The organism is Herbaspirillum robiniae, assembly GCF_002213415.1.
Classification (GTDB): domain Bacteria; phylum Pseudomonadota; class Gammaproteobacteria; order Burkholderiales; family Burkholderiaceae_D; genus Herbaspirillum; species Herbaspirillum robiniae.
In genome coordinates this window covers 223,378-338,077 of sequence record NZ_NJGU01000007.1, presented here as the reverse complement: position 1 = coordinate 338,077, position 114,700 = coordinate 223,378, and the positions used below count along the sequence as shown (strand labels likewise).

Below are 114,700 nucleotides of genomic sequence, written 5' to 3'. Positions count from 1 at the left end.
CGGTGACCACGAACTGTGCGAAGTTGGCGCTGGGCAGCTGCTGGTCCAGCGGCAGGTAGAAGCGCGGCGCGCCGGTGCCGACGAAGCTGATCACGTGGTCGATCTGCGGGCGACCCTTCAGCACCGCTTCCATGCGCTGCGCCTCGCGCTGCGTGGCCTCGAAGGAAGCGCGCTCCGGCAGGCGCAGGTCGATCAGCAACTCGGGGCGGTCCGAACTCGGGAAGAACTGCTGCGGCACCAGGCCGAACGCCGCCAGCGAACCGAAGAACAGCAGCGCCGTGGCGATCACCACGCGGCCGCGATAGGCCACGCACCAGGCCACCATCTTGCGCAGGCGGGTGTAGATCCTGGTCTGGTAGATCGGATGGTCGTGGTCTTCCTCGTCATGCCCGGCGTGCGGATTGGCGGCGATCTGCTCGTCGGTGAGCGCGTCGGGCTTCTCCTTCAGCATGTGATAGCCCAGGAGCGGAATCAGCACCACCGCCGCCAGCCACGACAGCAGCAGCGCGATGGCCGAGACCTCGAAGATGGAACGCGTGTATTCGCCGGTGCCGGACTTGGCCAGCGCGATCGGCAGGAAGCCCGACACCGTCACCAGCGTGCCGGTCAGCATCGGGAAGGCGGTGCTGGTGTAGGCGAAGGCGGCCGCGCGGCGGCGGTTCCAGCCCTGCTCCAGCTTCACCGCCATCATCTCGACGGCGATGATGGCGTCGTCCACCAGCAGGCCCAGCGCCAGCACCAGCGTGCCCAGCGAGACCTTGTGCAGGCCGATGTCGAACATGTACATGAACAGGGCGGTAACCGCCAGCACGATGGGGATCGAGATCACCACCACCATGCCGGTGCGGATGCCCAGCGACACCAGGCTCACCACCAGCACGATGGCGACCGCCTCGGCCACGGCTTCGAGGAAGTCGTCCACCGATTTTTCCACCGCGTGCGGCATGCTGGAGACCGGGGTCAGCGCCAGGCCCGCCGGCAGCCGCTTGCGCAACTCCTCGGTGCGCGCGTCGAGCGCCTTGCCCAGGCGGATGACGTCGCCGCCGGGCTGCATGGTCACGCCGATGCCCAGCACCGGCTTGCCGTTGGAGCGCATCTCCTGCTGCTGCGGCTCTTCGTAGCCGCGCTTCACGGCGGCGATATCGCCCAGCCGGAAATTGCGGTTGTTGATGTGGACGATCTTGTTCTCGATCGCGCGCATGTCGGTGAACTGACCGGTGGGGCGCACGTAGACGCGGTCGTTGCCGGTGGTGACCAGGCCGCCCGGCACCACCGCGTTCTGGCCGCCGATGGCGTCGGCCAGTTGCTGCGGGCTGATGCCCAGGCGCGTCATCTGCGCGTTGGAGATGTCGATGTAGATGCGCTCTTCGCGGTCGCCGAAGTAATCGATCTTGCCCACGCCGGGCACGCGCAACAGCTCGCCGCGCAGCTGGTCGGCGTAGTCGCGCAGCTGCGCCGGCGAAAAGCCGTCGCCTTCGAGCGCGTAGATGTTGGTATAGACGTCGCCGAACTCGTCGTTGAAGTAAGGACCATGCACGCCCTGCGGCAGGGTGGCGGCGATGTCGCCGACCTTCTTGCGCACCTGGTACCAGGTCTTGGGCACCTGGGCGGCGGGCGCGGTGTCCTTGATGGTGAAGAACAGCTGCGACTGGCCCGGGCGCGAATAACTGCGCAGGAAGTCGACGTCAGGCGTCTCCTGCAGCTTGCGCGCGATGCGGTCGGTGATCTGCTCCTGCACCTGGCGCGCGGTGGCGCCCGGCCAGTCGGTCTGGATCACCATCACCTTGAAGGTGAACGGCGGGTCTTCGGACTGCGAGAGCCGGTTGTAGGAGCCCATGCCCAGCAGCGTCACCAGCGCCAGGATGAAGGTCACCAGCGCCTGGTGTTGCAGCGTCCAGGAAGAAAGATTGAAACGGCCGGGCGCGCTCATAGTGCGAAGTCCTCGGCGTGCAGCGGGGCGATGGGCTTGACCTTCTCGCCGGCGGTCAGCGTATGCACGCCCTGCACCACCACCTTGTCTTCGGCGGCCACGCCCTGCGTGAGCGTGATGCTGCGCTCGCCGTAACCTGCCACCGTCACCGGACGCAACTCCAGCTTGCCGTCGCGCACGATCCAGACGGCCGGCTTGTCGCCCTGGTGGAACAGCGCGGTGGCCGGCAGCACCATCACCTGCGCCGCGGACGCTTCACGCGCGGGCGCGATGGCGACCTCGCCGATCATGCCCAGGCGCAGCGAGGCGTCGGGCTGCTCCAGCGTGACCTTGACGCGATAGGTGCGGCTCTGCGGATCGGCCGCCGGACTGACTTCACGCACGCGCGCGCTGAAACTCTTGCCCGGCAGGGCGCCCAGCGTGACGGTGGCCGATGCGCCCGGCCTGATGCGCGCGACCTGGCTGTCGGCCACGTCGGTGATCACATCCACCGCGCCCGACCAGGCCAGCGAGAACACCGCCTGCCCGGCCGAGAGCACGTCGCCGGTATTGGCCTGCTCGGCGCTGATGAGGCCATCGTGTTCGGCCAGCAGCGAGGTGTAGCCGCGCTGGTTGCCGGCCACCGCGGCGCGCGCCTGCGCGGCCTTGAACTGGGCTTGCGCGGCGGCGTGGGCGTCCTGGCTCTGTTCCAGCTGCTGGGCGCTGATCAGGTTTTCGCGCGCCTGCTCGGTGTCGCGCCGGAGCTGCTTCTGCGCCGCCTCCAGGTGCTGGCGGGCCGAGTCCAGGTCGGCGCGCGCGCTGGCGGCGTTGTGTTCAGCGTCGGCCGGATCGAGGCGCGCCACCACCTGGCCCTTGCGCACCGTGTCGCCCAGATGCACGCGGCGCTCCACCAGCTGGCCGGCCACCCGGAAGGACATCGCCGTGACGAAGCGCGATTGCACCTCGGCCGGCAACAGCAGGGCCTGCGCACCGTCGCGCTGCTGGGCCTGCAGGACCACCACCTCGCGCGGCGCCTCGGCCACCGGGGCGGGCTTGCTGCAGGCGGCGAGGGTCAGGACCGTGGACAGGGACAACAGGACGGGCAACAGGCGCGGCGCGCCGGAAACAGATACGGATACGCGCGCAGGCAGGCTGCGCAGGCGGGAATGGAGGGCGAGCTTCACAACGTTCCTTTCGTGGAAAGTGGATGTCCGGATCGCTGTGCGCTCCGACTCCCGGGCAACTGCTTCAGATTTTGTCGGATTCTAATACGGAGTTGAATTCAGATGCAACCTTGTATTTGAATTCATGAGTGCTAAAATTCGCCCCATGACACGCCAACGACTCAGCCGCGAGCAAAGCCGGGAGCAGACCAGGGAAAGGCTGCTGGACGCGGCCCATACCGTATTCATGGAAAAGGGATTCCCGCTGGCCAGCGTGGAAGACATCAGCGCCGCCGCCGGCTATTCGCGCGGCGCCTTCTACTCCAACTTCGAGGACAAGACCCAGCTCTTCTTCGAGCTGCTGCGCCGCGAAGGCGAGGAAATCGACCAGGAATTCCACCGCATGCTGAGCGGCCCGGTCGACGATCCCGCCGCCCTGCAGGAAGAAGTCGCGCGGCATTATTCGCAGCTCTACCAGGGCGACAAGTGCAGCCTGCTGTGGATGGAGGCGCGCATCGTCGCCGTGCGCGACGAGAAATTCCGCACCGCGCTCAATGGTTTCCTGGAAGAACGCTACCGCCAGATCGCCGAATTCGTGGAGATGTTTTCCAGGCTGACCGGCACCGCCCCGGCCGCCCCGCCGCGCGAAATCGCCATCGGCCTGATGGCGCTGTGCGAGGGCGTGAGCTTCTCGCACCGCTGCGCGCCGGACATGGTGGACGGCAGGACGGCGGAGTCGGTGCTGTCGTGGTTCCTCAAGGCGTCGATCGCGGTGCCGGCGCCGGACGACGCGCCAGCGGCATCGCCGGCCGCAAAAAAAACGCCGGTTCGCAAACCGGCGGCAAAGAAGACGAAAGCGGCCTGACGCGCCGGGCCCGCCCGCGCCCTTCCCCTGTGGATATCTGGAACAGGCCGCGCCCTAGGCGGCGGCCTCGGCGCGGCATTGCCGGATCACAAAGGCAAACAACTGCGGCTCGGCCAGCGGCCGGCTGTAGAAATAGCCCTGGATCTCGTCGCAGGCCAGACGCTTGAGCCACTCGCGCTGCTCGATGGTTTCCACGCCCTCGGCGATGACCTTGATGCCCAGCGTGTGACCCAGGCCGATCACGGCCTGTACGATGGCGGCGTCCTGCGAATTGGGCTTGAGCTGGCGTACGAAGGACTGGTCGATCTTGAGCTTGTCGATGGGAAAGCGCTTGAGATAGGACAGCGACGAATAACCGGTGCCGAAGTCGTCGATCGACAGTTTCAGTCCCAGCGCGCGCAGCTTGTGCAGCAGCCCGACGGCGGCCTCGGTGTGCTCCATCACGGCGCCCTCGGTGATCTCCAGCTCCAGGCTGGCCGGGTTCACGCCGGTGCGCGCCAGCAATGCCTCTATCGTCGCGTAGAAACCGGGATGGCGGAACTGGCGCGCCGAGATGTTGACCGCCACCACGAAGTCGCGCCCGGTCATCTCGCGCAGCGCGATGATCTGCGCGCAGGCGCGCTCCAGCACCCACTCGCCGATGGCGATGACCAGCCCGGACTCTTCGGCGATGGGAATGAACTCGCCCGGCGACACCAGCTCGCCGCCCCGACGCCAGCGCACCAGCGCCTCGAAACCCACCAGCTCGCCGTCGTCCAGCCGCTGTTGCGGCTGCAGGTGCAGCTCGAGCTCGTCGCGCTCCACCGCATGCACCAGCTGCGCCTCCAGGTCGAGGCGGCGCGCGGCCTCGGCGTTGAGCTCCTCCGAGTAGGCCACCAGCGTGTTGCCGCCCAGCGCGCGCGCCGACTGCAGCGCGGCGTCGGCGTTGCGCAGCAGCACGGCCGGCTCGGTGCCGTGGCGCGGATATTCGGCGGCGCCCAGGCTGAGGTCGGAGAACACCTCATGCGCGCGGCTGCTGAACGGCCGCTGCATGTCCGCCTGCAGGGCCATGAGCGCGCGCGCGAAGCCCGGCGAATGCACGGCGTGGCGATACAGGATCACGAAGTTGGCGCCGTCCAGGCGGAACACCTCGCCCTGGTGCGCGGCGGCCACGGCGCGCAGGCGCCCGGCGATGTCCAGCATCATCTGGTCGGCGAACTCGTGGCCGTAGGCGCCGATGACGCGCTCGAAACGGTCCACGCTGCCCAGCACCAGCGCATGGCCGCGGCCGCGCAGCCGGCGCAGGCGCTGCTCCAGCGAACGGCGGTGGCCCAGCCCGGTCAGCGGATCATGCGCGGCCTGGTGGGCCAGCGCGTCTTCGGAACGAAAGCGCGCCCAGATGTGGTACATCATGAACAGCGCCGTGGTCAGCGCCAGCAGGTTGAACCAGTGCACCAGGCGCGCGATGCGGTTGATGTTGACGTCCACCATGCCGCCCTCGCGCAGCAGCTCGGTGACGCCGTGCATGTCCTTGGCCGTCAACCCCCAATGCACCAGCGGCTCGGCGGCGTCGCGGATGTTTTCCACGGTCTGCTGCATGAAGATGGACAGGCCGATGCCGCAGGCCACCACCACCGTCAGCAGCAGGTAGATCGGCCAGCGCGTGTGGCGCACCAGCATGTGGCGCATGCGCTCGTCCCAGTCCTGCGGCAGGCGCGCCTGCATGCTTTCTTTCCAGCGGCGCTGCGCGCCGTGCTGCATCAGGTTTTCCATTGCGGTTCCCCCCTGGGATTGTCGGTGCGCGTCAGGGCTGCGCCAGCACCTGCTCGATCCGGTTGACCATGTCGTTGCCGTCGAACGGCTTGCCCATGAAGCTGGCGTTGCCGGCGGCCATGGCGCGCGCCTGCAGCGCCGCCGAGGGATAGGCGGTGATCACGATCACGGGCGTGGCCAGGCGCCGGCGCCGGATGAATTCGAGCAGTTCGATGCCGCTCATGCCGGGCATCTGCACGTCGGTGATGATGCAGTCGGCGTCGTCGAAGCCTTGCGCGGCGACGAACGCGTCGGCCGACGCGTAGCTCGCCACCGCCATGCCGATCGAGCGCACCAGCGCCGAGAGGGCGTCCCGCATCGAACCGTCATCATCCACTACCGCGATCTTGCTTGTCTTTGTCACTACATATCCTTGGCTGGCCCGCGGCATGGCGCCGACGGTTGCTTGCAGGTTAGCAACCGGCGGCCGGGCCGAAAATCATACGTTGGTATGAGAGCAAAAGACGATGACGGGGGATGAACGCGGCGGCGCGGGAAAACTTGCGCGCAAGGCACGAAATGCCGTCAGGAGCGCGGCCTGAAGCCGCCCTGCTCCAGCGCCTGCGCCATGCGCACCAGGTCGGCGAAGGACTTGGCCTGCATCTTCTTCATGGCGTTGCCGCGATGGATCTTGACGGTGACCTCGCTGGTGCCCAGCTCGCCGGCGATCTGCTTGTTGAGCAGTCCGCTCACGGCCAGCCACATCACCTCCGATTCGCGCGGGGTCAGCGCCGCGTAGCGCGTGTGCAGGCCGGAGCTGGCCTGGCGCTGCTCGAGCTGGCGCCGGTCCTTGTCGTGGGCGGCGGCCACCGCGTCCAGCAGGTCCTGGTCGCGGAAGGGCTTGGTCAGGAAATCGATGGCGCCGGCCTTCATGGCACGCACGCTCATCGGGATGTCGCCGTGGCCGGTCATCAGGATCACCGGCATGGTCACGCCGGACCTGGCCAGCTCGGCCTGGAAATCCAGCCCGCTGATGCCGTGCAGGCGCACGTCCAGCAACAGGCAGCCGGGCGCGTCCGAAGCCGGGCGTTGCAGGAAGGCGGCGGCGCTGGCGTAGCCGCGCACCTGCAGGCCGACCGAGCGCAGCAGGCTGTCGAGCGCGCCGCGCAGAGAATCGTCGTCGTCGACGATGTAGACGATGGGGGTGGCGTCGGGCCTGGCGGTGGCGGGATTCATGCGGGAAGCTCCACGGCCGATGCCGCGACGGGAATGCGAAAAGCCATCGCCGCGCCTTGCGGCGCGCGGTTCCAGGCGCGGATGGCGCCGCCGTGGGACTCGATGATGGAGCGGCAGATCGGCAAGCCCATGCCCATGCCGTCCTGCTTGGTGGTGAAAAAGGCGTCGAACAGGCGCTTCAGGTCGTCCGGCGCGAAGCCCGGCCCGCTGTCGGCGATCTCGACCACTACCGCCGGCGCGTCGGCGTGCTGGCCGTTCTGGCCGTCCCCGCCGCGGTCGACGAAGGAGCGCACCTCGATGCGGCGCTCGCGCGCGCCGGCGCCGGCCATGGCCTGGGCGGCGTTCATCACCAGGTTGATGATCACCTGCTGCAACTGGATCTTGTCGGCCTTGACCGCGGGCAGGTCCGATTGCAGGTCCAGTTTCAACCCCGCGCCGTGGCGCTGCAATTCACGGCGCAGCAGGTCGCAGCTCTCGGCCACGACCTCGTTGACGTCGAGCGCGATGAAGGCGGGCGCGGACTGGCTGGCCATGCCGCGGATGCGGCGGATCACTTCGCTGGCGCGGCGGGCGTCGCGCTGCATGGCCTGCACCGCCGTGCGCACCTCGCCCAGGTCGGGCTCGGGCCGGTTCATCCAGCGCAGGCAGGCTTCGCCGTGGGTCTCGATGGCGGCCAGCGGCTGGTTGACCTCGTGCGCGATGGACGCGGCCAGCTCGCCCAGCGTGCTGACGCGGCTGGCGTGGGCCAGCTGGCCGCGCGCCTGGTTCAGGGCCTCCTCGCGCTCCAGCAGCGCCAGCGCCGCGGCCTGCCCCTTGAGGGCGAGAAAACCGGTGATGGCGATGGCCGCCAGGCTGACCAGGCAGCGCGCCAGCGCCGCATCGTTCTGCGCGAAGCCGTGCGACATGCCGTAGGCGATCAGCGTAAGCGCGATGCACAGCCCGGTGACGGCGATCACGCCGCGGCGCGGCCATACCGCCACCGACAGCAGCACCACCGCCACGTAGAGCACGGCGATGGCCACATCCAGCGGCGTGAGCGCATCGACGGCGAAGATCGCCGCGGCCAGCCCCAGGGCGACCACGGGCACCAGCGGCGAGCGGGTGGAAATGAACATGCATTCTCCTGTCCGGCGCCACCGTCCCGCGCTGCGGAACCGCGGCTGCGCGCCCCTCGCGCGCCGACCGGATCAATCGTTGTCTATGTCGGGAAAACGCCCGTCTTGAGGCCGTTTCCCTTTTTGCCGAACACGAGTATAAATGTCTGACATTTGTATGGATACGCGTATTACACCAAAGTATAGGTAGGCCCAGGCCGCTCCCGGGGAGCCGGTCCGAAGGCGAACACCACGCATCTCCCATGCTGCAGGAACATCCGTTTTCACCCCGCCGCCGGGAAATTTTCCGGACGGCAAATCCGTTCATACTCTCGTATGATTGGCGCGGCCGCGGCGCCGGTCATACGATGCGTTCATCCAGATTCCGCGCCCACGGGAGGCACAGTGAAGCTCTATGAACAACTCGCCGAGACGATCCGCACGCAGATCGAGGACGGCATCATGCTCGAAGGCGAGAAGATCCCTTCGGTACGCCGCACCAGCCAGCAATACCAGCTCAGCATCTCCACCGTCATCCGCGCCTACCTGTTGCTGGAAAGCCGCGGCCTGATCGAGAGCCGGCCGCAGTCGGGCTACTTCGTGCGCATGCGGCAAGCGCCGGACGGCGCCGGCCTTTCCGCCCTCGCGCCGCAGGGCGCGCCGCATGCCGTGGAGCCGGCGGCCGGCCCCGACATGGCGCCCGCCGCGCTGGTGCTGTCCAACATGCGCTCCATCAATTCGGCCGACCGCATTCCGCTGGGCTCGCCCTATCCCGACCCGTCGCTGTTTCCGTCGGCGCGCATCAGCCAGCTGGCCCACGGCTTCTACAAGCGGCGCGACCGCCAGGAGCTGATGGGCTCGCTGCCGCCGGGCAACGCCGAACTGATCCGCCAGGTGGCGCGCCGCCATCTCGAGACCGGGCTGGCGGTCAACGCCGCCGAGATCGTCATCACCGAAGGCGCCACCGAAGCCATCCACCTTTGCCTGCAGGCCATCTCCCGCCCCGGCGACGGCATCGCGGTGGAAGCGCCGACCTACTACGCGCTGCTGCACGCGATCGAGCGCATCGGCATGCGCGCGGTGCCGGTGGCCACCGATCCGCAGAACGGCATCGACCTGCCGTCGCTGAACGCGGTGATCGAATCCGGCCAGGTGGCCGGCGCCATCGTGATGCCGAACTTCCAGAACCCGATGGGCTTCGAGATGCCCGAAGAACGCAAGCGCGCGCTGGTGGACCTGATGGCCTCGCACGACCTGCCGCTGATCGAGAACGATGTCTACGGCGAACTGCACTACGCCGAGCAGCGCCCGCGCCCGCTCAAGGCCTTCGACCGCAGCGGCCTGGTGCTGTACTGCAGCTCCTTCTCCAAGAGCCTCACGCCGGAGCACCGCATCGGCTGGACGCTGCCGGGACGCTACCGGCAGGCGGTGGAGCGACTCAAGTTCCTCAACACCGTCACCATGCCCTCGCACCCGCAGCGCGCCATCGCCGAATACCTGCAGAACGAGGGCTACGACTTCCACCTGCGCCGCCTGCGCAAGACGCTGTCGCAGCAGGAGCGCATCATGCGCTCGGCGGTGCTGCGTTTCTTCCCGCCAGGCACGCAATGCTCCGAGCCCAACGGCGGCTACCTGCTGTGGGTGACGCTGCCGCCGGGCGTGCAAGGCATGGACCTGCATGTGCGGGCCCAGGCCGCCGGCATCAGCGTGGCGCCGGGCAATATGTTCAGCACCGCCGAATCCTTCGGCAACTGCATCCGCCTGAACTACAGCTTCGCCTGGAACCGCGAGATCGAACAGGCGGTGCGCCTGCTCGGCGAAATCACCCACGAGCTGGCCGCGCATGCCGCCAACCTCGCCAATGCCGGCAACGCCGCCAACGCCGATCTTGCGCGTCCGGCAGCCAAGGCCGCAGCCGCGGCTCCCGGAGCTGCTCAGGCGCCTGCCAGCGGGCTGACCAAGGCCAGCTGAGGCTGGCGCGGCAAGCGCCCGTGATGCTCGCCGCGCAGGATGAACTGCGCCGCGATGTCCTCGACCGCGGCCGGCTTGCCGAACAGGTAGCCCTGGAAAGTGGCGCAACCGATCTTGCGCAGCGCCGCCCACTGCTCCGCCGTCTCCACGCCCTCCGCCACCACCTGCAGGCCCATGCTCTGGGCCAGGCTGACGATGGTGCGCACGATCGACGAGGCATGCGGCGTGAGCAGCATGTCCTGCACGAAGGAGCGGTCGATCTTGAGCTGGTCCAGCGGCAGCTTCTTCAGGTAGCTCAGCGATGAATAGCCGGTGCCGAAGTCGTCCAGCGAGAACCCCACGCCGCGCTCCTTGAGCTGGCTCATCTTGCGGATCAGGTCGTCGACGTCGGTGAGCAGCATGCTCTCGGTCAGCTCCAGCTTCAGGCGGCGCGGATTGGCGCCGGTGCGCTCCAGGATGTGCAGCACGCGCTGCGTGAACTCGGGCTGGCGGAACTGGCGCGCGCTGACGTTGACGGCGATGGTCAGCGGCTCGGTGGCGGCATCCCGCGACCACGCCACCAGCTGCTCGCAGGCCGTCTCCAGCGCCCATTCGCCGAACTCCACGATCAGGCCGGACTTCTCGGCCTGGCTGATGAAGGCGCCCGGATACACCAGCCCGCGCCGGGGATGCTGCCAGCGCATCAGCGCCTCCACCCCGGCCAGGCTGCCGTCGCCGTTGACGATGGGCTGGTAGTGCAGCAGCAGTTCACGGCGCACCAGCGCGTGGCGCAGGTCGGTCTCCAACATGGCGATCTGGTCCAGCACGTCCTGCATGTCGGGACTGAAGAAGCGGAAGGTGTTGCGCCCGGCCGCCTTGGCCTCGTACATCGCCATGTCGGCCTGGCGCAGCAGGTCGTTGACGGTGTGACGGCCGTCGCCGAACAGCACCACGCCCAGGCTGGGCGTGCTGCGCACCTCATAGCCGTCCATCGAATAGCCGGCGTTGAGCGAGGCCAGGATCTTGCGGCAGACGAACTCGGCATTGGCCTCGGCCTCCTCGGCGCTGGTGCCGAGATCCTCCAGCAGCACCACGAACTCGTCGCCGCCCAGACGCGCCACGGTGTCGACCTCGCGCGTGACCTGCTTCAGGCGCAGCGCCACCAGCTCCAGCAGGCGGTCGCCCATGTCGTGGCCCATGGTGTCGTTGAGCGACTTGAAGTTGTCGAGGTCGACGAAGATCACCGCGCCGTGATAGCCGCCCCGGCCGCAGCGCGCCACCGCCTGCCCCAGCCGGTCCAGCAGCAGGCGCCGGTTGGGCAGGTTGGTGAGGCCGTCGTAATAGGCCAGGCGCGCAATCTCTTCCTCGGCCTCTTTGCGCGCGCTGATGTCCATGCGCGTGCCGACCATGCGCAGCGGCCGGCCCTGGGCGTCGCGCTGCACCAGCTTGCCGCGGCACTGGATCCAGACCCAGTGGCCGTCCTTGTGGCGCATCTGGTATTCGGCTTCAAAGGAGTGGCTGCTGTCGGCCAGGTGCAAACGCAGCGCGTGGTCCAGCGCGTCCATGTGCTCCGGGTTGACCAGCGAGCGCCATTCGCCGGGAGCATCGAACTGGCACTCCGGCGCATAGCCGAGGATGGCGTTGCTGCGCGCGTCGACGCGGCGCACGTCGCTGGGGATATGCCAGTCCCACAGGCCGAGGTTGGCGCCCGAGACCGCCAGTTCCATGCGCTCGGTGATTTCGATATGGCGCGCCTCGCGCTGGCAGGCCAGCTCGTGGGCGATGCGGCGGCGGCGCTGGATCAGCCACAGCGCCAGCGCGCCCAGCAGCCCGAACACGATCCACATCGCGAAGTAGGAATGCGCCGGTTCATGCCAGCCTGCATTGATGCGCTCGACGCTGCGCGAGAGGCTGATGACGAAGGTCTTGTCCAGTCCCAGCTCGCCCTGGGTCACGGTACGCTGCACCACCATGCGGCGCTCGCCGCCGGGGTCGGCGCCGGTGATCACGCTGACGACGTTGCCGCCGCTCAGGTGGCGGCGCAGGAAGTCGTCGCCGCCGTCGGCCGGATGGCGCATCTCGGCCGCGTTGGCCGGCACGAACAGCAGGCGCCGGCCGTCCTCGCCGGTGATGGCGCTGTTCATGTCGTCGGCATACAGCGCCGAGCGCATCACGGCGTCGAAGTACTCCGGGTTGAGGATGGCGCTGACCGCGCCCTCGATGCGGCCGTCAGGCGCCATGACCGGCATGGACAGCTTGATGTTGAACACGCCCGGCGTGTTCTCGAACGGCTGCGACACGTACAGCACGTTGCGCGAATACATGCGCGCGATCTGCGAAAGGAAATCGCGGTCGTCGAGATGACGGTCCTCGATGTCGTCGGCCGAGCGCGCGATGCGGCCCTCGGCGTTGAGCAGCACGATGGCGCGCACGCCCGGCATGGCCCGCTTCAGGGATTGCAGCAGCAGGCGCTCGCAGTCGGCGTTGCAGTGCTTCTCGTCGGCCGCGGCGTTGCGCGCGCTCTCCAGCGCGTTGCGCACGCCCTGGAACTGGTGCGCCAGGCTCTCCTCGATGATGCGCGCCTGCAACTCCATGCGCGCGGTCTCCGAGGCCTTGATCAGGCGCCGCTCGGACCAGACGAAATTGGCGATCAGCAGCGCCGTAAACACCAGCACCGCGAGGTAGGCGCCCCATTCGATGACGGCGCGGCTGAGTCCCGGCGGTTCAAGCGGTTCCCTGTACATGATGCGTTCTCCGGGTCATATGCCGCCGTGCGCGACCAGGCGCAGGGCCGGTCGTGCCGCGACGGCGGGGGCGGGCAATGCATCGGGGCCGATGGCCTCGTGCCGCTGCGCCAGGTGGTCGGGCAGCTGGAAGCGCGCGGCGGCGCGCTCCAGCTGCAAGGCTTGTTGCGACAGCGAGGCGGCGGCCGATGCGGTTTCTTCGACCAGCGCGGCGTTCTGCTGCGTGACCTGGTCCATCTGCGCCACGGCGCTGTTGATCTGGTCGATGCCGGCGCTCTGCTCGACGCTGGCCAGCGCGATCTCCGACATGGTGGCGGCGGCGCCGCGCACCTGGCCGACCACGCTGTCGATGGTGCGCCCGGCCTCGGCCACCTGGCGCCCGCCCTCTTCCACCTGGCGGATCGAGACGTCGACCAGTTGCTTGATCTCGTGCGCCGACTTGGCCGCGCGCTGCGCCAGCACCCGCACCTCGCCGGCCACCACCGCGAAGCCGCGGCCGGTGTCGCCGGCGCGCGCCGCCTCCACCGCCGCGTTCAGGGCCAGGATATTGGTCTGGAAGGCGATGCCGTCGATGATGGAGGTGATGCCCACCACCTCGCGCGCGGTGCGGTCGATGGCGGCCATGGTGCCGATCACCCGTTCCACCGCGGCGCCGCCCTCATGCGCGGCGTCGGCGGCGGCCGCCACCAGTGCGCTGGCGTCGCGGGCGCGGTCGGCGTTCTGGTGCACGGTGCCGGCCAGCTCCTCCAGCGAGGCGGCGGTTTCTTCCAATGAAGAGGCCTGCGCCTCGGTGCGTGCCGACAAGTCCATGCTGCCCTGGGCGATCTCGCGCGAGGCCTGCAGGATCGAGGCCGAGCCTGCCGCCACCTGCGAGATGATCCGTCCCAGTCCGCCGTTCATGTCCGACAGGGCGCTGAGCACCTGGCCTGTCTCGTCGCGCCCGGCGGCGCCGATCTGCAGCCGCAGGTCGCCGTCGGCCACGGCGCGCGCGAAGCCCACCGCCTGCGCCAGCGGCCGCGTGATGCTGCGGCTGATCCACCAGGCCAGCGCCGCGGCCGCCAGCATCGCCGCCAGGCCCAGCGCGATCATCACCTTGCGCGCCGAAGCGACGATGCGGCGCGACTCGGCGCGGCTGTCCTGCACGATGCGGTTCTGGTAGTCGATCAGCTGGCGGATCGACTCCTGCAGCCGCTCGATGGCCGGCAGGGTCTCGCGCCGCATCAGTGCAGAGGCCTGCTGGTCCTCGTCGCGCGCCAGCAGCTTGCGCACGCGCTCAAAAGATTCGGCGTAGTCCCTGCGCGCCTGGCGCACCTCGCCCACCAGCTGCTTGCCCTGCGCGGAGGCCACCAGGTGATCCAGCGTGTCCAGCGCCTCGAGCACCTTGCGGATGTTCAGGTCGATGCGTTCCAGCGCGCGTTCTTCTTCCGCCTTGTCGTTGATGATGAACAGCGACAACAGGCGGGCCACGTTGGAACGGGTCAGCGCGTCGATGGTGCGCGCGGCCTCCAGCTTGGTCCAGTCCTGGTCCATCACGCGCTCTTCGATGTCGGAGATGCGTCCCACCTGGCTGATCCCGACCCCGATCAGCACCGCCATCGCCGCCAGCACCACGGCGAAGGCGCCGCCCAGACGTACCCGTATGGAAAGATTTCCAGCAATGCCCATGTCGATTCCCCTTTTTCAAGAAAACAAGAAAAAAGCTCCCCCCGCCGTGCGCACACCTGTGGCACGGGCTCCGGTACGGCTGCTGGAAGCCTTTGATAGCTGTCGGATGGGAGTCTAGGATTTCGCCGCCCGCGGCTGTGCGTACACAGTCGCCAACGCACGGGGAACACAGTTTGGCGCGCACGCGAACGGCGCCTCGGCCATGCGGTACAGATCAGACCAAGGTATGGGGAATACAGACGATGGTGGGATGGCGCTGCGGCGCGCGGCTTTCTATGCTGGCGGCAAATGGATCATCCCGGGGGAAGAAACATGCATATCGAAATCATCGGCCAATACGAAATCGTGCTGGAGGCATTCCGCAACCTGAGCAACACGGCGTGGATGCCCTTCGTCACCATCTACCGCGGACGCTCGGCCTCCTACCGCAGCATCTGCGTGATGCAACGCCAGCCGGTCGACACGGTGGTGCCGGCGGCCAGCCGTTCGCTGGCCATCGACGCCGCCCGCAGCTTCGCGGCGCAGCGCATCGCGCGCGGCGACCTGTAGCGCCGGCGCCACGCCGCCCCATACCTTGGCATGGATGCGCGGCGCCGGGGAAGATCGCATCATCGGACGCAACACCATCGCAGCGCAATGCCGTACCTACTTCTCGGAGGGCAACATGGATACCTGGCTGATCACCAACGCCTACAGCAGTTTTGGACTGGAACTGAGCGCCGAACTGCTGGCGCGCGGACATGCGGTGGCCGCCACCGTGCGCAGCGCGGCCGAGCGGCGCGCCTACGAAGACAGGTTCGCCGCGCGCCCGCTGTGCTATGTGCTGGACGTGACCGACGGCGACGCGGTGCGCGCCACGGTCGACGAGATCGAGGCAGTCACGGGCGGCATCGCGGTGGTGGTCAACAACGACGGCGGCGGCTTGCGCGGGATGATCGAGGAAGTCTCGCTGCACGAGATGCGCGCGCATTTTGAGGCGGGCGTGTTCGGCGCCATCGCCGTGATCCAGGCGGCGCTGCCCTACATGCGCGCACGCCGCGCCGGGCGCATCTTCAACATCCTGCCCACCGCCTGCCAGCCGGACGCGGTCGGCGCCGGCATCTACCAGGGCGGCAAGCTGGCGCTGGAAGGCATGACCGAGGCGCTGGCGCGCGAGGTGGCGCCGTTCGGCATCCACGCCACGGCGGTCACGCCGGGTTGCTTCGCCGACGAGCGCGGCCGCGAGGAACTGCGCAGCGGCCGCCGCGCGCGCCGGCGCATCGCCGACTACCACGCGCAAGGCACGCGAGCGGCGACAGCCGCGGCGGCCAGCCTGGGCGACCCGGAACGCGCCGCGCAAGCGGTGCTGCTGGTGGCGTCCACGCGCCGTCCGCCGCGCCGCTTGCTACTGGGCAGCGCCGCGCTGGACAACGTGCGCCGCAAGATCGGCGACCTGCAGGAAGAGTTGAGCGACTGGGAACTGGTGTCGATGAACACCGACCTGAGCGCAGGCCGGGCATGAGCGCCTCGCTCAGGCGCGCCTGCCCAGTTCCTCGAAGCGGTGGTCGGGCAGGAACCACAGCGCCGCCAGCAACACATAGATGGCGTTGGCGCCCAGCGGGCTCCATGCCGCCAACGGAATGGCCAATGCGTAGAGCAGGATGGACGCCGCGTTCTTGCGGCCGTGGCCGATCACCGCTGCCAGCGTGGGGCTGCCCGCTTCGCTGTGGCGCAGCGCCCGCTTGAGCAGCAGGAAGGACAGCGAACACATCAGCAGCACCAGGCCGTAGCAGGCCACCGGCAACGCATCGCGGTGGTGGCTGGCGATCCAGCCGGTGACGAAGGGAATCAGCGAGATCCAGAACAGCAGGTGCAGGTTGGTCCACAGCACCCGGCGGTCGACATGGGTGGCGGCCTGCACCAGGTGGTGATGATTGACCCAGTAGATCCCCACGTAGACAAAGCTAAGCAGGTAATTCAGCAGCTGCGGCGCCAGCGCCAGCAGGTCGTCCAGCGTGGCGCCGCGCGGCGTCTGCAGGCCCAGCACCATGATGGTGATGGCCACCGCGATCACGCCGTCGCTGAAGGCCTCCAGGCGCGCCTTGTTCATTTGGCCGCGGCGCCCGCCGCGGCCTGCGGCTGCCTGAATTCATTCCACACCATGACGACCAGCATCGCCACCGGCACCAGCAGGCCGGTAAAGCCGAAGGCGTGATAGGCGAAGGCGGCGGCGATGGCGCCGATGCCGAACGACAACACCGGCCACAGGAACTTGAAGCAGCGCTCGGTGGTGGCGCCGTCGGCGCCGCCGCGCAGCACGTCCACGGTATCGATCACCACCTGCGTGACGTTGCCGGTCATCAGCGACGTCGGCGCCAGGTGCGCCAGCAGCAGGCGGCTGATGGCGCTGTGCACGCCCATGGCGGCGGTGCCCAGCAGGCCGGACGCCATCACCCAGCCCGAGGTCGGCGACTGCACCGGCGTGGCGGCGATGCCGCAGGCCATGAACCCGGTCAGCAGGATCAGCTGCAGCAGGAAGGACCAGGCCAGCGCCGCGCCGTTGCGGCGCTGGATCGCGGCGATGTAGAGGCGCGCGCCGGCCACGCCGATGACGAAGGCGGGGAAGGCCAGGAACTTCAGCAGGATGGACATCTGCGAGCTGTCGGCCAGCGCGGCGCCGATCAGGATGAAGTTGCCGGTGACGTGGGCGGTGAACAGGCCGAACAGGGCGATGAAGCCCAGCGTGTCGACGTAGCCTGCGAGAAAGGCCAGGCTGGATGACTGGAGGCGATTGCGTTGTGCTGCGTTCATGGGACTCACTTGAAGGGTTGCAGGAGCGGATGCCGCATTGGCGCTCACGATAGCACCACGCCCGCGGCGCGCCCATTACCTCTGGGGATAGTGGCAACGTTGTCATATTGACGAATCGACAACGACGGCTTGCGGCGCCCGGCGAGCCGAGCGCGTTTTGTACAAAAAACAGCACATTCATACAATCCAAACCAGATGCGAATGCACATCATGATGGCGACCGCAAAGCACGGCCATTCCAGGCCCAGCGTCGCCCCACGGCGACACGCCGCAAGCCGGTCGCAACTTCGCAGGCAATGATTCTTGCAACCGGGCGTGACGGACACCATCATGGAAAGAACAGTTTTTGTCGTCGACGACGACGGCATGGTCAGGGAGGCGCTGCTGCGCCTGCTGGCGTCGGCCGGCCACCAGGCGCGCGGCTTTTCCTCGGCCGACGAGTTCCTGCGCGAACGCCTGCCGTGCGCGCCGTGCTGCCTGATCCTGGACATGAAGATGCCCGGCTCCGACGGCTTCGAGGTGGTGCGCCGGCTGGAACGCCGCGGCGATGCGATCCCGGTGATTTTCATCTCCGGCTATGGCACCATCCCGGTCACGGTGCAGGCGATGAAGGCCGGCGCGCATGAGTTCCTGACCAAACCCATCCACGGCGAACGGCTGCTGGAAGCGGTGGAAGAAGCGCTGCACATCGCCGGCCGCGAGCTGGCCGCGCGCACCGAGCAGGCGGCCTCGACGCTGCGCCTGGAGACGCTCACCCCGCGCGAGCGCGAAGTGCTGGAGCTGGCCATCGGCGGCCTGCTCAACAAGCAGATCGCCACTGAACTCGGCATCAGCGAAATCACGGTGAAGGTGCACAAGCGCCGCGTGATGGACAAGATGCAGACCAAGACCCTGGCCGACCTGGTGCGCGCCGCCGAGCGGCTGCAGATCAGCAGCGCCAGGCATCGATGAACGTATGGATAAAAGGATTGAAGGATGACTGGACCGAATCGCGCCGACCTGCGCCAGCTGGCCTCGGAACTGCGCAAGCTGCATAAATTGCTGATCGATTGCCAGTCGCGCGTGTTCGGCGCGGTGGGCACGCCCTTCGACCACCTGCAGCTGGTGACGACCCATCCCGATTTCGCCTGGCTGCGCATCCTCTCCGAGTTCATGGTGGAGATCGACGAGCGCCTGGATGAGGAAGCCGCGCCGTCCGACGAAGAACTCGCCGCCTTCAAGACCACGCTGGAACAGTTGATCGGCCCGGCGCCGGCCAGCCAGCCGGCGTTCCGCGAGAAGTACCTGGCCGCCCTGCACGACTCACCCGAGCTGACCATCCAGCACGGCGCGCTGAGATTGGCGCTGGGCAAGCTGCAACGCCGTCCGGCCTAACCTTCCCCGTTGCCGCCAACGGCGGCGCCCGGCTAGCGCGCGCGCAGCCAGGCCGCCGGCGCCACGCCCAGCACGCGCTTGAACACGCGGCTGAAATGGCTCTGGTCGGCGAAGCCGCATTCCAGCGCCACCTCGGTCATGCTCTTTTCCCCCGATGCCAGCAGTTGCTGCGCGCGCGCTATGCGCTGGCCCTGCAACCAGGCGTGGGCCGGCACGCCGAACGTATTCTTGAAGGCGCGCGCGAAGTGCGCGCGCGACAGGCCGCATTGGGCCGATACTTCTTCCAGCGTCAGCCGGCGCGCCAGGTTGGCCAGCATGTAGTCGCGCACGCGCGCCTCCTGCCACGCCGCCAGGCGGCCGGCCGCCGGCTGCGCTTCCTGCTTGCCGTAACGGTTGCACAGGTGGGTGTGCAGCGCCAGCGTGACGCTGTCGATGAACAGCGTATCGGCCGCTGCGCCGCCCATGGCCGGCAGGGCCGCCTGCGCCAGGTGGAACACCACCGGGTCGCGCGCGGCCTGCACCGGATTGAGGCCGGTGACGCGCACGCCGCTTTCGCGGCTCAACTCCTCCAGCGTCGCGCGCGGCACATGAAAACGCATGTTGTCGAACGCCGACAGGTGCTGGCAACGCCACTCTTCGCGCAGGTCGGTGATGGCCACCTCGCCGCGCCGGTGCGAACCGGCATGCACCAGCCGCTTGCCGCGCCACAACTTGTGGTGGCGGAAATCCTCCAGCTGCACGATCACCGAGAAGGCGTCATCGCAGGGAATCTCGATCACCGGCGGCGCCGGCAACGGCTGCAGCATGGTGGCGCGGGTGACGCCGATGCCGGACCGGGACGGCACGCTCTTGCGCAGGACGGGAGAAGGCGGGCGCAGCATGTCGGGCTCCTGTTGATTGCCAAGCAGACAAAAAAGGGATGGCGCGGCTCACGCCACCGCCATCCCCCGTGGGCAATATACGAGACTTCCGCCGCTGCCGCAAACGCCGTTTTCCAGGCACTGCGTGCGAGCACGTAGCGCCCGATGCCCGATGCTCAGCGACCGTCGCGCCCCGACTCGAACAGGAACCACGCGCGCTGCTCGGCCTCGTCGATCCAGTTCTCCAGCAGGCTGGCGGTGGCGACGTCGCCGTGCTCGTCGCACAGCTCGTGGGTGGCCAGCATGAACCCGACCAGGCGCAGGTTGTCCTCGCGCAATTCGGCCAGCATGTCGGCCGGCGTGACATAGTCGCTGTCGTTGTCGGACAGGCGCTGCAGCTCGCCGATATGGCCGGCCGAGCGCAGCGTGGCGCCGCCGATCTTGCGCACCCGCTCGGCCACCGCATCGGTGATGGCGATGATCTGCTGGGACTGGTCGTCCAGCAGCAGGTGGTAATCGCGGAAGTGCGGGCCCGACATGTGCCAGTGGAAGTTCTTGGTCTTCAGGTAGAGCGCGAAGATGTCGGCCAGCAGCATGTTGAGGCCGCCGGTGATTTCCTTGCTGGCCTGCTCGCTGAGCATGCTGGGCGTGGCCAGCTGCGCCATGCGGCGCTTCTCCAGTTCCTGGCGTTTGGTGGCGTCCATGGTCGCTCCGCTCATGCCTTGAGGAAGGCCAGCAGGTCTTCGTTGAGCTGGTCCTTGTGGGTGAAGCACAGCGCATGCGGCGCGCCGGCGTAGACCTTGAGCTGGGCGCCCGGCACCATCTGCGCGGCCAGTTTGCCGGTGGCTTCGAGCGGCACCACCTGGTCGTCGTCGCCGTGGATCACCAGGGTCGGGATGTCGAACTTCTTCATGTCGTCGCGGAAGTCGGTCTGCGAGAAGGCGGTCACGCAGTCGATCGTGCCCTTGAGCGAGGCCAGCATGGCGATGTTGAAGGTCTGCGCCAAGACGCCCTGCGACACCTTGTGGCCGGGACGGTTGGTGCCGAAGAACACGGTGGCGAAGTCGGACAGGAACTGCGCGCGGTCGTGGCGCAAGCCGGCCTTGATGCCGTCGAACACCTCACCCGGCACGCCGATGTCATGGCCGGGGGCCTTGCCGAAGATCGGCGTGACCGCGCCCAGTAGCGCCGCCTTGGACAGGCGCTGGGTGCCGTGGCGGCCGATGTAGCGCGCGACGTCGCCGCCGCCCATCGAGAAGCCCACCAGCACGGCGTTCTTCAGGTCCAGCTTTTCGATCAGCTCATGCAGGTCGTCGGCGAAGGTGTCGTAGTCGTAGCCGTTCCAGGGTTGGCCCGAGCGGCCGAAACCGCGGCGGTCGTAGGCGATGACACGGTAGCCGCGCTCGGCCAGGAAGTTCATCTGGTACTCCCACATGTCGCCGTCCAGCGGCCAGCCGTGGCCGAACACGACCGGTTGGCCGCTGCCCCAGTCCTTGTAGTAGATCTCGGTGCCGTCGCGGGTGGTGATGGTGCTCATGGTGCGCTCCTTGTAAGTGGCGGTTGGGTTGCTGCGTGGCCGTGCGCCTTCATGTGGCGAACGGCGGGGGAGAAAAAAGCGTGCACGTGCCCGCGCGCCCGGCCGTCGGCCGGGCGCGTGTCGGTTCATGCGGGAAGAATCAGTCTGCCGTTCGCGCCTGGGCGCCGAGGCGCCAGTTGCCGGGGCCGCACAGGGCGATCGAGGTGAAGATCACCAGCAGCAGCCAGCCGAACTGGCCTTCGGCGATGCTCCAGTCCGGATGCACCGCCAGCATGGCCACCAGCAGCACGCCGATCACCGGCAGGCAGGCCAGCCGGGTGAAGACGCCGGCGGCGATCAGCAGCGGGCACAGCGCCTCGGCGAAGATCGCCGCCCACAGCGACAGCGCCGGGCCGAAGCCGAAGGGATCCTCGATCACCGTCAGCTCATGCGCGTAGTGCATCAGCTTGGGCAGGCCGTGCACGTAGAACAGCATGAAACTGCCGGCGATGCGCAGGAACAGCAGGCCGAAGTCGAGCGGCGGCGTGGGCAGCCGCAATGATGTGCGCGCGCCCATGATCAGAACGCGAAGCAGCTGCAGCCCAGCGCGCCCCAGAAGCCGGCGAAGTTGGACACGGGAACATCGGACTTGCGCGCCACGTCGTGCGAGTGGCCGTGCACGCCGCAGGAGCCGACGCAGGCATGCGGCAGCGCGGTTCTTTTCTGCTGCGCGTTGTTGGCCGCGACGGCGCGGTAGTGGCCCGGCACCTTGGCCACCGGCGACCATTCGGGCAACACCGGGATCTCGCCCGGGCCGTGCGACGAGAAGGCGCCGGCGGCGTAGACCACGCGGCCGTCGACCACCGTCATCACCGACTCGATGGCCTTGATGTCGTCCTCATGCACGCTGAAGAAGTCGGCCGACAGCACTGCCAGGTCGGCCAGCTGGCCGGCCTGGATGCGGCCCTTCTTGTCCTGCTCGCTGGAGAACCAGGCGCTGCCGGCGGTCCACAGTTCCAGCGCGGTCTCACGCGGCAGGCGGCCGGCGGCTCCGTACAATTTGGCGCCGCCCACGGTGCGACCGGACACCAGCCAGTACAGCGCGGTCCACGGGTTGTAGCTGGCCACGCGGGTGGCGTCGGTGCCGCCGCCCACCGGCACGCCCATCTCCAGCATCTTGGCCACCGGCGGGGTGTGCTCGGCAGCCTCGGTGCCGTAGCGGTCGATGAAGTATTCGCCCTGGAAGGCCATGCGGTGCTGGATGGCGATGCCGCCGCCCAGCGCCCTCACGCGCTCGATGTTGCGCTCGGTGATGGTCTCGGCGTGGTCGAACATCCAGTGCAGGCCGTCGAAGGGGATGTCGCGGTTGACCTTCTCGAACACGTCCAGCATGCGCGAGATCGACTCGTCGTAGGTGGCGTGCAGGCGGAACGGCCAGCGGTTGGAGACCAGGTGGCGCACCACCCGCTCCAGTTCGTCTTCCATGCCGGCGGCCAGGTCGGGACGCGGCTCCAGGAAGTCCTCGAAGTCGGCGGCCGAGAACACCAGCATCTCGCCGGCGCCGTTATGGCGGAAGAAGTCGTTGCCGTCGCCCGGCTTGACCATGGTGGTCCACTTCTTGAAGTCTTCCAGCTCGCCGCCCTTGTTCTGCGTGAACAGGTTGTAGGCGATGCGGATGGTCAGCTGGTTCTCGGCGGCCAGCTTGTTGATGATCTGGTAGTCCTCGGGGTAGTTCTGGAAACCGCCGCCGGCGTCGATGGCGCTGGTCACGCCCAGGCGGTTGAGCTCGCGCATGAACTGGCGCGTCGAGTTGACCTGGTATTCCAGCGGCAGCGTCGGTCCCTTGGCCAGCGTGGCGTACAGGATCATGGCGTTGGGACGGGCGATCAGCATGCCGGTCGGGTTGCCCGAAGCGTCGCGCACGATCTCGCCGCCCGGCGGATTGGGGGTGTCCTTGGTGTAGCCGACGGCGGCCAGCGCGGCGCGGTTCAACAGCGCGCGGTCATACAGGTGCAGCACGAACACCGGGGTGTCGGGCGCGGCGGCGTTGAGCTCTTCCAGCGTGGGCATGCGCTTCTCGGCGAACTGGAACTCGGTCCAGCCGCCGACCACGCGCACCCATTGCGGATGCGGGGTGCGCGCGGCCTGGTCCTTCAACATGCGCAGCGCGTCGGCCAGCGAGGGCACGCCTTCCCAGCGCAGCTCCAGGTTGTAGTTCAGGCCGCCGCGGATCAGGTGCAGGTGGGAGTCGTTCAGGCCGGGGATGGCGGTGCGCCCGCCCAGGTCGATGACCTTGGTGCCGGGCTGCTTGAGCCGCATCACCGAGGCGGCATCGCCGACCTCGATGAACTTGCCGCCGCCGATGGCGACCGCTTCGGCGATGGGATTCTGCTTGTCAACGGTATGGAATTTGCCGTTGATCAGGATCAGGTCGGGCGTCGTGCTTGCTGCAGTCGTCATGTTGGCTCCGTGCTAACTAAGGATGATGGCGTGTCCCGTGGCATCGACGCCCGTCGCAACCGGGCGATCCCGCACGGATCTGTTGATGACGGCAGTGTGCAAAAACCCCGCGCGGGCGTCCAGCTATACGAACGGATAATGGCAGCGCCCCGCCCCCTTGCCTATGATCGCCTCCGGCAGCCGCCGCTCTCCCCGGCGGCCGTCCGACCTCCCCACCTTCTACGGATCCGATCATGACCACCAATACCAAACTCGAAGTGCTCACGCCCGACAATTGCCAGCTGATCATCATCGACCATCAGCCGCAAATGGCCTTCGGCGTGCAATCCATCGACCGCCAGGTCCTGAAGAACAACACCGTGGCGCTGGCCAAGGCCGCCAAGGTATTCAACATCCCGACCGTGATCACCACCGTCGAAACCGAAGGCTTCTCCGGCTATACCTATCCGGAACTGCTGTCGGTGTTCCCCGAGCACAATATCCTGGAACGCACCTCGATGAACTCCTGGGACGACCAGAAGGTGCGCGACGCCCTGGCTGCCACCGGCAAGAAGAAGATCGTGGTCGCCGGCCTGTGGACCGAAGTCTGCAACAACAGCTTCGCGCTGTGCGCCATGGCCGAAGGCGGCTATGAGATCTACATGGTGGCCGACGCCTCCGGCGGCACCTCCAAGGAAGCCCACGACTACGCCATGCAGCGCATGATCCAGGCCGGCGTGATCCCGGTCACCTGGCAGCAGGTGATGCTGGAGTGGCAACGCGACTGGGCGCGCAAGGGCACCTACAACGCCGTCATGGACATCGTGCGCGAACATTCGGGCGCCTACGGCATGGGCGTGGACTACGCCTACACCATGGTGCACAAGGCCGAGCAGCGTCCGCACGGCAACCAGAAGACCCTGGCTCCGGTGCCGGCCAAGTAAGCAGGCGGCAGGTTGCCGGCGCGGCCCTTCCCGCGAGGGGACGGCCGCGCGCGGCAGTTCCGGACCCACCACCGTGATCGACATGACCAGCTATCTCATCTCGCTTTGCGCCGGCATCCTGATCGGCGTCTTCTATGCGTTCTTCAAGGGGCGCTCGCCGGCGCCCCCGGGCATCGCCCTGATCGGCCTGCTCGGCATGGTGATCGGCGAACGCCTGATTCCAACCCTGAGCCATCTGCTGGGCGGCTGACACCGGAGCAAGCACGACATGAAGCCTTACCTGATTTCCCTGTTGATGGGCGCCGTCGCCGGCGTCATCTACTACGCGCTGCAGGTGCAGTCGCCGGCGCCGCCGGTGATCGCGCTGCTGGGCCTGCTGGGCATGCTGATCGGCGAGCAGCTGGTGCCGATCATCCGCCGCAAGCTCGCCGGCGAGCCGATCACGGCCGCCTGGTTCCACCGCGAATGCATACCCAAGATCACCGGCGCGCCGCCGCCGGAGGACAAGCAGTAAGACCTCGCATGCAGGACCACCGGCCGCAGAGCCGGCGCAACACCAGAACATGACGCCAGCAAGACGCCCGCCGCGACGCAGCCGCACAGAGCCGCGCGCAGGCGGGACGCAACCCGGTTCTTTCCGCGGGCGGACCACAGCCGTTCCGCATCCGCCCCGGGCGCGCCACCGTAACGCGCGCCCAGGGCGGACCACCCACCGACACCGCGCCGGCCATGCCCGCGTGGCGTCGGCCCATGGCTGAGGATGATGAAAAAAGGGGAGACTTACCTGGCGCCGCGCCATACCGTCGCCGTGGTCGACGACGATCACGGCGTGCGCGCGGCCTTGTGCAACCTGCTGGATTCGGCCGGATATCGCGGCTGCGCCTTTCCCGGGGGGGAGGAGTTCCTCGCCGCCGACCTGCGCGGCATCGCCTGCGCCATCGTCGACATCGGCCTGGCGCGCATGGACGGCTTCGAGCTGGCCGAGCGCCTGGCGCCGCTGCGGCCGGGCCTGCCGCTGATCTTCATCACCGCGCGCGGCGATGCGCTGCAGCGGCGCCGTTCGGCCGGGCTGGGCGCGGCGCTGCTGCCCAAGCCGGTCGACGCCGACACGCTGCTGGCGCTGCTGCGCGACGCCATCCTCGCCTCCGGAGCTCCCGATTGAACCTGCCCTATCCCGCCTTCCTGAACCAAGCCGCCCCAGCCGGCACGCCTGACGAGCGCGACTACACCGTGCTGTGCAAGACCGGCGCGGTGGCTTACCTGAGCGCCCGGCAGCCCGGCGGGGCGCTGCCGCAATTGCTGGTGGCGCGCGCCCATTCGCCGCACATGCAGCCCGACGCCGCGCGCGAACTGGCCAACGAGCTGGCGCTGCGCGAGCGGCTCGACCCGGCCTGGGCGCTGGCGCCGGTGGGATCGGTCAGCGCCCCGGGTTCGCTCACGCTGCTGTATGCCGATGCGGATGCGGTATCGCTGGCGGCGGCCGCGCCGCGCCGGCTGTCGGTGACGTCCTTCCTGGCGCTGGCGCCGCAGATGGCGCGCGCGCTGCATGGCCTGCACCGCGCGGGACTGGCGCACGGCAACCTCAATGCCGGCTGCTTCTTCATCGATGCCGCGCCCCGTCCGTCACCCCAGCAGTCGCCATATCCGGCGCCGGCCGGCGAGCGTCGCGTGCGCCTGGGCGGCTTCGGCATGGCGGCGCCGGCGCGCCACGCGACCGATACCGGCGCCGACCTGCACGCGCTGGGCGAGATCTACTACCTGCTGCTGGCGGGCCGGGCGCCGGCGGCCGATGCCGCGCAATGCCGGTCGCCGCGCGCCTTCAACCGCGCCATTCCCGAACGGCTCTCGCGCCTGGTGATGCGCATGCTGGCGCAGGATGCGGCACAATGCTGGCCAGGCGCGGAAGAAGTCGCGCAGGCGCTGGAACAATACGCCTGCGCCCTGCCCGCTCCCGCGCCGGCCGTCCCCCTTGCCAACCGATCCGCCTCCAGGAAAACCATCTTGTCCCGCGACGCCACCGCCGCTACCGACGACTCCCACGACATCGATGCCCTGCTGCGCGCCATGCGCGCGCTGTCGGCCGAACTCGACCTGGAACAGCTGCGCCCGGCCATCGCCGGCATCGCCTGCGAACTGACCGGCGCCTGGCGCTGCCTGCTGCTGCTGCGCGACGAAGGCCGCAGTTATATCGAAGCCGAGGCGCTGGCGTCGGGCGGCGCAATCGAGATCAATACCCGCCGCCGCGCCGCCGGCGAGGGTGAAATGTCGCTGGGCATGCTGGAGCTGGCGCTGGAAGGCGGCAGCGTGTGCGCCGGCAACGACGGCTCGCTGCTGCAAAGCGCGGCGGCCCACGATGACGAGGACGGCGCCTGCCGCGCGCTGTGCATCGCGCTGACGCACGGCGGCGAGGTGCCGGGCGCGCTCTACCTGGTGCGCGGCGAGCACGGCGCCGCCTTCGACGCGCGCCAGCTGACGCTGGCCCGCCGGCTGGCCGCGCACGCCGCGATATGCCTGCACAACGCGCTGGCCCACGCGCGGCTGCGGCGCGAGAACGAACAGCTGGCCTGCGCCGAGCAGGCCCTGCGCACCAGCCAGGAACTGCTCAAGCAGGGCGAGCGCTTCAACCACACCGGCAGCATGCGCTACCTGGTGCGCGAGGACCTGATGTTCTGCTCCGACGAGCTGTGCCGCATCTACGGCCTGGAAGACGGCCGCAACTGCATCAACTATGAAGAATTCGCGGCGCTGATGCACCCCGACGACCGCCAGGAAGTGATCGACACCGTCGACGCCGCGGTCGCCATGGGCGGCACGATACGGGTGGAGCACCGCATCTGCCGGCGCGACACCGGCGAGGTGCGCTACATCTCCGGCATCGGCAAACCCGTGTGGGTGGACGGCACCTTCGTCGAGTATGTCGGCACCGCTACCGACATCACCGTGCGGCGCCAGGCCGAATACGCGATGCGCGTGGCGCAGGCCGACCTTGAGCGCGTCTCGCGCGCCAACACGGTGGGCCAGCTGACGGCGTCCATCGCGCACGAGATCAACCAGCCGCTGATGTCCATCGTCTCCAACGCCGGCGCCAGCCTGCGCTGGCTGGACCGCGATCCGCCCAATCTGGACAACGCGCGCGCCGGCCTGCGCGACATCGTCGCCGAAGGCCAGCGCGCCGGCGGCATGATCGCCGGCCTGCAGGGCTTGACGCGCAACACCGAGCCGGTGTTCGCGCGGGTCGACGTGAATGCGGCGATCCGCCACATCCTGACGATTTCGAAGAGCGAGCTGGAACGCAGGGAAGTGTCGCTGGTGCTGGCGCTGGCGCCGGAAGAAACCTGCGCGCTGGGCGACCTGGTGCAGCTGCAGCAGGTGCTGCTGAACCTGGTGGTCAATGCGGTCGAGGCGATGGCCGAGGTGCGCGACCGGCCGCGCACCCTGACCGTGTCGTCGGCCTGCACCGGCGACCAGCGCGTCGAAGTGGCGGTGCAGGACACCGGCGAGGGCATCGCGCCCGACGCCATGCCGCGCGTGTTCGACGCCTTCTACACCACCAAGGAAAACGGCATGGGCATGGGGCTGGCGATCTGCCGCTCCATCGTCGAGAACCATCGCGGACGCATCAGGGTCGCCGGGGCGCAGCCCTGCGGCACGGTGTTCCGGTTCGACATGCCGCGCGTGCCCTGAGCGGGTCCGCGCACGCCAGGCATCGACGGCCGGCGCTCTTCAGCCGCGGCTGTGGCGGCGCCAGCTGCCCGGCGAGGTGCCGACCACCTGCGAGAACACCCGGCTGAAGTGGCTCTGGTCGTAGAAGTTGCAGGCGATCGCCACCTCCGCCAGCGGCAGTTCGGTGTCGCGCAGGAACTCGCGGGCGCGCTGCACGCGCTGCGCCATCAGCCACTGGTGCGGCGTCTGGCCGGTGCTTTCCTTGAAGGCGCGCAGGAAGTAGCTGGCCGACATGTTGCACTCGCGCGCGATCTCGGGGATCGAGACGTTGCCCCTCACCTTTTCCATCAGCATCTGCTTGGCGCGCTCCTCGTGCAGGCGCGACAGGCCGCCGCGCACGCCCCGCGGCGCCCGTGCGCCGCCGTAGCGCTGCATCACATGGGTGCCGATGGCCACGCCGATCTGGTCGACGAACAGCATGCTGGCCTCGTCCGGCCGCGCCAGCGCGGGCGCCAGCGCATGCGCCAGGTGCTCCAGCACGGGATCGTAAAGGCCAGTCACCGTCTTCAGGCCGGGGATGCGGCCGCGTTGGTCCTGGCCCGATTGCTCGAAGAACGCGCGCGGCAATTCGACCAGCAGGAAGTCGAAGGCGCCGTGGATGTCGGCGCGGTAGTCCTCGGAAAAATCGCGGATGTAGATGCCGCCGCGATTGAAGTCGTGATGCGAACCCTGGCGTCCGCGAAAGATGCTGCGGCGATGCTGCGGCGACATCGACACGCCGACCAGGAAACCGCGGTCCGATGCATCCGTGCGCACCTGCGAGACCTGCTCCTGGTCAACCCGCTTGCGGTAGAAGGCCAGGTCGGGGCGGCGCAGTTCGTGGCTTTTGTGCAGGCTGTCGGCCAGGCAGCCCAGCGAATCGATGCCGGCGGGCGTAACGATGGAGTCGGCGAAGGAAGTCGATGCGGACATGGACAGGGACCTCATTGGAGACAGGAATGCTCGTCAGCCTTGAAGCGGACGCATCGCCGGTCGTCCACCGGCGCCATGCGTCCCCGGAAAGCGCCCGTCGGCGCCCTCATTCATTTACCGGATTTTACAGATACTGCAGAATTTGTGCGCGGCACAATATTTGTTGCACGCCCTGAACAGCGAAGATTTCCGACGGATTTCATTCTGCAAGCATAGGCGAGCAGTGCTTGCGCCAGCCTTACGGACGAAAAAAAAGCGACGCATTTTGCTGCGCCGCTTTTTCCCCATGGCAAACCCGGATGCGCGCTATTGCTCCTTGCGTGCGGCGGCCTCCAGCATGGCCTCGCCCACGGCGTCGTGGCCGCGCGCCATGAGCGCCTCGCCGGCGCCGCGGATGTCGCGCACTTCCTTGTTCTGGCTGAGCTTGCGCTTGCCCTCCAGGCGTGTGATCTCGATCTCGATGCCGACGATGGCCTTGAGCAGGGTGTCGACGAAATCGGCCGGCGCGTCCGACATCTTCCATGGCGTGGCCTCGGTCGCCTCATGCGTGCGCGTCAGCCGCGCCACCACGCCGCGCAGGTAGCGCTCGTCGTCGCGGATGATGACGCGGCCGTGGGCGTGCGCCACCATGTAGTTCCAGGTCGGCACCTGGCGGTGCGCCTCGTGCTTGCTCGGATACCAGCTCGGCGAGACATAGGCGTCGCCGGCCGAGAACACCGCCAGCACGGCGTCGCCGTCGGCCAGTTCGCGCCACAGCGGATTGGCGCGCGCGACGTGCGCATGCAGCGTGCCCAGCGCGCCGGCGGTGGGGTCGAGGTGGAACGGCAGGTGGTTGGCGTCCAGCGCGCCGCCACCGTGCGAGACCAGCACGCCGAAAGGATGGGCGACGATCATGCCGTGCAGGACGTCGGTGCTCGGTTCGTCGAAATGGGCGGGGATATACATGGCGGCTTCCTGGCGGCGGCGGTGGATGATGGGAGGATTGTGCCGCCAAACTGGCTTAATATGCAGGTCCAGTTTCAACATATTCGAGTAGACCGGAATCATGCCCAGGAAAGCCCACGTCATCGACCTGCCCGCGCTCGGCGCACTGGACCGCGCGGCAGGATCGCTGGGCCGCCAGCTGGCGCAGACGCTGCGCGAGGCGATCCGCCGCGGCGAACTGCGCCCGGGCGAAGCGCTGCCCTCGACCCGGATGCTGGCGCAGTCGCTGTCGCTGGCGCGCGGCACCGTGGTGGAAGCCTTCGAACAGCTGGTGGCGGAGGGCTTTCTCGAAGCGCGCCCCGGGGCCGGCACGCGGGTGGCCGCAGCCATCGAAGCGCGCCGCGAAACCACGCCCGCTCCGCGCAAGGCCGCACGCAAGAGCGCTCCGGCGCCGCTGCCGACGCCGGCCGCGGCGTTCGCCCGCGTGGCGCAGCAATTCAGCGCCTTGCCGCATGTGCCGTTCGCGATTTCCGTGCCGCTGGGCGCCACCGTGCCGGGCGAAGCCTGGCGCCGGCTGGGCAACCGCTTGCGCGCGCGCGGGCTGGGCGCGCCCGCCGGCTACGGCGATCCGCAGGGCGCGTTGCCGCTGCGCCAGGCCATCGCCGATTATGTGCGCCGCTCGCGCTCGGTGCGCTGCGAGGCGCAGCAGGTGATCGTCACCAGCGGCACCCAGCAGGGCCTCTACCTGTGTTGCCAGGTGCTGCTGGGCGCCGGCGAGCGGGCCTGGGTCGAGAACCCGGCCTACTCCGGCATCACCTCCATCCTGCAACATGACGCCGGCAAGGCCGCCGTGCGCGTGCCGGTCGACGAAGAAGGGCTGGACGTGGCCGCCGGCATGCGGCTGGCGCCGGACGCGCGCGCCGCCTTCGTCACGCCCTCGCACCAGTATCCGCTGGGCATGCCGATGAGCATGGCCAGGCGCGACGCGCTGCTGGAATGGGCGCGCGCGGCCGGCGCCTGGATCGTGGAAGACGACTACGACAGCGAGCTGCGCTACGCCGGCCACCCCTTCCCCTCGCTGCAGGGGCTGGACCCGCAGCGCGTGGTCTACCTCGGCACCTTCAGCAAGGTGCTCTATCCCTCGCTGCGGCTGGGCTACCTGATCGCGCCGCCCGAGCTGGTGCCGGCCTTCACCGGCGCGCGCGTGCTGATGGACCGCAGCCCGCCCGGCGCCGACCAGCATGTGCTGGCCGCGTTCATGGAAGAAGGCCACCTGGATCGCCACATCCGCCGCGTGCGCGGCGTCTACGCCGAGCACCGCCGGCAGCTGATGCACACGCTCACGCGCCTGCTGCCGCCGGAACTGGCATGGCTGCAACCCAGCGACCAGGGCATGCACCTGCTGCTGTGGCTCAACGCCGGCCTGGATGACGTGGAGGTGGCGCGCAACGCGGCCGCGGCGGGAGTGGCGGTGCGCGCGGTATCGCCCATGTTCGCCGACGGCAGCGCCCGGCCGGGGCTGGTGCTGGGCTTTGGCGGATTCAGCGGGGAGCAGATGGAGAAGGCGGCGCGCAAGCTGGCCCAGGTCATCGCCTCGTCCGTCGGCCTCACACGCAAGTCGCCGCTGCCTGGTCGTCGCCAGAGATAAGCCGCAGGCGCGGCCAATGCCGTTGCCATTGACGTGATATCACCCGTTCCATGAATATCGGATGCTTGTGCGTGGAGAAGGCGGGCGTCGGCCTGATGATCGCGGCCCACAGATTACCGACGCCGAAAGGTGCGGAGATCTCGATTGTCCCTTGCGCGCTCAATCTCGCCGCCACCGCGGTGGCTGTTTCCGGCCAGCATGTCATTGCTTCCCGGCAGCTGTCGTAAGGCGCGTCTCCGTTGCGCACATGCATGCGCGCCTGATTGCGCACCGACCAGTTCGGCGCCGGATCGATCTCGCGCAGGCGCGCCTCCAGGACGGCGTCGACGCTCGCGTCGCAGCGCGCGGGGTCATGCCAGATGACGTCGATGTCACTGGCGGGCAGACGTGGCGCGAGCCCATGCAAGGCATCCCATACGGCGTTCCTGACAAAGCCGGCGCCGATCCAGCCATCCGGCAAGGCGAGCGAGCGCACCGCATGCAGTACGCGCATGCGTTCATCGTCTTCTGCGATCAGCCGGCGCAATCTTTCTTCGTTGTTCATTCGGCTTCCGACACCGATCTGTCCTTTCAGCAATACGCTCATTGTAGCGATCGCCAGCTACGCTCGATCAGACGAAAAAACGGCGCCCGATGGACGCCGTTTCTATTGGCGCGAAAACAGGCTCAGGCAATGGCAGCGGCATAACGACGCGCTACCTCAGGCCAGTTCACCACGTTGTAGAAGGCGCCGATGTATTCCGGGCGGCGGTTCTGGTAGCGCAGGTAGTAGGCGTGCTCCCATACGTCCAAGCCGAGGATGGGGGTGTTGCCGTTCATCAGCGGGCTGTCCTGATTGCCGCTGCTTTCCACCACCAGTTTCTTTTGCGGCGTGACCGACAGCCAGGCCCAGCCGCTGCCGAAGCGCGAGACGGCGGCCTTGGTGAAGGCTTCCTTGAAGGCGTCGAAGCCGCCGAGCTCGGCATCGATCGCCGCGGCCAGCTTGCCGTCGGGCTTGCCGCCGCCATCGGGCGCCATCACGGTCCAGAACAGCGCGTGGTTGGCGTGGCCGCCGCCCTGGTTGACCACGGCGGCGCGCAGCTTGTCCGGCACGTCTTTCACGCGCGCCACCAGTTCCTCGACCGGCAACTTTTCCCACTCGGTGCCGGCGACGGCGGCGTTGAGGTTGTTGATGTAGGTCTGGTGGTGCTTGCTGTAGTGGATTTCCATGGTCTGCGCATCGATGTGCGGCTCGAGCGCATCGTAGGCGTAGGGCAGGGCTGGCAAGGTATAAGGCATGGCATTTCTCCGATGGGGTTGTGGAAATCGCGGCCGCGAGGGCCGTTCGGAGGCTGCCGGTTGGGTGGCGGTGGACGGTGGGTCCGGATCTTCCGAAAAGATGCCCGGAAGACGAAAAGATTCAATTCTAGTAGGAAACAGACAAGCCTAATCCCTGTCGCCGGCAGGGATAAAAATGCAAACCCATGCGGCAAATGAAAAAGCCCGCGTTGAAGCGGGCTTTTGACTTCTGGTCGCGGCGGACATCCGCCGCCGCGCATCGGCAGATCAGTAGGTCAGCGTGACGGTCACGGTGTCCGAGTAGGCGCCGGCCAGCGGTGTTTGCGAAGCCGGGATCTGGCCGTACACGGTCAGCGTTTGCAGCAGACCGGTGCCGGTGCCGGCCTGGGTGTCGGTGCCGATGGTCGAACCCCAGTTGTTGGTGCGGCCCGAATCACGGTACAGCGCGTAGTTCAGGGTGCCGCCGCCGGTGGCGCTCATCTTGCGGGTGGTCACGCTGGAGCCGCTGCCGGTGCCGGCGTCAAGGCCGACGTTGTAGGTGGTGCCGTTGGTGCACAGCACGGTGATGCTGCCGCTTTGGTTCACCACTGTTTGCGTGTAGGCGCCGAAGGCGATGGCCGAGCCGACCACGGTGCAGGCTGCAACCACCGATGCGCTGATGGTCAGCGAGCTGGTGGCGGTCGCGGCGAAGGATGCGGGAGCGCTGGAAGCCAGGACGACGGCGGCGATGGAAGCGCAGACGAAGCGATTTTTCTTGGCAAAAAACATGTTCATTCTCCTGTGGATCCCTGCGACTGCCCTCGCCCTGTGCGAGAACTTCTGTGTGCAGCGGGTATGGAGACACTTTAGTTTTTTGCCGGATTCACCGACATCGGGGCAATCCTGAAAGTTGCGGGAAACGCATCAGGCATTTCCCCATCAGGAATCTCCCTGGCCGGCCGCGCTCAGCGCGCCTCCACCGGCCGGCCCGGCTGCGGCGCCGGGGCCGGCATGGCCGAGCTGGGCAGGCCGAACACCCGGTCGAAGCCCAGGTTGAACAGGTAGGTGTAGACCATGAAGAACACGATCAGGCCGAGATCCAGCACGAAGGCGTCCCACAGCCCGATATCGAGCCACCAGGCGAACATCGGCACCAGCATCAGCACCAGCCCGCCCTCGAAACCGATGGCGTGCGCCGCGCGACGGGCGAAGCCGCGGCCGCGCTTGGCCTGGCGCGCTTCCCAGCGCTCGAACAGGCCGTTGAAGATGAAGTTCCAGATGAAGGCGATGGTCGACGAGGCCACGGCGGCGGCGGTCGAATGGGCGCTGTCGTGGCCGGCGATGACGGCCAGGCCGAAGGTGGTGAAGACGATCGCCAGTGCCTCGAACAGGCAGGCGTAGGTCAGTTTGCGTTTGAAGCCTTGCATGGAATTCTCCTGGGTTGCCGGCCTGGCAACGCGAAATGGCGTTGTTTCATATAGGCCTTGGGTACGGGGAGAATTTTATGGTTTAATTTTTGATAGAAGAAGTCGGCTTCTTTCAGATTTTTTGATAACCAAAATAGCAACATGGCTTTCTCCAGCGACAACGTCCGGGTTTTCCTCGCCGTGCTCGACGGCGGCTCCTTCTCTGCCGCGGCGCGCGCGCTGGGCCGCGTGCCCTCGTCGGTCAGCATGACCATCAGCCAGCTCGAGGCCGAGCTGGACCTGATCCTGTTCGACCGCACCGCGCGCGACGCCCGTCCCACCGACATGGCGCGTGCGCTCGAACCCGACGCCCGCCTGCTGGCCAGCACCCTGCGCCAGCTCGACGCCCACGCCCTGGCCATGCACCAGGGGCTGGAGCGCAAGCTGACGCTGGCGGTCGCGCCCGAGCTGCTGTCGGTGCCATGGGCGCGGCCGCTGGCGGTGCTGGCCGAGGAGTTCCCGTCGCTGGAGGTGGAAGTCCTCTCCTCGCCGCAGGCCGACGCCATGCGCATGCTGTACGACAACACCGCGCAGCTGGCGCTGGTGTTCGAGCGCCACGCCGGCAACGACCGCGAGGCCTTCCAGGAATTCAGCAGCGAAATGCTGGTGGCGGTCATCTCGCCGCAGCACCCGGCCCTGAAGGGAAGGAAGCGCAAGCTGCGCTACGAAGACCTGTACGACATCCGCCAGATCGCGGTAGCCAGCCGCGACGCCAGCATCTCCGACCCTCGCTTCTTTTTGGCTCGCCAGATCTGGCGCACCGACAACCACCTGGCCACGCTGTCGCTGGTGCGCGAAGGCCTGGGCTGGGCCTACCTGCCGCACAGCCTGGTGCAACAGCAGATCGAGGCCGGACTGCTGGCAGCGATCGACTTCGACAACATCAGCAACCAGCTGCGCCTGTGGGTGGACGTGGTGTGGAGCAAGGACCGGCCGCTGGGGCTGGGAGCGCAGCGCTTCATCGCCTTGATGCGGGAGATGGCGCCCAGCAGGAGAAAGGGCAAGTAGGGTCGTGCTGCGGCTTTGTTGGTCGTGGTTGGGGGCTGGATGCGTTTGGTGTGGCGCAACGAACGACGCTGGATCCCGGCCTTCGCCGGGATGACGGATTACATTGGATAGCGAGCCAGGGAATCGATGCCACAGGCGAGCAGCGAGCAGCGAGCAGCAAGCACCGCGAGGCCGAAGGCGAGCCGGACACAAGGCAAAGCCGCAGGCGAGCCGTCAACGAAGTCCGCTTCTGCCCAGCCGCTGAACCGCACGGAAAAATGGATCAGAAAGGAGGCCGGAGCGCAGCGACTTGCCTCCTTTCCCATTTTTCCGTGCGGTTCAGCGGGCACCCCGAAGGGGCGGGGCGGTAGCGGCCGCCTTTCTTTGCTTACTTTCTTTGGCGGAGCAAAGAAAGTGAGCGGCTGCCGGGCCGCCCCCCGGCGCTCCGTTTCGACCGGAGAAAGATAGGCATAGAGCCAGTACATCTGCAGGCAGCAAGAGCAGACTACCCCGAAGAACAACCGCATATACGCTGACTTCGATACGCCGCAAAGCGGCTACTCAGTCCGAACGAAGTTCTCGGAGGCGCGACGAACGACACTGGATCCCGGCCTTCGCCGGGATGACGGATTGTATGAGATAGCGAGCCTGTATATCGATGCCGCAGGCGAGCAGCGAGCAGCAAGCAGCAAGCACCGCGAGGCCGAAGGCGAGCATGAAAAGAACAAGGCAAAGCCGCAGGCGAGCCGGAGACGAAGTCCGCTTCTGCCCAGCCGCTGAATCGCGCGGAAAAATGGATCAGAAAGGAGGCCGGAGCGTAGCGACTTGCCTCCTTTCCCATTTTTCCGTGCGGTTCAGCGGGTACCCCGAAGGGGCTGGGCGGTAGCGGCCGCCTTCTTTTGCTTACTTTTCTTGGCGGAGCAAGAAAAGTGAGCGGCTGCCGGGCCGCTCCCGGCGCTCCGTTTCGGCCGGAGAAAGATAGGCATAGAGCCAGTACATCTGCAGGCAGCAAGACCAGACTACCCAAACAAACACAACCGCATACACGCTGACTTCGATACGCCGCATACGCGGCTACTCAGTCCGAACGGAGTTCTCGGAGGCGCGACGAACGACGCTGGATCCCGGCCTTCGCCGGGATGACGGATTACATTAGATAGCGAGCCTGTATATCGAAGCCGCAGGCAAGCCAAGCCACCCACAAATTCCGCCTCTCCCCCGCCCCAACAGGCAAGCACAAAACAGATCAACCCACGACAAAACCCAAGCTCAAGGAATCACCTTGGCCTTCCCCTTGGCCACCAGCAACTGCACCAGCAACTGATCCCGCTCAGCCGCCAGGCCTCCCAGGGTCTTCCCCTCCATCTGCTCCTCCACCCCGGCCGTGATCGTCTCTTTCAGCGACTCGGTGATGGCAGGCGAACCCAGATCCGCCCACCAGCTCTCGATAGGCGGCCCCAGGTGATCCAGCGCATGGCGCGCCCCGCCCTCGCCGCCGGCCAGGTGCAGGTTCAGGTAAGGCCCCATCAGCGCCCAGCGCAAGCCCGGTCCGTAGGCGATGGCGGTATCGATGTCCTCGGTGCTGGCCACGCCCTGCTCCACCAGGTGAAAGGCCTCGCGCCACAAGGCTGCCTGCAGGCGGTTGGCGATGTGGCCCTTCACCTCCTTGCGCACATGGATGGGCTTCTTGCCCACCGCCGCATAGAAGTCCAGCGCCGACTGCACCGCCGCTTCCGAGCTCGCCTGTCCGCCGATCACCTCCACCAGCGGGATCAGGTGCGGCGGATTGAAGGGATGCCCCAGCACCACCCGCCCAGGGTGGCGGCAGGCGGCCTGCACCTTGCTCATCAGCAGGCCCGACGAACTGGAGGCCAGGATCACGTGCGCCGGCAAGGCCGCATCCATGCGACGGAACAGGTCGATCTTCAGGTCTTCGCGCTCGGGACCGTTTTCCTGCACGAAGTCGGCGCCTTCCAGTGCATCTTCCAGCTTGTCGAAAAAGCGCAGTCGCTCCAGCGATGCGCCCGGCGCCAGGCCCAGCGTTTCCAGGCTGGGCCAGTGGCGCGCCACGGCCTCGCGCAATTTGCGTTCGGCGTCCGGCATGGGATCGGTGGCCGACACGTCCAGCCCGCGCGCCAGGAAGTAGGCCACCCAGCTGGCGCCGATGACGCCGGTGCCGACCACGGCGATGCGCTTGATGCCGGACGGCGGGACGGCTTGTTGTTCTTGCATTGGTCTCTCCTCTTATTGATGTTGCGAATGCGGAATCCGGGCCGCGGCGCTTGCCAGAAGAACAAGGAACCCGTCCAAATGCACGGGAAATTGCCTCGCCTGCCCAAAATCACGGCAGCTTATCACTTGCTTTACGTTATCATCGCGCACAAACAAAACCGCCAATGCGGACCTGGATCAAGACAAAGGCTTTCCCCATGTTCATGTATCTTCCGTTCCTGCTGGCGCTCTTCGCCGTGCTGGGCATCGCCGCCGGCTGGAAGGGCTTCAGCTACGCCATGTGGCTGGCCACGCTGTGCGTGACGCTGTGGTCGTTCTCCTTCCACGCGACCAGCGCGCTGACGCTTTCCTTCTGAGGCGGCGACATGGACCAATCTCCCTATTCCTCCCTGCGCGGCAACGCCAGCTCCGGCGGCAACGTGCTCAACGTGCTGGGCCTGTTGGCCATCTGCGCTTCGCTCGGCATCGCCTTCTACTACCAGCTGGCGCTCAAGGAACTGCCCTGTCCGCTGTGCCTGCTGCAGCGCGCCGGCATGATCCTCATGGGCATCGGCCTGATGATGAACGTGCGCTTCGGCGTGAAGGCGGCGCACTACGGCGTGGCGCTGGCGGGCGCGCTGGCCACCGGCGTCATCGCGCTGCGCCAGGTGTTCCTGCACATCACGCCGGGCGACGCCGGCTACGGCTCGACCTTCATGGGCCTGCATTTCTACACGCTGGCCGCGCTGTCTTCGCTGGCCGCCGTGGCCGGCATCGCGCTGCTGCTGATGCTCAAGAGCTGGGAAGCTCCGGCGCGCGATCCGGCCTGGAAATCGGCGGGCGGCAAGCTGGCCTGCATCCTGTTCATCCTGCTGGTGGCCGGCAACCTGGTTTCCACCGTGCTCGAATGCGGCGGCGGCGCCTGCGAGGACGATCCCACCTTCTACCAGCTGCTCGGCAAATAAAAAAACCGGCACGGAGGATGCCCCCGTGCCGGATCAAGTTCCGACGTCTCAAGACTATTCAAACCCGGCGCATCCGCGCCGGTGGCTTCCTCAAACTCAGAAGCGGTGCTGCATGCCCAGCGTCATGCCGAACTGGCTGTTGCCGTAGCCGACATCGTCGCGCGACAGGCCGACCAGCTGGTTGTTCTTGGCCTTGGCGTAGGCCGTGCTCAGGTACAGGTCGGTGCGCTTGGACATGGCGTACTTCAGGCGCAGCGAGTACATGATCGGATCCGCATCCCTGGCCACGTTCTTGATGTTCTGGTAGTACACCGTGCCGATCAGCGTCATTGCAGGCGTGATCTTGTAGCTGGCGCCGCCCCAGAAGAAATCGCTGCGCAGGTCGGTGGCGCCGGAGGCCAGCGTCTTCTTGTAGTAGCGGTAACCCAGGTTGAACTTCCAGGCGTCGCTCAGCTGGTAACCGCCGGCCAGGTGGGCGGTGGTGGTCTTGTCGTAGGCGCCGTTGGCGGCAGTGGTGCCGTTGACGCGGTCGAAGGTGCCGGCCACGCTGAACGGTCCGGTACCCCAGCCCAGGCCGACGCCGTACTTGGCGCTGTCGCTGGTATTGCCGGCGACTTCACCGAAGCCGTACATGGCGCCGATCTTCACGCCGCTGAATTCGCCCTGGTACTTCACCAGGTTGGACACGCCGGTGGGCATGCCGTCCTTGCGCCCGCCGGTGGCGCCGGCCGAGGTCACCCACGAGTAGTTGGCCGAGTAGCCCATCGGGTCGAACGGCAGGATGAAGTCATAGGTGGTGGAGAACGAGCGTCCGGCCACCACGCGTCCGAAGCCGCCCTCCAGGCCGACGTTGGACTGGCGGTTGAAGAGCTGGTTGGCGTCGCCGTCGAAGCCGCCGTTGTCCAGCTTGAAGCCGTTTTCCAGCTGGAAGATGGCCTTCAGGCCGCCGCCCAGGTCTTCGCTGCCGCGAAAGCCGATGCGCGAGGTGTTCATGGTGCCCGAGGACAGGCGGGTGACGCTGCCGCCGTTGGCGCCGGCGTTGTTGACGAATTCCACGCCCGAATCGATGAGGCCGTAGATGGTGACGCTGCTCTGCGCCTGGGCATGGCCCGCGGCTGCGGCGATGGCGGCCAGCGCCGTCGCGGCGGCCAGATGTTTCTTCTGCACTGTGATCTCCTTGGTTGAAAGCTGTTGTGGTGTTGCGCCGCGCACCATGCGGCTGCGGCTTGTCGTTATCGCGGTCTGTTGTGCACACCGCCATGCGGATGCGCAGGCCGGTCGCCCCGCATCCGCCCTCCCCTCCCCCGGCTGGCGCCGGGCGGCGGAAATCAGAAGGCCCAGAGCGCCTGCTCGGGCAGCGAGAGCCAGTACTCGCCCTGCTCCAGGCGCTGCGGCGCGTAGGCGCGCAGGCCGACGGCGCCGCTGCCGGCGCCGTTCACGCCGCCGGCCTTGAACAGGCACTCCCAGCGGTCGCCCAGGTACATGCAAGTGGAGAGCGGCAGGCGAATCGCGTTGTCGCTGGGCTGGGCCGACACCCGCACCTGCTCGACGCGGATGATGCCGGTCACGTCCTGGCCCTGCTGCACGTCGCTCCTGCCGCGCAGCGTGGCCACCGCCGTGCCGCCGTCCAGCTTGAGCGTGACGCGCTCGCCCTCGCGGCTGACGACCTGCGCGGCCAGCTTGTTGTTGCTGCCCATGAATTCGGCGGTAAACAGCGTCTCGGGCGTCTGGTACATGCTTTGCGGCGTGCCCTGCTGCTCGATGCGGCCGTTGTTCAACAGCAGGATGCGGTCCGAGATCGCCATCGCCTCGCCCTGGTCGTGCGTGACCATCAGCGCGGACAGGCCCAGGCGCACGATCAGCTCGCGCAGGAAGGCGCGCGCTTCTTCGCGCAGCTTGGCGTCGAGGTTGGAGAGCGGCTCGTCCAGCAGGATCACCTGCGGGTTGTAGACCAGCGCGCGGGCGATCGCCACGCGCTGCTGCTGGCCGCCGGAGAGCTGGTGCGGATAACGTTCGCCGAGATGCCCCAGGCCCAGCTGCGCCAGCACCGCCTTGACGCGCGCGGCGATGTCGGAGGACGACACCTTGCGCAGCTTCAGGCCGTAGGCGACGTTGTCGGAGACGGTCTTGTGCGGCCACAGCGCATAGGACTGGAACACCAGGCCCAGGTTGCGCTCCTCGGCCGGCATCTCGAAGTTGCGCGCGCCGTCGAACACCTGGCGCGTGCCGATGTCGATGGTGCCGGCCTTGGGCGATTCAAGCCCGGCCACGGCGCGCAGCAGCGTGGTCTTGCCGCTGCCCGAGGGGCCCAGCAGCGCCACCACTTCGCCGCGCTGCAGCTGCATCGAGACGCCCTTGAGGATGGGATTGGCGTGGGCGCCGGCGCCATAGTCGAGGTGCAGGTCGTTGACGGAAAGTTCGGTCATGATGTTTTCTCTTTTCTGTTCGTGCTGTTCGATTAATCGTGCAACTTGACGCCGAAGCGCAGCGCAATGCCCAGGCCCACGGCCACCAGCGTGATGTTGATGAAGGACAGCGCAGCCACCAGTTCGACGGCCCCCGCGGCCCACATGGAGACGATCATCGAACCGATCACCTCGGTGCCCGGCGAGAGCAGGTAGACGCCGGTGGAGTACTCGCGCTCGAAGATCAGGAACACCATCAGCCAGGCGCCGATCAGGCCGTAGCGCACCAGCGGGATGGTGACGTCGCGCGTGACCCGGGCGCGCGGCGCGCCGACGGCGCGGGCGGCTTCTTCCAGCTCGGGGCCGACCTGCAGCAGCGCGGTATTGATCAGGCGCAGGCCGTAGGCCAGCCACACCACCGAGTACGCCAGCCAGACCGAGAAGATGGTCGAGCGCAGCGAACGCAGCGTGGGGATGAAGCTCTCGGTCAGCCACAGCGCTACCGGGTTATCGAAGCCCTTGAGCGCCGAATCCAGCAGCGAGGGCACGAACAGGAACACCCACAGGAAGGACAGGCCGGCCAGGAGGCCCGGCACCGCGCGCGGCACCAGCACGCTGTAGTCGAGGAAGCGGGTGATGCCGTCCTGCTTGCGGTGCATGGCCAGCGCGATGGCGGTATAGCAAGCCACGGCCAGCGCGCCGCCGATGACGCCGATCAGCACCGTATTGATGATGCCGCGCACCAGCGAGGGCTGGTCCCAGACGTCGCGGAAGTTCTGCAGCGTCAGGACTTCGAGCAGGTTGACGCCGTCGCCCCAGTGCGAGACGAAGGTGCGCAGCGCGATGCCCGACAGCGGGATCACCACGGTGAAGAGCAGCCAGGCGGCGATCAGCGCGAACGCGACCCAGCGCCACTTGCCCAGCGGCAGCGCCTTCTGGCGCGCGCCCTTGCCCTTGATGGCGACGTACTTGTTGGCCGAGCGCAGCAGCCAGCGCTGCAGCATCACCAGCGGCATGGTCACCGCCACCAGGCACACGGCCACCGCCGCCATCAGGTGATAGGACGGCGTGCCCAGCTTGTTGGTCAGCTTGTAGAGATAGGTCGGCAGCACCAGGTGACCTTCCGGGTCGCCCAGCACCAGCACCAGGCCGAACACTTCGAAACCGAGGAAGAACACCAGCACGCCGGAGTAGGCCAGCGCCGGCATGATCATCGGCAGCGACACGTTCAGCGCCACCTGCAGCGGCGAGGCGCCGGCCACGCGGGCGGCTTCCTCGACGTCCGAGCCCAGGCTCTTCAGCGCGGCCGAGGCGTAGAGATAGACGTGCGGCACGTGGGTCAGGCCGGCGATGAGCACGATGCTGGGGAAGGCATAGATGTTCCACGGGTCGCCCTCGAAGCCGACCAGCGCCAGCAGGTTCTTGACCCACACCGTGTAGAAGCCGACCGGCCCCATCGACACCACGTAGCCGAAGCCGATCACCATCGGCGAGACGAAGATCGGCACCATCAGCGCCGGCGCGATCCAGGCGCGGCCCGGCAGGTCGGTGCGCACCATCAGGAAGGCCAGCATGCCGCCCAGCGGCACCGCGATCACGGTCAGGCCGGCGGCCAGCGTGAAGCCGTTGATGAAGGCCTGGCGGAAGTCCGGATCATCGAAGATGAAGCGGTAGGAATCCAGCGTCAGCTCCTTGACCGGCGCGAAGAACGGCGCCGACAGGAAGCTCTGGTAGAAGATCAGCAGCAGCGGCACGAAGATGGCCAGCGCCGCCAGCGCGACGACCAGCCCGCGCGGCCAGTTCAGGCGCAGGCGCCGCCGTGGCGGTGCTTCGGTGCTGCGCGGCAGCGATGTGGATGTTTGCATGATTCGGCTCGTGAAACCGGAACCCGCCCGGCCCTTCCCGGACGACAGGCAAAGCGGCGGCCATGGAGCCGCGGCCTTGCCCGCTCCATTGCCAGTTCCTTGATTGATGGATTGATACAACGCGCCGCGGGCTCATCCCGCGGCCAACCGCCTTACTTCTTGGCGGCGTCCTTCCACTGCTTGAGGAAGTCCAGGCGCTTCTTCTGGTCCAGGTATTCCAGCAGTTCGGTGGACACCGGCATCGGCTTGAGTGCCGCGCCCAGCTGCTTGGTCAGCTCGGCCGAAGTGGTCGCGCCGGTGACGTCGCCACGGATGGCGAACAGCTGCGCGTCATTGGCGATGATGGTCTGGCCGCGCTTGGACAGGATGTAGTCCAGCCACAGCTTGGCGGCGTTGATGTTCTTGGCCGACTTGTTGATGAAGATCACGCGCGAGAGCACCAGGTTGTAGTCCTTGGTGAAGGCCACGCCGATCGACGGATCCTTCTTGGCGCGCACCAGGGCGTAGGGGCCGAGGATGTTGTAGCCGATCAGGTTCTCGCCGGAAGAGATGCGCTCCAGCATGGTGCCGGTGGAGGACTGCACGCGCGCGGAGACGCCGCCCATGGCGCGGGCGAAGTCCCAGAATTGCGGGTTCAGCTTCAGGTCGTAGGTCATCAGCGAGAAGCCGACGCCGGACTTCTCGATGTCGTAGGTGGTGACCTTGTTCTTGTATTTGTCCAGTTTGGTGGTCAGCAGCTTGGTGAATTCGGCGTGGGTGGTCGGCACGTCGCCTTCAGGCACCAGGCGCTTGTTGTAGACGATGGCCGCCGGCTCGAAGGTGGTGCCGTAGGCGGTGTCCTTCAGGTTGGCCCAGCCCGGCACGGCGGCGGCTTCGGGCGACTTGTAGACCAGGCCGTAGCCCTCGGCCGCCAGCTTGACCTGCAGGTCCATCGAAGACGACCACATCACGTCGGCGGTGGCGCCGCCGGCGGCGGCTTCGGAGATGAAGCGGTTGTAGACCTCGGTGGAATTCATGTCGTTGTATTCGACCTTCACGCCCGGATAGAGCGCGCTGAAATCCTTGACCAGCGATTCGGCGGCCTTGGAATCGGTGGTGCTGTAGATCACGACCTTGCCTTCCTTCTTCGCGGCCTCGACGGTCTTGGCATAGTCGGCCGGATAGCCCGCCGGAATGTCGGCGCGGGCGCTGCCGATGAAAGCGACAGGCAAAGCGAGGGCGAGACCGAGCGCGACGCTCAGGCGACGTTTCTGCAACATGTGGTGATCTCCTTGATATTGAAATGAGGCTGGCTGCCGGGTGCCGAAGAACACGCCTGACGGCGTCATCGACACGTCCGGGTCAACGGACCAGCCCTAACTCCTGGGACTGCTTGCGGTACTGCGCAACGGTTTGCGCGACATAATCGGACAGCGCCTTCCCGGTCATGGCGAACGGATACAGGCCGCCGGCGCTGCGCTGCCGGTCGAAGGCCGGGTCGGCCATCACCCGGTCGAATATCTCCACCCAGCGCCGGTAATCGGCCTCCGGCGCGTGCGGGCTCATGTAGAAGCCGCGGATGATGGGCCAGACCACGTCATAGCCCTGCTCGCGCGCGGTCGGCACATCGTGCAGCGGGCCCGGCAGGCGCTGCTCGGACAGCACCGCCAGGATCCGCACCCGGCCCTCGGCGATGAAGTGCGCCGCTTCCGAGGCGTCGCCCGAGATCACCTGCACATGCCCTGCCTGCAGCGCGGCGAAGGAATCGCCGCCACCCTCGAGCGCCACGAAACGGAACTGGCGCGGCTCGATGCCGGCGCGTCCGGCCAGCATCGCCATCTTCAGCCAGTCCTGGCTGCCCACGGTGCCGGACAGGCCCACGGTGGTCGTGGCCGGATCCTTGCGGATCGCCTGCAGCAGCTCGCGCAGGCTGCGCCACGGCGCATCGCTGCGCACCGCCACCATGCCGTAATCGATGCCCACCCCGGCCACCCAGCGCACATCGCCCGTGGCGGCCTTGCCGTACTTGCCCTGCGCCAGGTTCAGCAGCGAGCCGCCGGAGAAGGTCACCAGCGTGTTCGGACCACCGCGCCGCTGCGACACCACCGAGCTCCAGGCCACCGCGCCGATGCCGCCGGGCAGATAGCTCAGCTTCACCGCCTCCTGCGTGCCTTCTTCCTTCAGCACCTTGCGCAGCATCTTGCAGGCCGCATCCATGCCGCCGCCCGGCTTGGCCGGGACGATGCATTCCACCGCGAGCGCGCACGGCGCCGCGCATGCCAGCAGGCATGCGGCGATCAGGCTGCGCGCGCGTCGGGCCGTCATGGCTTGCGCGGCGCTCAGCCGTCGATGAAGTGCGAGAACGAGTGGAACTGCGAACGGAAGTGCGTCATGGGGCGGTCTCCTGAGTATTCTTTTTTGGTGTTGGCGAATGCTACAAGAAAAGTCTTTCAGTCGGCTTTCAGTGAAGCTTTCAACGCGAAAAATATCGGCTACGCAGTTTCCGCAATTGCCATCCATGCATTTCAATCGGCGCCGCGCTTCTGTTAGCATCCGCGCTTGAGACAGTCCGGACGCGCGCGACAGCGCGCCGGCGAAGCACCGATAACATCAGAACAAGGCAGCATCATGCGCATCTTGCTGGTCGAAGACCACGTCGAACTTTCCCGCTGGCTTTCCAAGGCCCTGCAGGACGCCCATCTCACCGTGGAATGCGCGGCCACCGGCGCCGACGCCGACAGCCTGCTGCTGACCCAGGAATACGCGCTGGTGATCCTCGACCTGACGCTGCCGAAGATGGACGGCCTGGACGTATTGAAGCGCATGCGCGCGCGCGGCAGCCGCACGCCGGTGCTGATCCTGACCGCGCGCGGCGGGCTGGCCGACCGCGTGACCGGGCTCAACCTGGGCGCCGACGACTACCTCGCCAAACCCTTCGAGCTGGCCGAACTGGAAGCCCGCGTGAAGGCGCTGCTGCGCCGCACGCAGAACAACGAGGCGGTGACGGTCAGCTGCGGCGCGCTCTGCTTCGACACGGTCTCGCGCACCTTCAGCTACTTCGGCGAACTGCTGGCGCTTACGCCGCGCGAGCATGCCGTGCTGGAAGCGCTGCTGGCGCGCCACGGCCATACGGTGCCCAAGGAGAAACTGTTCCAGCAGGTGTTCTCGCTGGACGACAACGCCAGCGTCGACGCCATCGAGATCTACATCCATCGCCTGCGCAAGAAGCTGGAGAACGCCCAACCCGGCCGCGTGAACATCCTGACGCTGCGCGGCCTGGGCTACCTGCTGCAGGCGGCCTGATGCCGCAGCTCGCAGCGCGCGCCAAACTGGGCAGCCTGCGCAGCCAGCTGGTGCGCTGGCTGCTCATTCCGCTGACGCTGCTGGTGGCGGTGGACGCGGTCTCGGTCTACTACAACGCGCTGGAGGTGGCCGACCTCGCCTACGACCGCTCGCTGCTCGCCTCCACCCGCGCGCTGGCCGAGCGCGTGTCGGTGGTGGACGGCCACGTCACCGCCGACGTTCCCTATGTGGCGCTGGACAGTTTCGAGACCGATACGCTGGGCCGCATCTACTACAAGGTGACCGGCCCCGGCGGCGAACTGGTGTCGGGCTACGGCGACCTGCCGCCGGTGCCGCCGGATGTGAAGCGCTCGGAAGCCTATCCGGCACTGGTGCGCTTCTACCAGGCCGATTATCACAACCAGCCGATCCGCATCGCCGCGCTGCTGCAGCCGGTGTACGACGACAGCATGCGCGGCATCGCGCTGATCCAGGTCGGCGAAACCATGGACGCGCGCAACGGCATGACGCGCAAGATCCTGTTCGACACGCTGTGGCGCCAGGGCACGCTGGTGTCGGTGGCGGCGCTGCTGGTGTGGTTCGCGGTGCGCTTCGTGCTGCGTCCGGTGATGCAGTTGCGCGAAGAGGTGGAGTCGCGCGCGCCGACCGATCTCTCCGGCTTCGACCCGGCGCTGGTGCACAAGGAAATGCGGCCGCTGGTGCTGGCCATGAACGGCTACATGGAACGGCTGCAGACGCTGATCAACGGCCAGCGGCGCTTCATCGCCGACGCCTCGCACCAGTTGCGCACGCCGCTGACGGTGCTGAAGACACAGGCCGAGCTGACGTTGCGTGAACTGCGCCGGGACGCTGGCGCCGGCGCCAGCCACGGCGCCACCCACACCGCGATACACGACGAGATGAACGAGCTGGTGCAAGGCATGGCGCGCACCACCGACGCCACCGTGCACCTGGCCAACCGCCTGCTGACGCTGGCGCGCGCCGAACACGGCGCGGCCGAAGGCGGCACGGCGCCGTTCTCGCTGACCGACGCGGTACGGCAGGTGGCCCTGGAGCTGTCGCAACAGGCGGTGGCGCGCGGCATCGAGCCGGCCTTCGAAGGCGAAGGCGACATCCGCATCAGCGGCAACGCGCTGCTGCTGCACGAGTTGATGGTCAACCTGCTGGACAACGCCATCCGCTACACGCCCGACGGCGGGCGCATCACGCTGCGCGTGCGCGCGGCCAGCGAGCCCGGCCAACCGACCGGCGCGCTGCTGGAGGTGGAGGACAACGGCCCCGGCATCCCGGCCGCCGAGCGCGATCGCGTGTTCGAGCCCTTCTACCGCGCCGGCGCGACCCAGCACATCAATCCCTCCGGCACCGGACTGGGCCTGTCGATCGTGCGCGAGATCGCCGCGCTGCACCGCGCCGACGTCATCCTCGACCAGCCGGCGCAGGGCAGCGGACTGGTGGTGCGCATCGTCTTTCCCGGCGTGATCGAGGTGCGGTTGTGACGGCCGCTCAGTAAGTGTAGGTAACGAACAGGCTGCCCACCGGCGCCGTCTTGCGCTGCACGATGGGACTCTTGCCCGCGTCCGAGGTCAGCTGGCGCACGCCGGCTGAGACGTTGAAGGCCCACTCAGCATTGAACTTGTGGCGCCATCCCAACTCCAGCCGGTGTTCGAACAGGCCGGCCTTGGGCCGGTAGGCGGCAAAGCCCGAGGCCGCCGACTGCGATTCGCTCACGCCGTAGTAGGTGCGCATGTACTTGCCGTCGCCGAAGCTGGCGGTAAGGCCGAAGGTCAGCGTGTCGTCCTGGCCCCGGTACAGCGGCGTGGAGAACGAGAAGCGCAGCACGCTGCCGTTGTCGCGCTGGCTCAGCGGCAGCTCGGCCTGCAAGGCCAGCGCCACCCAATCCGCCGGCGCCAAGCCCACGCCCAGCAAGGCCACCGCCGAGCCCTTCACCTCCCCCATGCCGCGCAAGTAGGCGCTGCCGGTGGCGCCGGTGAGGCCGTTCTGGTCGCTGTCCTTGCGCCCCGGGCGGTAGCCCAGCGCGGCGCTGTAACGCCACATGCCGTGCTGGTTGCCGTAGCCGATGCCGCGCGCGGTGCCTGCAAAGAAACCGCCGGGCGAGACGTAGTCGAACAGCAGCGCGGCGCTGCCCGCCCGCTTGTCGGAGCCCGAATAGCGCGGACCAAAGGCGGCGCCGGCGCCCAGCGTGAGCACGCCCTCGCCCGGGGCGGCCGAAGCGAGCGCGGGGTCGACCGGCTGCGCGACGACGGGCGCGGCAGCGCCGCACAGCAGCGCCAGCGGGAACAAATGCAGCGTGCCGCGCCTGCGCAGGCGGCGGATGCGGCTCTGGGGATATTGCATGTCTGACCTTTCGTGGGGGAGAAAGAGCGCAGTATCGCCAGCCGGAATGAAGCGCCGATGAACCCGGCATGAAGGGAAAATGAAGCCGCCGCCACGCTCCGCCGGCGCCGCTCTTCATCCCCCCTTCAGCCTCACCATATACACTTGCGGGCATGAAAATCCTCCTGATAGAAGACGACCTCGACCTGGGCAACGGCGTACGCATCGCCTTGGCCGACCAGGGCTTCGATGTGGTCTGGGTGCGCCAGCAGGAAGACGCGTTGCGCCAGCTCGACGCCGGCGCCTGCGAGCTGGTGCTGCTCGACCTCGGCCTGCCCGACGGCGACGGCATGCGCATCCTGGCGCGCCTGCGTCGCGAGCGGCAGACCCTGCCGGTGATCATCCTGAGCGCGCGCGACGCGCTGGAAGACCGCCTGCGCGGCCTGGACGGCGGCGCCGACGACTACCTGGTCAAGCCCTTCGTGCTGGCCGAACTGCTCTCGCGGGTGAAAGCGCTGGCGCGACGCAGCTACGGCTTCGACGGCGAGATGCTGGAAGTGCGCGGCCTGTCGCTGCACGTGCCGACCCGACGCGTGACGGTGCGCGAGCGCGCGGTCGAATTGACCGCCAGCGAATACGCGCTGCTCAAGCTGCTGCTGGTGCGCGCCGACCGCGTGGTGACGCGCCGTGTGCTGGAAGAAGAAGCCCTGCCCGGCGCCCAGGAGAATGCCAGCAACGCGCTCGACGTCCACATGGGCAACCTGCGCCGCAAGATCGGCGACGGCTTCGTGCGCACGGTGCGCGGCGTGGGTTACGTGATCGATACCGTGGTGGCGCGCAAGGAGGCCGGGTGATGCGCGGCTGGTGGCGCCGCGTGTCAACGCCCTCGCTGGTCCGGCGCATCATGCTGGCGCAGATGCTGCTGCTCACGCTGCTGTGGTGCGCATTCCTCACCTATGTGCTGTGGGAAAGCCTGCGCAGCCCGGGCCTGCTGGCGGGCAAGAAGACCTACGACACCATCCTGGCCGTGGTCGACCAGATGGCCGACCGCCCCCAGGCCCGCTACAAGATCCTCCGGGAGATCGACCTGGCGCTGCGCGAGGACTACGGCGCCGGCGACGACCCGGCGATCTCGACCAGCCTGATCGTGCGCAGCGGCGGCCAGGTCGTCTATGCCTCCGAGGGCGCGCCGCTCAACGTGCGCAACACACATTACGACGAGGCGCAGCGCATCAGCGCCGACGGCAGCCTGTGGCGCAGCCGCACCGCGCGCTCGCCGCGTTCGGACGCGGAGGCCACGCTGGTCATGCCGGCCGACGAATGGCACTTTTTCATCCACATCAACACGCGCGGCTACTACCTGCTGCCGCTGCTGATCAGCCTGCCCTTCCTGCTGCTGCCGGCCTGGCTCTCGGTGCGCGTGGCGCTGCGCCCCTGGAGCAAGGTGGCGCGCGAAGTCGCCGCGCGCGGGCCGCAGGACCTGACGCCGCTGCAATCCATGCCCAAGCACGAGGAGCTGCGCAACATGGTCGACTGCATCAACGACCTGCTGGGGCGCGTGCGCGAGAGCGCCGAGCGCGAACGCGCCTTCATCGCCGACGCCGCGCACGAACTGCGCACGCCGCTGGCGGCCATGCGCATCAACGTCGAGGCGTTGCAGTCGCATGTCACCGACCGGCAGCAGCGCGAGCTGCTGGGTGGCATCCTCAACAGCGGCGACCGCGCCACGCGACTGGTGCGCCAGCTGCTGCTGCTCATGCGCAGTGAAACGCGCACGGCGAATCCGCGGCGCCCGGTGGCGCTGACGGCGCTGGTGCAGGAACGGCTGGCCGTGCTGTCGCCGCTGGCGGCGCGATGCTCGGTTGAACTGGAACTGGATGCGCGCGGGGAAATTCGCATCGACGGCATGCGCGAAGGCCTGGTGTCGCTGGTCGACAACCTGGTGGAAAACGCCATCAAGTACAGCCCTGCCCAGGGGCGGGTGGAAGTCGCTCTCCATGCGTCGGCGCAGGCAATCGTGCTGCGCGTCTCGGACGCCGGCCCCGGCATTGCGCCGGAACTGCGCGAACGCGTCTTCGACCGCTTCTTCCGCGACCCTGACCAGACCCAGAGCGGCAGCGGCCTGGGGCTGGCGATCGTGCAGACGGTGGCGCGCCAGCATGGCGGCAGCGTCGCGCTGGACACCTCGGCCGAGGGCGGATTGATGGTGACGGTGACGCTTGCGGCCGGCGCTGCCGCCGGCTGATGACGGGCTTAGGGTGTGCCTCAGACGCCCTGCAGGCCGTCCAGCACGCGCGCCAGCTTGAGCTTGAAATCGATGGCCGGTTCGTCGTCGCCGTCGCGGCGCTTTTCGACGCTGACCGCGTGGGTCACCATGTAGCCGGTATAGGCGGCCAGCAGGTCCTTGTTGATGTCGTCGCCGTTTTTCAGCGGCGTCCAGCCGTTGTCGCCCAGCTCCTGCATCTCGGTCGAAGCGCCGTTGAAGGACAGGCTGTAGGCCTGCGGCTTGTTCTGCTGCGCGAACCGCAGCAGGAAGTCGGCGGTGGCATTGCTCGGATGGTCGCCGGCGAACTGCGTGACGGCGCTGCCCAGCGCCGCCTTGCGCTCGATCTCGGCAGCCGACAGGCGAGCGCTGATGCGCGCCGACAGCGCCGGGTTGGCGGCCATCACCGACTGGAATGTCGCATCGCGCACGTCGTCGGCAAGCTGCGGGCCATTGGCGCCGGCCACGATGCGCATGACCGGCGGCGCCGAGATGCCCGCCGCCTGCAGCGCGGCGTTGAGGTCGGACGCCAGCGTGTCGCCGGAGGCGGCCCCGGCCTGCGAGGTCTGCGCCGCGTTCTGCAGGATCTGCTGGAATACCGACAGCGTGCCGCCGGCGCCTGCCGTGGTGTTGCCGGTGGTGGTGGTTTGGCCTGTCTGGGTGATTGCGCCGATCATCTTGTTCTTCCCGTTGTTGTTCCCCGAGTGGCATGACGCCCGGCCGCTTGTAGCGGCCCGAGCACGAATTGTGAACCGCTTCGTCTCGCCGGAGCGAGGGGAACAGACGCCTTTTTCACCCGGTCTTCCCTCCGTGCAACATTCGTCCGCCAGCAGGCAAGCGCTTGCTGTGGTTCAATGACGCATCCCATTTCGCATGCGGTGAAGGAATGTCGCTACCCCTGCTGAAACTCCCCTCCCTGGACCTGTTGCGCGGCTTCGTCGCCGCCGGACGCCGCATGAGCATTACGCTGGCGGCGCAAGACCTGTGCCTGACGCAGTCGGCCGTGAGCCGCCAGATCCATGCGCTGGAGGAATTCATGGGAGTGCGTCTGCTGGTGCGCGGCCACCGCTCGATCGCCTTCACTGCCGAGGGCGAACGGCTGTTTCGCAGCGCCGACGCGGTGCTGCAGCAGTTGCAGGATGTGCTGGGAGAATTGCGCGCCGGGCAGGCCGCGCGGCCGGTGACGGTCACCGCCAGCATCGGGGTGACCGGGCTATGGCTGCTGCCGCGCCTGAGCCGCCTGCAGCAGCGCCTGCCCGGCATCGACGTGCGGGTGGCCGCCAGCGACAGCCTGGCCGACCTGCGCCATGACGGCATCGACCTGGCGATCCGCTATACCACCGAGGCCGGCGCGCCGCCGGGCGCGCGTCGACTGTTCGGCGAATCCGTGGCGCCGGTGGCGCATCCGCTGCTGCTGGCAAAATCGGGCAAGAAAGCGGCCCCGGCCTCCTTGCTGGCCGACGCGCCGCTGCTGGAATTCGACCATCCCAGCCCCTGGCTGCAGTGGCAGCAATGGCAGGACTGGACCGTGCTGGCCGCGGGCGGCAAGCGCGGCATGCTGCGCTTCAACCAGTACGACCTGGTGATCCGCGCCGCGCTGGCCGGCCAGGGCGTGGCGCTGGGCCGCATCGAACTGATCCGCCCGCTACTGGAAAGCGGGCAACTGGCCATGCTGGCCGAACCCCGCGCGCAGGCCGAGGATGGCCATGCCTACTGGCTGCTCCAGACCGAAGCCGAACCGCGGCGCGAGGTGTTGCAGGTGGCCGAGTGGATCTGCGCGGAGGCGCAAAACTGAAGCGCCGTCGGATTCATGGGCGGCAGCAGGCCAGCGCGTCGTCCAGCCGGTCGTTGCCCCAGAACATCTCGCGTCCGACGAAGAAGGTCGGCGCGCCGAACACCCCGCGCCAGCGCGCCGCCGCGGTCTGCGCCCGCAGGCGGGCGCGCCATTGCTCGGACTGGGCTTCTTCCCAGATGTGCTCGGCCGGCAGGTCCATGCCGCGCAGTATTTCCAGCGTCGTCTCAGGGCGGTCGATGTCGCGGTCTTCGGCGAAATTGAGCTGCATCACCCGGCGGCAGAATTCGCCGACCCAGGGCCGCCCGGCGTTGGCCAGCGCCACGCGCGTGGGCGGCACCGCCGCGCGCGGGAAGCGGCTCGGCTGGCGCCATGGCAGGCCGTACTTGCGGCACTGGCGCTGCATGTCCTTCCAGGCGTATTCGCCCTTCTCCTTCTGCAGCACGAATGGCGAGGTGCTCCAGCCCAGCGCCTGGAACACCGGTCCCAGCAGGAAGGGTTTCCACTGCACCACGACGCCGGCCTTGGCCGCCTCGGCTTCGATGCGCATCATGCTGAGGTAGCTGTAGCTGCTGCCGAAATCGAACCAGAACTCGATGGCCGGCGCGCTCATGCGTGCACCACCAGGCAACGCAGTTCTATGCTCTGGCGCAGCGGCGCGCCGGGCGGGATCCGCGGCAGGTCGAAGGCGGCGTGCGGCGTGAAGCGCGCCACGCCCTGCGTGCGCGAATCGTACTGCTTGAACAGCAGCGCCTCATGCCGGTCCATGCGCGAAAAATAGGACCAGCGGTGATGCCCGGCATGGCGCAGCTGGTAGATCTCGCCGGTGCGTTTGGGATAGCGCACCTCGCCGCACACCAGCTCCTCGGGCCGCACGCTGCGCGCGTCGCACACCGCCAGCGGCGTGTCCTGCACCGGCCCGTTGATGGAGCGCCAGATATTGATGATGGAAAAATGCTGCACGAACGGCAGCAGGTCGGAGTCGCGCAGCAGCAGCGCCAGGCGTCGCCGCCCGGACTGCTCCGTGTAGTCGTTGTGGATGCGGCCGTTGGCCGCCGGCAGCCCGCCCGGCGCCTTGCGGCCGAAGCTCAGCGCGGCGCGGTCGGCTTCGCGCCGCCGCACCAGGTGGTCGAATACGTAGGCATGGGTGCCGCCGGTGGCCTGCAGGGCCAGCTCGACGGCCTCGGCGTAGTAAGCCGATACGATCTCGCCCTCGTCGGCGAAGTCGCGCACCGCCGTCGGCGCATCGGCCAGCAGGAAGCCGTTGCCGTCCAGCGCATGGCCCGGTTCGCCGCGGGCATCGGCGATGAAGCAGGAGCGCGCCTCATACGCGGCGCTTTCCCACGCTTGTCCCGGCGGCGGCGGATAGGCGTAGCTGACGGGCAGCACGGCCTGGTCGGCCAGGTAGCTCAGCGCGGCGGTGACGCCGGCCGGCTGCGGTTGATGAACGGCATGGATCGCTTGGGCTGGCATGGCTGGCTCCTGGCAAAAGTGCGGTAGGAGCATTGAAGCATCCGCCACGGGACACGCTCAAACGAGATTTGCGCCGCTTCGCATGTATGCCGCGCATGCGAAGGAGCCGTGGCCATGCGCTGCGCGGCACTTTTCCGTTACGCTGGCCGTCACTCCTGCCGGGACACCACCAGGTCGAGCCGCGGCAGCAGCGCGGCCGCCCGCGCGCGGTCGACCTCGCTCATGCCGGATTGCGTGGCGAAGAAACGCTCGGCCAGGCGGTACTCGAGATACGCCTCGGCCTTCATGTCCACCGTCGCCCGGGCCGCGGCGACGCCGTCCGCCGCCACCTCCACCGCATGCAGGCCGGGGCGCAGCTTCAGCCGCGCGAAACTCTGCGGACCGAGTTCGGCGACAAGCGCGCCATCCAGGTAGACCCGCGCCTTCACGCTGCGCTGCTGCGCGTAAGGACGGGCCACGTAGAGATAGCCGAAGCCTTCCGGCGCGGCCACCTGCCGCCTGGCCTCGTCCTCATGCGCATCGTCGTGCACCGGCACGGCGGCGCACCGGCCCGACTGCTGCAGGATGGTGCACGCCACGGTGTCCGGCGCCGGGGTGGCGCAGGCCGACGCCAGCAGCGCCAGGCCGGCGACGCAGAGGCATTTTCCCAATGAACGGGGATGGTTTTTTCCCATGACAGGTAGCTCCTCTTGGTGACGGCCATCAGCTCGCGGATGAACGCCGGGCCCAGAATTTCCAGAACGGCGCGCGCGCGGAAGCGGCGGCCGCCCCGCTTTCATCTTCATCGCCCGCATGCGCCAGCCGGTACAGCACCGGCAGCACCAGCAGCGTCAGGGCGGTCGACGACAGGATGCCGCCGATCACCACGGTGGCCAGCGGGCGCTGCACCTCGGCGCCGGTGCCGGTGGCCAGCGCCATCGGCACGAAGCCCAGCGAAGCCACCAGCGCCGTCATCAGCACCGGGCGCAGCCGCGTCATCGCGCCCTCGTGGATGGCCTCATCCAGCGTGCGGCCTTCCTCGCGCAGGCTGCGGATGAAGGAAATCATCACCAGCCCGTTGAGCACCGCCACGCCGGACAAGGCGATGAACCCCACCGCCGCGGAAATCGACATCGGGATGCCGCGCATGGCCAGCGCCAGGATGCCGCCGGTCAGCGCGAACGGAATGCCGGTGAAGACCAGCAGCCCGTCCTTGACGTTGTTGAACATGGCGAACAGCAGCACGAACACCATCAGCAGCGCCACCGGGATGACGATCTGCAGCCGCTGCGTGGCCGATTGCAGGTTCTCGAACTGGCCGCCCCAGGTGGTCCAGTAGCCGGACGGCACTTTCACCTGCGCCTGCAGCTGCCGCTCGGCCTCGGCCACGAAGGAGCCCAGGTCGCGGCCGCGCACGTTGGCGCTGACCACGATGCGGCGCTTGCCGTCTTCGCGGCTGACCTGGTTCGGCCCCGGCGCCACGGTGAGCTGCGCCACCTCGCCCAGCGGCAGGTAGCTGGTACGGGTCGCGCCCTCCTGCAGCGGCAAGGCGAGCGGCAGGCGGCGGATCGCCTCGAGGTCGGCGCGCGCCTGCTCGGGCAGGCGCACCACGATGGCGAAGCGGCGGTCGCCCTGGAACAGCGTGCCGGCCTCCTTGCCGCCCACGGCGGTGGCGACCGTCTCCTGGATGTCGGACACGTTGAGCCCGTAGCGGGCCGCCTTCTGGCGATCGATGTCGACCGTCAGCATGGGCAGGCCGGTGGTCTGCTCAATCTTCACCTCGGTGGCGCCGGGTACCTTCTCCAGCACCGCAGAGATCTTCGCGGCGGTGTCGTTGAGCACCTCCATGTCGTCGCCGAACACCTTCACGGCCACGTCGCTGCGCACGCCGGAAATGAGCTCGTTGAAGCGCAGCTGGATCGGCTGCGAGAACTCGTAGCTGTTGCCGGGGATTTTCGCCACTTCCGCCTGGATGGCCGCCAGCAGTGCGTCGCGGCTCTTCTTCGGCGTGGGCCATTGGCTCTCGGGTTTCAGCATGATGTAGCCGTCGGAGATGTTCGGCGGCATCGGGTCTGACGCCACCTCGGCCGTGCCGGTGCGCGCAAAGACGCGCTCCACTTCGGGGAATTTCTGCTTGAGCGTCTTCTCGATCTGTTTTTGCATCTCGACCGACTGACTCAGGCTGGTGCCGGGAATGCGCAAGGCCTGGATGGCCATGTCGCCCTCATTCAGGCTGGGCACGAACTCGGCCCCCAGCCGGGTGGCCAGCGCCGCGCACACCACGATCAGCGCGGCGGCGAACACCAGCACCACCGGCTTGCCGCGCATGGCCATGTCGAGCGCCGGACGATACAGGCGCTTGGCGCGGGCCATCAGGAAGTTCTCCTTCTCCGACACGCGCTCGCCGATGAAGAGCGCGATGGCGGCCGGGATGAAGGTCACCGACAGGATCATGGCGCCGATCAGCGCGGCCACCACGGTGAAGGCCATGGGCTGGAACATCTTGCCCTCCACGCCGGTCAGGGCGAACATCGGCAGGTACACGATCATGATGATCAGCTGGCCGAACAGCAGCGGGCGGCGCGCCTCCCTGGCGGCGGCGAAGACCTCGTGGAAACGCTCGCTGCGCGTGAGCGTGCGGCCGTGGTGCTCCTGCGCGTGGGCCAGTCGCCGCACGCAGTTCTCCACGATCACCACCGCGCCGTCGATGATGATGCCGAAGTCGAGCGCGCCCAGGCTCAGCAGGTTGGCGCTGACCTTGTTGGACACCATGCCGGTAAACGTGAACAGCATGGCCAGCGGAATCACGGTGGCGGTGATCACCGCCGCGCGGATGTTGCCGAGGAAGACGAACAGCACCGCGATCACCAGGATCGCGCCTTCCACCAGGTTCTTCTTCACCGTGGCGATGGCCTTGTCCACCAGCACGGTGCGGTCGTAGACGGTCACCGCCTCGACGCCTTCAGGCAGCGTGCGGTTGATCTCCTTCATCTTCGCGTCGACCGCCTGCGAGACCTTGCGGCTGTTCTCGCCGATCAGCATGAAGACGGTGCCCAGCACCACCTCGCGCCCGTTCTCGGTGGCCGCGCCGGTGCGCAGCTCGCGGCCGATGTCGACCTCGGCCACGTCGCGCACGCGGATGGGCACGCCCTTGACGCTGGCCAGCACGATGTTGCCGATGTCTTCGGCCGAAGCGACCTGGCCCGGCGCGCGGATCAGGTATTGCTCGCCGCGCCGCTCGATGTAGCCGGCGCCGACGTTGCCGTTGTTCTTGTCGATGGCGCGCACCACGGTGTCCATGGTCATGCCGTAGGACGCCAGCCGCTCGGCCGAGGGCGCCACCAGGTATTGCCTGGCGAAGCCGCCGATGGTGTTGATCTCGGTCACGCCCGGCACCAGGCGCAGCTGCGGCTTGATGACCCAGTCCTGGATCTCGCGCAGGTCGGTGGCGCTATAGGGCGTGCCGTCGGGCTTGCGCGCGTCGTCCCTGGCTTCGACCGTCCACAGGTAGATCTCGCCCAGGCCGGTGGAGATCGGCCCCATGCCGGGATCGATGCCGGCGGGCAGCTGGCTCCTGGCCTGCTGGATGCGTTCGTTGACCAGCTGGCGGGCGAAGTAGATGTCGGTGCCGTCCTTGAAGATGACGGTGACCTGCGACAGGCCGTAGCGCGACAGCGAGCGGACCTGCTCCAGGTTGGGCAGGCCGGACATCACGGTCTCGATGGGATAGCTGATGCGCTGCTCGGTCTCCAGCGGCGAGTAACCCGGCGCCGAAGTGTTGATCTGCACCTGCACGTTGGTGATGTCGGGCACGGCGTCGATCGGCAGCTTCTGGTAGCTGTAGACGCCGTAGGCGCCCATGCCCAGCACGGCGAGCAGAACCAGCCAGCGGTGCTCGATGGCGAAGCGGATGATGCGTTCAAACATGATTGTGGCCTCTCTCGGAATCGCTGCGCTCAGTGGCTGTGTTCGGCCGAGCCCTTGCCCAGCTCGGCCTTGATGGCGAAGCTGCCGGCGGCGGCGTATTCGGCGCCGGCCTCCAGGCCGGACCTGATTTCGACGAAGCGGCCGTCGCTGCGTCCGGTCTCGACCTCCTGCGCGGCGAACCCGCCGGGCACGCGCACGAAGACCACGCTCTTGCCGTCCACGCTCTGGATGGCGTCGGCCGCCACCGCGACGGCGGCCTGCGTCTCGTCGCCGACGATCTCGACCGACACGAACAGGCCGGGACGCCAGCTGTCGTCGGGATTGGGCAGCACCACGTGGGCCTTGGCGGTGCGGGTCTGCTCGCCGATCAGCGCGCCGACATAGGAAATCCGGCCGCCGGCGGAAAAGTCGAAGGCGGTGGCGCGCACGACGGCCTGGCCGCCCACGCGCACCGCCCGCATGTCCTTGGGCGATACGACGATCTCGGCCCAGACGCTGGGGAGATCCGAGATCAGGAAGACGTTCGCATCCTCGCGAACCGCCTCGCCCAGGCCGAGGTGCTTCTCGACCACCACGCCGTCGAAGGGCGCGCGGATCTCGTAGCGGTTCAGACTGCCGGCCGCACCGGCACTACTGCCGGTGGCGCCGATGGCGCGCAGCTTCTGCCGCGCATTGCGCACGGCCACTTCCGATTCGCGCAGGCTCGCTTGCGCCTGCAGGTAATCCTGTTCGGCGGAAATCTTCTGCTCCCACAGGTGCTTCTCGCGCTGGTAGGCGCTCCTGGCCAGCGCCAGGCGCTGTTCGGCATTGAGCAGCTCGGAGCGCTGTTCGGACACCGCGCTGCTGCTGATGACGGCCAGCACCTGGCCCTTCTTCACCTTCTGCCCGAGGTTGGCCGAGACCGACTCGACGATGCCGGCCACCTGCGGCACTACGTGCGCGGTGCGGTCCTCGTTGAAGCGAATCTCGCCGGGCAGCTGCAGGCTGCTGTTCATCTTCATTGCGCCGGCGGTCTTGAGGACGATGCCGGCAGCGGCTATCTGCTCCTTGCCGAGTTCGATCTTGCCCTCCTCTTTGGAGAACGTGAATTCCTGCGCGCCGGCCGGCGAGGACGCCGAGAACCGGATGTCGAACAGGTGCGGCTCCCCGATCGCCGCACCCGCCTTCAGGGCGTCGCCGGCCGGCTGGAACTGCAATGCTTCGGCGCCCTTGCCGGGGCGCTGCAGGGTCGCCGCCAGCTTCACGGCGCCCGGCGCCAGCGCCTGCCCGTCGCGGTAGGCATAGACGCTGAGCGCACCGTCGCTCTCCGACAGCAGCACTTCGTAGGATGAAGCGCCGTCGCGGTACAGGGCGCCGCCATGCGGCCCCTTGGCCGGCGCCGCGGCGTGGTGTTCGTCGCCGCCGTGGCTGTCTGCGTCCTGATGCGCGTCGCGCTTGTTTTCGCCGTGATGCTCGCGGTCGCCGTGGCCGCCTTCTTCACGATGGGACGCCGCTGCCGCGCCGTCCCCGCCGGCCTTGCCGCCCAGCAGGGCGACGGCGCACAGCAGCGCCGCCACGGCCAGGATCGCCGCGATGGCGAGTTTCTGTTTTTTGCTCATGTCTGTTCTCACTCGGATGTGGGTGTGTCGGCGCCGGCCAGGCGATCGAGGTCGGCGGTGGCCTGGAATGCGGTCGACAGCGCTTTCCAGTACTGCGCCTTGGCCTGGAAGTAGGTGCGCTGCGCGTCAAGGACGTCGAGGAAAGCGAATTTCCCCAGCTCGAAGCCGGTGCGCGCGGCCTGGTAGGCGCTGTACGCGCCGGGCACGATCTCGTCGCGCAGCGCGGCGGTTTCTTCCCGGGCGTTGCGCAGGCGCTCATAGCCTTGGGCGGCGTCGCCCTGCGCCTGCAGCTCGGCGGCGGACAACTCGTCGCGCGCCTTGTCGACGCGCCTGAGCGCTTCCAGCTCGTTGCCGCGGTTGCTGTCGAAGACCGGGATCGGGACGGAGAACCCGACCACCCACATGTTGCGCGCCGCCTCTTCGTCGCGCTTGTTGCCCAGGCTCAGCGTCAGGTCGGGCGTGCGCTTGCTGGTCTCCACCCTGGCCAGCGCTTGCCGGCGCTCGACCTCCAGCCGGGCCAGCCGCACCGCCGGGCCGGCCGCGACCTTGCCGGTCAGCTCGGCGATGGGCGGCAGTTCCGGCAGGGCTTCGGCGCCGCCCGCGGACAACTGGAACGCGCCGTCGGCGGCGCCCCAGAAGGCGGCCAGCTTTCTCCTGGCCAGCGTCAGTTCGCTGTCGGCCTGGCTCAGCTCCAGCTGCGCGCCGGCTTGCGCGACCCGGGCCTTGGTGTGTTCGACCGGGGAGATCTTGCCGGCCATGACGCGGCGCTCGGCCATGCCGGAAGAAGTCCTGGCAAGACCCGCCAGCTCCGCCGCCAGGCGCCGGCGCTCGCCGGCGATCATGACTTCATAATAGGCGGCCGTCAGGCTCGCGCGCAGCTCGCCGCGCCTGGCCGCGTAGTCCAGCAAGGCCATGTCGCGCGCGCGCTGGGCCGCCTCGATGCGGGCACTGCGCTTGCCGCCCAGCTCGATAGGCTGGTTGATCTGGTAGGTCGTGGTGCGGGTCGCTTTGCGGGTGTCTTCCAGCAAGGCAGAAAACTCGGGATTGGGCCGCGCCCCGGCCTGGATGATGGTGGCCTCCATGGCCGCGATCTCATGGCGTGCGGCGGCCAGCGTGTGGTTGCGTTCGAACGCCAGGGCGATTGCCGCGGGCAGCGACAGTGCCGGCGACTGCGGCTGCGGCGGGATTGCCGCGGCGTCGGTAACAAGGGGGGCAATAGGTCCAGGCGCGCCGGATTGCGCCTGGCTGGCGCCGGCCGCAAACACGGCCAGCGCCAGCAGATAGCTGTGCCGATACATCGAATTCTCCAGTGAAAGATGGCGAATCCGGCGAGAGCAGGCAGGTGGTGAATGTCCTCGCCGGGCTAGGCGGCGAGCGTCCAGTTGGGCTTGTCAGGCCCGTCGGCGATGTGGGAGGCGGGATGGTGCGAACGCGGCGGCAGGGCCTTCTGTTGCGTGCCCGACGGCGTGGCCATGGCGGCGCTGCGCAGTTGCATGGGTTTCATGCAGGAAAAATGGCACAGGGAACAGCCGGCGTCGCAGTCGCCTGACGGCGAGCTTGACGGCGCGTCCTGTTTTTCGGCGTTGTCAGCCTTGCCAGCCTTGTCGGCGGCGTGCTCGTGATGCGCCAGGTGCGAGGGCGTGCGATCCTGTTCCGCCTGGCAATAGCCCGCCATTGCCGCCCAGGAGAGCTGCAGCGGCAACAACAAGGCCAGCAGGAAGATCAGCGCGCGCATCGTGTCATCGTTGGTGACGGTTGGCCATCGTTGGCAATGGTTGGCGGTCATCGGCAACCGCGCCCGGTACGGCGGCAGCCGGCCTTGCAGCCGGCGACCGTGGCGTCGTGATGCGGCATCGGCATCAGACGGCGGCGATTATGCCCCGTTGTACAGCGAAGAGTCAAAGGCCTTGCCTTGCGCCGGGCTGCCGGTCGCGCTCGGCTTGGGGCCCTGCGCCTTGGCCGGCTCGCCCAGGCGGGCGGCTTCCAGCTCGGCGCGCACGTCGGCGCGGGTCTTGGTGCTCTCGAACTTGATGACCGGATAGTTGTTGCGGGCGTTCAGGTTGGCCCGGTCGCGTTCGGCGTCGGTCCTGACGGTGTTTTGCGCGAAGGCCGATACCGAGAAGGCGGCCACCAGGGCGGCGCAGACGATTTGCAAAGTTTTCATGCCAGTTCTCCTAGAATGGAAGTTCAGAAAGAGACGCCCGTCACGGGCGCCGCCGAGCGCCGCTTGCTTGGGTGGCGCATCGTTGAGTGAATTCTAGGGAGCGGGTCCGCACAGAAAGATTGCCCAGTCATTACGGATTTGTAATGAATCGGCAGGCCGCAGCGATCACAATAGCGGCGTACTCCATGGAAAACCGATCATGCACATCCTGTTGGTAGAGGACGAACCGAAATCCGGCGATTACCTGCGCCGCGGCCTGACCGAGTCCGGCTTCGTGGTCGACTGGGTGCGCACCGGCGTGGACGGCCTGCACAACGCCACCACGCTGGACTACAAGCTGGTCATCCTCGACGTGATGCTGCCGGGGATGGACGGCTGGGAGATCCTGCGCGAACTGCGCCGCACACATGACACGCCGGTGCTGTTCCTGACCGCGCGCGACGAGGTGGAAGACCGCGTCAAGGGCCTTGAGCTGGGCGCCGACGACTACCTGGTCAAGCCGTTCGCCTTCACCGAGCTGCTGGCGCGCGTGCGCACGCTGCTGCGCCGCGGTCCCAGCCGCGAGGCCGACGTCATCGAATACGCCGATGTGCTGGTCGACGTCCTGCGCCGCAAGGTGACGCGCGGCGGCCGGCGGCTCGACCTGACCGCCAAGGAGTTCGCCCTGCTGCACATGCTGATCCGGCGTCCCGGCGAGGTGCTGTCGCGCCCGCAGATCGCCTCGCAGGTGTGGGACATGAACTTCGACAGCGACACCAACGTGGTCGACGTCGCGGTGCGCCGGCTGCGCGCCAAGCTCGACGACGGTTTCGACGACAAGCTGCTGCACACGGTGTGGGGCATGGGCTACGTGTTCGAGGCCCGGCAGTGAAGCGGCACAGGCCGCAGGGGCTGCAGCCATCGCGCCACCCGCCGTCGATGACGCTGCGGCTGGTGAGCCTGTTCGCCTTGGTGGCCATCGTCACCTTCGCCGGCGTGGGCAGCTATCTCTATCATTCGCTGCACGTGCAGCTGGAGCGCCGCGACGACGACGAACTCGCCGGCAAGAGCAGTTCGATCGGCCACCTGGTGCAGGAGGCGGACTCGCTGGCCGCCCTGCGCGAGAACACCCACGCGCTGCTGGACACCATCAGCGGCCACGACCGACTGCTGATCCGCATCACCGACGCCGCCGGCGCCACCATCATCAAGAGCTACGACGACCCCGACAGCCTGCCCGGTTTGCCGGCCGACGCCGCCCGGCCATCCGGCGCGCTGCGCACCGTCGACCTGCCCGACGGCCGGGCCCGCGTCATCGTCAGCCGGGCCTTTGCGCGTTCCGGCGAGCAGGCCACGGTGATGGTGGCGCGCACGGCGTCGGACCGCATGCAGCTGCTGGCCGACTACCATTCGCAGGTCTGGTACGCGGCCAGCATCGGCACCCTGCTGGCGACCCTGCTGAGCTACTTCTTCGTGCGCGGCGGCCTGCGCCCCCTGCGCCTGATGGCGGCGCAGACGCACGCGATCTCCGCCAACCGGCTGGACACCCGGATCGACATCCGCTCCGCGCCCAGCGAGCTGCATGAGATCGTCGAATCCTTCAATGCCATGCTCGATCGCCTGCACCGCAGTTTCGAACAGCTGACGCAGTTCTCGGCCGACCTGGCGCACGACCTGCGCACCCCGTTGAACAACCTGATGGTGCAGACCCAGGTGGCGCTGGGCAAGCCGCGCGCGCTTGAGGAGTACCAGGCGCTGCTGAGCTCCAACATCGAGGAGTACGAACGGCTCTCGCGGATGATGGAAAGCATGCTGTTCCTGGCCCGGGCCGAGCATGCCCATGTGGCGCTGCAGATCCGGCGCCTGAGCGTGGAAGAAGAGCTGGGCAGGATCGCCGACTATTTCGAAGGCATCGCCGAGGACGCCGGCGTGCGAATCGCCGTCTACGGCGCCGGCGAGATCAGCGCGGACATGATGCTGCTGCGGCGCGCGCTGGGCAACCTGGTGGCCAACGCCATCCGCTACACGCCGGCGCAGGGCGTCATCCGCATCGAAGCGGCGCGCACCGGCGCGGCCACCGTCATCAGCGTCGCCAATCCCGGCGAAGGCATCCGTCCCGAGCTGGCCGAGCGCATCTTCGACCGTTTCTACCGCGCCGACCCGTCGCGCAGCAGCGCCGGCGGCTCCAGCGGACTGGGGCTGGCGATCGTGCGTTCGGTCATGACGTTGCACGGCGGCACGGCCAGCGTGAGCAGTGCGCCGGGCGGCTCCACGGTGTTCAGCCTGGCCTTTCCGGACCAGGCGACGCCTGCCGCGCAGGGCAGGCCGGGCGCAAGTGGCGCGGGTGTCACAAACTGAGCAAGCGGAACCGGCAACACAGGTGGCACAAGCGAGTGGATCGGCGCAACGGCAAGACCGCATGCCAGCGATCTTCCCGCACATGGCGCGCATCTTTTCTGGAAGGTGGAACTGAGTGAAGCAACTGGCATATCGACTCGGCATCGGCATCGCAGGCCTGGCCGCCTTCTGGTCGCTGGGCATGATCAGCGCCAACGAATTCGCCAAGAGCGGCCTGCTGATGGCCACCGGCCTGCCCGGCATCGCCGGCATCCTGCTCGCCGTCCCGCGCGTCAGAGCGCGTCCCGCCTGGCTGTCGACCGCGGGCATGGCGATCCTGCTGCTGTTCTTCTTCGACGCCGCGCTGAAGGGTTTCCTGCGCGACTATTTCGGGCTGCGTCCCAATCCGGTCTTGGTGTTGCAGGCGGTGTTCAATTCCAATCCGGATGAGAGCGGCGAGTTCTTCCGCCACAACTGGCGCGAAGTCGGCAAGGCGCTGCTGGCCTTTGTGGCGATCGGCGCCACGGCGTTCGCGCTGGAGCGCCGGCTGGCGCGCAGCGAGGCGCGGCGCCCGGCCGACGTCATGCGCAAGGGCGGCGTGGTGGCCACCGGCCTGTTGCTGGCGTCGTTCTTGGCGCTGCATTTCAATCCCACCATGGCCAAGGAAAATCCGGCGCTGTTCTGGCCGATCCGCTATCTCGACTATCGCGCGCAGCTGGAGCAGGCCCAGGCGATGCAACGCGCCATCGCCGGCAACATGGCGCAGCGCTCCGAATGGCGGGTGCGCTACGCGGGGCCGCAGGCCAACACCGTGGTCTGGGTGGTGGGAGAGAGCATGAACCGCGGCAACATGTCGCTGTACGGCTATGAACGCGGCACGACGCCGATGCTCGACGCGATGCGCCGCGAACTGATCGTGTTTCGCGACGTGATCTCGTCGGAGCCGGCCACCATGTCCTCGCTGATGAAGATGCTGACGCCGGCCGACCTGAACGCGCCCGACGCCTGGCACAGCAAACCCGATGTGCTGATGCTGGCCAAGGAGGCCGGCTACCGGACCTTCTGGATCTCCAACCAGGTGCCCAACGACGGCTGGCTGGGCCTGGTGTCCAGCCGGGCCGACCAGCAGGTGTTCATCAACAAGGGCGCCGGTCGCGGCGAGAACAATTTCGACGGCAACCTGCTGCCGGGACTGGAGACCGCGCTCGCCGACCCGGCGCCGAAAAAGCTCATCGTGGTCCACCTGCTGGGCGCCCATCCCACCTACGACATGCGCTATCCGTCTTCGCACGCGCGCTTCGACGACGCCGACGACGCCGTCACCCGGCGGCTGTCGGCGGCCGGGCGCTCGGCCTGGATCCGGCGCCTGCGCAATGAATACGACAATGCCGTCGCCTATACCGACTTCGTCGTGGCCGGCATGATCAAGGCCACGATGGCCTCCGGCGCCGGCGCCGCCAGCCTGCTCTTCAGCGCCGACCACGGGCAGGAGGTCGGCCACACGCGCGACCATGCGGGCCAGTCGGTGGCCGATGCGTCGGGCTACGAGATACCGATGTTCCTGTGGACCAGGTCGTTCTCGGGAAAGAATGCGGACGACAAGGCCATCCTGGAAAACCGCCCGTACCAGACCGACCACCTGGAACACGCGGTGCTGGGCCTGCTGCGCATCGAGTCGAGCTACTACCTGGCGTCGCGCGACATCTTGAGCGACGCCTTCTTGGGCCAGGACTTCAGCAACGGCCAGCGCCGCATCAACGGCCAGCCTTACCTGCCGCGCACCGTGATGTTCAACCAGGCGCCGGCTTCATGAGCGGCCGCGCCGCCGTCGCCATGGCAGGGACGAGGCGGCCATAAAAAAACGGCGTCGCCCGCGAAGGCAACGCCGTATCAAATACAGCTCCTCTCAAGACTATTCAGGCATCACGCTTAGAACTTGTGACGCAGGCCCACGCGCAGCACGTTCTGGGTGGAGTCATCCCATGCGCCGAAGTCGGCCGCATTGTTGACCACGCCCGGGTTGACCACGTCCTGCGCGCGCAGGTTGCTCCACATCGCGTAGACGTCGGTGCGCTTGGACAGGAAGTAATCCACGCCCAGGTTGAACTGGGTGGTCTTGCCCGAGGTCGAGAAGGTGCTGCCGGCGACGCGGTTGAAGTCCATGCGCGAATGGATCACGCTGCCCAGCAGGTGCAGGTTCTGGCTCAGGGCGTAGTCGACGCCGATGTCGAAGATGTTGGCCTTGCGCGCAGCGCCCACCGATGCCAGGCGGCTGGTCTGGTTGGCGGCGGTCGGACGCTTGCCTTGCGACCATGCGCCGTACAGCTTGGCCGGGCCGAACTGGTAGCTGGTGCCGATGGTGAAGGTCTTCAGGTTGGTGTCGCCGGCGCTGTAAGGCGCGGCATTGGCCGACAGCTTGGTCTGGAAGTAGGCCGCGCCGATGCCGAACGGACCGTTGGCGTAGTTGCCGCCGATGCCGAAGCCCTGGCCGGCCGAGGTCTTGCCGGCGACTTCGCCGAAGGCGTAGTACAGGCTGCCGGTGAAGCCGCTCAGGTTGGCGGTGTCGAAGCGCACCGAGTTGTCGTTGCGGCCGGTGGAGGTGCGGTCGATGTTGTTGGCGTGCGCGCCCTTCTGGCTGTTGGAGCCGAAGGTCTGTGCCGAGGTGTACTTGGAGCCGATGTCGTCCAGGTAGTCCGCCTGGCGGCCCACGGTGACGGTGCCGAAGCCGCCGGACAGGCCGACCACCGACTTGCGGTCGAACAGCACGCCCGACGAGCCCATGCCGCCGGTGTCGCCGTTGAAGCCGTTTTCCAGCACGAACAGGGCCTTCAGGCCACCGCCCAGGTCCTCGGTGCCGCGAAAGCCGATGCGCGAGCTCGACGAGATGCCCGAGTCGATGCCGAAGCGCGAGCCGTTTTCATTGACGCCTGCCTTCTTCACGTTGCTCATGTAGGTCACGCCGGTGTCGATCAGACCGTAGATGGTGACGCTGCTTTGCGCTTGCGCGGCCGTGGCGGAGATCAGCCCGAGAGCGGCCAATGCAAATGCTTTTTTTTTCATTTATGTTTTTTCATAAAAAAATATAAGCCGAGACTTGAACCCCCTGAAACTTCCTCCTATGCTGGCTTTAATCGTCCGGAGAGAATTCAAATGACGCTTCGCTTCACTGTCCACTCGCCATCCCATTTGGTTGTGGATAAATACCCGGCCTTGCAGCACGTGCCGTTCATTTTGGATAGCAACTCTGGTTACCATCGGTTGGCAAATAGGTACTTGATTGAGCGAGGGACAGGCGTGTGGACTTGTCAGTCCAACCATAATTCAGTGTCAGTAATGCGTCCGTCACCGCGAACCCTTTACAGCTACGCGGAGTGGATTGCAAACTTTCTGGAATGGTGTGAAACGCGCGGAGTTGACATTGCAACATGCACATACCGTACCCACGCGCTCGAATATCAGAGGGAAATGATTGAGGGAAGTTGGTCTCGTACAGGCAAAGGACTCTCCCCTAAAACTGCGAATCTTCGCACGCAACATGCATGTGATTTCCTGACATGGCTGTCGCAGAAAGGTAACAGAACGGAGTTCTCAGTCCCATATACTGAGAAAACCATTAGCCGGACTACAGTTACAAACGATGAGGTGAAGTTTTCGAAAACGGTTCGAATCCGTGGCGGCCAAGCCGCCGATGCGTTTCCTAAGCCACTTATATTGCCCGAGCATGAGGAAGTTGAGCATTGGCTCAAAGAGGTCTATCAAAAAGATGGGACTACTTTTGGCCTGATCTGCGAAACGATTTTATGTACTGCGATGCGGAGAGAAGAGGTCGCCAGCCTGCGGATGGATACATTGCCACTTCGAAGAGACGAGTGGAAAATCGTAAACCCCAAAGAGCCCGATGATCTTCAGCAAGTTCGCATAGCCATTAGATACGGTACGAAAGGCCGCTGGTCTGGGCAAGACCATGGCGACAAGATTGGCCCTGAACGGCATATCTTGATGCCACTTCGTCTGGCCCTGCTCTGGGATCAGTACAGAAATGACACCAGAAACCGGTCTATCAATGCACTAATTTCCCATATGCCCGATGCCCGGTTAAGAGCCAATGCCGTAAAAGCGACAGTACACCTCTTCCTTCGGGAAAGAGATGGAAAACGCTTCGATGGAGCAGAAATCTATCGTCGCTGGAACAAAATAAGAATCGGAAAAAAGAATTGGACGCCGCATTTAGGACGGCATTGGTGGGCATGCTCCGTACTCTGGAACAGCCTGGTCACTCATCCCGCAATCTCCGATATTAAGAAGGCGAAGGATAACCATCTTCGCGAGCACGGGCAAACGATAATAAAACTCATAATCCAGCCGCAACTTGGTCATCGCTCAGAAAGCACAACGTACATATATTTGCAGTGGCTGATGACAAAGTTATCGCGCCCAATAGTCTTTGCTCGGCGCTAGGTCTTCGAATTGGATACACGCATCGGAAAGAATCCGAAGGATCGCCGAGCTGACGCCAAGACGACAGCTCCGTTCTTGGCGCACTCCAAAAATCTCGAGGAGCTACGAGAGACGCTAGTCTTCTTTACAGAGCATAGTAAGAATCCCACTGAATGTAATTTGACTTCATTTAGAGACGGATATTCAGCTCCGGACGATCCTCTTTATCATTCTGGAAGACCAGCCCTTATCAGCGAGCTTTTCTATGCTCTCTATGACCAAGTAGTCTATAACGCCGCCAGCTCAATCGTGACGCTGCGGTGGTCACTGCATAATTGGTGGCGAGTAATGGACCACGTTGAACTGGAACTTCCCTCTCATCCGAAAGTTTCCTCTGTCGCCGACTTAACCGAAATACATTGGCAGGTGGCCCTGCAACTCAATATTCCTGGAAAGGCGTATTACGCCTTCTTAAAAGCGGTAAACGTTACTCGACGCGCACTCGGAAAAACCGAATTCACTTGGCGCGGCCCGGATCCCGACAGCAATCGTATGGATAGGTCGACCGGAAAAAAAATTGTCCCGCCTCTTTGGCAGGGGGATCTAATAAGACACGAGCTCAAACATCGGTGGTTCCATACACTACGTAAATTCGAATACTTCGATGCGCTACGCTTATCGCGGATGCCGCTTATTCAGAAGGAAGACGCTCCGGCTATTCGTCGACAAGAACGTAAAATTCTTAGATGGATAAGCGACTATGAAGAATGGAATCCCTCACTCCCTCCAGTGAAACGGGACTGCACATTGAGAGAAAGTGCCACTGCTTATCGACAGAACATCTGTGATCTAGCAATCGATTCGAAAGGGATTTATCAAGGCTTCTTCCCAAACCAGGACGATGTCAAGAACGCCTTTCATCTCTGTCTCGCAAATTATGGCCTGAATGTAGCGACGTTACTTAGCATTGACGTTAGCCAAGACATGCTTGTACCTCACCCTAAAGATTCCAACCGATTCGTATTTACGGGGATAAAAGATCGCGCCGACGGTGAGCCACAATATGTGGAAGGCCTCTTCAAGAGCCAAGGAGGACTCGGATTTATCCTGACGTTCTTAATAAAAAGAACCGCGCCACTGCGAACAGAGTTATTCAACCGGCTGCGAAACTGCAAAGAAGAATACGTCCGCCTCTTGAAACACACTCGCGCTGAAGATACGGACCTTCACGATCTGAAGAAAGAGATTTTTGAGCTAGAAGCCGGCGTTAGATCTCCGTGGCTATTTCAGCGGCATAACGAGATCTGCTGGCTCCACCGAGATAATTACGCTAAAGGAGTAAGTGGGAAAATTTATCTGCGATCGTTAATTGAAGATATAAATTCTCGACGCAAAGACAAGCAACAGATTTCAAATCTCACTGCAAAACAATTTCGGGACCTTTTTACCAATCGCATCTACTTCGCAAGCGGAGGATCAATACTGACAGTCAAAGCCCGTCTAAACCATCGCTCTCCCCATTCAACCGATATCTACCTTCGAAACACTGTCATACGTGCGGAGCATTGGAAGACATTCATGACTTTCAGCAATGCGCTATGGAGCGAGATACGCAAGCGTGGCGAGATTGATCCGACCATTTTGGCAAAGATGGTGTATGACGGCCAAGTATCAGATCAAGAACGAGCGCGTTTGCGCGACCATAGGAACCTCGAAAAAAGCAGACTCGGTATCGGATGCCTTGATCCGCACAATCCACCAAATCGGATTGCACCGAACTTTGTAGCAGACGGGAAAAAGAAGTGTTCAGTGCATCGGTGCGTGCTCTGCTATGAAAATGCCGTGCTCCTTCGCGAAAGCATCGATGGGCTTTGCCAACGACTTGCAGAGCTGGAATATTTAGAACGAACAATGGGGCAAGAAGCCTATCTCCTCTCCTCTTTTCCCGAAGAAATGGAGAATATCAACGTCGCCTTCTTGGGATACAAGGAAGAGGACATTGCAGAAGGACTGGAGAAGTGGAGAACAAAAATAAGTTCAGGGGAACATCGATTTTTTGATTTCAACTCCTAGAGGAGATGTATATGAAAAATACTTCTTCTCCCAAATCGGAAGCAGCCAAAATTGAGTCTGACATTTTGGAAAACACCCGCTCCGTTTCCAGCAGATATGCTGCCGAGTCTATTCAGCATAGATCCATACAAGAGTTAGTTGAAATCCAAAGTCTTCTTCTGCAAGGCTCGATACCAGGTCAGTGGACAACGCCCGACCGCTGGCTTATTGGGGATGCAAATTCTCGCAAACGTATGAGTTCATTGGACATTAAGAAGCGGATTCTATACTTTCTCAGCGCAGACAACCGACGAATTGCTGGCCGACTGGTCAATACCGCATTTGAAAGCAAGAGCCTCATAGAAATTGGAGTACTTCAGGCAACCAGATCGCTAATTCTTATGCGTCAAACGAACATCAATCTCAGCGGCGTAACGACAAAAAAACCTCTCAATCCTCGCACCGTAATGTCTCACGCAAGGGCCGGTATTCTTCCGATGATCGCGCAGGCCATTACCGAATTCATCGAAATAAATGGAAAGGAATTTGACTCAATCGCATCCGAGTCACTTTTGCAATACTTCAATGGAAGACTCGGCTTGAGATACAAAAAGTCGATCATGAAGTCGGTAGATATCGCACTAAAGCGCTTGTATGCCTGGAATAAAAGAGGGCTATGGTCAGACGTACCTATCCTAAAAAAAATTGATCTTCCCACCGCCATTACATCACCTCCATTGGCGAATGAGCCGTCCCCCCAAACGGATCCACACCTTCCTCTCCCAGACGAATATGTCGCCGAAATGGCCTTCAAGTGTATCTGGCTCCAGGAAAATCTGGCGCCGATATTCTTACCGCTTCTGGATAAGGTCATTGATACGTGGAGAATTTCACCAGGCACTAGTGGTTCCGCACTAACAATTCGATTCGAATTAATCCGCTCGATTGTTAAGGAATGGCACAAGAAATTCCTACAGGACGCAGCTCCTCCTGTTCCTCCTTTCAAGGTTGATCTCGACGCGAACTATAGTATTCAAGAGCTCCTTACCGGAAATTTCCCCGCCGATGATAAAGGCGGTTTTTTCATGACGGTTTGGGCGATTGCAGCCCTATTACAGCAATCGTCTCTCTTTATACTTTCGCTCTGCACGGCTCCAAGACGGTCGGAAACAATGAGTTGGCTACGCTCGGTATTGATCTATGAAGATGACGACCAAAGCTACGTCGAAGGAAAAATATACAAATATTCTGATCGGATCGATGGCATGCGCAGAACGTGGCCTTTGCCGGAATTGCCATTGCTGGCACTAAAAAATCAAATCGCATTGGCAACTGCCATTGATCAATTCTGCGTGCTAAGTGAAAAACCTTCGGCGCTCATTTCGTCCTCAACTCCTCCTGAGCAACGGCCTCTTTGGATACAGATATCCGCTCGTGGAGATGCGGGCCAACTCATGTCGGATATAAACGCCGAACTTCGAGCGTTGGCGATAACATTAAATATGTCGATACGACCTGGCGATCAGAACCTACGCAGCCATCGATTTCGTCCCACTCTAGTGCGACTGGGGGCGCTAGCTATATTGCATTCTCCAGCCCTTCTTATGGACGTATTTCATCTGAAATCGGCATCCTCGGCCCTTTACTACGCACTTTCTAATCCGGCGCTTTCCACTGAGATTGACAAAGTGTTACGAGAGCTTCGTTTATTAACCGCGACAGAGGTGGTCGAAGACATACTTTCCTCAACTAACGTCAATGGTGCTGAAATCAAGCATGCAGATGGCTATGGAGGAAAGGCGGCAACACAAATTCGATTGGCTATCGACAAAGGTCTCAAAGCCAAACATCGCCACGGCGAAGATTGGGGAGCGGAAGACACGGAGACCCTAGTGCAACTCCTTACCATACAAGGGAAATATTGGAGAATAGTTAGAAAGGGCGTTATTTGCACCCAACTACCTGGAGAAGAAAGCCCGTGCAATAGAGGCAACAAAGGTAATCCAGAACCGGCGAACTGCAGTTCATCTTGCACGCACAGGTTGGAGGAAAGATTTCTATCTGTCGATGTAGACCAAGCAATTGAAGCCGCAGTGAAAGAATATGAAGTTTCACGGCTAAAGCACGATGACCTCATGACATCGCACTGGGCTGGGCAGATCAAAGCACATGTCCCAAGATTTCCTGAGTTAGAAGAGAAATGGCTCCAGCATCCAACAGTAAAAGCTATCTTCAAATCTGAGTAGATAAATATGGAAGAGAAATCGTCCTATAAGAGATCGTTCAGCGACATCTCCAAAAGCAAAATGCAAAAATCGGCGGTGGCGCGAGCTGACCGATCAAGTCTTAAACTGCGTGAGGCAATCGATGACGAGCTTGAGAAAATTTGGCATGAGTTAGCAAAGCTCGATCCCTCTCTCCAAATCAAAGAGATACCATCTTTGGCCAACATTGCGCGCCGAGCGGGGATACATCCACAAACACTTCACAAACCGAGATACCGTGTACTGACTCAGAATATCAAGAACTGGATTTTGGAGATCACTCCTCCGTCAAAGCCTAACGCTCTGCAAGTTAGAAAAAGTCCGGAATCGGCAGTCGCGCAGTGGAAGAAGAAGTATAACGATCTCCTGGACAAACATTGCTTGTCGGAGATAGATCTTCTTCATGCTTCTGCGCAGTTAGAGCTACTGCAAAAGGAAAATGAAATGCAAGCGACGACTATCAAAAACCTTACTGCCGATCTTCGGTCCATTCAGAAAAAACTAACTGTAGTTAAATAACGTGAAACGGAGCAAATTAAAAATCCGATAAATACTCTCTATTTCACCGCGGCTAGCGGCAATATTTTCAGTCGCTCTAAGATTTTTTCTCGTACTGTTCTCGATACTTCCATGTTCTTCAATGCATCTGGCCAGAGCGTCTGAGCGCGAGAGCTCGTCTGCATGACAGCATTTTTGACAATCTCATGGGAAATGCCTGCTTCTCTGGCTATCGCCTCATAATCGGCCAAAGTCTCGGCTCTCTGTCGCTTTTCGATAGCTACATTAATCGCTAGCTCTCGGAATTCCGGCAAAGCTGACATGCAGACAATATCGTAGGCTGGTGATAATTCGGGATGGATCTCGTCACGATAGAGGACGCTAAAGTTTTTCAGGTGTGCGTCAGAGTTTCCAATAAGCGTGTTGACGACCTGGCGAGTGAACAGTTGATGGACGTCTTCAATACCCCGTATGCTGAAACGATTCAAGATTGAGAAGAGCTTCACAAACTTTTCCCTGCCGGCATATTTTTTCCCAGGCATCAATCCAAGGAGCTGGCAAGCGTCTTCCATATGCACTGCACCAGCTGGGCTACGATCAAATCGCTCGACGGCCAAAAAGCGCGTTTTAGCGCCGTATCTCTCCACGAGATCCGGATGATCAGCCATCTGGTCCATGGGCCGAGGAGTGGCCCGTGCTACATCCACCCCGGCGAGCGCAGCCAACCTCATACAAGCATACTCATTCATGATCTGGGTATCGTCTCCTGGTGACGGGAGCTTAGCGACAACGTCAGACACTCTTCCTTTACTCGGGAGGCAGTATTGTTGCCCCTCCTTGGATGTCGAGAGCGCTAATTTATCCTGCACGCCCGCAAGAGAGGCGGCGCCAAGAGCGGCCTTTTCCGGCACCTCGACCTGATGCTCTCCATGGCTGCCTGCAGCTCCATATGAGCGGAACATGTTTGTTAGCTTGTCGATGTCCGCAGGCACCACCGTGACAGCTCCGGGCAAGTCCTCTCCGGCAGCTACGAGAATTCCAAAATCGTCGGTATCTAGCTTTCTCTCGCGGGAGGCCGCCAGACGCCCCCTTAGTGCCCCTTCGGGGAGCAGTCCCGCAAAAAATGGCGGTAGCTCATCGTTTTCCCTACACAGCACAGGATCGTAGAAACCTTTGCGAGAACCTGGCACCCATGACTCATAGGCAAACTCGGTTATGGAATGGGAAAGAGTTTGGCGCCGATCATCAGATCGATAATTTTCAGTTGGTAGGAAGCGTGTTGTCCGGCATGCCTTGCTAAGCCAACCTATATGGTGACCTTTCAGCCAAACTTCTGCATAGCGCGTCGGATCGCTGTTCATACTCTTTTTCAAATTGCGGTGAAGGGGGACACCTAGTTCGACGACGTGGGCACTTGTAGTTCAATCGATCTGGGCAATGGAATCCTAGATGCAACGACAGGCAGTGTTTGCAAATAGATTTTGCTCTATGCAATGTGCATAGTGACGCTCTTGCCGGCTCTGGCTAGCATGTTCACTAGCAAGTCAATGGAGAACTCCATCCCGTTTTTTTCGATTATGTCCGAAGCACGTTGGCGAGTAATGCCCAAGATCTTGGCAGTATCAGCCGGCATCAGGTCGTTGGCTTCGATCCAAGTCGCCAGTTCGGTCACCAGGTGATCCTGAAGGGCACGCTTTAACGAGACAAGCCGCTGAGAGTCGGCCTTCAGTTTAGCCGCCTCTTCTGGCGTAAATCCTAGGTCGGAGAACACATTCCCGTCTGCAGGCGTCATTTGCATTGACTTGGTCTCGATGGCCATTATTTCTCCTCTCCTCGATAAGAACGTGTCCAGAGTTTTTCCCGCCCACGACCTCGCCTTGTCCGTTGAGGGACATTCGCTGCCGCGCTGTCTAGGTCGTTCCAATTCGGTTGTTCAACTCAGACAAAACTGCATGTCGACGAGACTTCGGAATATGCGTGACGAGACGAGAATTGTCAGTTCACCCTCTATTCAGAGAGGACTCATGCGCCAGCTCCCAAGCCGTCGCGCAAGACCCATTTCGAAAAATGCGCAAGATCCGGATGTTGTGATTGGATAAGGGACAGGTCTGGGCCGACGTTTGGACTTCCGTGCGGCTCGCGAACTACGAGTGCTCGATGTATGCCGGTCGGAACACCGCGAAAGTACGGCAGGAAATCGTCAACGAACGCCATTGGCCTCAGCGCCTCCAAGATGGCTGCTTTGGGGCTTACATCGCCGGCGGTGCCGTCTGTGCCATATACCGCCGCGATCGGGAATCCGCATTGCAGGAGATTTTCTTTTCTGGAGCCAAGAAATCTCTCTTCTAACGCCGTCACACAGACCAAATCAAAGCCAGCTCGCCGGAGCTGGAGGCAGGCATCTACGGCTCCAACACATGGGGGAATCGAACTCCAAAATTTTTCATCGAACTGTGCACGGAATTTGCCAAGGTCGGCACCGGCCAAAATCTCTACATCCCAACGATCAACTGGCCAATACGCAAGTGGATTTCGAAGAGATGGATTTACGCCAAAAGCACGAAACCAGGCATCACGATAGGCAGCGTGGTAGTCCAGCAGCACGCCATCTGCATCAAGTGCAATGAGCGGCATTTTTCACCTGGTAAGAATAGGCACAGCTCGGATTTTTTGGTGCTGTTATTGCGTGAGAGGTGCAACAGACGAAGCACTAGCATGCGGATCCACCAAGTGATGTGCCAAGTCCGCAGACCAGGTATCCACCAGTACCTTGGCCCATGATGCAAAATCCTCGATCCGCTCAGAGCCTTTGAGCGGCGTATCGCGGTTGTGACGATTGCCAGCTACACGGCGCCATTCAACCGTAAGCCTCCCGTCGACGTCCATCTTGATGCTTTTAGCCATCTTTGTTACTCCACCAATCCCGATGTAGGTGGACAATGGGCGAATTTCACTTACTTTCATCTGCGGCTATAGAAAATTTTTAAGAGATATAACCATCACTTCTTACGTCTGAAGATTTTGTATGTAATAAATCCCCAGAAAAGCAACGACGCGAAAATGCCGGCGATTCGCCCAATGTCTTGCGACCGTCCTAGTTCGGCGATCAGGCCAAACGTCATACCAATCGCCACGGCAGCGGCCACTACCCACCCTAGCGGATTAAGCCTTCCCCCGGTTTCGTACATGACACTCGCGCAGAAGGGGCATATGTGTTGTGTGGCTAGATACCGAAAGGCACCAGGCATAGGTTGGTAATGCCACAATTTTGGAACGCACTCGCGGCCACACTGGGGACAGCTCAACTTATCCAATTTTCATGCCTCTAGACGAAAGGTATCCGCCTTCTCAACACGGATAGAATCCTCCATATTTTCTCGTACCTATAGGGAATCCATCACGTTCGCGGTAGGCGGGATAATAGAGCGACTAGACATTTTACGTCAATATAACTAGACATTTTACGCCCTGTCCGTTTTAGCAATAGAAAAGCACCATGTACGAGCTCTAGGCCCCGTACATGACAAAATCCTCAAACGAAAAAGAAACGTTGGTGCACTTGATTGGCGCCAATATCAAGAAGTACCGACTGGTCGCAGGCTTGACCCAGCAAAGTCTTGCCCAAGCACTGGGCACCGAAGTCGAAACGGTGTCTCGTTACGAACGGGGACTTTATGCGCCACCAATCGAACAGATTGAGTACATCGCGCGTTTGCTAGGAATTTCCCCTTGGGTTCTATTGGCATCAAAAGACGAAGAACCCCGTTCCAAAAGAACCTTACTTCTGGATCAAATTGATAGGCTTTCTAATGAGGATGCCACCACTCTGGCAAGAATCATAAAGACCTACGTCGATGCTCATGGAAGAAAATGAGTAGATAGTGTTGAGTTGCATCGAAAACTGACCCACTTTCCCCGGAAATTTGCATCCTAAGTTGACCCATGTTTAGACCACAATCCTGCTCATCACAGCGAGCGGGAGAACGGAGTGATAGACGTGGCCCTACTTGGAATTATTCGACGCTGGTACATCCGCGATCGCATCTCGATCAGGGAAATCTCCCGCCGGCTGGACATCTCTCGAAACACGGTTCGTCGCTATATCCGATCTGGAGCGATTGAGCCTTCCTACCCCTCAAGGCAATCATCCAGTGCCCTAGATGAATTCGCGCCTCGACTTTCAGCCTGGCTCAGCGCTGAGGCAGTTAAATCTCGCAAGCAGAGACGAACCCTGAAACAGATGTTCCTGGACTTAAGGGAGCTGGGATATGAAGGGTCTTATGACCGCGTGGCAGCCTTCGGGAGGCAATGGAAGGTGGGTCAAATGGAGAGGGTCAATTCTGCGAGCAAATCAACACGCTGATAACAGTTTCAGCTTTATCGCTTATGTGGGCTGGACAGACCAAGGTCGCCAGCTTGTAACGACGCTTTTGAAACGAGTCGCGTATGAAACAGCTTTGGAATCAAACGATCCGAGACTAGCAGCGGACATAAAGCTAATCTGGGAGCAACTTGATCAACGGCATGGTCAAGTCGCAATGGATCGCGTGGAAGAATTCCAAAAGACGCTTCGAGAGCTCATGGCCAACCAAGCAACGAAGCTAGCGCGATGACGCCCTCCCTATTCGAAGAATTTCATTCTTCACGAACTCGATGTTCACTTGTGGAGGAAATGAGCTAGTGAATAGCGCCGCGCCTACTATTCCAGCCAACGCGCCGGCAAGGACCGCCGAAATTGTGTGCGCATCTAACGCCACTCGCGCAAACATCGTCATCAGCAAAATCGGAAGCATATAAATTAGATGCCACCAACCGTAGCGCCGGCCAACGAAGTACATCGCGCTCGAGGCCATCGAAGAATGGCCTGATGGCATGTTGTGCCGGCCACCATTGGGACGTTCACCTAATTGGGTTCCCGCTACCAACACGGGATCTAGAGCGCGCTTAAGCCCATGAGTCAACATTGTTGATCCCACGGCGATATAAAGGTTTTGCAAGATACCGACCGGATCTCGCATGACGAAAGGGAGCCCTATCTGAACGACCGTATTGATATACCGGCCGTAGTCCTCTACGCCGACAACGATAGGATGCGTGCTAGGAGGGGTTTCACGATAAACCTCCAGATCTGATGGATAAATCGATATTACTGCAATGCCGAGCAGGCAGATTACGATAAGGCGCCAAGGGCGACGTATGTGAACCAAGGCGTTCCATGCCAAACGGCGCATCACTTGATTTTTCACGGACGCCCCACTTTCGGCAGAACATCCAGCTCTGGCTTGTAGACAGGAGACCGCATACCGAATGCACCCAACACACTGTGGAAGACGCTCGCCTGAGTAAAGGCGCCGTCAACGAACTTTGTGGTGGTGTTCTCTTTTATGTTGTCTCGGGAATTCCATACGATGAATGGAATACGCTTCTGTTCCTCAGGAGCCACAAGCCACGGCGTCCCATGTAGGTACAAGCGCCCTTCTCCCAAAGATTCGCCGTGATCAGCGATGAAGAACAGGGTCGCGTCAATGTCTAGCCGCCTCAGTAAATCGATCGTCTGCCCAACTACGTGGTCCGTGTAGCGGATGCTGTTATCGTAGGCATTGATCAATTCCTCCTGACTACACTGCTGCAGCTGGACAGAGTTGCAAACCGGTTTGTACTCCTCAAAGCTTGCTGGATATCGAGTGTTATATGCCGGCCCATGGCTTCCGGTAAGATGCAGCACCACCAAGGTACGCAGCCCTTTCGAGTCCGCTATGTGCCTCTCTAATCCGAAAAGTAATCCTCCGTCGTAATTGCACTCGTCGCCAACACAGGTCTGCTTAACATCCTCAAGCTTCTGATAGTGAAGGACCTTCATTGGGGGTTCCCCGGCATTGTGGCTTCTCCAAGTCACCTCTACGCCGCTGCGCTGTAGATAAGTAGTGAGCACCTCCCATTTCCCCTCGTCCCCAGAGGTGGTGGGGCTCAAGATACACTCCAGGGAAGCGGTGGTGTAGGTAGCGCATGAGCTGGCGTTTCGGATGACTGATACGCCAGCAAGGGACATGCGGGGGTTGGTTTGCCGCCTGTATCCGTATAGAAAAAAGTTCTGGGCGCGTGCGGACTCGCCAATGATGAGAACAACGACCTTTCTGTTCGAGCTGGCGAATGTCCCCGCAGGAAGAACTGCGCGAGGCGAAGGCGCCAAGTTCGAGGAAAGATACCGTGCGCCGTTAATGACAGGAGACCAAGGCAACACCATGGCACCCACCTGCTTGGCATACTTGTCTATCCAAAGCCAGGTCCAAGAGGCTCCAACCAACCAGCACAAGGTCAATCCCGTTGCCACCGCAGGTGTGGTGATTCGCTTGATCAAAGATACTGGCCGAACCGAGATCCGCGCAAGTAACCATATCGGCAGTAGACCGAACGCCGCCACGTACACGAGAAGCATTGGATGAAACAGTGCGGATGCTTCCGCGAAATCAGTATTGAAGACATTGCCCATCATGGTCTTGTCCAGTACGACCCCATACACCACGATGAAATAAACAGCTATCGCATTAATGGCTGCCATCAGCATCGCCGCCGACTTCAGTAGCCACTGAGAAAAAACGGACACAACACTCAGGACCAACACGTTCGTAAAGAAGACAAGTACGAATAGGGTGAGTAAAGTCCAAATCCCCCCTGGGGAAGACATATCCAGATTAGTGACTGCGAATCTGTAGAGGGGGAAGTGATAAAGGGCCGCGCTACCTAGCGCTACAAGCAGAATGAAGGTTGGCGTCGACACTTGCCAGAACCCGGCCTCTGCCGGCGCTTCTTGAACCGCGCCTTTCTTGCGAAACTTCGTCAGCACAAATGGCCCTTTAAGCTCAAGCGCAGTAGTCCGCCACGCTGTTAGCAGCGAGGGAAACCATTTACGATGGAAATCGAATGCATCTCTGAATGAGCCATCTCACACCGGCTCGAACGCGCGTCTATTAGCCGCTGGTTAGCAGTCTTGTGTGAGATGGCTGGAATTGATAGCTCAGCGCCCAGTTCGACGAGACCGTGGACGCTTTTGCTTGGCCTTCGATGTTGCGATTTTGGTCTGCAGATTCTTCTTGGTGGATTTACGATCGTTGAACTTAAGCCAAAGATAAAACGCCAGCACAAGCAACAGCATGATCACCGAGCCGACCTTCATTACGCCTACGATGGCATCGTGCGTCTGTTGGGATTGCGTCATCTGAAAAGAACTCGGTCGTCAGCGGCGGGAGCAGTCGCCACACCATTGTGACGTTCGCACTACCCCACCATTTTTTTGTACAAATCTCCGATCTCCTTGTACTCACCTACTGCCTTGTCCAAGAAGAACTGATAACGAATCGCTTCATGAGAGAACGCCGCGCTTTCCTGGTCGACATCTACGGTATTACCATCCGCGCTCGGTTGCGTCGGAGAACGGTAGAGTACTAAGGCCTCAACGGGTAGATCTCTGGGGACCGTGGCGTACCCTTTTGACAGGACAGGCAACTTTGAATTCGTCATCGCCTGTTTCAAAGCCGATGAGAAATCGATGTCCCGGGCTTTGTAGTTCGGTGTATCGGCATTGGCGATATTCGATGCAAGCAGCCCAAGCCTTTGCTCCACTAAACGAACCGCGTTATTCCAAAACTTCTCGTCCTTCTCTCCACCATCACTCGACAGCGCATTCATTCCGTTGATGTTCATCACCCGCCTCCTAACGAAGAAAATGCCAATTCAATCCGGACATACCTTCGAATTTCTGCTCAATCAATACGCTGAAGTCTGATCCGCAACAAAAGCCCGCTAACGGCTACAGAGGCGCGACGTTGGACAGCTACTCTTAGGATTGCTGGGCGAAACGGCGAGAGACAGATCCTGGCAAGACCTTGCATTTTTTCTCTCCAGCTGAGGTGCGCCCTTCGCCAAGGTTGGCGCAGAGCATAAGACTGACGAGACAAGAAATAGGGCGAGCAATGCGTCCACGAGACCTCCAAGAAGAGTACCTAAGGTCAGATCCACCGAATCATTGATGCGGCACACCGACAAGAAGACATTCTAAGAAGGCATTTCGAACAAAATCATTACGCGTCTATTACGATCGCGTAATGATTTCAAAGGCTGGAGAACTGGGGAATGGCGGTGAGCCCAGAGCAGGCCCATCGAGGGGAAGAATTTTAGAATAACGAAGAGGAGCCGTCATTCCATCTGCGCACGATACGCTGGAAAAATAGACTATTTGGCAGCTGCAGTGTAGTCCCGGCCCCTTCCGTCTCCTCGGATAGCGTCGTGTACACTAGATTGATGTCCAGCACACGCCCCTTAACGCCTGGTTTGTCACCGCCCTCCAGCACTTCGATAACGTCGCCGACCCGGAATGGCTGCGTCGTGTAGATCAAGATGGCACAAAATAGGTTGGATAGAACACTCCAAGCGGCGAAAAAGGCCACCGCGCCTACTGCAGCAAATCCAGTGAATGCGGACCAAAGTACCGCGCCAGAGACCCCCAGGCGCTCCAATGCCCAGAGAATGGCGCCGCCATAGACAAAGAATCCAAGAACCCTTTGCGTAAGAGCTGCGGCCTTCCCGGGTAGGCCGTATGTACGACCTACCCGGCCGATCAGCAGCTTTGCAATTCTCATGATGGCTAAGGCGCCGATCATGATCAAGGCCACTTCCGCGGCCGGCACCAGAACATCAAACCAATCAGCCATCCACTGGGGCAGATTGTCGTGTATCGACTGCAAAAACTTGTTCATTCAACTCCTCTAAGACCTGACAGGCCACTTTCCGGCCTATAGATTCCGCTGCATCCGCCGCCTCGTAATTTCTCGAAATTTCGAACGCGGGAGCATAGGCCAATACGACTAAAAATTACAAATTTTTTTCCAACCTAGTCATTCTGAAGCAGAACCAGCTGTGGCAGATGTGCCTCATTACGTGCTGACTTTACGACTCAAAATCGGCCTCTTCATCGCCCGATTATTAAGGATCGTTAATCTTCAAAAAAAATTCACTGAAATCACCATCAAGTCAGACTCAATATGCTTCCGAGCTTGATTTCATAGAGGGAAATCTTCGATAAAACCTATATTTATAGCGGCTTTCCGACCATTTACATTAACAACATTTAATCTTCCAAAGGCATTCGCAGATCACCATCGCTGGCTAACATCCGTTGAAAAATCGGTGCTCCTGATCGTCGATTTGTGACTGCCAGGTTGATGATTTTCTACGCAAAGATTCATCATCGCAAGGTGCAAATCTAGTTCTCCGAGCACGTTCCCTATGAACATACACGGAGCAGCATGATGTCATCGCCGCAAACACTTTCTCGCCCAAACGACGATCTCGTGGGTGGTCGATAAAATGGCGGCCCGCGACGACCTTGCCATTCTTAAAGCCGCTCGAACTGGTGTTGCCGACGCACAGTTGGCCATTGGAACCCGCTACTACTTGGGCAACGGCAGCCTTCCGCAGAGTACTGAAACTGCATTCTACTGGTTGGAACGAGCGGCCAGACAAGGCCTGACCGAGGCCTGGACGATGATAGGTCGCGCCGTTCCATATGATCTAGTGCGCAGCACAATGTCGCGCCCCTATGAGGCGGTGGCATGGTATGAACGCGCGTTCGATTCCGGCGTACTCGAAGCTGGCATAGTGTTCTCACGTTTAGTACTTGAGAATTCCAGTCATTTTGGTCATAAGGCCAAAGACAAGGCGGTCAACGTACTGAAGCAGCTAGCTGAGCGAAATAATCATGAGGCCCAATGGCTTCTCGCCAAGCATCTTGCGCAACTCGAAGATGACCAGCACCATGGCGCCGGCGATCAAATTCATCTGGCGCCGCCGTTGAAAGAAGCCAAAGAACATTGGACCAGGCAAGCAGCGCTAGCCGGCGTGACAGAAGCCCAATACTCGTTACTGGAGGAGTACTGGAAGGCCGGTGACTACGTCGGTTTTTCCGAGAACGCCGCGCCGATGATCAAGTGCCTACTTAAGGATCATGAGGCGCAGCTTCGCTATCTTCGCGATCCCTCTCCCCAGTGCGCATTACTTTCTTTATCCGAAAATGAGGTTACCTTACTCCTGAGGCAATCTCAGCTCTTGTTGGAGCGCAAAGTATCCGATCTCTCATATGTCAGAAGACTGTTGGAGCTTGCAGCTCTTTCAAATAATCATGAAGCGCAATACCGACTTGGGATGCTCCACGCGCGCCTCGACCACGGTTGTCAACGGATATTCCCCGCACACGGGCAGGCGAACTATTTAGCCGCGGTCCCTTGGCTCAATGCTGCCGGCAAGGGAGATGTTGCCGAAGCCTGGCACGGGCTCTCAATGATTTACGCCAAGGCGGAGTACTTCCAACGCAATCTCTCGCTCTCTCGCCAATATTTAAACCGCAGTGCCGAGATGGGATTTGCACAGGCTCAATTCGACTACGGTCAGTATCTCTGGCGTACTCGACGCGATGGTCCAATGCATGACATCCACGCACTCTCTTGGTGGAAAAAAGCGGCGGATCAAGGTCATCACGAAGCCTTGATAGCCGCCTCAAGATTTTCTGCAAAAAACAGTTCCGAAACATGGGCCGTTGAAATCGCTAAATCGCTGACGACTAAATTAAGGAAGTCTCATCCATTCCTCTCAGCCAGAATTGATCTGGCCGCTGCTTTTAAGCTTTCCAAATCCGAGGCCGTGCTCGTAGATGTGCGTCACGCAGACTGGGGCCATTGCATCGAAGTCGACATTAGTAAACTCCATGCTCGCAGCAAAAGGCGCCTGATCTTGATCGAAAATACCGAACAACGCGTGACCTTGGACTTAATTTCACGCCTGTTTGCCGACGTAAATTCAAGCTTCGATGGTCCAGAAGGTAATTATCGCCAGCGTCAATATCGATTGAGGAACATCATCGCGGACCTAGTGTAACTCTCCCTGATTCCGCTCGATTTTGATTTGGGTGGTTTCTTTTTTGGCCGGCACCAACGCATGTTGTTGCCGGCTTTTTTTCGGATAGCGCTGCTGCCACATTCATATGGCGAGCCACCCTATGAAACTCCGAAGCAAATTCGACAGATGAAGAAATACAACAAATCCAGAATCAATCGTCCGACCAAAACCAGACTTTTTTCTATATTTACAAACGCGCTGTTGGTAGAAAAGAGGAACACGTAATGTTCAAACATCCGTCAAACGTGCGGATCCTCAAGACCATTTTAGAAGGAAGACACATGAAGAAATCGTTGCTCGCACTGGCTGTGCTCGGCGCGTTCGCCGGCGCTGCTCAGGCGCAAACCTCCTCCGTTACCATCTACGGCATTATCGATACTGGCGTCGTGTACACCAGCAAGGCTGTCAACGGCACTGCTAACGGCACCGGCAGCAAGTTCGGCGTGAACTCCGCGGTGATTCAAGGTTCGCGTATCGGCTTCAAGGGTGTTGAAGATCTGGGTGGCGGTCTGAGCGCCGTCTTCAATCTGGAAACCGGCTTCAAGAACGACACCGGCGCCCTGGATGACTCCAAGACTACCAACACTCTGTTCCGTCGTAAGTCCGTCGTCGGTCTGGCCGGCGGCTTCGGTACCGTCCTGCTGGGTCGTCAAACCGACTTCGCTGACTCCATCTCTTACCTGACCTCTGTTGCCGACTTCGGCTTCATGACCGGCTCCGTTGGCCATAACCTGGACCGCCTGGAAGGTACCCGTAGCAACAACTCCGTGAGCTACACCACCAACAACATGGGCGGCTTCACCGGCAACCTGTTCTACGGCTTCGGCGAACAAGCCGGCCGCACTTCGGCTGGCCAAGCATTCGGCATCGGCGGCAAGTACGACAATGGCCCGCTGGGTCTGGGTATCAACTACTTCCAATCGAAGCAAGGCGCAACCCCGGCCGACACTTCGCTGCTGATCGGCACAACCAACGCTGGCGACGTCAACAACTCCGGCAACAGCGCAGCTAAGGTGCTGAACGTTGCAGCCAGCTATCAATTCGGCCCGGCCCGCGTGTATGCAAACTACAACCGCGTGAAGCAAGATCTGAACACCGCCAGCCCGACCGCTCTGCCGTCCAAGACTCTGGGTTCCGCGAACAAGGCCGACATCTATGAAGTCGGTACCGCCTACTCCCTGACCCCGAATCTGAAGCTGCTGGGCGCCGTCACTCACACCCGTGCTGACTTCAACTCGTCCTCCAAGGGCAAGCTGACTCAAATCAGCCTGGGCACCGACTACTGGCTGTCCAAGCGCACCGACCTGTACGCGTTCCTGGCTAACATCCGTGCTTCGGACATGGCCAACAGCGGCGTGTATGGCGATGCGACCGGCAATGCTGCTACCGGCGGCGCTGATGCCAGCCAGACTCTGGTGGCCGTGGGCGTTCGTCACAAGTTCTAAGCAAAACTCACCACCGACATCGCGGGTTGGTCGCGATGTTGGATCGGTAAAAGAAGGCTTGCCCACGCAAGCCTTTTTTCTTTTCCATCAAATTATTTTCAAATATTTCCGCGGAGTCATCGGCTAATTTTTGACGGCGTGGTACAGTTTTCCAGCTCCGCATTGGATAGAAAAGTAGAGATTCAATCTCTCTGTTTTCCATGCACCCTCAACAAATCTCACCAGTCTTGCAGCGTTTCTGGATTCGTCTGGTCTGCATATGAAATGCGTCCGCTGCGCTCCCAAAGACTGGATTAATTTTCTGCGTTAGAAACATGACGGCGACAAAACTGCTGATCGTCGAAGACAACGAGCGCGTAGCGCTATTCCTAAAAAAAGGACTCTCTGAGTCAGGATACGAGGTCCATCACGCCGACAACGGTCGTGACGGGATGCTGCTTGCCGCAAGCACACCTTACGAAGCCATCATCATGGACCGCATGCTTCCGGGAGGCATCGACGGGCTGAGTATCATTGAAGCTCTTCGCAAAACGGGCAATAACGTTCCGATCTTGATTCTCAGCGCCATGGCAGAGGTCGATGATCGGATTAAAGGACTGCAGAGCGGCGGAGACGATTACCTGATCAAGCCGTTCTCGTTTGGTGAACTACTAGCACGTGTGGAAGCCATCATCCGGAGATCCAGGGAGCTGACCGAGAGGACGTATCTCGTGGTCGGTAACTTGCACATGGACATCATGAAGCACAAGGTCTACCGGGACGGAAAGGCAATATTGCTCCAACCGCGGGAATTTCACCTTCTCGAGTATCTGATGCGTCATGCGAACAAAGTGGTCACGCGCACGATGCTCTTAGAGAATGTTTGGGATTACGATTTTGATCCGCAGACCAACGTGGTCGACGTGCATATCAGCAAATTGCGGCAAAAGCTAGATATCGACTCACTGCCGCCCATGCTCAAGACCATTCGAAACGCCGGCTACATGCTTACCGATGAATAGGCTCTTTAAGTTCTCCGCTCGAACTGTCGCCAGCTGCTACGTCGTATTCAGCCTCTTGGCACTTGCTGCCTTTGCCACACCACTTTGGTATGCATGGCAGGAATTTGTCGAGCAGGACTGGCGCCATATCCTGCACGCGGACAGCGAGAGATTGCAGCGCGTGTATGAAGAAGAAGGAGTTGATGCGTTGAGCAAGCGGATCGATTCCCGGGTTGGGGCGATCCCCGGCGGCTCCGAAGACATTGTTCTGCTGACCGACCAGAACATGCAGCGCTTGGCGGGCAATCTCCCCTCCTGGCCAACTGAAATCAGTACAGTCGCTTCCAGTGGGAGGTTTGTCGTCGACATCAATGGCAGCAATACCCGGATTCTTGCCAGACATCTCATTCTGAATGGCCGATTTCATCTGCTGGTCGCTCACGACATCAACAGATACCGATTACTCGAGAATATGTTCATCGGCGGCCTTGCGGCTTCCGGGGCCATCATTATTCTTCTCGGAATAGTAGGCGGCGTTGCGATTCGACGTAGCCTTCTTGCCAAGGTCAAAGACATCGATCAGGCTGCTACGGCCATCGTGCAGGGAGATTTCACGCACCGCTTGCCACATCATGGCGGCGAAAGCGAACTGGCAAGCCTGGCCAAGACCGCGAATCTCATGTTGGATCAGATTGAGCAGCTGATGAAAGGGGTCATCAACGCGTCTAACTCGATTGCGCATGATCTACGAACACCATTGGCAGAACTACGTTCCCGCTTGGAAGATCTTGCTCGACAGGAAAAACACTCCGAGGAGATTGAAGGGGCTATCGAAGACGTCGACCGCGTCATCTCAATTTTTAATGCCCTACTGCGGCTAGTCGAAATCGATACTGGTGCTAGAAGAGCGGGCTTCTCCACCATGAATGCAGCGGCGGTCGTTGCGGATGTCTGCGAATTTTACCGGCCACTGGCAGAGTCCACCGGAAAGATTATTGATCATCGCCCCTCTGGTCCACTGCACATAAAAGGCGATGCTTTGCTGTTGGCACAAGCCGTTGCCAATCTGATCGATAACGCTCTGAAATTTATCCCGATTGGCGGGAAGGTAACGCTGAGCTGTGTACAGCTCGACGACGGCCGCCTATTGGTACGTGTGAGCGACAATGGTCCCGGCATTCCTGATACTGAATTGTCCAAAGTGCAGCAACGCTTCTATCGCGGCGATGCGAGCAGATCAACACCAGGCGTCGGCTTGGGCCTCAGCCTGGTGGCGTCTGTCGCTAGACTACATGGTGGTTCCTTGGAACTCTCGAACAACCATCCTGGACTACGGGCCGTCCTGATACTGCGCACTGCCGCGGTATCAGAATAGTCTTTGCCAATATCGGCAAGCCTCACCGATCAATGGCCACGGTACAGCGGGTTGGTGCCCAGGTAGACGGTGGCGTTGGCTCCGTCAAAGCCTTGCGGGGCGATCTTCGAGAACGAGAACGGCTGCATGCCGAAGGTATCGAACTTCCAGGTGAAGCTCTTGCCGTGCGAGACGAACTTCACGACTTCGCCCTGGGCGACGTTGACGTACTTGGTCGAATTGCTCATGGCGATTTCGCGCTCCGGCATCGCGCTATTGGCGGGAGTGCCAAACGGGTCTGCGACTTGAGCCATGGCATTGGCGCCGGCGAAGGACATCAGCAGGGTTGCGGCAATTGCGGCCTTGGAAAAATTGAACTTCATGGTGAACCTCCTTTGGGGTGAAATATCGTTTTGACGATGAGTTCATTGTAGAGAGGCACCAATTACCAAAATCGAACTAAATTATTACGATTGCGTAATAATTTTGGATCCAAAAAAAAGGACGCATAAATGCGTCCTCCCTCTTTAACTCCTCGCGATTTCAGTCGTTCCGTGAAACCACCATATCAAGTGGTTGCATGCTTTCTTTCGCTCGCTCCTTGCTGACCAGCTTGATACTGGGTTCCGTCGAAAAGAAGTGCTCTGCGATTTGATATTCCAAGAATGTCTCCTTCTTCATTCCTACCGAAATAAAGACGTCTTCAGTTTTTTCGGCGGTGATCTTAATCCGGTACACCCCTTGCCGAATCTTGATGCGAGCAAAGCTCTTCGGCCCAAGCTCCGCAAGAAATACATCATTCACAAACAACTTAGCCTTAACGCTACGCTGCTGCGCATATGGCCTCGTTATGTAGAGATAGCCGAATCCCTCCGGCGCCGGCGTCAGCGCCTTGGCCTCATCTTCATGCTCATCGTCATGCACCGGAACCGCGACACAGCGCGCGTGCTGCTGCTGTATCGTGCACGGCACGGTGTCACGTGCGGGGGTCGCACAAGCAGAGATCAAAGTTGCTAATGTGGCTATCAATGATAGTTTGAGCCAACGGCTAGTGTTGATGATCATTTTCGCCCTCCTTACCGATCGGAGAAAAGGTGTGCTGTTCAGCCGCCTGCTCGCATGGCAGGTCTTCCAATTGAATGGTGACGTGATGAATGTCGAATTTTTCAGCTAACAACTTCCGGATCTTTCCGAGTACTTCGATGTTATATGTGCGGGGGTCGTAGACAACGTGAGCAGTCAAACTCACCTTGTCGTTCGAGATGGACCAGATGTGAAGATCGTGAATTGATTGAGCTCCTTCAACTCCCAGGATTGCTTCCTGGATTTCGTCGGGATTCACGTGTGCAGGTGTTGCCTCCAGCAAAACGTTGATACTCTCTTTCAGCAACGTCCATGTACGCGGCAGCACCCACAGACCGATCGCTACGGCGATGACGGTATCTACCCAATCCCAACCGGTGAATCGGATGATCAGCGCACCTGCGATGACACCCACCGATCCCAGCATGTCGCTCCATACTTCCAGATACGCCCCTTTAACGTTCAGGCTTTCATCTTTTCGCGACGTCAACATGCGCATGCTGATCAAATTAATAATCAGCCCCAGAACGGCCACTACAAGCATAGCCCCCGACTGAATCTCGGGAGGTGACGTAAATCTCTTGTATGCCTCGACCAGGATGTAGATTGCCACTGCGAAGAGCATAACCGCATTGAAAAGCGCGGCCAGGATCTCGTAACGTGCATAGCCAAAAGTGCGCTTCGCATCTGCCGGTCGCTTGCCGATCCGGATTGCGAATAGAGCGATCGCCAACGCTGCACTGTCTGTAAGCATGTGTGCAGCGTCGGAGATCAACGCAAGGCTTTGGGTAAGAACACCCGCAACGGCCTCTGCAATCAGAAACGTCGACGTCAGGGCCAGTGCGATCTTCAGCGCCCTTTCATTACCTCCTTGCGGAGGAACGTGCGAATGTCCTTGTCCCATTTTTTCCTCTTAGTTTGCGGTGGAAGAACGTTTTGCCCAGAACTTCCAGAACGGTCGACGTGTGCCGGTTTCTGCCGGGGCCTCATCTTCGTCCTTGTTATGTGCCAACTTATACAGCAGCGGCAACACCAGCAGCGTCAACGCGGTCGAAGACAGAATGCCACCGATAACAACAGTCGCCAGCGGACGTTGCACTTCTGCGCCCGTTCCAGTAGCCAGTGCCATCGGTACAAAGCCCAGCGATGCAACCAGCGCGGTCATCAGCACTGGACGAAGACGCGTCATCGCCCCTTCATGAATGGCCTGATCCAGCGACCGACCTTCTTCACGCAAACTACGAATGAAGGAAATCATCACCAAACCGTTCAGCACCGCCACCCCTGACAACGCGATGAAACCAACTGCTGCCGAAATCGACATCGGAATATCACGCAGCGCCAGAGCAAGAATGCCCCCGGTGAGTGCGAATGGGATACCCGTGAACACCAGCATACCGTCCTTGGCGTTGTTGAACATGACAAACAGCAGCACGAAGACCATCAACAAGGCCACCGGAATCACGATCTGAAGACGCTGCGTAGCAGACTGCAAGTTCTCAAACTGCCCGCCCCAGGTGGTCCAATAGCCAGTGGGGATCTTGACTTGGGCCTGCAGCTGGCGCTCTGCATCTGCAACGAAGCCACCCAGATCTCGGCCACGGACGTTGGCGCTAACCACAATACGGCGCTTACCATCCTCTCGGCTAATCTGGTTCGGTCCCGGGGCGATGTCCAGCGCAGCAACCTCACCCAACGGAACATAGCTGGTCCTGGTGTTTCCGTCCTGCAGCGGCAACGCTATTGGCAACCGGCGGATGGCTTCCAGGTCTGTCCGAGAGTTATCAGGCAGACGGACGACAATACCGAATCGACGGTCGCCCTGGAACAGGGTTCCGGCTTCCTTACCGCCAATGGCCGTGGCAATCGTGTCCTGAATGTCAGAGACATTCAGACCATAACGCGCGGTCTTCTGGCGATCGATGTTGACGGTCAACATCGGCAAGCCGGTCGTTTGCTCGATCTTCACCTCGGTGGCGCCAGGAATCTTCTCTAAGACAGCCGAAATCTTGCCAGCGGTCTCGTTGAGCACGTTCATGTCGTCGCCGAAGATCTTCACCGCCACGTCGCTTCGAACACCCGAGATCAGCTCATTGAAGCGCAGCTGAATTGGCTGCGAGAACTCGTAGTTATTGCCTGGAATCTTCGAAACTTCTTCCTGGATAGCAGTCAGCAGCTCCGCATGCGTTCGCTTCGGCTCAGGCCACTGAGCCTCGGGCTTCAGCATGATGTAACCGTCAGAAATGTTAGGCGGCATCGGATCGGACGCAACTTCCGCCGTACCAGAACGAGCAAAGACTCGCTCCACCTCCGGGAATTTCTTCTTCAGCGTCTTCTCGATCGTCTTTTGCATTTCGATGGACTGCGTCAGACTGGTGCCAGGAATACGGAGTGCCTGAATGGCGATATCACCTTCATTCAGGCTAGGCACGAACTCTGACCCCAGACGGGTAGCCACCACGCCGCAAACGACGATCAGTGCAGCGGCAAAGGTCAGAACCACTGCCTTGTTCTCCATGATGACCTTCAGCATCGGCTCGTACAGCCGCTTCGCCCCCACCATGATGAAGTTCTCTTTTTCAGCGACCTTTTCGCCGATGAACAGAGCGATAGCTGCAGGAATGAAGGTCACCGACAGAATCATTGCGCCGATCAGGGCTGCAACGACCGTAAATGCCATCGGCGTAAACATCTTTCCTTCGACGCCGGTCAGAGCAAACATCGGCAGGTAGACGATCATAATAATGATCTGGCCGAACAGCAGCGGCCGGCGAGCTTCCTTGGCCGCAGCGAAAACTTCATGGAATCGTTCGCTGCGAGTCAATGTGCGACCGTGGTGTTCCTGTGCATGAGCCAGTCGCCGGACGCAGTTCTCCACGATCACGACGGCGCCGTCAATGATGATGCCGAAGTCGAGTGCGCCTAAGCTGAGCAAGTTTGCGCTCACCTTATTGGACACCATACCGGTGAAGGTGAAGAGCATGGCCAACGGAATCACGGTTGCCGTGATGATCGCCGCCCGGATGTTCCCCAGGAAGACAAACAGCACCGCCACCACCAGGAGTGCACCTTCGACCAGGTTCTTCTTCACCGTTGCAATCGCCTTGTCGACCAGAACGGTACGATCGTAGACTGTGACAGCTTCAACGCCTTGGGGCAGCGTACGGTTGATTTCCTGCATCTTCTTGTCGACCGCTTGCGAAACCTTACGGCTGTTCTCGCCGATCAGCATGAAGACAGTACCCAGCACCACCTCACGACCGTTCTCGGTCGCAGCACCCGTACGCAACTCCTTACCGATATCTACGTTGGCGACATCGCGCACACGGATGGGGATACCCTTCACGTTGGAGAGGATGATGTTGCTGATGTCCTCGATAGAGCCCACCTGCCCTGGCGCACGAATCAGATATTGTTCGCCGCGGCGCTCAATATAGCCGGCACCGACGTTGTTGTTATTCTTCTCTACAGCCTTGACGATGCTATCCATTGTCAAGCCATAGGACGCCAGTTTCTCAGCCGAAGGAGCGATCAGATATTCCTTGGCATAGCCACCGATGGTGTTGATTTCGGTGACGCCCGGAACCAAGCGCAACTGGGGCTTGATGACCCAATCTTGGATCTCTCGCAGGTCCGTGGGCGTATAGGGGGTTCCGTCCGCCTTTCGCGCGTCATCCTTGGCCTCAACCGTCCACAGGTAGATTTCGCCAAGACCCGTCGATATAGGCCCCATTCCAGGGTCGATCCCAGCCGGAAGCTGGCTTCTTGCCTGCTGAATGCGTTCGTTAACGAGCTGACGGGCAAAGTAGATGTCGGTGCCGTCTTTGAACACCACGATAACCTGAGACAGGCCGTAGCGCGACATGGAGCGGACCTGCTCCAGATTGGGCAGGCCGGACATTACTGTCTCGATCGGATAGCTAATACGCTGCTCGGTCTCCAATGGAGAATAGCCTGGTGCGGCCGTGTTGATCTGCACCTGCACATTGGTGATATCCGGTACCGCATCGATGGGCAGCTTCTGATAGCTGTACACACCATATGCGCCCATCCCGAGCACCGCGAGCAGGACCAGCCATCGATGCTCGATGGCGAAGCGAATAATTCGTTCAAACATGATTGTCGTCTTTCTCGAAAACGCCAGATTTAATGGCCGTGTTCTGCGGTGCCCTTACCCAACTCAGCCTTAATAGCGAAGCTTCCGGTAGCGGCATATTCGACACCTGCGTCCAGACCGGACTTGATCTCCACGAACTTCCCATTGGAGCGGCCGAGCGTGACCTCCTGCGCTGCGAATCCACCTGGCATGCGCACGAACACGACGCTCTTTTCATCGACGGTCTGGATTGCATCAGCAACCACGGCCACCGGCACTTGGCCTTCGTCCGAAACGACTTCAACGTTCACGAACAGACCTGGACGCCAGCTGTCATCTTTGTTGGGCAGAACGACGTGAGCTTTCGCGGTTCGGCTTTGCTCGCCGATCAGGGATCCAACGTAAGAGATCTTCCCGCTGGTGCTCGAGTCGAAGGCGGTGGCGCGTACAACGACCTTCTCGCCTACGCGCACGATCTGCATGTCCTTGGGCGTAACGATGATCTCTGCCCACACGCTGGAGAGGTCAGAAATCAAGAACGCATTTGCGTCTTCTCGTACCGCTTCACCAAGACCCAGGTGCTTTTCGACCACCGTGCCATCGAAGGGCGCACGAATTTCGTAGCGATTCAAACCACCCGAAGAAGGCGAAGCTCCGATAGCACGAAGTTTTTGCTGCGCGTTGCGCACTGCGACTTCTGCTTCGTGCAGCGTTGTCTGTGCTTGCAGATAGTCTTGTTCAGCAGAGATCTTCTGCTCCCACAGGCCCTTTTCTCGCTGATAAGCGGTCTTTGCCAGGGCGAGGCGCTGTTCAGCGTTCAACAACTCCGAGCGCTGTTCCGAAATAGCGCTACTAATGACGACAGCCAGTACCTGCCCCTTTTTCACCTTCTGGCCGAGGTTCGCAGAAACGGATTCCACGATACCGGCGACTTGGGGGACGACGTGGGCGGTGCGATCTTCGTTGAATCGGATTTCACCCGGCAGCTGCAAACTGCTGTTCATCTTCATCGCGCCGGCCGTCTTTACCTGAATGCCAGCCGATGCCATCTGCTCCTTGTTCAACTCGATCTTCCCCTCCTCTTTGGAAAGGGTGAACTGGTGCGAGCCAGCGGGGGTCGATGCGTCGAACTTAATGTCAAACAGATGCGGCTCTTCGACCGGCGTGGTCGCCTTCAGAGAGTCCTTCTCTACCTGGAATTCCAACTTCTCAGCCGCCTTTCCTGGTCGGGTCAGCGTTGCCGCCAACTTCACGACAGTAGGGGAAAGTGGTGTATCAGATTGATAGGGATAGACCACCAGGGCGCCATCGCTCTCAGACAGCAATACTTCGAAGGATGAAGCGCCTACCTTAAAGAGCGAGCCTCCATGCGGTCCCTTGCTGGGTGCGGCGCTGTGGTGCTCGCCATCGCCATGCTCAGCAGAATCCTTGTGCTCGCTACTTTTGTCTTCGCCATGGTGCTCATTGTCCTTATGGCCACTTTCTTCTTGATGCGCAGACGATTTTTCTCCGCCCCCGCCCGAGCTGCCTCCCTTCATCAGGGTTACGCCGGACAACAGTGCGGCGATGGCGATGATCGCCGCAATGGCGAGCTTTTGCTTCTTGGTCATGTTTAATCTCACTCAGCTGAAGGTGTCTCAGTGCCGGCCAGACGATCCAGGTCGGCGGCTGCTTGGAATGCCGTGGAAAGCGCTTTCCAGTACTGCGCTTTGGCTTGGAAGAAGGTGCGTTGCGCGTCAAGCACGTCCAGGTATCCGAACTTCCCCAGTTCGAAACCTGTTCGTGCTGCCTGATAGGCACTTTGTGCTCCGGGAACAATTTCACCGCGCAGTGCGGCTGCCTCTTCCCTGGCATTGCGCAGGCGCTCGAAGCTCTGTGCGGCCTCGCTCTGCATCTGCACTTCAACGATGGACAGCTCGTCGCGTGCCTTATCAACACGCTTCAGGGCTTCGAGCTCATTGCCCTTGTTGCTGTCGAAGACTGGAATAGGCATGGAGATACCGACCACCCACATATTTCTAGCGGCCGACTCATCACGCTTGTTGCCGAAGGTGAGATTCACATCGGGGATACGCTTGCTACTCTCGATCTTGGCAAGCGCACGGCGACGTTCAACTTCAAGCTGCGCAAGCTTGACCGCGGGACCGATGGCGACCTTTTCGGTCAGTTGGGCGATTGCCGGCAGTTCCGGCAGCGTCTCGACCCCACCGTCCGTGAGCTGGAATTCATTGCCCACAGATCCCCAGAACATCGCCAGTTTTTTCTGGGCCAGAATCAACTCGCTGTCAGCTTGATTGAGCTCGAGCTGCGCGCTGGCTTCGGCCACCTTGGCCTTGGTTTGCTCGACAGGAGAGATCTTCCCGGCCGTCACCCGACGTCCGGCCATATCTGCTGCGGTCTTCGCCAGACCAAGCAGCTCCTTCGCCAGACGCTGGCGCTCCGTGGCCACCATCACGTCGTAGTAAGCGGCAACGACGCCTGCGCGAATCTCGGTGCGTTTGGCCGAGTATCCGAGCAAGGCCATGTCGCGCGCACGTTGGGCCGCTTCGATACGGGCACTGCGCTTATCACCCAATTCGATTGGCTGGTTGATCAGATAGGTCGTAGTCCTGGTGGACTTACGTGTGTCCTCCATCAGAGCCGAGAACTCAGGGTTCGGCCGCGCGCCGGCCTGAATGATGGTCGCCTCTACGGCCTCGATTTCCTTGCGCGCCGCAGCCAGACCCTTGTTCTGATCGAACGCTAAGTTAATAGCTGCTGGGAGCGACAACAACCGCGGCTCTTTCACCAGGGATGAAGCCGTATAGGATTGAATTTGTTCTGTGTTTCCAGGCGCCGTTGATTGCGCGTGGCTAGTGCTGGCTGCAAGAAGCGCCAGCGCCAGCAAAAAGCTGTGCCGATACATCGAATTCTCCAGTGTTAAGAAGGGGAATTCGGCGAGTGCAGTTGTGTGTGGATTGTCCTCGCCGAGTTAAGCGGCGAGCTGCCAATTGGGCTTATCGGGCCCGTCGGCGATATGGGAGGTGGGATGCGGAGAGTAGCCTAAATGCGATTTTTGTTCGACAGCCGGCGGAACAATCACGCTCGAGCTGTAGATCTGCACCGATTTCATGCACGAAAAGTGGCACAGAGAGCAGCCGACGTCGTTGTCGCCCGCCTTAGTTTTTTCAGTACCAGCATGCTTATCGGCCTTCACCGAAGGATGCTCATGATGGCCGATATGGGTCGGCACACGATCATTTTCCCCTTGGCAATACGATGCCATTGCTGCCCAAGTGAGCTGCATCGGCAACAACAAAGCAAGCAAGATAATGAATGAGCGCATGGTCTGAAGGATTATAGCTACCGACCGTCCCGATCGGCAGCTATGAGGTTAATGTGCAACATGGCCATTAATCGGCGGCGATTATGCACCGTTGTACAGCGGCAAGTCAAAGGCCTTGCTTTGGGCCGGGCTGCCGGCGACGTTCGGCTTTTCAGCAGCGGCTTGAACCGGCTTGCCCAGGCGTGCAGCCTCCAGCTCGGCCACCACATCGGCGCGGGTCTTGGTGCTTTCGAACTTGATCACCGGGTAGTTGTTGCGAGCGCTCAGGTTCGCTTGATCGCGTTCGGCTTCGGTCTTAACGGTCGATTGCGCGAAGGCGGACACCGACAAAACGGTAACCATGGCGCCGAAGAGAATTTGGGTTGCTTTCATGTCATTACTCCTAGAATGGTAGTTCAAAAGATCGCCTGATCCAGGCGGTTTCGACCGCCAACTCCTTGTGTGGCGCATCGTTGGAATGAATTCTACGGAGGAGGTCCGAACAGAAAGATTGCTGAGTTATTACAGATTTGTAATGAATGCAGCGGCAGGCTCGGTCAGAATATCGACGTATTCGAGGAACCAAATCATGCACATCTTGCTGGTAGAAGACGAACCAAAATCTGGGGATTACCTACGCCGTGGCCTTACCGAGTCGGGTTTTGTTGTCGACTGGGTGCAATCAGGAATTGACGGCCTGCATAACGCACAGACGCTGGAATACAAGCTCATTATTCTGGACGTGATGTTGCCAGGCATGAACGGCTGGGACATTTTGCGAGAATTGCGCCGCACCCACGATACACCGGTGCTCTTTCTCACTGCTCGCGATGAAATCGAGGATCGCGTGAAGGGCTTAGAACTGGGCGCAGACGACTACCTGGTCAAGCCATTTGCGTTCACGGAGTTGCTCGCAAGGGTACGAACGTTGCTACGCCGCGGCCCGAGCCGTGAATCTGACATCATCGAATATGCCGGCGTGCAGCTGGATGTACTTCGACGCAAAGTTACGCGGGATGGACAGCGAATCGATTTGACCGCTAAAGAATTTGCCTTACTGCACATGCTGATTCGCCGGCCAGGAGAAGTGCTCTCCCGGCCTCAAATAGCCTCGCAAGTCTGGGACATGAACTTCGACAGCGATACCAACGTCGTCGACGTCGCCGTGCGCCGACTACGCGTGAAACTTGACGACGGCTTCGAGAGCAAACTGCTTCATACCGCCTGGGGCATGGGCTACGTGTTTGAGGCGCGAAATTGAACTCCAGAAACCCAGCTTCGATGACATCACGTCTAGTGGCTCTATTTGCACTAGTGGCGATTATCACATTCGCGGCTGTTGGCACTTATCTTTATCACTCGTTATACGTTCAGCTGGAGCGTCGAGACGATGAAGAGCTTATAGGCAAAAGCCGCTCGATTGATCACTTGGTACAAGAAGCAGGCTCAATCGAAAGCATCAGGGGAAATAAGCATGCCATGTTGGATACCATTAGCGGCCACGACCAGCTCTTGGTACTCATCACAGATTCCTCCGGCGCCACCATCTTAAAGAACTATGTTGGCCGATCTGGAGTGGGGACACCACTCTTCAACAGTCTCAAAACAGCTCAAGTCAATGCCCTTCAAAGCATCGACTTAGACGGTGCCAGCGCACGTCTAATCGCCAGTAAGCCCAAGACCAGCGCCGGCGAGGAGACCATAGTGGTGGTGGCGCGCACTGCTTCTGACCGCATGGAACTGCTCTCCGAATATCGTACGGAGGTATGGTACGCAGCGTCGATCGGTACGCTTCTCGCAACTCTCTTGAGCTTCTTCCTTGTTCGCGGCGGACTTCGACCGCTGAGGTTAATGGCCGCACAGACGCATGCGATTTCGGCAAATCGGCTCGACACCAGGCTAGACATCCGCTCGGCCCCCAAGGAACTGCACGACATCGTTGAATCATTCAACGCGATGCTGGATCGCCTACATCGTAGCTTTGAGCAGTTGACGCAGTTCTCGGCAGATCTGGCGCACGATTTACGCACCCCGCTCAACAACCTGATGGTGCAGACGCAAGTCGCTCTGGGTAAGCAACGATCTATTGAAGAGTATCAGGGCCTACTCAGCTCCAACATCGAGGAATATGAGCGCTTGGCGCGGATGATGGAAAGCATGCTGTTCCTGGCGAGGGCAGAAAACGCCCATGTCGCCGTAAAGCCTCAGATGCTCAATGTCGAAGACGAATTGGCCAAGATTGCAGATTACTTCGAGGGCATTGCTGAAGAAGCGAAGGTCCGGATTGTCGTCGGTGGAACAGGAGAGATTTTCGCCGACCCGATGCTTTTGCGCAGGGCAGTTGGCAATCTAATTTCCAATGCAATCCGATACACACCTGAGGAGCGCATTATCCGGGTTGAAGCAACAGACGTAGGTAATGCGACCATCCTGACAGTATCCAATCCTGGAGAGGGAATCCCTCCCGACGTCGTTGGGCGAATCTTCGACCGCTTCTATCGGGCAGATCCGTCACGCAGCAGTGCGAGCGGATCCAGTGGACTCGGGCTGGCGATCGTACGCTCAATCATGACGTTGCACGGCGGCGAAGCAGCCGTCAAGAGCATCCAAGGTGAGCGGACAATCTTCAGCCTTACGTTCTTCAAAGAAGCCAAGATCATGCGCCCCAAAGGCGTCTGACCACTACCATCGGCGAGGCAATGGGCGCTCGCCAACTCCCATCATTCTAGAGAGTAATTTAAGTTGAAACGACTTGGATATCGGCTGCTCCTGGGCATTAGCGGGCTTGCTGCCTTTTGGATGCTAGGCATGATCAGTGCCAACGAATTCGCCAAAAGCACGGTCTTGATGTCCACCAGCCTGCCCGGAATTGCCGGTATATTTATCGCAGTCCCCTATTTCCGTTTGCGCCCGCGGTGGCTGACTGTTGTTAGTCTAGGAATCATTTCTCTATTCTTCTTCGACGCCGCCTTGAAGGGATTCTTGCGCGACTACTTCGGCCTTCGGCCGAATCCGATTCTCGTTTTGCACGCAATTTTCAACACTAATCCCGACGAGACCAACGAGTTCTTCCTGCACAACTGGCGGAAGCTGGCGGAGGCGGGAGGAATCTTTTTGTTCGTCGGCGCTTGGATCTTCTGGTTCGAGAAATGCTTATCCTTCAGGGAAGCACGCTTGCCGTTGAACACGCTACGCAGGTCCGGCTTCATCAGCATAGGGCTTCTACTAACGGCCTTCCTGGCATTGCATTTCAATCCCACGATGGCGAAAGAAAATCCTGCTTTGTTCTGGCCAATTCGATACATGGACTATCGCAGCCAACTAAAGCAGGCACAAGACATGCAGCAAATCGTTGCCCGCAATATGGCACAACGGTCCGAGTGGAAGGTACAGTACACCGGCCCAGCCAAGAACACGGTTGTTTGGCTAATCGGGGAAAGCACGAATCGCAGCAATATGTCGCTATATGGCTATGACCGTAGAACTACCCCTATGCTGGACGCAATGCGAAACCAGCTGATCGTCTTCCAAGATGTGATCTCATCAGAGCCGGCTACCATGTCGTCGCTGATGAAGATGTTCACGCCTGCCGATCTTGTTTCCCCTGACGCGTGGAATAGCAAGCCTGATGTTTTAATGTTAGCCAAGGAGGCTGGTTACAAGACATTCTGGATTTCTAATCAGGTCCCGAATGACGGCTGGCTCGGTCTTGTCTCCGAGCGTGCAGATGAGAAGCTATTCATCAACAAGGGCGCCGGCCGCGGAGAGAACAATTTCGACGGAAACCTATTACCTGGACTTGAAGCCGCACTAACCAATCCGGCCCCCAAGAAGCTCATTGTCGTGCATCTGCTTGGCGCTCACCCCACCTACGACATGCGTTACCCATCGTCATACGCCAAATTCAACGACGTCAATGATGCCGTCGCAGAACAGCTTTCAGCTGCAGGACGCTCAATCTGGATCCGACAGTTGCGCAACGAATATGACAACGCGATCGCCTACAACGACTTCGTCGTGGCAAGCATGATCAAGAGCACCATGGCATCTTCCCCCGGGGCGGCAAGCCTGCTCTTTAGTGCCGACCACGGCCAGGAAGTAGGTCACACGAGAGATCATGCAGGGCAATCGGTCGCGGATCCTTCCGGTTATGAAATCCCCATGCTTCTCTGGACCAGGTCATTCTCAGGAAAGAATGCCGTCGACAAAGCAATTCTAGAAAATCGCCCCTATCAAACGGACCATCTTGAACACACCATCATGGGATTACTCAAGGTCGAATCTCGTTACTACTCGTCGTCTCGGGACATCATGAGTGACGCTTTTGTCAGCGAAGACTTCTCCAACGGACTACGCAGAATAAACGGACGTCCGTATTTGCCACGGACAGTGACGTTCAACCAGCCACCGGCGAAGGCCGGCTCCTAGAGCCGCGAAACGCGTAGCGGACAGAGAACAGCCAGATGGAAAGCATCGTGTCAGTGCCATCAACCAAGCTCGAGATCAAATCTGACAGAAAATTAATAAATGATCTTGGAATCATTCATTTCTGCATTTCTCCAACCTTCTTTATGGTCGATACCGGGGGAGAATCAACATGGAGAAGTCTCGAATTGCCGAGCATTTTCACGCGAGTGCTCAACTCAAGATCGATGCAGTCCAGTCTCTTGAAGGGCCCATTCTCGATGCCATTAAAGCAATATCAGCTACGTTAGCCCGGGGATCGAAAATTCTTTCCTGTGGCAATGGTGGCTCGGCCGCCGATAGTCAGCATTTTGCGGCGGAGCTGGTAGGTCGCTTCGAGCGCGAACGCAAACCTCTTCCTGCCATCTCGCTCACCACTGATACCTCAATCCTGACCGCAATCTGCAACGACTATGGGAATCAGGAAATATTCTCCAAGCAGGTTCAGGCGTTAGGTCGCAGCGGGGACCTCTTGTTGGTCTTTTCTACGTCCGGAAACTCCGAGAACATCCTCGCAGCTGTGCAGGAAGCCCATCAACAGGGGATGCAAGTTGTTGCGCTCACGGGCAAAGGCGGTGGTCAGCTAGGCAGATTGCTCACACCGCTGGACATCCATATCTGCGTTCCACATGAACGCACAGCGCATATTCAAGAGGTGCATCTCACAGCCCTGCATTGCCTATGCGATGGCATAGATAACTTGCTGTTCGGATCTGTCCCAGGTCACGACCACGGAGGTTAAAAGATTACAAACTTGTAATAACTACGCAATCTTTTTCTCGATATTGCCTCGGTAAAATCTATTTCAATACCCCACCGCCACGGGTAATCCACTTGCGACTGAAACAGAAAAATGACTTCATCCCATACTGAGGAAGATCGCGAAGATTTTGAAGGAGACGGAGATCTTTCCGATCTTCTCAACGAATTGCGCGTCCTGTTACCCGCTGCCCAGTTACTGACCGCGTTCCTCATTACGCTGCCATTTAACAGCGGATTCTCACAGATCGTTGAATCAGAAAAGTGGATATTCCTGGCCACATTCTGCTGCTCACTAACTAGCCTAGTTCTGTTTGCCGCCCCGGCAGTGCAGCATCGGATATTACGTCCTCTCCGGGATCGTTCACGCTTCAAGACGCTAGCTTCACGCCAGATGTTATGCGGCGCGGTATCACTCTCGTTTGCGCTCGTCTTAGCGAGCAACCTGGTCGTCTCGCAAGTCTTCGGGCATCTTCGTGGCGTCTGGTTCGCTATGGGGACCGGAGTGTTGATCTTCTCGCTTTGGTGGCTGCTGCCACTCAGATTTCTCCGCGACCTTTCAGGCACTCGCCCGTTAGTCATACGTAATGGGTCTGATATCTAGAAGGCGGGATTTTTCAATGACGTCATGTAAGCCGTTCATTTGGCGTCTTCATTTTATAACGGAGTACACGTGAGTTTTCTTCGCAAAATAATCGGACGCCACCATGGCGAAAAGCGCCGGCATGGCGATACCGGCCACCACGGCAACAACAATCAATATGGCAGTAGCGAACACGGCGGTCACAGCAGGTATAGCCCGCCCCCCACTGGACGCGGGCGGAGTGCCACTCCGATCGGCACTAGCTGCCCGCGGTGCTTCACCGTCAGCAGTCCTGGCGCCAGGTTTTGCCACGAGTGTGGCAGCGGCCTAACAGCCATCGCTTGTACTCAGTGTGGTAGCGGAATGCCGTCTGGCACCAAGTTTTGCGGCCAATGTGGGACCTCTTCCACATAACTGCAGCGTGGAAAGCTCCTCCCTTTTAACGGCTTAGGCCACGAATCACCGCCAAGAGTAATCATGACAACAAAACTACGCCTCGATATTCCCGTTTTGCTCCCAGATGTTGAAGATGCAAACGACGTCTGTGTTCGACGCCTCATCGACGAAATCGGAACACAGGCCGGCGTAGTTAATGTCCATGTCCGTCCGCCTCGTGGTGCCGGAGTGTCACAGCTGTGCGTCCACTATGACACCGCGCAATTGCCCTTTGGTCGCATTCGAGAAATCGTGACCGCTGCAGGTGCAAAGGTTTCTGAACGCTATGCGCACGTAGTCTGGAAGGTCAGCGGAATCAACCATCAACGGCGGGCCCGAACTATTGCGGACCATCTGCAAAAGCTACCTGGTGTGTTAGCCGCAGACGTCGCCACCACGAGCAGCGTACATGTTGATTTTGATCGCCAGCAGTGCGATATACCGAAACTCACGGCTGCATTGAAGAGCCTGGGTGTGAAGATTCTTGATCAAAGTGTTGCGGCCGAAAATTCTCCTCCTGCAGAAGAGCAAGAAGATACACACGATCATCAGCACCCCCATACGGATGACGAAGATGGCGGCGCCCATAAGCACTCGCATGCCCATGGCTCGAGTCACGCCGAACATGGAGGAAAGGATACTGAGCACTCTCATGAACATGGCGGCATGCTTGGCGCCAACACGGAGCTGATCTTTTCGCTCTTATGTGGCGCGCTCCTGGGCATCGGCTGGGTCATTGAAAGATTCGTTGCTGGCATGCCGGCCTGGCTTCCCATGGCGTGCTTCATTTCGGCATATTTCTTCGGTGGCTTCTACACTGTCCGGGAAGCCGTCGACAATATTCGGCTTAAGCGTTTCGAAATCGATACGCTGATGCTGGTCGCTGCGGCCGGTGCCGCAGCGTTGGGATCGTGGGCAGAGGGCGCGCTTCTGCTGTTCCTGTTCAGCCTGGGGCATGCACTAGAACACTACGCCATGGGTAGGGCAAAGCGCGCGATCGAAGCCCTGGCCAAGTTGGCCCCCGAAGTAGCCTCCGTACGTAGAGACGGGCAGATTACGGAAATCCGGGTCGAGGAGCTGCGAGTCGGCGACGTTGTGTTGGTGCGCCCGAACGAGCGCCTGCCAGCAGACGGATTTATCGTTGTTGGCAACTCCGCGATTAACCAAGCCCCAGTTACCGGGGAGAGCATCCCCGTCGATAAGCGCCCAGTCGACGACGTCGACTTGGCCCGCGCCCGACCAGATGGAGTGCCGAGCGACTCCAAGGCGTTCGCAGGCACAATCAACGGCGCCGGCGCCATTGAGATCGAGGTAACACGTCGCTCCAGTGAATCTGCGCTGGCCAGAGTGGTCAAGATGGTGAGTGAGGCAGAAACACGAAAGTCGGCTACGCAACGCTTCACCGACAAGTTCGAGCGTGTCTTTGTCCCGGCCGTTCTTGCCCTGGCATTCCTTCTGCTGTTCGCATGGGTCGTCGTCGACGAGCCCTTCCGGGATAGTTTCTATCGCGCGATGGCGGTTCTGGTCGCAGCAAGCCCGTGCGCGCTCGCCATTGCCACTCCTAGCGCCGTGTTGTCAGGCATTGCTCGTGCTGCACGCAGCGGCGTTCTCATCAAAGGCGGCGCACCACTTGAAGAACTTGGTTCCCTCAGCGCCATCGCATTTGATAAAACGGGCACCCTGACCGAAGGGCGGCCTCGCATCACCGATGTCATACCGGCCGAAGGAATTGCAGTCGAAGAACTCCTCAATGTTGCGCTGGCGGTCGAATCGCAGAGCGACCACCCTCTTGCAACGGCGATCACCCGAGACGCGAAGAAACATTTGGGCTCTTCTCAGAATCCACCAAATGCGCTGGACATTAAAAGCCTGACTGGCCGCGGGGTTACCGCAACCATCGCCGGCGAGACGGTTTGGATTGGCAAGCTGGAGATGTTCGGCAGCGACGACGTCCCCGCCTTAGATACAGCAACCATATCCGCTGTTGAGAAACTGCGTGAAAACGGCAGGACCACGATGGTAGTACGGCATGGTCAGCGCGATCTGGGGACAATCGGACTGATGGATACGCCACGGGCCGATGCCAAGGGAGCACTGCAGGAGCTGCGTGAGATTGGGATTACCCGAATGATCATGATCTCCGGAGACCACCAAAAGGTTGCCGATGCAGTAGCCAGCGAAGTCGGCCTCGACGAGGCCTGGGGCAATCTGATGCCTGAAGATAAGGTTGAAGCCATTCGTAAACTTCGCCAAACAACCAAGGTTGCAATGGTTGGTGATGGAGTCAATGATGCTCCGGCTATGGCTAATTCAACGGTGGGCATTGCCATGGGCGCTGCTGGCTCGGACGTCGCCCTGGAGACTGCCGATGTGGCATTGATGGCAGATGACCTGAAGAATCTTCCTTTCGCTGTCGACTTGAGCCGGCATACTCGAAGTGTCATCCGGCAAAACGTCTTCATCAGCCTGGGCGTCGTTGCGTTCCTGGTACCAGCAACCATTTTCGGCTTAAGTATTGGTGTTGCAGTGGCGATGCATGAGGGCTCCACTTTGATCGTCGTCTTTAATGCCCTGCGATTGCTCGCTTATTCAAAAAGAAGCCCGCAAGTGCGGGCATGAGTGTTTTGAGGTTAGATGACAGGCAGCAGAAGTAGTCGGCCGGCTCATTCGCAGCAGATATCTGCCCCCTCATGGGGAACCAACCAATCACACTGCTTCAAGAGACGCTTCTGAACACCTTTGGTGAAATTCCCCCAAACTTGCCCATGACAAGGATTAGCTTGTTCCGTTGGTGACTCTGGAACTGGATCATAGCCAATCTGAAATCCTGCCGCGCGAAGCTGATGCGCTTGAAAACGAACTGAGGCGATCCATCGGGGTGTTGTCACATAATCGGCAGGGACCTGACCAGCTTCCAGAATAAGCTGCTCCAGATCTACCGACATTCCTCCATTTTCGCCGCTTGACGCGCTCAAGGTACTGGTGGAGAGGCGCCGACCAGAACGTGCTTTCGGATCGGTAACGACAAACTCCTCGTGAACCCGGCGAATGATACCGGAGTCATTCAAAATCTCTGGGTGATCATGTGGAATGACTTTCCCTTGATCGTCACGCAGCGGCGGCGTTAGCGGCAATCTCTTCCCCCGTCGTCATCAGGTTCGTAATCCAGCGGCTAACCTCAATGAAATCATTGGTGAGGTTCATTTCAAATCCATCTTCATCATCACCTTGGATGCATCGCCAAGCGTGGACGTCATTGGGGCCGCGAACGTGGAGCTCGATATCGCCAGTTTCAGTGTGCCATTCAATCTGCAAGTCTCCATTCCGACCAGGCACGATTTGGGGCGTAGGGGAGTCCGACGGACAGATCTTTTCAAGCATTCGGAGTGCGAAACTGGCGTTGTCAAACGACACCGGCTCCGCACGATAACCATCCCATCCGTGCTCAAGACGAATGAGTTTTTCCAGCCTGTCGCTCACCATCGGACGCCACTCGTATTCAAGTTCGGCGACAATGGCCCGTGTCGGCACTCCAGGCAAATTGCGGACATTGCGTGACGAGGCAGGTAACGTCCCAGCAATCGGATAGGCAAAGAAAAACGAGTTGTTAGCAAATTGCATTACTTTTTCCCCCAGTATTCGTGAGCGGCCGTTGTAGTTATTTCAGCAAATCGCGTCACAATCCTCAATCGGCCGGCATTCAAAAACGCAAGGACATCAGGCAGATTAGGCGTCTTGGGAATTCCTCTAAATGTAATTCCCAGATTCATCATTTGCTGTCCAGATTTTTGGCCGATACTGATCTCGTACGTAAGCCTAGCTTGCGGTCGCTGCTCATCGTCCAAGATGGTTTCCCTCAAAACCATCGATACGTCATTAGGAGAAATGCTCTGGAAATTTACGAAATTCAGCCAGTGCTGCGGCGTTGGAAGAGCTTCTGTGAAAACAATGTGGTTTATATATGAAACCTCACATTGGTTTATCAAGAGCTGCTGTCCACTCAACGTAGTCATGAATTCCTGCAGCTTGCCTAGCTCATCGCCAAATCGATCAATGACCGACTCGAAACGTGGATATTCATTGGTTTCATCGCCGATCTTGCGCCAGTTATGCAGCAGCTTATCTTCTTGAAACTGCAGTAGTTCCTCCCCTTTGGAGGTCAAGAACCAAAATCTGTCGTGCATAGCACCGGAAAAAAAACCAAATCCTGGTGGCGGCGGAAATATTTGCTGCTGGAGACCAAAGGTTTCGAAGGCAGGAGGAAGGGCCGGCTGCTCTTGGACTACAGGATATTGATCCTTGAACAGTTGCCATACTTGACCAGCATAGATCTGTTGATAGCCCTTGGGCCGCGAAAATTGAACCCCCATCACCACTTCGTTGAGTGGTGGATTCAAGAAATCTGGCAAACCGTCTGGCCTTGCTACGGACATGGACAAAGATGTCTTCCGGTGAGATTAATATTGGTTTTATTCTGGCTTGGCCTTTGCAGGTACGGCCGTACGACAAAAAATTATAGCAGTTCTACTATTTTGCAATACTAGGAAGATTACTAGGTAATGCAAAAAATCAACTATTAATTTTCAAAGCAGATTACCGAATTGCAATTCTTTATTGCATCAAGTGGAGCCTGAGTTTGCGGCGCGTTGATTTTCTCGCAGAATTGCCCCTCTCTATTTGACCCACCTTCCATTGCATCCCGAAGGCTGCCACGCAGTCATAAGACCCTTCATATCCCAACTCTCTTAAGTTCATCGTCTCTGCTTGCGCGATTTGACTGCCTCAGCGCTGCGCCAGGCTGAAAGTCGAGGCGCGAAGTCATCCCAGGCGCTGGATGATTTCCTAGAGGGGTAGGACTGCTCGATCGCTCTAGATCGGATATAGCGACCAACCGTGTTTCGGGAGATGTCCAGCCAGCGGGAGATTTTCCTGATCGAGATGCGATCTCGGATGTACCAGCGTCGAATAATTCCAAGTAGGGCCACGTCTATTACTCCGTTCTCCCGCTCGCTGTGATGAGCAAGATTGTGGTCTAAACATGGGGCAACTTAGGATGCATATTTCCGGGGAAAGTGGGTCGTTTTTCGATGCAACTCAACACCCTCTAAAAAAACGGTGTTGCCCGCTAAGGCAACACCGTATCAAGTACTGCTCCTCTCAAGACCATCTACACGTCACATTTAGAACTTGTGACGGAGACCCACGCGAATTACGTTTTGAGTCGAGTCGTCCATCGGCGCGATGTTGCCGGCGCCGTTCAACACGCCAGGATTGGTCACGTTGGAAGCGCGCAGGTTGCTCCACAGCGCGTATACGTCGGTGCGCTTGGACAGGAAGTAGTCCACGCCCAAGTTGAACTGGGTGACCTTGCCCGAATTCGACAGGGTGCTACCGGCTGCGCGGTTGAAATCCATGCGGTTATAGATCACGCTGGCCAGCAGATGCAGGTTTTGATTCAGCGTGTAATCCACACCGATGTCGAAAATGTTGGCCCTGCGAGCGGCGCCGACAGATGGCAACGCAGCGGCGGAGTTACCTAAAGCTTGGCGCTTACCTTGCGACCAGGCGCCATACAGCTTTGCCGGACCAAACTGGTAGCTGGTACCGATGGTGAAAGTCTTGACGTCGGTGTTGCCAGGCTGGAAGCCGTTCGACGCGTTGGTCAGCTTCGACTGGTAATAGCCAGCTCCGACGCCGAAAGCACCGTTGCTGTAATTACCACCGATGCCGTAGGCTTGGCCAGCCGACGTTTGACCTGCTTGCTCACCGAAAGCGTAGTACAGACTGCCGGTGAAGCCGCTCAGGTTGGCGGTATCGAAGCGGACGGAGTTATCGTTACGACCAGTCGAGGTGCGGTCCAGGTTGTCGGCGTGCGCGCCCTTCTGGCCGTTTTGACCGAAGGATTGAGCCGAAGTGTATCTGGAGCCAATCTCGTCCAGGAAGTCAGCTTGACGGCCCACGGTGACAGTACCGAAGGAGCCTTGCAGACCGACGACCGACTTACGATCAAACAGGCGAGTCGAGTCACCCATGCCGCCAGTGTCAGCATTGAAACCGTTCTCCAGCACGAACAACGCTTTCAGACCGCCGCCCAGATCTTCCACGCCCTTGAAACCGATGCGCGAGCTGGACAAGCTACCCGATTCGAGGCCGAAGCGCGAACCATTGCTGGTGCCAGCGGCATTTTTGACGTTCGAGCTGTACGACAGGCTAGTATCAACGATACCGTAGATGGTGACGCTGCTTTGTGCGTGTGCGACGGATGCACCCAGGCCGAGGAGGGCAAGTGCGATAACCTTCTTATTCATATAACTCCCGATAGTTAAAAATCGTGATCGCGAGCAAGTCGTGCCCGCTGATCACCACAATCAGGCACTGAGTATCCCCGCCCACGCAAGGACACTTCGTGCCGGATATTTCTGGCGTAGCGCTACTTATCTCGTAGCGTTTTGGCCTTCAGGAGTTATTCAGCAGAACTATTTTCTTATGGAAGCGTTACTTTGCGGCAGTCATTTGTTGTGACGACTTACGGCTAGATTTTTTCGCTAGCTTAAAGATACGCTCAATCAAATAAAGGCCTATTAAGTTATGGCTACATACATAAAAAACATAATCCTATGAATACCCCTGAAAGTTTGAAAATAAAAAGGGCGAGTTGGCCCCGGGCCCTGGTTGAGGGCCCTGTACATCCGGCCGCAATGAAGGGACGTGTGCGTCCCTGCGCTGGATGGCGCATTCATCAAGGCCGAAATTCGATGGCGATTTTTTCGCGGCGATGTCACCCGGACGCCGCGTTGTGTACAAGGCTCTTTGGCCCATTGAAACGGCCGCGCATGCTGGTGCGCGCGGACCGTAGACAGCCGTCATGCAGCAGTCAGCTATTTGTCAGCTTCTGCACGCAGCGGAATATACGTGTTAATTTTTACTTACGTGTTACATGAATGCATTTTTTCTCATCGCAGCGCAGATGCATGTCGCATCGGTTCACGACGGATGCGATCTTCCGGCCGCCCGCGCCGCGCCGGCGATGAGGTAGAATCTGCCGTTCAGTCAGCCAGACATCCGCACGGATCGCGGCGCCAATCGGCGCCTCCCGCGCCACCGGGTCTGCCAGCCGCCTCATCTCCCCCCTTCCTGCAGCCAGGCCGAATCCGGCTTATGCTTGAACCACGCCCGCTTGCGGGGATCCGATGATGAGATCCAGTCCTGGCGGCGTTGGCCGCCAGCAGCGGCCGTGCCGCCAAACCCGATGAACCTGCCATGAATACCGTGACCGAACGCCCCGCCCTGCTCTCCGAGCGCCTGAAGAACGAGACCGGGGAGCTGCACGAGCTGATGCATTCCCTGATGGAGCGCGCCCAGCCCTTCGCCAGCCGCGCCAACTACGCCCGCTTCGTGGCGGCGCAATATCATTTCCAGCGCGACGTCGAGCACCTGTTCGCCGATCCGTCCATCCGCGACGCCGTGCCCGACCTGCAGGTGCGCGGCCGCGAGGCGGCGGCGCTGGCCGACCTGGCCGACCTGGCCGACCTGGGCGCGTCGGCCGGCGAAGAAGCCATCGCCAGCCAGGGCGTGGCCATGCCCGAGGCGCTGGGCTGGCTCTATGTGTCGGAAGGCTCGACGCTGGGCGCGGCCTTCCTGCTCAAGGAGGTGAAGGAAAAACTGGGCCTGTCCGAAACCTACGGCGCGCGCAACCTGGCCGCCTACCCGGAAGGACGCGCAATCGTCTGGCGCCGGTTCGTCAGCTTCCTCGACCGGCCGTCGCTGCCGCAGAGCGAGCACGAGGCCGTGCTGGCCGGCGCCGCAGCGGCCTATGGTCGCTTCGGCGACCTGCTCAGGCGCTACTTCGCGCTGAACTGAGGCCCTTTGCAGCGGCACGCGGCATGGATATGCAGGCCTCTCCCGATGACCACGCGGGCGCCGAAGGCGCCCCACCTTCGCAACTGGCCCCGGCGCGCACGCGCTGGCTGTGGCTGGCGCTGGCCTACCTCAGCCTGGGCGTAGGCATCGTCGCCGTCTTCATCCCCGGCATTCCGACCACGGAGTTCATCCTGCTGTCGGCCTGGGCCGCGGGCAAGGGATCGCCGCGCCTGCAGCGCTGGCTCGAACACCATCCGGTGTTCGGCGTGATGATCCACAACTGGCGCAACGGCCGCGTGGTGGCGCGACGCGCCAAGATCAGCGCCTCGCTGATGATGAGCCTGTGCCTGGTGATCATGCTGCTGACGGTGAAACATCGCTGGATCATCGTGCTGGCCGCGCTGGGCATGGCGGCGGGCGCGATGTGGATGTGGTCGCGGCCGGAGCGCGTGCAAGACGTCAAAGCGAGGGAAGACGCGGCGAAGTAGGCGCCCGCTTTCGCTACCACGACAAAGGGCCGCATGCTGCATGCGGCCCTTTTGTTTTGATCCGGTCCGGTGCTCGCGGCCTTGTCCGCGGCCCGCCGCTTCAACGCCGCCGGATTCCGATTCCGGAACGTAGCGACGACGCCGGCTTGCCCCCTCGATTGGTTGTCATCCCGGCGTGTTCGTCATCCCTGACTGCCACCCACAATAAAAAGGGCCTGCGCCGTCGAAACAGCCCAGGCCCCTTGTTGCGCCATCGGCGATCAGGTGATCGAGGACGACACCTTCCACAGGTCGACATCGCCATCGGTGGCGTGGCTGTCGATCTGTTGGAGCTCCTCGGCCGTGAAGTCGGCCTTCTTCAGCGCGTCCAGCGAATCGTCCAGCTGCTCGACGGTGCGCGCGCCGATCAGCGCCGAGGTCACGCGCGCATCGCGCAGCACCCAGGCGATCGCCATCTGCGCCAGGGTCTGGCCGCGCTTCTTTGCGATCTCGTTGAGTGCGCGGATGCGCGCCAGGTTCTCCGGCGACAGCATGCGCTGCGGCAGCGAGGGGGCGCGGGTGACGCGCGCGCCTTCGGGCACGCCGTCCAGGTACTTGGAGGTCAACAGGCCCTGGGCCAGCGGCGAGAAGCCGATGCAGCCCACGCCCAGCTCTTCCAGCGCCGGCAGCAGGCCGCTTTCGATGCTGCGGTTGAGCATCGAGTAGTTGGGCTGGTGGATCAGCAGCGGCACGCCTTCGCTCTTGAGGATGGCGGCGGCCTTGCGGGTCAGCTCCGGCGAATAGGACGAGATGCCCACATACAGCGCCTTGCCCTGGCGATGCAGCTGCGCCAGCGCGCCCATGGTTTCTTCCAGCGGCGTGTCGGCGTCGACGCGGTGCGAATAGAAGATGTCGACATAGTCCAGGCCCATGCGGCGCAGGCTCTGCTCGCAGCTGGCGATCAAGTGCTTGCGCGCGCCGCTGGGGCCGCCGTAGGGACCGGGCCACATCTGCCAGCCGGCCTTGCTGGAGATCACCAGCTCATCGCGATAGGCGGCGAAATCCTTGGCCAGCCAGCGGCCGAAGTTTTCTTCGGCCGAGCCGGCCGGCGGGCCGTAGTTGTTGGCCAGGTCGAAGTGGGTGACGCCGCGGTCGAAGGCCCGGCGCAGCACGGCGCGACCGATCTCGAAATTGTCGGCGCCGCCGAAGTTCTGCCACAGGCCCAGCGAGATGGCCGGCAGCAGCAGGCCGCTCCTGCCGGTGCGGCGGTAGGGCATCTTGCCATCGTAGCGGGACGGATCGGCGATATAGGTCATGGGTGTCCTTGTTCTTGGTTGTGGGTCGATGGCGAACCATCGGAGGGGAGCCCGCAAAGTCTACGCCGCAGACTCTGCTTTTTTAAATGGAATATTTCGATGCGATTGATCTGCCTGGCAGATGGATCGCATCGCCGCCTTCAGCGCGCCGGCAGGATGATGGTGGCGATCAGCCCGCCTTCCGGATGATTGCGCAGCAGCAGTTCGCCGCCGTGCGCCTGCACGATGTTGCGCGAGATGCCCAGGCCCAGGCCCATGCCGCCGCTGTTCTGGGCGCGCCCGTGCTCGAGCCGCACATAGGGCTGGAACAGCGTGCCCATGGCGTCTTCCGGCACGCCGGGGCCGTGGTCGCGGATCTCGATCTCGACCAGGCTGCCGCCCACGCCCTGGGTCGGGCGGATGGCGATCTCGACCTTCTGGCCGTAGTACAGCGCGTTGTCGAACAGGTTGCCGATGGCGCGCTTGAGCGCCAGCGGCTTGGCGTTGACGGTGATGCCCGAGGGCGTGAAGGCGATCTCGTGGCCGGCCATCTTGGCGTCGCGGATCATGCGCGTCACCAGCGCGTCCAGGCGCACCTCGGTGCGGTTCTCGTGGATGTCGCTGTCCTTGACCGACTGCAGCGCGCCCTTGACCATCATGTCGAGCTCATCGAGGTCGTCATGGAACTCGGTGCGCATGTCGTCGTCGTCCATCAGCTCGGTGCGCAGCTTCAGGCGCGTGATGGGGGTGCGCAGGTCGTGCGAGATGGAGACGAACAGGCGCTCGCGGTCCTCGAGGTAGCGCTTGATGCGCTCGCGCATGCCGGAGAAGGCGCGCGCGGTCTTGACGTATTCGCGGCTGCCGGTGCCCGGCAGCTCGGGCACCGTCTCGCCCTTGCCGAAGGCTTCGGCGGCGTCGGCCAGCGCGGCCAGCGGGCGCGTGGTCCAGCGCACCACCAGGATGGTCAGCAGCAGGATGGCCGCCAGCGACAATCCCTGCAGCACCAGGCGGTCCAGCCACAGCGGATTGCCGCTGTCGAGGAAGTAGGGATTGGGCATCAGCGCGGCCAGGTAGAGCCAGCGGCCGTTCTCGACCTGCATCTGGATCACCAGCACCGGCGCCGAGTTCGGCTTGGTCAGCAGGATGTGCTGCACCCAGTTGTCGGGCAGGTCGCCGACCTTCAGGCCGTCGCTGGAGACCTGCAGGTTGTCCGGCCAGGCGAAGTCCAGCCTGGCCTCCGGCAAGAAGGGCAGGTCGTCGCGCAGGGTCTGCGCGGCGACGTCGATGGCCACCGCCGCCAGCGGGTTGTCGGCGATGGGGGTGACCGGCACCAGGGAACTGTTGGCGTTGATGAAAAAGCGCGTGCCGCCCATCTCGCGCAGCTGCTGGATCATCAGCGGCCGGTAGTTGGCCGGCAGACTCATGAAGTAACGGATCGCCACCGAGGCGCTGTGCGCCAGGTGCTGCGCAGCCACGCGGGTCTCGGCCTCGGACTTGCTGCGCAGCTGGGCGGCCCAGATCATGCCGCCCGCGACCTGGGTGACCAGGACACCGAAGATCATCACCACCGACAGCCGGCCCAGGAGCGAGTCCGGCAGCATCCAGTCCAGCAACGCCGCCAGCCGGCCGCGCAGCGTGGCCGGCCGCGCGGGCGCGCCGGCGGCTGCGGGCGCGGCGGCGTCCGTTGCGGCGGAGACGGTGTCGTTCACGGAGCGGGAGTCGGAATCACGCGGCCGCGGCGCTGACGTCGGCCGAGAACACGTAGCCGGCGCCGCGCACGGTCTTGATCAGGTGCGGCTGGCGTCCGCCGTCGTTCAGACGCAGGCGCAGCTTGCTGATCTGCACGTCCAGCGAGCGGTCCAGCGGACCGGCGTCGCGCCCGCGCGTCTCTTCGCACAGCACGTTGCGGTCCAGCACGTCGCCGGGATGTTCGACGAAGTACTTCAGCAGCTGGTAGTCCATGCCGGTCAGCGACACCACGGCGCCGGCGCTGTCGAGCAGCGTGCGCTCCACCGTATCGAGCGTGAAGCCGACGAAGCGGTAGTAGCGCGGCGCGTTGGCGCTGTCGATGCCGATGCGGCGGTGGATGGCCTTGATGCGCGCCAGCAGTTCGCGCGGGCTGTAGGGCTTGGCGATGTAGTCGTCGGCGCCCAGTTCCAGGCCGACCACGCGGTCGGTCTCGTCGGAGCTGGCGGTGAGCATGATGATGGGCACGTTGGATTTGCGGCGCACCGTCTTGCACAGCGCGAAGCCGTCGGTGTCGGGCAGCATCACGTCCAGGATCACCAGCGAAAGCTCATCCGCATAGCGCGTGAATTCGGCGAGGAAGGCCGCGCCGTCGTGCGCCAGCCGCACCTCGTACTGGTTCTTTTCCAGATAGGCCTTGAGCAGTGTGCGGGTCTTCTGGTCGTCGTCGACGATCAATATTTTGCGCGTCATGATTGCCGTCTCCAATTGCATCTCGATTGCTGCTTGATTACTTGTTCTCAGTCATTGCGGTTGCGCGTCAGGGTGCGCGCGATCGACGCCAGCCGTTTCTGCGCCTGCTCTTCGGTGACGTTGCGGTCGAGGAAGAAGCGCTGCACCTCGGCGATGATGGCGTCCTT

At 62.2% G+C, this 114,700-nt stretch carries 105 protein-coding genes (2 of these 105 running past the window's edge); 42 read left to right on the top strand and 63 right to left on the bottom strand.

The annotated features are described in order from the left end of the window. Positions 1–1,930, bottom strand: the 5' portion of a protein-coding gene (locus CEJ42_RS15200; protein ID WP_079217776.1) for an efflux RND transporter permease subunit. The gene continues 1,226 nt to the left of window position 1, outside the view; only the first 1,930 of its 3,156 coding nucleotides appear in the window; the start codon lies at positions 1,928–1,930; the stop codon falls past the left edge of the window. Then, positions 1,927–3,093: an efflux RND transporter periplasmic adaptor subunit gene (locus CEJ42_RS15195; RefSeq protein WP_420840771.1), complete on the bottom strand. Its 1,167-nt coding sequence runs from the start codon at positions 3,091–3,093 to the stop codon at positions 1,927–1,929. The genes CEJ42_RS15200 and CEJ42_RS15195 overlap by 4 nt, the downstream gene beginning before the upstream one ends. A gap of 145 nt (positions 3,094–3,238) precedes the next feature. Here CEJ42_RS15195 and CEJ42_RS15190 point away from each other — a divergent pair, with 145 nt between their 5' ends. After that, complete coding sequence (locus tag CEJ42_RS15190) at positions 3,239–3,937, top strand: TetR/AcrR family transcriptional regulator (protein ID WP_079217775.1); 699 nt, start codon at positions 3,239–3,241, stop codon at positions 3,935–3,937. Positions 3,938–3,991: 54 nt separating this feature from the next. Here CEJ42_RS15190 and CEJ42_RS15185 read toward each other — a convergent pair whose 3' ends face one another. From CEJ42_RS15185 to CEJ42_RS15170, 4 genes are all read right to left on the bottom strand, one after another. Then, positions 3,992–5,689, bottom strand: coding sequence for a putative bifunctional diguanylate cyclase/phosphodiesterase (locus CEJ42_RS15185; protein WP_088751642.1), 1,698 nt, complete (start codon positions 5,687–5,689; stop codon positions 3,992–3,994). Between the two features lie 31 nt (positions 5,690–5,720). After that, positions 5,721–6,092, bottom strand: a complete 372-nt coding sequence (locus tag CEJ42_RS15180) for a response regulator transcription factor (protein WP_237772411.1) — start codon at positions 6,090–6,092, stop codon at positions 5,721–5,723. A gap of 161 nt (positions 6,093–6,253) precedes the next feature. Then, entirely contained in the window at positions 6,254–6,904 is a 651-nt protein-coding gene (locus tag CEJ42_RS15175) for a response regulator transcription factor (RefSeq protein WP_088751641.1), read from the bottom strand. Beyond that, positions 6,901–8,019, bottom strand: coding sequence for a sensor histidine kinase (locus tag CEJ42_RS15170; RefSeq protein ID WP_088751640.1), 1,119 nt, complete (start codon positions 8,017–8,019; stop codon positions 6,901–6,903). Before CEJ42_RS15170 ends, CEJ42_RS15175 begins: the two co-directional genes overlap by 4 nt. A gap of 384 nt (positions 8,020–8,403) precedes the next feature. Here CEJ42_RS15170 and CEJ42_RS15165 point away from each other — a divergent pair, with 384 nt between their 5' ends. Continuing rightward, positions 8,404–9,969, top strand: a complete 1,566-nt coding sequence (locus tag CEJ42_RS15165; RefSeq protein ID WP_088751639.1) for an aminotransferase-like domain-containing protein — start codon at positions 8,404–8,406, stop codon at positions 9,967–9,969. Here the strand turns inward: CEJ42_RS15165 and CEJ42_RS15160 are convergent. Both CEJ42_RS15160 and CEJ42_RS15155 read right to left on the bottom strand, forming a co-directional pair. Continuing rightward, positions 9,933–12,692: a bifunctional diguanylate cyclase/phosphodiesterase gene (locus CEJ42_RS15160; RefSeq protein ID WP_088751638.1), complete on the bottom strand. Its 2,760-nt coding sequence runs from the start codon at positions 12,690–12,692 to the stop codon at positions 9,933–9,935. The genes CEJ42_RS15165 and CEJ42_RS15160 overlap by 37 nt on opposite strands. Before the next feature lie 15 nt (positions 12,693–12,707). Further along, positions 12,708–14,357, bottom strand: coding sequence for a methyl-accepting chemotaxis protein (locus CEJ42_RS15155; protein ID WP_088751637.1), 1,650 nt, complete (start codon positions 14,355–14,357; stop codon positions 12,708–12,710). 312 nt (positions 14,358–14,669) lie between these two features. Between CEJ42_RS15155 and CEJ42_RS15150 the strand changes: the two genes are divergently transcribed. Both CEJ42_RS15150 and CEJ42_RS15145 read left to right on the top strand, forming a co-directional pair. After that, entirely contained in the window at positions 14,670–14,906 is a 237-nt protein-coding gene (locus CEJ42_RS15150; protein WP_079217767.1) for a hypothetical protein, read from the top strand. Positions 14,907–15,021: 115 nt separating this feature from the next. Beyond that, the gene (locus CEJ42_RS15145) at positions 15,022–15,858 is read left to right on the top strand and encodes an SDR family NAD(P)-dependent oxidoreductase (RefSeq protein ID WP_165774446.1); all 837 of its coding nucleotides are present in this window, start codon (positions 15,022–15,024) and stop codon (positions 15,856–15,858) included. Between the two features lie 9 nt (positions 15,859–15,867). Here the strand turns inward: CEJ42_RS15145 and CEJ42_RS15140 are convergent, their stop codons facing one another. Both CEJ42_RS15140 and CEJ42_RS15135 read right to left on the bottom strand, forming a co-directional pair. Beyond that, the gene (locus CEJ42_RS15140; RefSeq protein ID WP_088751635.1) at positions 15,868–16,446 is read right to left on the bottom strand and encodes a TMEM175 family protein; all 579 of its coding nucleotides are present in this window, start codon (positions 16,444–16,446) and stop codon (positions 15,868–15,870) included. Further along, entirely contained in the window at positions 16,443–17,147 is a 705-nt protein-coding gene (locus CEJ42_RS15135) for a YoaK family protein (RefSeq protein WP_088751634.1), read from the bottom strand. The genes CEJ42_RS15140 and CEJ42_RS15135 overlap by 4 nt, the downstream gene beginning before the upstream one ends. 330 nt (positions 17,148–17,477) lie before the next feature. On the opposite strand from CEJ42_RS15135, the gene CEJ42_RS15130 reads away from it, so the two are divergent. Together CEJ42_RS15130 and CEJ42_RS15125 are read left to right on the top strand one after the other, a co-directional pair. Then, complete coding sequence (locus tag CEJ42_RS15130) at positions 17,478–18,098, top strand: response regulator transcription factor (protein WP_079219275.1); 621 nt, start codon at positions 17,478–17,480, stop codon at positions 18,096–18,098. 24 nt (positions 18,099–18,122) lie between these two features. Further along, the gene (locus CEJ42_RS15125) at positions 18,123–18,521 is read left to right on the top strand and encodes a hypothetical protein (RefSeq protein WP_088751633.1); all 399 of its coding nucleotides are present in this window, start codon (positions 18,123–18,125) and stop codon (positions 18,519–18,521) included. Between the two features lie 32 nt (positions 18,522–18,553). Here CEJ42_RS15125 and CEJ42_RS15120 read toward each other — a convergent pair whose 3' ends face one another. The 5 genes from CEJ42_RS15120 to CEJ42_RS15100 form a co-directional block, all read right to left on the bottom strand. Beyond that, a complete protein-coding gene (locus tag CEJ42_RS15120; protein WP_207760432.1) occupies positions 18,554–19,402 on the bottom strand; it encodes an AraC family transcriptional regulator in 849 nt (282 codons plus the stop codon). Between the two features lie 155 nt (positions 19,403–19,557). Next, entirely contained in the window at positions 19,558–20,085 is a 528-nt protein-coding gene (locus CEJ42_RS15115; protein ID WP_122984490.1) for a Dps family protein, read from the bottom strand. Between the two features lie 11 nt (positions 20,086–20,096). After that, positions 20,097–20,918, bottom strand: coding sequence for an alpha/beta fold hydrolase (locus tag CEJ42_RS15110; protein WP_079217735.1), 822 nt, complete (start codon positions 20,916–20,918; stop codon positions 20,097–20,099). Between the two features lie 139 nt (positions 20,919–21,057). Beyond that, complete coding sequence (locus CEJ42_RS15105) at positions 21,058–21,474, bottom strand: DoxX family protein (protein ID WP_088751631.1); 417 nt, start codon at positions 21,472–21,474, stop codon at positions 21,058–21,060. Between the two features lie 2 nt (positions 21,475–21,476). Beyond that, a complete protein-coding gene (locus tag CEJ42_RS15100; RefSeq protein WP_088751630.1) occupies positions 21,477–23,357 on the bottom strand; it encodes an amidohydrolase in 1,881 nt (626 codons plus the stop codon). 233 nt (positions 23,358–23,590) lie between these two features. Between CEJ42_RS15100 and CEJ42_RS15095 the strand changes: the two genes are divergently transcribed. The 5 genes from CEJ42_RS15095 to CEJ42_RS25265 all read left to right on the top strand — a co-directional run bounded on the left by CEJ42_RS15095 (position 23,591) and on the right by CEJ42_RS25265 (position 27,964). Next, on the top strand, positions 23,591–24,280 hold the full coding sequence (locus CEJ42_RS15095) for a hydrolase (RefSeq protein WP_079217732.1): 690 nt from the start codon (positions 23,591–23,593) through the stop codon (positions 24,278–24,280). Positions 24,281–24,362: 82 nt separating this feature from the next. Further along, on the top strand, positions 24,363–24,530 hold the full coding sequence (locus CEJ42_RS15090) for a DUF1427 family protein (RefSeq protein WP_088751675.1): 168 nt from the start codon (positions 24,363–24,365) through the stop codon (positions 24,528–24,530). A gap of 18 nt (positions 24,531–24,548) precedes the next feature. Beyond that, complete coding sequence (locus CEJ42_RS15085) at positions 24,549–24,794, top strand: DUF1427 family protein (RefSeq protein ID WP_079217731.1); 246 nt, start codon at positions 24,549–24,551, stop codon at positions 24,792–24,794. A 249-nt stretch (positions 24,795–25,043) separates the two neighbouring features. Next, complete coding sequence (locus CEJ42_RS15080; protein WP_237772406.1) at positions 25,044–25,442, top strand: response regulator transcription factor; 399 nt, start codon at positions 25,044–25,046, stop codon at positions 25,440–25,442. Continuing rightward, entirely contained in the window at positions 25,439–27,964 is a 2,526-nt protein-coding gene (locus CEJ42_RS25265) for an ATP-binding protein (protein ID WP_243397872.1), read from the top strand. Before CEJ42_RS15080 ends, CEJ42_RS25265 begins: the two co-directional genes overlap by 4 nt. A gap of 39 nt (positions 27,965–28,003) precedes the next feature. On the opposite strand, the gene CEJ42_RS15070 is transcribed toward CEJ42_RS25265, so the two are convergent. Beyond that, entirely contained in the window at positions 28,004–28,915 is a 912-nt protein-coding gene (locus CEJ42_RS15070; RefSeq protein WP_088751629.1) for a helix-turn-helix domain-containing protein, read from the bottom strand. A 306-nt stretch (positions 28,916–29,221) separates the two neighbouring features. Then, positions 29,222–29,860, bottom strand: coding sequence for an FMN-binding negative transcriptional regulator (locus CEJ42_RS15065; RefSeq protein ID WP_088751628.1), 639 nt, complete (start codon positions 29,858–29,860; stop codon positions 29,222–29,224). Positions 29,861–29,960: 100 nt separating this feature from the next. Between CEJ42_RS15065 and pdxR the strand changes: the two genes are divergently transcribed. Beyond that, positions 29,961–31,487: a MocR-like pyridoxine biosynthesis transcription factor PdxR gene (pdxR, locus tag CEJ42_RS15060; protein ID WP_088751627.1), complete on the top strand. Its 1,527-nt coding sequence runs from the start codon at positions 29,961–29,963 to the stop codon at positions 31,485–31,487. Here pdxR and CEJ42_RS15055 read toward each other — a convergent pair. The 4 genes from CEJ42_RS15055 to CEJ42_RS15040 all read right to left on the bottom strand — a co-directional run bounded on the left by CEJ42_RS15055 (position 31,447) and on the right by CEJ42_RS15040 (position 34,171). After that, complete coding sequence (locus CEJ42_RS15055) at positions 31,447–32,073, bottom strand: nucleotidyltransferase family protein (RefSeq protein WP_243397871.1); 627 nt, start codon at positions 32,071–32,073, stop codon at positions 31,447–31,449. The two genes, pdxR and CEJ42_RS15055, sit on opposite strands and share 41 nt — an antisense overlap. A gap of 80 nt (positions 32,074–32,153) precedes the next feature. Continuing rightward, positions 32,154–32,765, bottom strand: coding sequence for a superoxide dismutase (locus tag CEJ42_RS15050; protein ID WP_088751625.1), 612 nt, complete (start codon positions 32,763–32,765; stop codon positions 32,154–32,156). Positions 32,766–33,032: 267 nt separating this feature from the next. After that, positions 33,033–33,533, bottom strand: coding sequence for a Csu type fimbrial protein (locus CEJ42_RS15045; RefSeq protein ID WP_079214233.1), 501 nt, complete (start codon positions 33,531–33,533; stop codon positions 33,033–33,035). A gap of 176 nt (positions 33,534–33,709) precedes the next feature. Next, positions 33,710–34,171, bottom strand: coding sequence for a PACE efflux transporter (locus CEJ42_RS15040; RefSeq protein WP_079217724.1), 462 nt, complete (start codon positions 34,169–34,171; stop codon positions 33,710–33,712). 141 nt (positions 34,172–34,312) lie between these two features. On the opposite strand from CEJ42_RS15040, the gene CEJ42_RS15035 reads away from it, so the two are divergent. After that, positions 34,313–35,218 (top strand): LysR family transcriptional regulator, encoded by a 906-nt coding sequence (locus CEJ42_RS15035; protein ID WP_088751624.1) that lies wholly within the window; start codon positions 34,313–34,315, stop codon positions 35,216–35,218. 1,248 nt (positions 35,219–36,466) lie between these two features. Here CEJ42_RS15035 and CEJ42_RS15030 read toward each other — a convergent pair. Next, positions 36,467–37,429, bottom strand: a complete 963-nt coding sequence (locus tag CEJ42_RS15030) for a 3-hydroxyacyl-CoA dehydrogenase NAD-binding domain-containing protein (RefSeq protein WP_079217722.1) — start codon at positions 37,427–37,429, stop codon at positions 36,467–36,469. 197 nt (positions 37,430–37,626) lie between these two features. Here CEJ42_RS15030 and CEJ42_RS25060 point away from each other — a divergent pair, with 197 nt between their 5' ends. Both CEJ42_RS25060 and CEJ42_RS15020 read left to right on the top strand, forming a co-directional pair. Next, entirely contained in the window at positions 37,627–37,785 is a 159-nt protein-coding gene (locus tag CEJ42_RS25060) for a DUF5993 family protein (protein ID WP_165774445.1), read from the top strand. Between the two features lie 9 nt (positions 37,786–37,794). Beyond that, the gene (locus CEJ42_RS15020; RefSeq protein ID WP_079217720.1) at positions 37,795–38,373 is read left to right on the top strand and encodes a disulfide bond formation protein B; all 579 of its coding nucleotides are present in this window, start codon (positions 37,795–37,797) and stop codon (positions 38,371–38,373) included. 96 nt (positions 38,374–38,469) lie between these two features. Here the strand turns inward: CEJ42_RS15020 and CEJ42_RS15015 are convergent, their stop codons facing one another. The 5 genes from CEJ42_RS15015 to CEJ42_RS14995 form a co-directional block, all read right to left on the bottom strand. Beyond that, on the bottom strand, positions 38,470–39,540 hold the full coding sequence (locus CEJ42_RS15015) for a porin (RefSeq protein ID WP_088751623.1): 1,071 nt from the start codon (positions 39,538–39,540) through the stop codon (positions 38,470–38,472). A 161-nt stretch (positions 39,541–39,701) separates the two neighbouring features. Beyond that, a complete protein-coding gene (locus CEJ42_RS15010; protein WP_088751622.1) occupies positions 39,702–40,799 on the bottom strand; it encodes an ABC transporter ATP-binding protein in 1,098 nt (365 codons plus the stop codon). Positions 40,800–40,831: 32 nt separating this feature from the next. Continuing rightward, positions 40,832–42,643, bottom strand: coding sequence for an ABC transporter permease (locus CEJ42_RS15005; protein WP_088751621.1), 1,812 nt, complete (start codon positions 42,641–42,643; stop codon positions 40,832–40,834). Positions 42,644–42,795: 152 nt separating this feature from the next. Next, on the bottom strand, positions 42,796–43,902 hold the full coding sequence (locus tag CEJ42_RS15000; RefSeq protein ID WP_088751620.1) for an ABC transporter substrate-binding protein: 1,107 nt from the start codon (positions 43,900–43,902) through the stop codon (positions 42,796–42,798). Positions 43,903–43,984: 82 nt separating this feature from the next. Further along, positions 43,985–44,947 carry a tripartite tricarboxylate transporter substrate binding protein gene (locus tag CEJ42_RS14995; protein WP_079217715.1) on the bottom strand — a complete coding sequence of 321 codons (963 nt, stop codon included), beginning with the start codon at positions 44,945–44,947 and terminating at the stop codon, positions 43,985–43,987. 303 nt (positions 44,948–45,250) lie between these two features. Between CEJ42_RS14995 and CEJ42_RS14990 the strand changes: the two genes are divergently transcribed. Together CEJ42_RS14990 and CEJ42_RS14985 are read left to right on the top strand one after the other, a co-directional pair. Then, positions 45,251–45,925: a response regulator gene (locus CEJ42_RS14990; protein ID WP_079217714.1), complete on the top strand. Its 675-nt coding sequence runs from the start codon at positions 45,251–45,253 to the stop codon at positions 45,923–45,925. Then, a complete protein-coding gene (locus CEJ42_RS14985) occupies positions 45,925–47,421 on the top strand; it encodes a sensor histidine kinase (protein WP_088751619.1) in 1,497 nt (498 codons plus the stop codon). The genes CEJ42_RS14990 and CEJ42_RS14985 overlap by 1 nt, the downstream gene beginning before the upstream one ends. Before the next feature lie 7 nt (positions 47,422–47,428). Here the strand turns inward: CEJ42_RS14985 and CEJ42_RS14980 are convergent, their stop codons facing one another. Next, positions 47,429–48,280: a MipA/OmpV family protein gene (locus tag CEJ42_RS14980; RefSeq protein ID WP_207760430.1), complete on the bottom strand. Its 852-nt coding sequence runs from the start codon at positions 48,278–48,280 to the stop codon at positions 47,429–47,431. A 152-nt stretch (positions 48,281–48,432) separates the two neighbouring features. Between CEJ42_RS14980 and CEJ42_RS14975 the strand changes: the two genes are divergently transcribed. Together CEJ42_RS14975 and CEJ42_RS14970 are read left to right on the top strand one after the other, a co-directional pair. Next, positions 48,433–49,113: a response regulator gene (locus tag CEJ42_RS14975; RefSeq protein WP_079217712.1), complete on the top strand. Its 681-nt coding sequence runs from the start codon at positions 48,433–48,435 to the stop codon at positions 49,111–49,113. Between the two features lie 20 nt (positions 49,114–49,133). After that, positions 49,134–50,504, top strand: coding sequence for a sensor histidine kinase (locus CEJ42_RS14970; protein ID WP_237772404.1), 1,371 nt, complete (start codon positions 49,134–49,136; stop codon positions 50,502–50,504). A gap of 20 nt (positions 50,505–50,524) precedes the next feature. Here the strand turns inward: CEJ42_RS14970 and CEJ42_RS14965 are convergent, their stop codons facing one another. Continuing rightward, entirely contained in the window at positions 50,525–51,199 is a 675-nt protein-coding gene (locus CEJ42_RS14965) for a hypothetical protein (protein ID WP_088751618.1), read from the bottom strand. A 209-nt stretch (positions 51,200–51,408) separates the two neighbouring features. Between CEJ42_RS14965 and CEJ42_RS14960 the strand changes: the two genes are divergently transcribed. Continuing rightward, complete coding sequence (locus tag CEJ42_RS14960; protein WP_088751617.1) at positions 51,409–52,317, top strand: LysR substrate-binding domain-containing protein; 909 nt, start codon at positions 51,409–51,411, stop codon at positions 52,315–52,317. Between the two features lie 13 nt (positions 52,318–52,330). Here the strand turns inward: CEJ42_RS14960 and CEJ42_RS14955 are convergent, their stop codons facing one another. The 8 genes from CEJ42_RS14955 to CEJ42_RS14920 form a co-directional block, all read right to left on the bottom strand. Beyond that, on the bottom strand, positions 52,331–52,927 hold the full coding sequence (locus tag CEJ42_RS14955; RefSeq protein WP_088751616.1) for a 2-hydroxychromene-2-carboxylate isomerase: 597 nt from the start codon (positions 52,925–52,927) through the stop codon (positions 52,331–52,333). After that, positions 52,924–53,787, bottom strand: coding sequence for a CmcJ/NvfI family oxidoreductase (locus tag CEJ42_RS14950; RefSeq protein WP_088751615.1), 864 nt, complete (start codon positions 53,785–53,787; stop codon positions 52,924–52,926). The genes CEJ42_RS14955 and CEJ42_RS14950 overlap by 4 nt, the downstream gene beginning before the upstream one ends. Positions 53,788–53,936: 149 nt before the next feature. Beyond that, positions 53,937–54,461 (bottom strand): hypothetical protein, encoded by a 525-nt coding sequence (locus CEJ42_RS14945; RefSeq protein WP_129587740.1) that lies wholly within the window; start codon positions 54,459–54,461, stop codon positions 53,937–53,939. Between the two features lie 28 nt (positions 54,462–54,489). Then, entirely contained in the window at positions 54,490–57,693 is a 3,204-nt protein-coding gene (locus CEJ42_RS14940) for a CusA/CzcA family heavy metal efflux RND transporter (RefSeq protein WP_088751613.1), read from the bottom strand. 29 nt (positions 57,694–57,722) lie between these two features. Then, positions 57,723–59,291, bottom strand: a complete 1,569-nt coding sequence (locus CEJ42_RS14935; RefSeq protein WP_207760429.1) for an efflux RND transporter periplasmic adaptor subunit — start codon at positions 59,289–59,291, stop codon at positions 57,723–57,725. 8 nt (positions 59,292–59,299) lie between these two features. Then, a complete protein-coding gene (locus CEJ42_RS14930; RefSeq protein WP_088751612.1) occupies positions 59,300–60,589 on the bottom strand; it encodes a TolC family protein in 1,290 nt (429 codons plus the stop codon). A gap of 65 nt (positions 60,590–60,654) precedes the next feature. Further along, positions 60,655–61,026, bottom strand: a complete 372-nt coding sequence (locus CEJ42_RS25395) for a cobalt transporter (protein ID WP_088751611.1) — start codon at positions 61,024–61,026, stop codon at positions 60,655–60,657. 138 nt (positions 61,027–61,164) lie between these two features. Beyond that, positions 61,165–61,455, bottom strand: coding sequence for a DUF4148 domain-containing protein (locus tag CEJ42_RS14920; RefSeq protein ID WP_088751610.1), 291 nt, complete (start codon positions 61,453–61,455; stop codon positions 61,165–61,167). A gap of 199 nt (positions 61,456–61,654) precedes the next feature. On the opposite strand from CEJ42_RS14920, the gene CEJ42_RS14915 reads away from it, so the two are divergent. The 3 genes from CEJ42_RS14915 (at position 61,655) to CEJ42_RS14905 (ending at position 65,584) form a co-directional block, all read left to right on the top strand. Further along, positions 61,655–62,326: a heavy metal response regulator transcription factor gene (locus CEJ42_RS14915; protein WP_088751609.1), complete on the top strand. Its 672-nt coding sequence runs from the start codon at positions 61,655–61,657 to the stop codon at positions 62,324–62,326. Next, entirely contained in the window at positions 62,323–63,792 is a 1,470-nt protein-coding gene (locus CEJ42_RS14910) for a heavy metal sensor histidine kinase (protein ID WP_243397870.1), read from the top strand. The genes CEJ42_RS14915 and CEJ42_RS14910 overlap by 4 nt, the downstream gene beginning before the upstream one ends. Positions 63,793–63,907: 115 nt before the next feature. Further along, positions 63,908–65,584: a phosphoethanolamine transferase gene (locus CEJ42_RS14905; RefSeq protein WP_088751607.1), complete on the top strand. Its 1,677-nt coding sequence runs from the start codon at positions 63,908–63,910 to the stop codon at positions 65,582–65,584. 116 nt (positions 65,585–65,700) lie between these two features. Here the strand turns inward: CEJ42_RS14905 and CEJ42_RS14900 are convergent, their stop codons facing one another. After that, a complete protein-coding gene (locus CEJ42_RS14900) occupies positions 65,701–66,831 on the bottom strand; it encodes a porin (RefSeq protein ID WP_088751606.1) in 1,131 nt (376 codons plus the stop codon). A 405-nt stretch (positions 66,832–67,236) separates the two neighbouring features. Here CEJ42_RS14900 and CEJ42_RS24620 point away from each other — a divergent pair, with 405 nt between their 5' ends. From CEJ42_RS24620 to CEJ42_RS24605, 4 genes are read left to right on the top strand one after another with little or no spacing between them, the layout of a single operon-like run. Continuing rightward, on the top strand, positions 67,237–68,229 hold the full coding sequence (locus CEJ42_RS24620) for a site-specific integrase (RefSeq protein ID WP_129587739.1): 993 nt from the start codon (positions 67,237–67,239) through the stop codon (positions 68,227–68,229). Between the two features lie 9 nt (positions 68,230–68,238). Beyond that, positions 68,239–70,281, top strand: coding sequence for a hypothetical protein (locus CEJ42_RS24615; protein WP_129587738.1), 2,043 nt, complete (start codon positions 68,239–68,241; stop codon positions 70,279–70,281). An 11-nt stretch (positions 70,282–70,292) separates the two neighbouring features. Beyond that, positions 70,293–72,506 carry a hypothetical protein gene (locus tag CEJ42_RS24610; RefSeq protein WP_129587737.1) on the top strand — a complete coding sequence of 738 codons (2,214 nt, stop codon included), beginning with the start codon at positions 70,293–70,295 and terminating at the stop codon, positions 72,504–72,506. 6 nt (positions 72,507–72,512) lie between these two features. Continuing rightward, positions 72,513–73,043: a hypothetical protein gene (locus CEJ42_RS24605; RefSeq protein ID WP_165774444.1), complete on the top strand. Its 531-nt coding sequence runs from the start codon at positions 72,513–72,515 to the stop codon at positions 73,041–73,043. 38 nt (positions 73,044–73,081) lie between these two features. On the opposite strand, the gene CEJ42_RS14895 is transcribed toward CEJ42_RS24605, so the two are convergent. The 4 genes from CEJ42_RS14895 to CEJ42_RS24600 form a co-directional block, all read right to left on the bottom strand. Next, positions 73,082–74,383, bottom strand: a complete 1,302-nt coding sequence (locus tag CEJ42_RS14895) for a type II toxin-antitoxin system HipA family toxin (RefSeq protein ID WP_088751605.1) — start codon at positions 74,381–74,383, stop codon at positions 73,082–73,084. A 125-nt stretch (positions 74,384–74,508) separates the two neighbouring features. Further along, on the bottom strand, positions 74,509–74,841 hold the full coding sequence (locus tag CEJ42_RS14890; RefSeq protein WP_088751604.1) for a helix-turn-helix domain-containing protein: 333 nt from the start codon (positions 74,839–74,841) through the stop codon (positions 74,509–74,511). 203 nt (positions 74,842–75,044) lie between these two features. Then, positions 75,045–75,656 carry an HAD family hydrolase gene (locus tag CEJ42_RS14885; RefSeq protein ID WP_088751603.1) on the bottom strand — a complete coding sequence of 204 codons (612 nt, stop codon included), beginning with the start codon at positions 75,654–75,656 and terminating at the stop codon, positions 75,045–75,047. Positions 75,657–75,701: 45 nt separating this feature from the next. Continuing rightward, entirely contained in the window at positions 75,702–75,926 is a 225-nt protein-coding gene (locus CEJ42_RS24600) for a hypothetical protein (RefSeq protein ID WP_129587735.1), read from the bottom strand. A 616-nt stretch (positions 75,927–76,542) separates the two neighbouring features. On the opposite strand from CEJ42_RS24600, the gene CEJ42_RS14875 reads away from it, so the two are divergent. Together CEJ42_RS14875 and CEJ42_RS14870 are read left to right on the top strand one after the other, a co-directional pair. Continuing rightward, positions 76,543–76,896 carry a helix-turn-helix domain-containing protein gene (locus CEJ42_RS14875; RefSeq protein WP_088751601.1) on the top strand — a complete coding sequence of 118 codons (354 nt, stop codon included), beginning with the start codon at positions 76,543–76,545 and terminating at the stop codon, positions 76,894–76,896. Positions 76,897–77,010: 114 nt separating this feature from the next. Then, positions 77,011–77,385 carry a winged helix-turn-helix transcriptional regulator gene (locus tag CEJ42_RS14870; protein ID WP_088751600.1) on the top strand — a complete coding sequence of 125 codons (375 nt, stop codon included), beginning with the start codon at positions 77,011–77,013 and terminating at the stop codon, positions 77,383–77,385. Positions 77,386–77,623: 238 nt separating this feature from the next. On the opposite strand, the gene CEJ42_RS14865 is transcribed toward CEJ42_RS14870, so the two are convergent. From CEJ42_RS14865 to CEJ42_RS14845, 5 genes are all read right to left on the bottom strand, one after another. Beyond that, positions 77,624–78,268, bottom strand: coding sequence for a phosphatase PAP2 family protein (locus tag CEJ42_RS14865; protein ID WP_129587734.1), 645 nt, complete (start codon positions 78,266–78,268; stop codon positions 77,624–77,626). Then, a complete protein-coding gene (eptA, locus tag CEJ42_RS14860; RefSeq protein WP_165774443.1) occupies positions 78,265–79,866 on the bottom strand; it encodes a phosphoethanolamine--lipid A transferase EptA in 1,602 nt (533 codons plus the stop codon). Before eptA ends, CEJ42_RS14865 begins: the two co-directional genes overlap by 4 nt. Positions 79,867–80,037: 171 nt before the next feature. Beyond that, entirely contained in the window at positions 80,038–80,238 is a 201-nt protein-coding gene (locus tag CEJ42_RS14855) for a hypothetical protein (protein ID WP_061286714.1), read from the bottom strand. Positions 80,239–80,297: 59 nt separating this feature from the next. Then, on the bottom strand, positions 80,298–80,723 hold the full coding sequence (flgB, locus tag CEJ42_RS14850; RefSeq protein ID WP_243397869.1) for a flagellar basal body rod protein FlgB: 426 nt from the start codon (positions 80,721–80,723) through the stop codon (positions 80,298–80,300). A 470-nt stretch (positions 80,724–81,193) separates the two neighbouring features. Continuing rightward, positions 81,194–81,775 carry a mechanosensitive ion channel family protein gene (locus CEJ42_RS14845; RefSeq protein WP_174616923.1) on the bottom strand — a complete coding sequence of 194 codons (582 nt, stop codon included), beginning with the start codon at positions 81,773–81,775 and terminating at the stop codon, positions 81,194–81,196. Positions 81,776–82,373: 598 nt separating this feature from the next. On the opposite strand from CEJ42_RS14845, the gene CEJ42_RS14840 reads away from it, so the two are divergent. From CEJ42_RS14840 to CEJ42_RS14825, 4 genes are all read left to right on the top strand, one after another. Beyond that, entirely contained in the window at positions 82,374–83,948 is a 1,575-nt protein-coding gene (locus CEJ42_RS14840) for a tetratricopeptide repeat protein (protein WP_088751597.1), read from the top strand. 302 nt (positions 83,949–84,250) lie between these two features. Beyond that, positions 84,251–85,414 (top strand): porin, encoded by a 1,164-nt coding sequence (locus CEJ42_RS14835; protein ID WP_050470468.1) that lies wholly within the window; start codon positions 84,251–84,253, stop codon positions 85,412–85,414. 314 nt (positions 85,415–85,728) lie between these two features. Next, positions 85,729–86,415: a response regulator transcription factor gene (locus CEJ42_RS14830; RefSeq protein WP_088751596.1), complete on the top strand. Its 687-nt coding sequence runs from the start codon at positions 85,729–85,731 to the stop codon at positions 86,413–86,415. Next, positions 86,408–87,769: a sensor histidine kinase gene (locus tag CEJ42_RS14825; RefSeq protein ID WP_088751595.1), complete on the top strand. Its 1,362-nt coding sequence runs from the start codon at positions 86,408–86,410 to the stop codon at positions 87,767–87,769. Before CEJ42_RS14830 ends, CEJ42_RS14825 begins: the two co-directional genes overlap by 8 nt. Before the next feature lie 29 nt (positions 87,770–87,798). On the opposite strand, the gene CEJ42_RS14820 is transcribed toward CEJ42_RS14825, so the two are convergent. The 8 genes from CEJ42_RS14820 to CEJ42_RS14785 form a co-directional block, all read right to left on the bottom strand. Further along, positions 87,799–88,131: a CzcE family metal-binding protein gene (locus tag CEJ42_RS14820; RefSeq protein ID WP_088751594.1), complete on the bottom strand. Its 333-nt coding sequence runs from the start codon at positions 88,129–88,131 to the stop codon at positions 87,799–87,801. A 160-nt stretch (positions 88,132–88,291) separates the two neighbouring features. Then, positions 88,292–88,813 carry a DUF2846 domain-containing protein gene (locus tag CEJ42_RS14815; protein ID WP_129587733.1) on the bottom strand — a complete coding sequence of 174 codons (522 nt, stop codon included), beginning with the start codon at positions 88,811–88,813 and terminating at the stop codon, positions 88,292–88,294. Then, the gene (locus tag CEJ42_RS14810) at positions 88,797–89,735 is read right to left on the bottom strand and encodes a cation diffusion facilitator family transporter (protein ID WP_088751592.1); all 939 of its coding nucleotides are present in this window, start codon (positions 89,733–89,735) and stop codon (positions 88,797–88,799) included. The genes CEJ42_RS14815 and CEJ42_RS14810 overlap by 17 nt, the downstream gene beginning before the upstream one ends. A gap of 9 nt (positions 89,736–89,744) precedes the next feature. Continuing rightward, entirely contained in the window at positions 89,745–92,948 is a 3,204-nt protein-coding gene (locus tag CEJ42_RS14805) for a CusA/CzcA family heavy metal efflux RND transporter (protein WP_088751591.1), read from the bottom strand. 29 nt (positions 92,949–92,977) lie between these two features. Next, positions 92,978–94,537 carry an efflux RND transporter periplasmic adaptor subunit gene (locus CEJ42_RS14800; RefSeq protein WP_165774442.1) on the bottom strand — a complete coding sequence of 520 codons (1,560 nt, stop codon included), beginning with the start codon at positions 94,535–94,537 and terminating at the stop codon, positions 92,978–92,980. A gap of 8 nt (positions 94,538–94,545) precedes the next feature. Then, entirely contained in the window at positions 94,546–95,832 is a 1,287-nt protein-coding gene (locus tag CEJ42_RS14795; protein WP_088751590.1) for a TolC family protein, read from the bottom strand. 66 nt (positions 95,833–95,898) lie between these two features. Further along, complete coding sequence (locus tag CEJ42_RS14790; protein ID WP_088751589.1) at positions 95,899–96,252, bottom strand: cobalt transporter; 354 nt, start codon at positions 96,250–96,252, stop codon at positions 95,899–95,901. An 81-nt stretch (positions 96,253–96,333) separates the two neighbouring features. Next, complete coding sequence (locus tag CEJ42_RS14785; protein WP_050470719.1) at positions 96,334–96,624, bottom strand: DUF4148 domain-containing protein; 291 nt, start codon at positions 96,622–96,624, stop codon at positions 96,334–96,336. 196 nt (positions 96,625–96,820) lie between these two features. On the opposite strand from CEJ42_RS14785, the gene CEJ42_RS14780 reads away from it, so the two are divergent. The 7 genes from CEJ42_RS14780 (at position 96,821) to CEJ42_RS14750 (ending at position 105,091) form a co-directional block, all read left to right on the top strand. Next, positions 96,821–97,492, top strand: a complete 672-nt coding sequence (locus tag CEJ42_RS14780) for a heavy metal response regulator transcription factor (RefSeq protein WP_050470583.1) — start codon at positions 96,821–96,823, stop codon at positions 97,490–97,492. Next, a complete protein-coding gene (locus tag CEJ42_RS14775; RefSeq protein WP_243397868.1) occupies positions 97,489–98,910 on the top strand; it encodes a heavy metal sensor histidine kinase in 1,422 nt (473 codons plus the stop codon). The genes CEJ42_RS14780 and CEJ42_RS14775 overlap by 4 nt, the downstream gene beginning before the upstream one ends. A 129-nt stretch (positions 98,911–99,039) precedes the next feature. Further along, on the top strand, positions 99,040–100,659 hold the full coding sequence (locus CEJ42_RS14770; RefSeq protein WP_231602649.1) for a phosphoethanolamine transferase: 1,620 nt from the start codon (positions 99,040–99,042) through the stop codon (positions 100,657–100,659). 169 nt (positions 100,660–100,828) lie between these two features. Then, on the top strand, positions 100,829–101,437 hold the full coding sequence (locus tag CEJ42_RS14765) for a phosphoheptose isomerase (protein ID WP_088751586.1): 609 nt from the start codon (positions 100,829–100,831) through the stop codon (positions 101,435–101,437). Between the two features lie 111 nt (positions 101,438–101,548). Next, entirely contained in the window at positions 101,549–102,058 is a 510-nt protein-coding gene (locus CEJ42_RS25255) for a DUF6328 family protein (protein ID WP_050470579.1), read from the top strand. Between the two features lie 69 nt (positions 102,059–102,127). After that, positions 102,128–102,451, top strand: coding sequence for a zinc ribbon domain-containing protein (locus tag CEJ42_RS25435; RefSeq protein WP_165774441.1), 324 nt, complete (start codon positions 102,128–102,130; stop codon positions 102,449–102,451). Between the two features lie 63 nt (positions 102,452–102,514). Beyond that, entirely contained in the window at positions 102,515–105,091 is a 2,577-nt protein-coding gene (locus tag CEJ42_RS14750) for a heavy metal translocating P-type ATPase (protein WP_088751585.1), read from the top strand. A 44-nt stretch (positions 105,092–105,135) separates the two neighbouring features. Here CEJ42_RS14750 and CEJ42_RS24590 read toward each other — a convergent pair whose 3' ends face one another. The 4 genes from CEJ42_RS24590 to CEJ42_RS14735 form a co-directional block, all read right to left on the bottom strand. Next, complete coding sequence (locus CEJ42_RS24590; RefSeq protein ID WP_129587732.1) at positions 105,136–105,606, bottom strand: hypothetical protein; 471 nt, start codon at positions 105,604–105,606, stop codon at positions 105,136–105,138. Next, complete coding sequence (locus tag CEJ42_RS14745) at positions 105,581–106,093, bottom strand: hypothetical protein (protein ID WP_088751584.1); 513 nt, start codon at positions 106,091–106,093, stop codon at positions 105,581–105,583. The genes CEJ42_RS24590 and CEJ42_RS14745 overlap by 26 nt, the downstream gene beginning before the upstream one ends. After that, positions 106,093–106,905 carry a TIGR04255 family protein gene (locus tag CEJ42_RS14740; RefSeq protein ID WP_088751583.1) on the bottom strand — a complete coding sequence of 271 codons (813 nt, stop codon included), beginning with the start codon at positions 106,903–106,905 and terminating at the stop codon, positions 106,093–106,095. Before CEJ42_RS14740 ends, CEJ42_RS14745 begins: the two co-directional genes overlap by 1 nt. A gap of 747 nt (positions 106,906–107,652) precedes the next feature. Further along, on the bottom strand, positions 107,653–108,780 hold the full coding sequence (locus CEJ42_RS14735) for a porin (protein ID WP_088751582.1): 1,128 nt from the start codon (positions 108,778–108,780) through the stop codon (positions 107,653–107,655). A gap of 952 nt (positions 108,781–109,732) precedes the next feature. Between CEJ42_RS14735 and CEJ42_RS14730 the strand changes: the two genes are divergently transcribed. Beyond that, positions 109,733–110,332: a biliverdin-producing heme oxygenase gene (locus tag CEJ42_RS14730; RefSeq protein WP_088751581.1), complete on the top strand. Its 600-nt coding sequence runs from the start codon at positions 109,733–109,735 to the stop codon at positions 110,330–110,332. Between the two features lie 23 nt (positions 110,333–110,355). Then, entirely contained in the window at positions 110,356–110,820 is a 465-nt protein-coding gene (locus CEJ42_RS14725) for a YbaN family protein (protein ID WP_088751580.1), read from the top strand. Between the two features lie 260 nt (positions 110,821–111,080). On the opposite strand, the gene mgrA is transcribed toward CEJ42_RS14725, so the two are convergent. From mgrA to CEJ42_RS14705, 4 genes are all read right to left on the bottom strand, one after another. Further along, positions 111,081–112,115 (bottom strand): L-glyceraldehyde 3-phosphate reductase, encoded by a 1,035-nt coding sequence (gene mgrA, locus CEJ42_RS14720; RefSeq protein WP_088751579.1) that lies wholly within the window; start codon positions 112,113–112,115, stop codon positions 111,081–111,083. Positions 112,116–112,255: 140 nt separating this feature from the next. Then, positions 112,256–113,695: an ATP-binding protein gene (locus tag CEJ42_RS14715; protein ID WP_175354617.1), complete on the bottom strand. Its 1,440-nt coding sequence runs from the start codon at positions 113,693–113,695 to the stop codon at positions 112,256–112,258. A gap of 124 nt (positions 113,696–113,819) precedes the next feature. Beyond that, positions 113,820–114,533, bottom strand: a complete 714-nt coding sequence (locus tag CEJ42_RS14710; RefSeq protein WP_079217692.1) for a response regulator — start codon at positions 114,531–114,533, stop codon at positions 113,820–113,822. 47 nt (positions 114,534–114,580) lie between these two features. Continuing rightward, a protein-coding gene (locus CEJ42_RS14705; RefSeq protein WP_088751577.1) for an ABC transporter substrate-binding protein crosses the window boundary here: on the bottom strand, positions 114,581–114,700 show its 3' portion. Its footprint extends 1,233 nt past the window's final position; 120 of the gene's 1,353 nt are visible here — the last part of the coding sequence; its start codon lies off the right edge, out of view; its stop codon occupies positions 114,581–114,583.

Bases quoted from the DNA above. Each gene is read 5' to 3' on its own strand.
- CEJ42_RS15190 (WP_079217775.1), top strand. From the start codon at position 3,239: ATGACACGCCAACGACTCAGCCGCGAGCAAAGCCGGGAGCAGACCAGG.
- CEJ42_RS15185 (WP_088751642.1), bottom strand. From the start codon at position 5,689: ATGGAAAACCTGATGCAGCACGGCGCGCAGCGCCGCTGGAAAGAAAGC.
- CEJ42_RS15175 (WP_088751641.1), bottom strand. From the start codon at position 6,904: ATGAATCCCGCCACCGCCAGGCCCGACGCCACCCCCATCGTCTACATC.
- CEJ42_RS15170 (WP_088751640.1), bottom strand. From the start codon at position 8,019: ATGTTCATTTCCACCCGCTCGCCGCTGGTGCCCGTGGTCGCCCTGGGG.
- CEJ42_RS15160 (WP_088751638.1), bottom strand. From the start codon at position 12,692: ATGTACAGGGAACCGCTTGAACCGCCGGGACTCAGCCGCGCCGTCATC.
- CEJ42_RS15155 (WP_088751637.1), bottom strand. From the start codon at position 14,357: ATGGGCATTGCTGGAAATCTTTCCATACGGGTACGTCTGGGCGGCGCC.
- CEJ42_RS15150 (WP_079217767.1), top strand. From the start codon at position 14,670: ATGCATATCGAAATCATCGGCCAATACGAAATCGTGCTGGAGGCATTC.
- CEJ42_RS15145 (WP_165774446.1), top strand. From the start codon at position 15,022: ATGGATACCTGGCTGATCACCAACGCCTACAGCAGTTTTGGACTGGAA.
- CEJ42_RS15140 (WP_088751635.1), bottom strand. From the start codon at position 16,446: ATGAACAAGGCGCGCCTGGAGGCCTTCAGCGACGGCGTGATCGCGGTG.
- CEJ42_RS15135 (WP_088751634.1), bottom strand. From the start codon at position 17,147: ATGAACGCAGCACAACGCAATCGCCTCCAGTCATCCAGCCTGGCCTTT.
- CEJ42_RS15130 (WP_079219275.1), top strand. From the start codon at position 17,478: ATGGAAAGAACAGTTTTTGTCGTCGACGACGACGGCATGGTCAGGGAG.
- CEJ42_RS15125 (WP_088751633.1), top strand. From the start codon at position 18,123: ATGACTGGACCGAATCGCGCCGACCTGCGCCAGCTGGCCTCGGAACTG.
- CEJ42_RS15120 (WP_207760432.1), bottom strand. From the start codon at position 19,402: ATGCTGCGCCCGCCTTCTCCCGTCCTGCGCAAGAGCGTGCCGTCCCGG.
- CEJ42_RS15115 (WP_122984490.1), bottom strand. From the start codon at position 20,085: ATGGACGCCACCAAACGCCAGGAACTGGAGAAGCGCCGCATGGCGCAG.
- CEJ42_RS15110 (WP_079217735.1), bottom strand. From the start codon at position 20,918: ATGAGCACCATCACCACCCGCGACGGCACCGAGATCTACTACAAGGAC.
- CEJ42_RS15105 (WP_088751631.1), bottom strand. From the start codon at position 21,474: ATGGGCGCGCGCACATCATTGCGGCTGCCCACGCCGCCGCTCGACTTC.
- CEJ42_RS15100 (WP_088751630.1), bottom strand. From the start codon at position 23,357: ATGACGACTGCAGCAAGCACGACGCCCGACCTGATCCTGATCAACGGC.
- CEJ42_RS15095 (WP_079217732.1), top strand. From the start codon at position 23,591: ATGACCACCAATACCAAACTCGAAGTGCTCACGCCCGACAATTGCCAG.
- CEJ42_RS15090 (WP_088751675.1), top strand. From the start codon at position 24,363: ATGACCAGCTATCTCATCTCGCTTTGCGCCGGCATCCTGATCGGCGTC.
- CEJ42_RS15085 (WP_079217731.1), top strand. From the start codon at position 24,549: ATGAAGCCTTACCTGATTTCCCTGTTGATGGGCGCCGTCGCCGGCGTC.
- CEJ42_RS15080 (WP_237772406.1), top strand. From the start codon at position 25,044: ATGAAAAAAGGGGAGACTTACCTGGCGCCGCGCCATACCGTCGCCGTG.
- CEJ42_RS15070 (WP_088751629.1), bottom strand. From the start codon at position 28,915: ATGTCCGCATCGACTTCCTTCGCCGACTCCATCGTTACGCCCGCCGGC.
- CEJ42_RS15065 (WP_088751628.1), bottom strand. From the start codon at position 29,860: ATGTATATCCCCGCCCATTTCGACGAACCGAGCACCGACGTCCTGCAC.
- pdxR (WP_088751627.1), top strand. From the start codon at position 29,961: ATGCCCAGGAAAGCCCACGTCATCGACCTGCCCGCGCTCGGCGCACTG.
- CEJ42_RS15055 (WP_243397871.1), bottom strand. From the start codon at position 32,073: ATGAGCGTATTGCTGAAAGGACAGATCGGTGTCGGAAGCCGAATGAAC.
- CEJ42_RS15050 (WP_088751625.1), bottom strand. From the start codon at position 32,765: ATGCCTTATACCTTGCCAGCCCTGCCCTACGCCTACGATGCGCTCGAG.
- CEJ42_RS15045 (WP_079214233.1), bottom strand. From the start codon at position 33,533: ATGTTTTTTGCCAAGAAAAATCGCTTCGTCTGCGCTTCCATCGCCGCC.
- CEJ42_RS15040 (WP_079217724.1), bottom strand. From the start codon at position 34,171: ATGCAAGGCTTCAAACGCAAACTGACCTACGCCTGCCTGTTCGAGGCA.
- CEJ42_RS15035 (WP_088751624.1), top strand. From the start codon at position 34,313: ATGGCTTTCTCCAGCGACAACGTCCGGGTTTTCCTCGCCGTGCTCGAC.
- CEJ42_RS15030 (WP_079217722.1), bottom strand. From the start codon at position 37,429: ATGCAAGAACAACAAGCCGTCCCGCCGTCCGGCATCAAGCGCATCGCC.
- CEJ42_RS25060 (WP_165774445.1), top strand. From the start codon at position 37,627: ATGTTCATGTATCTTCCGTTCCTGCTGGCGCTCTTCGCCGTGCTGGGC.
- CEJ42_RS15020 (WP_079217720.1), top strand. From the start codon at position 37,795: ATGGACCAATCTCCCTATTCCTCCCTGCGCGGCAACGCCAGCTCCGGC.
- CEJ42_RS15010 (WP_088751622.1), bottom strand. From the start codon at position 40,799: ATGACCGAACTTTCCGTCAACGACCTGCACCTCGACTATGGCGCCGGC.
- CEJ42_RS15005 (WP_088751621.1), bottom strand. From the start codon at position 42,643: ATGCAAACATCCACATCGCTGCCGCGCAGCACCGAAGCACCGCCACGG.
- CEJ42_RS15000 (WP_088751620.1), bottom strand. From the start codon at position 43,902: ATGTTGCAGAAACGTCGCCTGAGCGTCGCGCTCGGTCTCGCCCTCGCT.
- CEJ42_RS14995 (WP_079217715.1), bottom strand. From the start codon at position 44,947: ATGACGGCCCGACGCGCGCGCAGCCTGATCGCCGCATGCCTGCTGGCA.
- CEJ42_RS14990 (WP_079217714.1), top strand. From the start codon at position 45,251: ATGCGCATCTTGCTGGTCGAAGACCACGTCGAACTTTCCCGCTGGCTT.
- CEJ42_RS14985 (WP_088751619.1), top strand. From the start codon at position 45,925: ATGCCGCAGCTCGCAGCGCGCGCCAAACTGGGCAGCCTGCGCAGCCAG.
- CEJ42_RS14980 (WP_207760430.1), bottom strand. From the start codon at position 48,280: ATGCAATATCCCCAGAGCCGCATCCGCCGCCTGCGCAGGCGCGGCACG.
- CEJ42_RS14975 (WP_079217712.1), top strand. From the start codon at position 48,433: ATGAAAATCCTCCTGATAGAAGACGACCTCGACCTGGGCAACGGCGTA.
- CEJ42_RS14965 (WP_088751618.1), bottom strand. From the start codon at position 51,199: ATGATCGGCGCAATCACCCAGACAGGCCAAACCACCACCACCGGCAAC.
- CEJ42_RS14960 (WP_088751617.1), top strand. From the start codon at position 51,409: ATGTCGCTACCCCTGCTGAAACTCCCCTCCCTGGACCTGTTGCGCGGC.
- CEJ42_RS14955 (WP_088751616.1), bottom strand. From the start codon at position 52,927: ATGAGCGCGCCGGCCATCGAGTTCTGGTTCGATTTCGGCAGCAGCTAC.
- CEJ42_RS14950 (WP_088751615.1), bottom strand. From the start codon at position 53,787: ATGCCAGCCCAAGCGATCCATGCCGTTCATCAACCGCAGCCGGCCGGC.
- CEJ42_RS14945 (WP_129587740.1), bottom strand. From the start codon at position 54,461: ATGGGAAAAAACCATCCCCGTTCATTGGGAAAATGCCTCTGCGTCGCC.
- CEJ42_RS14940 (WP_088751613.1), bottom strand. From the start codon at position 57,693: ATGTTTGAACGCATCATCCGCTTCGCCATCGAGCACCGCTGGCTGGTT.
- CEJ42_RS14935 (WP_207760429.1), bottom strand. From the start codon at position 59,291: ATGAGCAAAAAACAGAAACTCGCCATCGCGGCGATCCTGGCCGTGGCG.
- CEJ42_RS14930 (WP_088751612.1), bottom strand. From the start codon at position 60,589: ATGTATCGGCACAGCTATCTGCTGGCGCTGGCCGTGTTTGCGGCCGGC.
- CEJ42_RS25395 (WP_088751611.1), bottom strand. From the start codon at position 61,026: ATGCGCGCGCTGATCTTCCTGCTGGCCTTGTTGTTGCCGCTGCAGCTC.
- CEJ42_RS14920 (WP_088751610.1), bottom strand. From the start codon at position 61,455: ATGAAAACTTTGCAAATCGTCTGCGCCGCCCTGGTGGCCGCCTTCTCG.
- CEJ42_RS14915 (WP_088751609.1), top strand. From the start codon at position 61,655: ATGCACATCCTGTTGGTAGAGGACGAACCGAAATCCGGCGATTACCTG.
- CEJ42_RS14900 (WP_088751606.1), bottom strand. From the start codon at position 66,831: ATGAAAAAAAAAGCATTTGCATTGGCCGCTCTCGGGCTGATCTCCGCC.
- CEJ42_RS24620 (WP_129587739.1), top strand. From the start codon at position 67,237: ATGATTGAGGGAAGTTGGTCTCGTACAGGCAAAGGACTCTCCCCTAAA.
- CEJ42_RS24610 (WP_129587737.1), top strand. From the start codon at position 70,293: ATGAAAAATACTTCTTCTCCCAAATCGGAAGCAGCCAAAATTGAGTCT.
- CEJ42_RS24605 (WP_165774444.1), top strand. From the start codon at position 72,513: ATGGAAGAGAAATCGTCCTATAAGAGATCGTTCAGCGACATCTCCAAA.
- CEJ42_RS14895 (WP_088751605.1), bottom strand. From the start codon at position 74,383: ATGAACAGCGATCCGACGCGCTATGCAGAAGTTTGGCTGAAAGGTCAC.
- CEJ42_RS14890 (WP_088751604.1), bottom strand. From the start codon at position 74,841: ATGGCCATCGAGACCAAGTCAATGCAAATGACGCCTGCAGACGGGAAT.
- CEJ42_RS14885 (WP_088751603.1), bottom strand. From the start codon at position 75,656: ATGCCGCTCATTGCACTTGATGCAGATGGCGTGCTGCTGGACTACCAC.
- CEJ42_RS24600 (WP_129587735.1), bottom strand. From the start codon at position 75,926: ATGGCTAAAAGCATCAAGATGGACGTCGACGGGAGGCTTACGGTTGAA.
- CEJ42_RS14875 (WP_088751601.1), top strand. From the start codon at position 76,543: ATGACAAAATCCTCAAACGAAAAAGAAACGTTGGTGCACTTGATTGGC.
- CEJ42_RS14855 (WP_061286714.1), bottom strand. From the start codon at position 80,238: ATGACGCAATCCCAACAGACGCACGATGCCATCGTAGGCGTAATGAAG.
- flgB (WP_243397869.1), bottom strand. From the start codon at position 80,723: ATGAACATCAACGGAATGAATGCGCTGTCGAGTGATGGTGGAGAGAAG.
- CEJ42_RS14845 (WP_174616923.1), bottom strand. From the start codon at position 81,775: ATGAACAAGTTTTTGCAGTCGATACACGACAATCTGCCCCAGTGGATG.
- CEJ42_RS14835 (WP_050470468.1), top strand. From the start codon at position 84,251: ATGAAGAAATCGTTGCTCGCACTGGCTGTGCTCGGCGCGTTCGCCGGC.
- CEJ42_RS14830 (WP_088751596.1), top strand. From the start codon at position 85,729: ATGACGGCGACAAAACTGCTGATCGTCGAAGACAACGAGCGCGTAGCG.
- CEJ42_RS14825 (WP_088751595.1), top strand. From the start codon at position 86,408: ATGAATAGGCTCTTTAAGTTCTCCGCTCGAACTGTCGCCAGCTGCTAC.
- CEJ42_RS14820 (WP_088751594.1), bottom strand. From the start codon at position 88,131: ATGAAGTTCAATTTTTCCAAGGCCGCAATTGCCGCAACCCTGCTGATG.
- CEJ42_RS14815 (WP_129587733.1), bottom strand. From the start codon at position 88,813: ATGATCATCAACACTAGCCGTTGGCTCAAACTATCATTGATAGCCACA.
- CEJ42_RS14810 (WP_088751592.1), bottom strand. From the start codon at position 89,735: ATGGGACAAGGACATTCGCACGTTCCTCCGCAAGGAGGTAATGAAAGG.
- CEJ42_RS14805 (WP_088751591.1), bottom strand. From the start codon at position 92,948: ATGTTTGAACGAATTATTCGCTTCGCCATCGAGCATCGATGGCTGGTC.
- CEJ42_RS14800 (WP_165774442.1), bottom strand. From the start codon at position 94,537: ATGACCAAGAAGCAAAAGCTCGCCATTGCGGCGATCATCGCCATCGCC.
- CEJ42_RS14795 (WP_088751590.1), bottom strand. From the start codon at position 95,832: ATGTATCGGCACAGCTTTTTGCTGGCGCTGGCGCTTCTTGCAGCCAGC.
- CEJ42_RS14790 (WP_088751589.1), bottom strand. From the start codon at position 96,252: ATGCGCTCATTCATTATCTTGCTTGCTTTGTTGTTGCCGATGCAGCTC.
- CEJ42_RS14785 (WP_050470719.1), bottom strand. From the start codon at position 96,624: ATGAAAGCAACCCAAATTCTCTTCGGCGCCATGGTTACCGTTTTGTCG.
- CEJ42_RS14780 (WP_050470583.1), top strand. From the start codon at position 96,821: ATGCACATCTTGCTGGTAGAAGACGAACCAAAATCTGGGGATTACCTA.
- CEJ42_RS14770 (WP_231602649.1), top strand. From the start codon at position 99,040: ATGATCAGTGCCAACGAATTCGCCAAAAGCACGGTCTTGATGTCCACC.
- CEJ42_RS14765 (WP_088751586.1), top strand. From the start codon at position 100,829: ATGGAGAAGTCTCGAATTGCCGAGCATTTTCACGCGAGTGCTCAACTC.
- CEJ42_RS25255 (WP_050470579.1), top strand. From the start codon at position 101,549: ATGACTTCATCCCATACTGAGGAAGATCGCGAAGATTTTGAAGGAGAC.
- CEJ42_RS14750 (WP_088751585.1), top strand. From the start codon at position 102,515: ATGACAACAAAACTACGCCTCGATATTCCCGTTTTGCTCCCAGATGTT.
- CEJ42_RS14745 (WP_088751584.1), bottom strand. From the start codon at position 106,093: ATGCAATTTGCTAACAACTCGTTTTTCTTTGCCTATCCGATTGCTGGG.
- CEJ42_RS14740 (WP_088751583.1), bottom strand. From the start codon at position 106,905: ATGTCCGTAGCAAGGCCAGACGGTTTGCCAGATTTCTTGAATCCACCA.
- CEJ42_RS14735 (WP_088751582.1), bottom strand. From the start codon at position 108,780: ATGAATAAGAAGGTTATCGCACTTGCCCTCCTCGGCCTGGGTGCATCC.
- CEJ42_RS14730 (WP_088751581.1), top strand. From the start codon at position 109,733: ATGAATACCGTGACCGAACGCCCCGCCCTGCTCTCCGAGCGCCTGAAG.
- CEJ42_RS14725 (WP_088751580.1), top strand. From the start codon at position 110,356: ATGGATATGCAGGCCTCTCCCGATGACCACGCGGGCGCCGAAGGCGCC.
- mgrA (WP_088751579.1), bottom strand. From the start codon at position 112,115: ATGACCTATATCGCCGATCCGTCCCGCTACGATGGCAAGATGCCCTAC.
- CEJ42_RS14715 (WP_175354617.1), bottom strand. From the start codon at position 113,695: ATGCTGCCGGACTCGCTCCTGGGCCGGCTGTCGGTGGTGATGATCTTC.
- CEJ42_RS14710 (WP_079217692.1), bottom strand. From the start codon at position 114,533: ATGACGCGCAAAATATTGATCGTCGACGACGACCAGAAGACCCGCACA.